Here is a 115343-nt window from a genome sequence, read left to right on the forward strand (position 1 = left end):
AACGGATAAATCCTGGCACGCTCATGCAGGGTAAACAGGGATTGCAGTTGAAGAAACATGGGCTCAGCCAATACTCAAAATAACGGAACCTCCTGAACCACCGCACATGGTCAGGGGCTTGCTATTGTATCAACTTTATTTTCAATCAGCTGGCTGCGTTTGTTTTGCAAAAGATTCTCAAGCTCGACGCGTTTGAGTTGAAAGAACGGCTCATCACGCATGGCTTTCCGGTAAGCACTGGCATCTGCATACAGGCCGACCAAATCATTGCCGTAAGCATAAAGACGGCTGTTTTTCTCTTCACATGACAATCGCTGCTGATGTTCTGCACTCACATGGCTGACCAGTTTTTTGCGCTGCATATCATTGACGTCCAGATCAGCCCTGGCTACTTTCAATTGCTGCTCGGTGGCTTCCAGACGCTTTGTTTGTTCAGCCAGCTGTGATTGCAATTGTTGTAACTGGGTGGTCAATGCTGCCTTCTCACTGCCCAGCTTCTGCGCCTCTGCCTGCAATTGCTGCGCGCGTTTTGCCTGGCCTTGCAGTTTTGCAGAATGCGCACGCTCCGCAGTTTGTGCGTGGCTTAACGCGTCAGACATCGTTTTCTTTTCCTGTTCAAACTCCGTCTGCAGGGCGCTTTTTTCAGCTTCCATATCCTGCTTCATCTTCTGCATCAAAATCGCGGCGCGTTTAGCTGCCTTGTCCTGCTTTTCAGCCGCGAGCGCAGATGCATGCATGCCAGCCAGGAAAACACCCAAAATGATCGCTGTGATGAGTTTCATGCCGCGCTCCTAGAATCTGCCATTCAAGTCGACGAAGAACGTATCCACCGAGAACGGCAAGCCAGTGATTTCATCCGTGCTGATATAGCGTGAGGATAGCCAGGCATTTTTACCGATGCCATATTGCCCGCCAATAAAGAAACCTTTGGCATCTGTGCCGCCCAGGTGGAAGTTGGAATCAGTGAATCCATCCATGACAGCATCCGCTTCCAATCTGCGATAGCCGCCAAACACTTGCCAGTCATGCAGCTTTTTAATGGCTGGATGGCCCACCATCAGGGAAACTTCGTAGCCTTCGTTTTCTTCTTTATAAGTACCCAATGCCGTGCCGGTGCGGCGCGCAATTTCCTGTGCATCAAAACCAATGTTTTTCACATAAGCACCATGCAAAATGACATGCACCGGATCGAATGCTGCCAGGTCTACTTCACCGGTGAAATTAATCAGCTGGAACTGTGAAGCTAAACCACAAGGGCCGCCTGAGCCACATTGGTTCGCATTCAAACCATCGACACTAAAGGTGTTGTTACCTTTTTGGCGCCAGAGCGGCACGGTGCCCGCATACCTGGTCGGATCACCGACTGGATTGAGTTCACCCTCTACATTTTTAAAGTCATAGAAAGCTACGCCCAGTTTCACCTTGCTATCATTGCTTGAGGTCCACTCCACACCACCCTGTGCAGCATATAGCCATTTATCTTTCGCCTTATTGGTATTAGAGCTTTCAATTTCTTCAATCGGATACGCACCCACATTGGAAAATAGCTTCCAATTCTTGTTAATGACCGGGTTTGCACTCGCAACAAAACCATCAAATGCCAGATCCGGGTCCCAGATCAGATCCGTGCCAAAGGTACGGTTGCTGGTGAAAAACGGATTGGCGAAACGGCCACCCGTCAGCGTCAGCCAGTCATAGGGTTTCGCTTCAAGAAACGCCCTATCCAGGCCGAACACAAACTTGCCTTGTGAAAAGCCCTCGGTCTGGTTGGGCGTCACTGGCGTCTGTAGCAAACCGGTCTGGAAGCGGATGCCACCGGTCAACCAGTCATTGATATGCAGATTTGCGCCGAACAATGCACGTATACGCTGGCGTTCGCGGTCTTCGGTTGAGTTATTGACGACCACATTTCGCACTGATGATGACGACAGCACGCCAGGAATCACATTATTCTCGCTGAACATATCTTCCTGATAGCGCAGGCGCAACTCACCGGTCCACTCAATGCGGTCTATCCACTCAGGCACGCCCAGGCGCTCACCCGCCTTGTAATTGAGCTTTTTCATGACTTCCTGCTCGATTTCAGCACGCATTTCGTTTTTGACATGCTCGGGCACATATTGCACACGAATCGCTTTAGGCTGGCCTTCAGCCGTTTTCTCCGCGACAACGCCCTCTTGCGAAGCTGCGGCTTCCGCTTCTTCCTTCGCTTTTTGCTTAGCCAGCTGCGCCTGCTTTAGCAAGGCATCTGCTTTTTCTTTTGAAAGCACGCCCTCCTGCACCAGCAGCTCGATCAGGCTCATGGTCGTCGCACGCACTTCTTCCAGTGATTCACGCTCACTGGCACCTGCGATGTCGGTCTGCGAGCCGAATATGGCCGCCACCATCATGGGAATCACCCAGTTTCTTGCTTTCATTTTCATTATCTTTCCCTTGTTACCCTTATCTTTTGCAACTGCCTGAGCGCTTGAAAGCCATGCCTGCATTTGTTACGGCAGCTCACGATCAAGACATATTTTGTGAAGTCACCCGGATCACCACTTTTCTTGGCATATCTTCAGGTGCGGATTCCCCTATCGGACGCACACCAGCCAATGCCTTGCGGATCAGGGCATCGGTTTCCTTGTCACCGGTGGAATCAATCAGCTCTGCATGGTCTATATCGCCCTGTGCATTTAAAAACACCCTGACTTCTACCTGGTACTTGGTCTTATTCAGCCCACTCTCGGCGGCCAGTGTTTTTTTAATTTGTGCATCGACCTTGCCGGTGAACCAGGCAAAAGCGGCCATATTCTTTTTGCCACCGATTTTGGGGCCAGTGGTCACATCACCACCTTTGTATTCATTGTTGACCGCCCCTGACTGAAACGGACTAGGTCCATCGCCAGCCGCGCCTTCCATCTTCAAACTCTCGGCAGGCGGCGCTTCTACTGGCTTGGGCTCAGGCTCTTTAGGCGCTTCTTTTGGCTGCTCCTTGGGTGTTTCTTTCGGAGGCTCTTTAGGCGGCGGGGGTGGCGGAGGGGGCGGCGTATCTGGCAGCAGCTTCACGGTCGTGATCTGCTTTTTATGCGGCTGGCCGCCAGAAAACAGTTTTTTAATGCCATAACCAATCCCGGCCAGTACTGCCAGCACCAGCAACACAATCGCAATACGCGTGATCCAGACACGTGCCGCAGAGGGCGGCACAGCCTCGGATATATCCTCTAGTTCATGTATGGCCATGGCTTAGGTCCCGATCTTGCCCGTGACCAGGCCGACATTTTCAATTTGCAGCCGGTTGACGAGGTCGATCACAGAAATCACGCCCGCATACGGCGCTTGCGCCTGACCCTTGATCATAATATTCACCTTGGGGTCCATGGCCTTGGCCTGGTTGAGCTGGGTTTCCAGTTCAGCCATATTCACACCCACACCGTTGATCGTCAGCGTGCCACCCTGCTGTACCTGCACGATTTTGAGGTCGTGTTTTTCGGTACTCGGCTTGTTGGAAGGCTTGGGCAGATTCATGGTCAGGCCTTGCACACCCGCAGTGGTCATCAGGATAAAAATCACCAGCAACACATACGCCAGATCCAGCATGGGCGTGATGTTAATGGTGTCGTAAGGTTGTGCGTCGTTTTGAACTTGCATGTTTATTCCACAACCTTTTTGGTGACCAGGCCGACTTCAGTGATATCCAGCCGCTTACAGATTTCAAGCACCTCGGAGATTTTTTCGTAATGCGCGGCAGCATCGCCTTTGAGGACCACAGGCAGCTCAGGATTGCTGCCTTTGTATTGCGCCAGGCGTTGCTCCAGCTGCGCCATATCGACAGGGAAAGCATCCAGGTAGACACTGCCATCACTGGTGACGGTGATTGCGCGCATTTGCGGTTTGGCTAATGCGGCAGAATTCACGGTATGCGGCATTTCTACTTTGACGCCTTGTACTGAAGCGGTGGTCATGATGATAAAAATCACCAGCAACACATACGCCAGGTCCAGCATGGGCGTAATGTTGATCTCATCGTAAAGCTGGTTCTCTTCCTTGACGCCTTCTGACATCGCGCTGCCTTATTCCTTACCGTACAGTTCAGCGGTACGGGTAATGAACTCATCGACAAAAATCTGCATGGCGATGGTGATGTTTTTCACACGGCTGGCCAGGTAGTTGTAACCAAACAGGGCTGGAATCGCCACCGCCAGACCGGCCACAGTCGCCAGCAACGCAGCGGCAATACCCGGTGCAATCGCGTTCACGTTCACATCGCCCGCGGCGGCAATCGCGGCAAAGGTAATCATCACACCGACCACCGTCCCTAACAGACCCAGGAAAGGGCCGCCGGAAATCGCGATGGTCAGTAATACCATCAGGCTGTTCATGCGCTGCGTTTCGCGGACCTGGTCGGCATCTACGGCAGCCTTGATCGCATCGATGGATGCACCGCTCAATGACACTTTGCCATCATGCTCACGTTTCCTGATCTCACGCAGACCTGCCTTGTATAAACCAAACAGGGTGGAATTCGGATAATTGCCCGCGCCATCCAGCTTAAGCAAATCATCAGCAGAGGCTTTCTGGAAGCGTTGTAAAAACAGGGCATTGTCTTTGTCAGTACGTGTGACCAGCACCGCTTTGCTGAACATCACCCAGACACTGACCAAGAACATCACGGCCAGGATGCCGATCACTACTTTGGCATCGACCGTCAAACTGTCGATCAGAATGCCCATGTAGTTGGCTTCACCCTCTTCTTCAGCACCACCCTCACCTGCCGGGGTAACGACCACCAGGTTGGCATCTGCCCCTTGCGATTGCGCGACCAGGCCCAGCCAGGCAGCACTACGCGCAGTGGATGCCAGCTGCAATTCATCAATCTCGGCAGTCAATGTTTCACCAACCGTCAACGTAGTCGCCGCTTGTGCATCACTGGCAGCTACCTGGGCAACCGATTGACCATTGATATAAACAATAGCCTGGCCACCCTGGAACACCAGTGCCACATGCTGCCACTGACCTGGCTTCAATTCGCCGCCACGTGTATTGGCTGCACCGGCCTGCAAGGCCAGCGTGTTGCCGTCCAGTTTGAGGCTAATATTGCCAGTTTTAAATACTGTGGCAGTTTGCGGCAGGCTGGCCGTTTTTAACCAAACTGACCAGGTCGCACCATTTGCCAACGCTGGTGCGGCTGGCAAAGTAATCGTAAGTGGGCTGTTATTGAGGACAGCGCTTTCTGCGATCAGCCCGGCTTTTTGTTGGGTCGCGTTGCCAGTAGCAGTCAACTGGTTAGCGCCGCTATCTTTCAGCAAAGCGTTTTCCGAGAAGGCGAAGCGTGCCACCAGCGCCGGGTCATTCAGTGCCTGTGCATCACTGCCAGCCTTGGCTGATTCATTGCCGGTATACAAGCTGATCGCCAGGTCTTTATTGGCAGAGGACAATTGCGGCAATACCACCCAGGCAACACCAAGCTCGTTCACTGCATCATATTTTTCAAGTGAAAATTTGAGTTCAGTTTTGTCATCAGCTGCAATAAAGCGGATATCAGAACCATCGACATTGGCACCGGTGAAATCAAAATTCCCCGAATGCAAACGTATCAGCACAGGCGCCTGGTTCACGGCCTCCTTCACGTTGGCTGTGTCTATGGTGATTTTTTGTTGTGTGGCCCAGTCTGCATTCCAGGCGGCCTTCGCTGGTAAAGCAAGGGTCATCAAACAGAGGCTGGCTATTAAACCAAGGGTAGACTTCTTCATATCCATCGCAGTCGAGTTAATTCGAGGTGCAAGTCTATAGAGTGAATGTGGCAGAGAAATTAAGAACGGACTAGCCGGACTAGTTTTTTTATTTTCATAAAAAAAGCCCGGGATCAACCCGGGCTTAAAGCACATTTAGACCTGCTTACACAGGCTGGAGGAAAATGGCTATTTTGTCTGGCGACGGGTCACAATGTAACCGATCACACCCAGGCCCATGAATACCAGGCTGGATTGCGTAGGCTCAGGTACCGCGGACAATGCGTAATTTACGTTACCTGCACCTGACAAGCCCAGTGGTGTGTCGTAGGCAAAGAATGCCTCGGATGTATTTGACGAGCCTGCAATCAGGCTAAAACCGATGGCCGGGCTAGTCGCATCTACACCCCACTCGATACCGGTGAATATACCATCCTGGAATACTGCAATCGCATCTGTCACGGCAGGGCTACCCAGATTGAACAGGGTGCTGCCGAAGTTGAATTGCAGGCTATCCAGGTTTACCAGTTCAGTGCCAGAAGCCAGCAGGCCTGCGTCATCAAAACTGAATTGACCGTTGTAGGAAGTGCCGTTGAAGTGACCGGAATCAACCTGGCCAGATAGTTGCCATGACTGGATGGCCGCTTGTGCAGGTAATACGCTGCTCAACAGCGCGATCAATGCTGCTTTTTTAATCAAAGATTTCATCATATGTTCCTCTAAAAGAATTAATCGTAAAAATTAAAGAATAAAGTCTCTGGCAGGCGCCACTTGCTTCGCGGTCAGGCCTTTCAGGGTCACCAGTGTTTTAGCTGTGGCCGGACCTGCTATGCCATCGGTATCCACCAGCACCTGTACGCCACCGGTCACATCCAGCAGCGTGATGTAGCCTTCGGCTATCGCAACGTTGGCGGAGATACCCAGTGAAGCCAGCAATGCGCTTAACTGTAATTTGTCGGCATAAGGGGTAAAGTCGGTGATGGTGTCACCAGCATCACGTATGCTGTTGTAGACAAATACATCATTACCCGCGCCACCAGTCAGCGTATCCACGCCCAGGCCACCGGTGATGATGTCATCGCCAGCAGTGCCCACCAGTACATCACGGTTGGCAGTGCCAGTGCGTGTCACGCCGGGGGTAGTAGTCGCAATCGCCAGGTCAATCAGGCGGCCACCTTTGTCATACTGGTTTTCCAGGCCGTAATAGTTCACCGTGATCTCATCGCCATCGGCATTACTCAAACGACCCAGGCCACCTTCTGCTTTGGGTGACTGGATGTAGTTGGCCAATGCTTCCTGGTAAGTAATGGTGAAGGGGCTATCTTCAAATACCACGTTGTTAGCAGCGAAAGGGAAACCATCGCCACCTGCAGCCGTGAAATCAATCGTAGTGAAAGAGAAACTGCGGCTATTGTTGACGACTACGCCGTTATCAATCAGCACGGTGCCGTCATCCAGTACCACGCGTTGCACGCGGTTGCCGGTGCCTTTAGTGGTTCGGGCAACATTGTTACTGTTGTAAACCACTTGCATGCCGGAAATCTGCGGGTAACGGCCATTGGCACGACCAGTCGGGCTGGTATCGCCATAACCATGTTCCAGCAGATCTTTCAATTGCGTCGCATTCACGGCTGGTGCGCGTTTGACCAGGTTGGTAAATGGCAGGATATTGAAGGTATCGCCCACAGACACATTGCCAGCGGCAGCGATATTGGTACGGATACCACCACTGTTCTGGATGGCGACTTCGGTTTTACCAGCAAAGCGCATCGCATCGGCTACCAGGTCACCCAGGCCGGTTTCAGCGTTACGTACACCGGCAACAAACGTGCATGGCAAGGCTGCGCATGTGGTATGTGTCGGGCCGTTCAATTTCACTGCTGTAGTACCAATGATTTGTGCATTCAATACAGAAATGTAGTTCTGCACTGGTGTCACTACCTGGGCTTTGATCGTTGCATCACCGGCAACACGGTCTGCATCGGCAGCCGCACCGGTCACACGCATCATCTTGCTGGATTCGATCGCCACAAATTGACCGCTAGTGTCATCAATACTGAAATTCACCTGACCAACATAACGATTACCAAAGTGGCTGGTTAATACCGGCACTGTTTTACCATGCGCATCCACAGCATTCACTGGATGTGAAGTGAAAGTCGCAGCGACGCCACCGTTGATCAGCGCATCATCCGGATCCACCATCAACTCATGGCCGCCACCGGATAACACCAGGTCAACACCTGTCAGTGCTGGCACAACGATACTGATTTCGTTAGCCGCATTTTGCAGGTGGCTCATTAAAATCACGGTCGTCACACCCTCTTCGCTGCGCAGGCGGGTGACTTCGGCCTGGATCAGCGGGATCAGTGCTAGCAGGTTTTGTGCTTCGGTATTATTCGCGTCATAACCAATGACATTCACTGCACCTGGGGAGGAGATATTAGGCAGCAATGGCGTCGTCGCACCGACCAGGCCGATTTTATGGCCGGCTGTAGTTGTGATGACTTTAGAAGGCGCTACTTTACCACTGGCTTTCAAGGCACTGAATTCAGACGTCGCGTTAAAATTCAGGTTGCTGGAAAGATAAGTGCTGCCGGATACTTTGGCAAAACGGGCAGCCACTTGCGGGCCGAGATCAAACTCGTGGTTACCGAACACCATGGCGTCAAAACCAATCTGGCGCAGGGCGATGGCATCGTAAAAATCCTGGCCACCATCGGTAAAGCTGTTAGCCAGGTTATTCAGGCTGGCAGTAAAACGTGGGCCAGGTAAAAATGCATCACCGGCATTCAGTTTTAATACCGTGCGGTTTTGAGCCACTGCTGCTGTTTCGGCATTTTTAATCACAGCGGCCAGGCGGTCAACACCACCGTAAAATGAAATAGCCTGACCAGCGTCATCGCGCAAGTTACCTTGTGCAGACAACAACCAGCTTTCCTGGTCACCCACGTGCAATACAGTCACACCTTCTGCCCAGGCACCACCGGCAGTGAATGCCAGAGCCACGCATGCAGTCAATTGTTTCAGTTTAAACATATTCTTCTCCATGGAGTGCCGCGAACAATCACGGCACTCTTTTTCAGTATTAACGTGATTGGCGACGACGTACCAGGCCCAGCACACCCAGACCAGCCAGCAACATCGCTACGCTGTCTGCTTCTGGTACAGGCGTAACAGCACTTACGGTAAATGCGGTTGTATTAGGCGCAATACCAACTGAAACACTGTTGTTCACTGTGTCTACATTCCAGTTGTTCACGTTAGCCACCTGTGCTTTGTAATCCTCAAAGCTGCTCAAACCACTGCGCACACCGTTGTACTCGGCATAGTCTGGCTCGCTGGAAGCACCGGCTTTAGCAGTCAGTTCAATAGCGTTCACGCCTTTGCTCAGGCCAGTATTGGTAAAAGAACCATCTGTAGCGAACTTGCCATTAGTGATCGCGGACAAGAATGTCGTTGGTGCAGTCGCGCCAGTACCAAGATAGGCATACACGGTTTCATTTGAGTTTGAGAGACCCCAGTTGCTGTTGCCGCTCACGGTAGCGCGAGTCAATACGCCGGTAGAAGCTACCAGGGTGTTTTTGTCGTAGTCTGAAAAACGCACCACGGTACCAGCGGTCACTACGCTACTGGAAACCCACTGGTTGTAGCTTTCGCCACTATTGAATGCATTGCCGGTCCACTCGTTATCGCTGAAGTAGATACGGGTGTTGGCGGCGATATCAACAAACGTCACAAATGACAGGCCATCTTCATCGGCGTTGAAAGAAGTGAACATAATGTCACCGGCATTCAAGGCCGCGTTGGCCTGCGTAGACAGCAACAAGGCTGCGATCAAACTGAATTTTTTCATGATAAATCCTCTCTCGATATAAATTTGAATAACAACTTTTTTCATGGTTTTTTAATGGCCGGCGCGATGCTTTAGTCACGCCGGCTTATTACATTCAACCTACCTGCACCTGCCTACCAACGTACGTCGCGCTGGGCATTCAGGTTTGCCGGTGTCACCCCTCTCAGGGTCACCAGTGGCTTGGCTGAAATCTGCAGTTGTGTACCGCCACTTACGCTGACCCAGCGGGCTACGCCATCATCGAATGGCTGCGAACCCTGGTAGCCGATGCTTTGCAGCAGTTCACGGATATCCAGTTGATCTTCATTAGGCGTAAAGTCGGTGATGGTATCGATCGCGTCACGCATGCTCTGGTACACAAACAGGTCGCGGCCAGCACCACCGGTCAAGGTGTCAGCACCCAGGCCACCAGTCAGCACATCGTCACCTGGCGTGCCCACCAGGGTGTCGCGCTGGTTACCGCCTTGCACGGATTTCACCAGTTGCAGACCGACAATCACCGGATCATGGTCAGAAGAGCGGTATGGGGAATCTGTGTACAGGTCCTGCGGTTTGAACTCGGTGTTGTAATCGATGACGAACGGCTCATCGGCGTTGATATGCCAGTGCACGGTGCCAGTCACTTGCGCTGCCAGATCGGCGTTTGCCAGTGCATGGTCCAGGTAACCGGATTCACCATCAAACACGTAGGAGTAACCGGCCTGGTCATTGAAACGTGCGATCTGGTCTTGCAGACCGGCGTTTTCCAGCACCAGCACAGGGTCTTCCTTACCGTAGGCATTCAAGTCGCCGATCACCAGCACATCCGGGTCGTTGGCCTGGTTTTTAACGGTCTGGATGAATTGCACCAGTTGGTTGGCTTGTGCGAGTCGTTGCGTGTTATAGCAACCCTGGCCGTCACCCTGGTCAGCATCTGCACCACCTGAATCTGAGCAGCTCTTGGACTTGAGGTGGTTCACCAGCACAGAGAACTTTTCACCATTGGCAGCCTGGAAGGTTTGCGCCAGTGTCGGACGGTTATTGATGCTGTTGTTGTCAGACAAGGCACCTGCCGTTGGTGTCAAGCGGGCTGGCTTGTAAATCATCGCCACCTTGATCGCATCGGTACCGGTACCACTGGCCGGATCAGCGATCACCGCATAGGTATTGGCACCCAATACGGCATTCAGGCCATCGACCAGGTTTTGTGCCGCCACCGTGCCGTTATTCTGAATCTCCATCAAACCAACCGCATCGGCATTGATGGCTGTCAGTGCGCGTATGATCTTGTTACGCTGACGGTTGAATTCCACCAGGTTATTGGCACCACGGCAGTTTGAAGCAGTCACGCTGCTGCCCAGGCGACAACCCTGTCCGGTCTGGCCACTGGCAGTTGCACCATTGGTAAAGGTGGTGAAGTAATTCAGCACGTTGAAGCTGGCCACTTTGTAATTACCACCAACAGGCGCCGGTGTGGCTGTGCGTACATTGTCACGCGTGAAATTCACGGCCTGGGTTGGATGCAGTTTGTAATCACGTGGGCCAGGGTTAGACGCCGTGATCAACCCATGATCAATCACACCGACCAGGTTTTCAACGATATCGCCGGCGCGCAAGGTGTTGTCCTCACCGATAAATGGGATCGGGTTAGGGTTCTGCACGCTGCTGCCGTCATCCAGCACCAGGCGTCTGCGCGCATTGTCATCCGCCAGTTGTGCCGCAGCCGCTGAGTTGGCCGGGTGGATATTGGTCGGCTTGATCATACGGCCTTCAGCAGACAGGGTTACTTGTCCATAACGGCCCTGGAAGTAGTTCTGCGAAGCGGTCAGTGGTGAAGTGATACGTACCAGCATGCCTTCGTAAGCCTCCAGATCGCCTTCAGTGACTTCCGGCAGGCTGATATCGGTTGGCAGGATGACATTGTTGTTGCTCAACACTTGCAGGCCGCTGATATTGATCAGCTCGGTAATGGTGTTGAACTCGGTAATCGTGGCTGCCAAACGTACTTTTTGACCAGCCGTGACAGTCGGTGTTACGCCAGTCCCCAGGTAGACAAAAATGCCATCTGAAGTGAGCGGGTTACCATCGCCAGTAGCATCCTGGATATAAAAGCCGTTCAGGCCGGGGAACACAGCGGTAACCACTCCTTCAGTGGTGACGTTCTGACCATTCAGCGGGCTGACTGAAGCCACGCCCAATCCACTGCCCTGAATGTTGTAAATACGGGTGATGCTGCTGTTTTGCACTGTGACATTGACGCTGCAGGTCGCGGTTTGCGCTTCGTTATTGGCAAAGCGCACATCTACCGCGTAAACACCGGCTGGCAGGCTGCCATCCAGTTGCAGGCTGGCACTGGCTGACTGGCCGTCGCTACCCGCAGCAATAACGTTATTCAAACTGACACCTGCAGGGGCAGTGGCTAACAAGGTCGCCGCATTGACGATGCTGTCAGCATCCGTCGCTTGCAGTGATACCGAACCGGCCTCGCCTACTTGCAAGGTGACTGCCGGGCAAGAGGTCACAATCGGCTGGTTGCCCACCGGGCCGCTACCGCACACATTCACCGCACTGCTGGTGTTGCGTGGCGCAGGGGCACCAGTCACAAAATCACTGCCGTTCTGGTTGCTATCCTGACAGCCATTGTTTTTCCTCAACAATGCCGTACTACCAGTGATGGCAGGGGCCGCGGCACCTTCAAAGAAATTGGCGCTGCCGTAACCTACCAGGTCTACGATCTGTGCCAGCTGTGCAGGGCTGCAAACGGCTGAACCGCCATTACAGGCCAGCCCTGTGCTGCTATTCACCAGCACGACTTTGCCGTTAGTGCCACTCATGTCGGTAGCATTGTTGCTGACATCCGCCGTGAAAGTTAAACCATTGGCTGCACTTCTCAGGCCCACCAGGTAATATTGGCCCGGTTGTAACAGGCCGGACAAGCTCGTCACGCCGTTGGCAGAAAAGTTGCCGGTACCGGTGGCACTACTGTACTGCACAGACCAGCCACCGATATTCACTGCAGCGGTGCCGTTATTGAACAGCTCCACATAATCCTGGTTATAGACGTTGCCCTGACCGCCATAGATCTGGCTGATGACAACGCCCGCCTGTGCTGACAGGCTCATTTGTACCAAACCTGATAAGGCCAGCACCCACTGTAATTTTTTTAATTTCATTTCTCAGACTCCGCAAGTTTTTGACTTGAATAAAAGCCTGATTAATTTATCAATTTACAGTGGGTGATTTATTAAGTTTGCCGCCACAAAACTAGGTAGGTCGGACTAGGGAATGATCTAAAAACAGGTGCGATTGATACATTTTCGGGTCAACGACCAGACCTTAAGACTAGTCATCCGGCCAATCCTCATTGAAATGAGCAAAACCTTATTCTTGCCATGCAAGGTGCAAGCGGAAGACTTACGGATGGCCTGTCCTAAACAACCACTGTTTCAATAGGCGTATGAAATCGTTGTAAAGCTTGTCCTACAGCAAATTGGTGCGATGCCTGATAGGAACAGGAAAACGATGCAGCTAAGGTAGGGGTTCACACGATTACCCACCCGATTGAATAAGAAAGGCAAATCATGACAACTACTTCAAGAAGCGATCCGATACTCAATAAAGTAGCCGGGATTATTCCTGCCATTGAAGGCTCGGCCCCGGTTGAGGCGATTAAAAAAGCCATTGGTGGCGAACCACCAAAGGCAGATCCGGATATGCAGTTAGTGATAGACGCGCTGGTATCCCTGGGTGGCAAGCCGATTGAGACTTTGTCGCCTGAAGAGGCTCGCCAGCAACCTACGCCTACAGATGCAGTTAAGAAAATCCTGACCGAGAATGGTCATCCGCCACGGGCGCAATTATTCACTTCTACCACTATCAGCATCCCCGGTGGGCCGGTAGGAAGTATACCGGCTCAGGTCTACACGCCATTGGTGGGCGATGGGCCATTCCCTGTGATCCTGTATTTCCACGGCGGCGGCTTTGTGATTGCAGACACCAAAACTTATGAGGGTTCTATCATTGCCTTGACGCAAGGTGCGCAGGCCATCGTCGTATCGCTGGATTACCATCAGGCGCCGGAACACCAGTTCCCTACCCAACCGAATGAAGCGTTTGCAGCTTACCAATGGTTGCTGACGCATGCGGAAGAGCTCAATGGTGACCGCAAGCGTATTGCCGTGGCTGGTGAAAGTGCCGGTGGTAACCTGGCAGCGGTGGTGTCATTGATGGCTCGCGATAAAGATGTGACGCTGCCTGTACACCAACTGCTCATTTATCCACTGGTGAACAACAATGTGTTTAACTCATCCTACATTGATAATGCCAATGCTAAACCCTTGAACGCCGCCATGATGAACTGGTTCTTCAAGCATTACAGCGAACCACTCGATGCCTACAGCGCTTACGCGTTGCCGGATAAAGCCAGCTCACTGGCAAACTTGCCACCTGCCACCGTGATCACGGCCGAGATCGACCCGCTGTATGAAGAAGGCAAAGAGTTTGCCGAACGCCTGGAAAGTGACGGCGTACCCGTTGCTTATCGCCACTACACCGGTGTTGTGCATGAGTTTTTTGGCATGGCGGATGTGGTTGCCAAAGCCAGGGAAGCACAAGTATTTGCGATCGCTGAATTGCGCAAGGCATTTGCGAAGGCTTAATACGCTCAAGCTAGCTTTAACCACAAAAAAACGCCCACCATTGGTGGGCGTTTTTTCAATCCGGTTAGCGCATTAATCCTCTAAACGAATCGTCTTCACTGTCACGATAGGTGGCAACTCTTTAGGCGCCACATTCTGGTTACCCATCTGGTTTGCCAGATTCTCAGTCATGGCATTGCTGACACCCGCCGCCGTACTGGTGACACCCGCCAGTGAACCGGCCAGGCTACCAGTATCCGCGACCGGGACACCGGCAGAAGTACCTGCCGCGGTGATGTTGGTCGCATTATTAATCACTTGCGCGCCGACAAACAAATCACCTCCAGAAGAAACACCCGCCTCGCCTGCATCCAGTGCCCCTCGCGGTGCAGCCAGATAAACAGTGCCAGACTTAGGCGCCACCATGTTTCCGTTTGGTCCATCGGGATCATAGGTTTCTGTCGCCAAGCCGCTGCCTGAGGCGACCCCTTTTACTTCCACAGTGACATTGCCCTGGTTATCGATAATCGGGTTACGTTCAGGAATGGAAACCGCCGTCTTGGAGCCACGCCCGGCATCAATATCACCGTTATTCACCCAGGCGATCAAGTCACCACCAAACAGCGTTTTCACTTTGGACTGGTTCACCTCAAAGCCTTTTTCGGCATAGACATTAATGTAACCGCCACGCTCAGTGATAATCCCGATACCATGCGGCAAGTTAGCCGGGTCGGCTGCCACACCGGCATTCAGCAATCCGCCCGGCAGCAACAGATTAATATTGCCATCACGTGCAGTCACTATCTGGCTTTGATACATTGAAATATTGCCATTGTAGGTACGTTGTGAGGGGAATAAGCCACTGATCACTGCATCGCCTCTTTCAGTATTGGCGGTCTGAACATAATCCTTGATCGCAAATATCATTTCTTTGCTGAATACGTCATACACCAGCGGCGACTGCTTGTTCACGTCCAGTGCCAGGTAAAGCTGCATCGCCTGATCAACGGTAAGGGTTTTACCGGTCATTTTTTGCATATAGGCATGCACACTCGCATTGACCTTGGCGCGATACTCACCCAGCGCCGCTGAATCTCGCAGGCTCACCGGACCACGGCCTTGCGGGTCTATATACAAGCTGATAAACCCTGCAATATCAGCACCTAGCTCACCCACCCCAGCCAATACCGTAATGTTGGCCCCGTTGGTAGCCAAGTTAGGGTTGACGTTGTTGGCGCGGGACAAAATACCGGCAGAATTGCCCAGGTTAATATCCCTGCCTGCCTGCACGATCAGATCACCCGGACCATTGACCTCCATTTTGGCCAGTGGCTGATTGGCTTTCATCACAATGTCGTTACCCGCCTTGAGATAACTCAAATCATTTTGATTGTTATGCTGAATCGAGGCATTCAAGGTCAGGTTTTTACCCGCAGAAATATAGGCGGGCATTGAGGTCTTGAGGCCAAAAGAGCCAGCGCCCTCTGCTTGTGAGGCCAGGCTGGCAGGCGGATCACCAGGCAGGTCAATACTGCCTGTTTTCGAGACTATCACTGCGGTGTTCGTTGTGCCCGTATTCACTGAGCTAGGCTTATTGCCATACTTCAGGTCACCAAACAACACCAGGTTATCGGTAGGCCTGCCTGCAAACGGGTTCAGAATACTTAAGTTAGTAGCAGTATCAGCATTGGACATCAGTATCTGGGCCACAGGCTTATCACGCTCGGCGGACGACACTGCACCGACAATATCCGCGTTTGCCAGCAAATTTAAGCCGCCATTTTTTGAAGGTGCGACAATGATCTTATTCACTGTGATGCCCCCACCAAACGCCGTGGCTTCTACCAAGCCAGGATGGATAGCGGCCATATCATTTTTAATGACGGCTCCCAGGGAGTTGTTGTCATCATTAAATAAAGTGCCTTTATTTAAACTGCCTGGATCACTTTGACCTATGGTCAGGTTACCCAAAAGCGCTGACAGGCTAAAACTGCTGTTATCCGTGTAGGTATTAAAGAACGTCAGGTTGTCACTGTTGGTGACATTGGTATTCTGCATCCACAAGGTTGGGTTATAGACGGTTTCAATCACCGCTGCACCCGTGGCGCGCACATCTGCTTTAGCGTCTTGCAAAGCGATAGTGGTGCCTGTGGTGCCGGTTTTCTTGATATCGCCATCCACACGGATATTTAACTCGCCACGGCCACTGTAATAGATGCCGTTGGTTAAATCGCCACCCGAATGGATATTGATATCGCCGCCGCCATTGACCACAGAATTACCTGTTGAAGGCGTACCCGCATTATCAAACTGTGCATTAGTCGCTGAAGCGACCGAAAAGTCGGTGATATTGCCGCCCGCTTTCACCGTGACATCGCCGCCAGCCAATGCTGCCACACCCTGGTTAAACAGGTCAGCCCGGATCCACCAGCTGGTATCCCTGACCGCGCCTCTGGCCCCTACTTTGGTCAGGGTTCCCTGACGTGAAAGCCATTCGTTGACACTCTGCCCGGACAAGCTTCCGGTAATGTCTTTTCCAGCGCGTAACTCGATATCACCGCCGTTGTTGACGTAGCTGCCGTTCAAGTTATAGGAGTTTCCATCACTGGAGTTAGCCACCGCACGAGGTAATGTAAAACCATCCACATTGGCAACGGTTTTGCCTAGCGTGTAAATATTCGCATTCGGCGCAAGGTCAATATTACGCCCGGCAACTACCGTGATATCGCCTTCACCAGTACGGATCAGTTTGCCACTCGCAAGGCTAAAGTTACCCACCTCGCTCTTTGTCGCATACTGGTTAGCCGCAGTGTAATCTGCCCCGGCAATGAAGTTTAAATTAAAGGTTTTAGTGTTTGGCTGCAAAACGCCGTTGGTGGCTGCCGTGCTGAAGCCATCGCTGATAGAGCCATTGAGTGCGAGATCGCCACCTGAAATCAAAGTCAGGGTGCCGCCTTTACCCGGCAAAAGACCAAATGCCCGCAGGTTCTGATCAGCATCAGAAGTCATATTGCCCGTGCTTTTCACTTCGATGTGTGGCAATACTTGAGCCACCAACCCATCTTTCGTTTTGGCATAGCTGCCCGCGTCCGGGTTCGCGTTGTAGAAATTATTGGTGTCAGCCACCAAGCCAGCAATACTGCTATTGAAGCTGTCACTGGTGTAGGTTTTGACACCCTCTACCCGCACATCTGCTGCGCCTTTAATGGCCCCAGTCGTGTTAAAAGCCACGTTCACTGTATTGGTGTTGCCTGTGGTGCCGCGACGTCCACGCAACGTCACACTACCATCAGCACCATCGAGGCCGACATTATTGTTGGCCGCTTTATCGTAACCGCTCACGTCTATGGTGGCGCCAGCTTCGGCAGACACGGCATTGACGGTACTCAGGCTACTCGATGAAAGCAACACATCGCCGCCAGAGCCCGTTTGTACATCGCCCGCAGATTGATTGGCCTGCAAACCACGTGCGGTAATCACAGCAGTATTCGCCAGTTTGACCAGGCCATTCGCGTAAATCGCGACGTCACCACCTTTACTACTATCCGCGTTGATCTTGCCGGCGATATTGGCATCACCAGCATCCACACCCAAAATAAACTGTTTTGAAGTGACGGTATCCGTTGTCTGAATATTGACATTACCGGTTCTGACACGAATATCCCGTGACTGATTGAACTTGCCGGTTTCCAGCGCATTGTTGACCTGGCTGAAGTTGTTTAATGACTTCACATCTAATTTGAACTCACCTGACTGCTCACTGGCAGATGCACCGCCTTTGAGCGCGCCGTCAGCCACCACAAACTGGCCATTCTTTGCATTGACAGTTAAAGAACCGGCGTCACCTTGCTGGCTACCTCCAGACACGTCAATTAAGGCATTTTCTGCCACTTCAACGTTGCCTGTCGCAGAAGTCAGGGTTACGTCACCTGCATCTGTATTTTTGACATGTGCCTGGTCAAATTGTACGGTTGCCGAACGCGTGATGATCTTGCCGTTTGAATTCAGCTTCAAATCTGCATTTGTGGATGTCGCATTAAATTGGCCGGCTAATAACTCCACCGTACTGTTGATGACTGTTTCACTGGCGGTCATGGCGAGCTTGCCACCGAACCCTTTGGTTTCAGCTAACGCCTGGCCATTACTCACTGTTTCAAGTTTACCGGTGGCATTCAGGGCATAGTTAGCGCCGGTATCTGCCGTGATTTTTGCCGCACTCAATTGTGTGGAAGTGGCTTTAACATCCACCTGGCCTTTACCAGACACCGTAATGGCTTCTTGCGCATTCACATTGACATGGTCAAAGCCCTGAATATCAAAGCGTTGCTTGTTACCTTTGACTGATTGCGTCTCGCCCAGCACGGTATTCTTTGTATTCAAGACCAGTGTAGAGTTGTTTGAATCAGTAGGCGCATTGAATACACTGCCATCCTGTGTATTTTTCAAAGTCAGCGTATTGGCATTGATTTGAACATTGCCATCCCCATGATGGGCCAGGCCACTGGTATTCAGCGTTAAGTTCAGTTGATCACTGCCCAGGCTTACCTGGCCATAAATATCGATATTCTGATAGCTGTTAAGGCTCAACCGGCTTAAATCAGCAAACGAGAGTAAGGTTTGCTGGCTGAGTCTGGTGCCATCAATACCTGAAGCGGCGTCACCGAGCAGGAAGCGATTTGTCCCCAAAGTTAGAGAGCCGCCTTGCCCGACGGCAAGCGTACCTCCCAGCTGCAAGCTGCGGCTGGCATCGACCACGGCAGAGCGCGTTGCCCCCAGGTTGGCACCATTTTCAATCGCCATCACGCCAGTGAGGCTGGACGCATTGCTGCGATCAAACGATAAGGTATTGGACGCGGAAACTGCAAAAAATGCACCAGCACCTTCGGTCTGCAATTCACGTACACCTACACTGCCGTTTGAGGATGCATCGGCTTGAATGGAAGCGCCTTCACGTAAGCGAATCTCATCTTTTGCAGCCACCAGCAACTCTGAGGTGCTGACCGAGTTTGTCGCATCATTGGAGAAAACCACCTCAGACGCATTTGTGGTAATCGTTTGTTTATTGCCTTGTACCGTCCGGCTACCGCCCAACAAGATACTTTCAGCATCAATGTTGTTTAATTGATCGGCGGTTAAAGTCAGCACGCCTGTTTTTGGCGGACTCGCAGCAGAAACCACTTCGATCCGGTTTGAAGAAATATCGACAAGCGCACCTCTGCCTCCCGCCACCGCTTTACCCGTGATCTTACCGTTCAACTCTAGTTGATTCAGCGCCTGAATTGAAAGCTGGCCTGCATCTTTAGGCAAGTTCAACGTCGTGTTATTGGTAGAAGCCTGCTTGCTGTAAAAGTCGTTCAGGTAGGTCAGTAGATATTCTGCAGGGCCCTTATAGTCTTTGGTTGCTGCATTGACGGTGAACACATTGCCATTGTAAACACTGAAACTATTGAACTGGCCGCGGCTAGTGTCATCCAGACGAGTGAAGTAACCAGACATCAATGTACCGCCGTCCAGCTGTCCCAGCGCTGCATTGATAGGCACCTGGGCAGCGCTCGCCTTGACCAGGTAAGCACCTGGTAACAAAGCATAATGTGCTGGCAATAGCGTATATTTACCCGCTGCCAGGCCATTGCCGCCCGCCAGGTAGATAGCCTGGCCGAGCGCCACATCTGAATTGCTTTGCATATTGAAATCGTATGGGGCGTACTGATTGCCCAGGCCTGGCATGACGGCGTAGTAGCCACTTTGGTTCAGGACATCCACCGTACCGCCAATCCCCTGAATCCACTCATATGCCAGCATATCGCCGCCGCCGGAAATATCCACGGTCGACCCTTCTTGCATATCGACGTTTTTACTATTCAGCGAAATCTTCTTGCCGGCGTATGGGCTGGCGTCACTTTGCACACTATCTTTATCAGCCACTAATCGGCTGCCGCCTAAGGTTGTCACCAGGTAGGGGATCAAACTGTTCTCGGCAGACACGGATGTCAGGCTATGCTCACCCAGCACCAACGACTCTGCTGCATTCAGGCTGATCTGCCCCAACGGTGCACGTATGGTGCCGTCTTGAGAAATATGATCTGCCGTCAATGTCAGCTTGCCTTGTGCTGATAGTGGCACCTGGCTGGTGGCGTTGCTGCTATTCCTCACTTCAATCACTGTGTTGTTGCCAGTAGGCTTCACTTCAAAAGCATGCGCCGTGACAGGGTAAATTTGTGCCGCATCCATAACCACTTTGTGCGGGGTGACCAATGACCCGGTACTGCTAGACCGGCTCCTGATACCGCCTAGCCTGATATCGCCCCTGCTCTTGATCTGCAACTCATTGATGTTGGTGAAAGCGACATTGCCCATCACATCGACAAAATCAGCATTGAACTGCAACTGTCCCGTGCCCAGCGTTGGATTAGCCAATGCGGTCGCATTACTGTTAGTGAGCACCAATGCGGCACTATTCACCGTGGCAGCGCCAGAAATAGAGGAGGCATCTAATGTGAGCACTGAAGGGACATTCAGCGTCAGCCCATTCTCAAACACCAGGCCACTGGCGGAATTTTCCTGCACATAATCCACGCGCAATGCCACATTATCAAAACCACCTTTTGTGATTTGTTCGGCAGAGATCTGTCCTTTGCCCACTGCATTGGTCAGTGGTTTTTGCGGGCTTGAAGTGTCAATCAGGTTACTGGTGAGTGAACCGGCACTATTACTGCCTGACACCACCTGATGCTGTTGAGTGACAGTCAATATCCGCTTTCCGCCAGCGTAAAACAATGGGTCATTGCTATTGCCTTCTGTGCCGACGGCATCAATGCCCCCCAGCCTTAATTCAAGCGTACCGGCTGCACCCGCACCACTAGCCTGGCCTTGCAGATCACCATCTAGCGCCATGCCATCTCTACCAGCAAGTTTAATGCTGCCAGCATTACCGTCTACCTGCTGACGCGCATAACCGCCACTGACTGGCAAATCAACTGCCCCAGAAACGGCTGAAACATCCAGCTTGCTGCCCTCTTTTAAGATCAGCACACCATTTTCTGCAGAAAGAGAGATATTGCCGGCATTGGCGACCGCGTTATGGCGCAAGGTGCCATCGGCTGAAGGCGGCGCGATATAGGCACCGCGTGCATTGATAAACGCCTTCTCCCCGACAAATAAACTCAAAGTATTATCAAATTTGGAGTTAGGAATGGTTGCACTGCCCGGCAGTGCTTTGATCGCCAGTGTCACATTGGCAGAGGGTGCATCTATCCCGCCTAAAATCGACATCTGCCCTAAAGAAGTAATGCTGACATTGCCTTTGGGACCATTCACTGCAGTCGGCGCATCAGTACTCAATAATGCATTTTCATGCAGCGTGAACTGATTGCCTGCATTCAGGCTGATGGAGACAGGCTGCCTGGTATCCGCGGGTCTCATCACAGGGGTGGTGATGTTATCCGGCATCAACCCGCCAGCTATGCCACGCGAAGCGCTAGACAGGAAACGAGTCGCCTGTTCTGGGTGGATCACTGTCTGGCTGCCAGAGGCATCACCGACAGAAATAGAACCTAACACATTGTTTTGATTATCAATGGTGTACTGAGAGAACCCGCCTGACTTGAAAAACCCTTCTGATAAATACAGTGTATTAGCGGCTTGCGGCTTGATGCCACCAAGCTGGATATCCTTGACGCCACTCGTACCCGTGACGCCTTGCAAATGCACAGCCAGTTGCCCGCCACTGGTCTGGGTGCCATTAGTGACCAAGCCATAAGAAGTGATGGCGCCATCGGCAATCGAGTTTTGTGCCAGGGTGACGTCAACATTGCCGCCTTGTGCAGAGGCCACCTGGCCATTGCTTTTGATCCAGGCACCAGAGCTTGCATCAATGCTTGAGCCGTTTTTCATTACCAGCCCGTCTGTGACGGTGACGTTGCCGCCACGCGTGACAACCTGGCCTTGCATTGCGCCCCGAATCCCCGGCAAATCATTGGTGAATAAGCCTGCGGTGCTGATTTTGACATTCTCAGCGAGCACCACATCGGCAGTACTGCTCGCAGCCAGCTTCACATTGCCGCCTGCCACCGTGATGTTACTGGCCACATTCACTCCGGCACCGCCGTCTAGGCTGATACTGCCAGCTGGGCTGGCATTGATTGCACCATTGACATTGATCTTGGCAGAGTTTGCGTTCAATGTGAGATTATTAATCCCTTTAGAAAATACCCCGGTACTTAATTCGCTTTGCTGCTTTTGCTGGTCACTCAGGCTAGATTCGCTGGTGAATTCCGTTGGTAAAAGACTCACCTGGTCCGTGATATTAAAACTGCCTGCGCCAAGGTAGTTGATGTTCAGTGTACCGCCTAGTGGCGTGCTCACGTGCGCATAGTCACCACGCTGGAAAGTCCCTATGGTTTTGTGTGCGACTAGATCACCCTGCAAAGCCAGCGCAGTCGCATCTACAGTTAACTTGCCTGCATTTGCGCCTTCCACATAACCAGCCTGAAACTGTCCTGTTGCCGTTGAAGCCAAGGCCCAGGTTCTGGTCACACCAAAGCGTTCGTCGGTAATGCTATATTCATCATTGATGCCGCTGTAAGGCACGCCGGCAATGGCGTCTGAAGCATTGATCCATTTGCCGTTATAAAACAACCGGCTTTCCCTGATGTTGCCAGCCGCATAAGTGGTGGTGCCTGAGGAAAGATCAATCACTGAGCCCTGCTTGGTCACCACGCTATCCGCGACCAATGAAACTGAGCCGCCTGAGGTCATGCGCTCGGAAACCGTACGATCCTGGGACAACAATGCATCATCAATCACTGCCTGACTGATAATGCCGGTGCCTTTTCTCGCATCAAGGTATAACTTTTTACCAAACAGCGCGCCACCCCTCAATATAGGAGAGTCGTTTAATTGTTGAGAATAAAGATCAATCGCCAACTGATTACGCGACATCGGTGCGGTGGCATCCACGCCGGAGACATCGATCACCGCTTTATCACCTACATAAATTGAGGTAGTGCCGGAGTTGGTTTTGCCAGCGACATTCACAATGCCGCTATTGGCAACCACAGTGCCCTCAATGGCAATATTCTGGCCAGTGATTTCAATGTTGGATTTGGCAACAGTCTGCGCATTTTTGACGGTCTCATTGTCTCCTTCAGCAACCGTGACTTCTGTCAGGCTGCCCTCACCCAGTTTGACTTGACCATAAACATCAGTCAGCGGCGTATCAAACTGTGTGATCGCCTTGGCCTTAAGGAAAATCGACCCATTAGAGCGCACTGTCGTAGTCGCAGAAATACGGCCGCCCTGATTCACAGCCAAGCCAATCATGCTGGCATTGCCGTTTTTCACAAAAATCTCACCCAGGTTGGTGGCAGTACCGCCTGAATTCACTTCCACCAGGAGTCCGGCAAACTTATCCAGCGTACTCAGATAAATGGTTTTACCTGCCGCCAGGATCACCTGACCGTCGTTTGCCCTGATCACGCCGCTGTTTTTCACATCCGGCGCCAACAGCATCACCCTGCCGCCATCAGCAGCCTTGATACTAGCGGCCTCTTTGACGACTTCACCTTTTTCATTGAGTTCCTTACCTGCCACATCAATCACGCCTACGGCGTCGGCAAAAGAAAATACGGGGGCGGTTTTGTTCGATAAAATGCCCTGTGTATAAATATCTTCAATGGCTTTATCGCGAATGTTATCCAGCGTGGTTGCCGTTAACGAACCAACGTTGACCTGTGAACCAGCACCAAAGTAAATACCATTATGGTTCACAATATAAACATGGCCATTGGCATTGAGCATACCTTGAATCAACGAGGCAGAATCCCCCATCACGCGATTGAGCACACTGGCAGCAGTATTCGGCATGACGAAGTTAACCGTTGCATTGGCACCGATACTAAAACTTTCCCAGTGGATAATCGCCTGATTGGTGGTAGTGGTCACACCCAGAACATTGCCATTAGCGTTATATGCAACGCCACCGGAAATAGTTGTTGGATTAGTCGGCACGGTATTCACATCCAGCGCGAAGACAGGCGGCGCGATCAGCCCTAGACATCCGGCCAGCAGTAACACTGCACTGCCTGATGATATTTTCCAGAAATGTCTTTCTGACACAGAGTGCTCAACCACCGCTGATGAAACCGCAGCAGGAGTGACTGTTTTTTGATGGCTGCGTGAAATTTCGGCAATAGGCACCAACATGCCTAGTCGTTTGCTGAAAACGAGTTTAAAACGTAATTTATTCATTTCTTCACCTCAACAACCATCTCAATTTACTGAAAACAACTACCAGTCAAAACCTACTCTAAAGTGCAAACGGATATCACCATCATCCACCGTGCCAACCGTACGCAAGGCCTGGGCTAAATCCAGCCTGAGGAATGAGCCAAAACGCCCTTTCACATCCAGCCCCAAACCATACGATGACAGGATGTACTGCTCGATCTGGCGCGGCAATGGATCACGGATCTTGGCAAATCCATAATCATAAAAAGTCAGGAAACGCATGTCGGTGAACCAGTCACCCAGATATTTGTGTAACGACGGGGTTCTCAATTCAGCCGTGGCATTCACACCCTGATCACCCAGCGCGCTGGCTTCCAGATAGCCCCTGACTGTATCCAGGCCACCAAGGAAATATTGCTCGTTCGAGATCAGTGAATCGCCTGTCGTCTGGCCGCCGATAGAGCCGTAGACCTGCCACTGCGATGGCAAGGTTTCGGTATGTTCAAGCTGTCCACGCAGGTAGGAGAAATTAGGCCGGGCCAGGAATCGTTTATTTGCAAACTCTTTTTCATCGTTCACGAGACCACGTGTGCCGAAAATAAAATTCAAATCCAGCTTGGTGTTGCTGCTTTTGGTAACCAGATTGCCGGTATAACCAATCAGGAATGGCATGTAGGTGATGGGCGTATTAAAGCTATCGGCCCCGAGTAGCGTAGTTGTTTCTTTGAAGTCTTTATAATCAGCACCCAGTGTCAGATTGTGGTTATAAGCCTTAACCGGGCTGGGCATAGGGTGAATATAACGCATGCCATAAATGCTACCGTTACCCAATACACTGACATCCCCCACGGCACTGATATCACTGTCAGACACAACGCCATATAACGCCCAGTAATCTCCGGCATAAGGGATCACGTAAGTGGCAGAAAACACTTTAACTTCATTGGTGTCTTCCGGTGTGACCTGAAAGCCCAAACCAAGACTATGGTCGCTTTGCCAGAGATTGTCGTATCTCAGGTTGCCGGAAAGACGGGTTCTGCTCGTATTGGGTGTGTACCTGTCATTGAGTTCCATGCTGGCATGCAGGGGAAACTTGTCGTCTACCTTTAAATCAACTTCCACCATGCCTGGGGATTTGCCTGGTCGCAGCACGGGTGCCACAACACGGTCACCATTGATATTGACCGAGGCGATTTGTTTTTGCACGGTGGGGAAGTGAGGCACGTGGCCCTCTTCAAATTCGGTCACACTCTGCTTGATTTTACCTAGTGAGTAATACCTGGAGCCTTCAACCGTCAGCTTTTCAATCTTGCCTTCCAGTACATCCAGCTTGACCACACCTGCGTTGACTTCCTGTTCTGGGATATTCACGAATACAGTGAGGTAACCTTCGTCATGAAAGGCTTTTTCGAGTGCGCTGCGGGCTTTTTCCACATCATCAATCGAGCGGTTCTCACCCAAAAAGGGGTAGACGGCTTTTTCAATCTGGGTGACTGTCAACACACTGTTGCCATTCACCACGTATTCATAAATGTTGAAGGGTTCACCCTGGTCTTCTGCTGCCGGGGCCTGTTGCTCACTCGCAGCAGTCCCCCATGCATTACGCTTTTCTGGCGATGGCTGGGTTTGCTCTTCCGCGTGCAAGGCTAAAGACCACAAACAACTCAACATACACAGCACACGAAGAAACAATTGCATCACCTTTCAAGGATTAAGGTAGGGCTAAAAACACTCTACTAACGGCTTGCCATTTTGAAAGAGCCGCGTGTCACAAAGATGAAATGCGGACTAGTCCGTTGACCATTTACGCTAGCCAGAATGGGCTATTGCCAGCCAGTTTCAATACCAGCGCCCAGCGCATGGCTGTGAGTAAGGATATGTAGAAGCACAAATAAAAAAGCACACCCGGTAAGGTGTGCTTAGTAAAAGATTTATGTCGCTTTTGGCGATATTTAAATCATTAATTAGAATTTCCAAGTCAATGGACGGCAGTTGTTACCTTGGCGTGTTGCCTTGGTAATGTGTGTGCCGGAGTTAGCAGTTGGGCAAGCACTTGAAGCAGAGTTCAAAATCAGGCCACGTGGTACAGATGTACAAGATACTGTAGACAAACCGCTGATGATTTGATTGATTACTGTTTCACCAAAAGTACCTTTAGCACTGTTAGCCACAAACGCTTTCAATTCAATCTGGAAAGGATACTGACCTTGTGCTGAAGTGTAACGAGCAAAGCTGTCGACTGTGTTGTTCGGACCAGCTTCTGGGTGTACGCCTTCAATTTTCACATAACGTCTGCCTGCAGCAGGCGCGTTCTCCAGTGAAACCACACCGATGGCAAATTCATCAGCAGTAGAAGCATTGGAAATAGCGTTACGTACATCACCTGTTTCGCCACCTTCAATCACGTTCACAAAGCCTGGATCACTAACATCAGCGCCAATTGGAGACAATCTGCCCAGTGTTGCAGGATTACCTACGCAAGGGTTGCCTAAAAAGAACGCATTAGAGGAAGCCTGTGTACCTGATGTATTCACGCGACGTGCAATGATCACTTCTTTATTGACATCAACGCCCAGTGGCGCCCAGCTTACCAATGGGTCAGAAGTTAAAGACGCATATTGCTCTCTGCTGATGGAAGGCGCATTTTGTGGCAAGAAACCAGCGTCGCCTGCTTCAGCATTCGCTTTAGAAGTATAAATACGTTGTGCAACTTGCAAAGCGCGGTACAACGGCTCAGAAACCAACACACCAAATACCTGGGTTACACCTACATTTTTCTCTTCACCGTAGCTTGTGGCACTTACACCGAACAATGCAGCTTCAACATCAGAGAAACCACCGGCTGGTTTTTTAGGCGTGTTGTCAGTCACGGCAAAACCGTTAACTACGGCACTTGCACATCTGTAAACTGGTGTATTACCTTGGTTGCTCACAGTGATAGTGCCGACGCTTGAGCAATTGGAATTGGCAGATGCCACGTTGGCCAGGCGGTTCAAGTTTGTCAGCAAACCAAAACCAGTACCTGCAACGTCATTTGGCACGTGTGCAGAGTAAGCGTTCAATGAACCACCCTGATTGGTGTAATACAGTACAGAAACTACGCCGCTACGTTTACAAGCATATGCAAATGCATTACCCGTATTGCTAGCACCAGGAACAACAGCACCTGCAGTACCACCGTGAAAAACAGCCAGTGTATTTGCTTCACAACCAGCAGCGAAACCCAGCATGATGTTCTGTGTAGGCGCTGATGCACCTGAAAGCCAAGCTTGATTCAATGTTGTGGCATTCAGAATGTCTGTTGGTGTCACTGCGGCTGCAAAAGCGGTTGTTGCAGAAAAAGTAGCTGCCAAGATGATGGCAATTTTGTTGAGTTTTAACATGTTCGCTTCCTTAAGCTAAAAGTTTGATTGGCGACCAGCTTGTGGCTGGCCGTTATTCATGGCTTAACTATTATGATGATGAATGATTAAGCTTTACGACGGCGGGCAACCAGGCCGATCACACCCAAGCCTGCCAACAACATGGCATAGCTATCAGCTTCTGGCACTGGCGTAGTCACATTGCCGCCAACTGACAGCAAACCTGCTGAAGATAATGTGAATGTGTAATTTGCGCCTGTAGCGTTTGCCGCAAAGCTAGCTGTTGGAGGCAAGCTCTCAGTGCGTGTAGCGGCACCATTGAGCACGTGCACAATTTGCTGGCTGCTACCAAATGCAGCACCAGATGCTGGACCCGCGCCACCGGCTGCACCAGTACCGTAAACACTACCTGCACCCGCTGCTTCGTTTAATGAAGCGGTGCTTGCGCCATTTGCCACAGAATTGTGGTTACCAAGATTGTTATTGGCCCCGATGTAAGTATCCATATTTTTTATAACATTAAATACAGATTGCGTGGCAGGCAGCGTATCCAAATTCAAGCTGTTGGACGTGGTGTAAAAGCCATAAGCACCAGCTGTACGTGCCGTTTCACCGCCCAGCAAACCAACATCACCTGCGAAAATCGACCACAATGTAGTACCCGTTGTAGAAGCAGCGTTAAAAGTGTTCCATGCAGAAGCATAATTACCAGCAGCCAGATTGATTGAGCCACTTGTCAGATCGCTGAATGAACTATAGTTAACACCAAGATCAAATGTTGCAGAAGTGCCGCTAGCCTGGTTCCACAAAGAAAGAACAAAGCTACCATTACCAGTGCTGCCCAAATCGATCGCAGCTTGTGCTGACATAGATACAGCAGAGAATGCCAATGCCGCTACCATTGCTTTTAATTGAAATTTCATAAACTTCTCCTCAAATGTCTAACAAAAATAATAAAAAGAACAAACTACAAACTTGCTTTAAAAAACACTTAATCTCGTTCCAAAAAATTATGGGTGACTCACATGACAGCGTGACTTGAAACTCTAGTCCGCCAAGACTAGCCAATTCGGGCTAATCGTTTCGCATGTGGTACATGCATAAAAATCCCGTTTATTGTAGAAACCGAAGATGACAGTTTTGAATTTAAGACTAGTCCTAACGGACTAAAAGAAACGCGTGTCAGAATAAGTTTTGGTGACAACGCAGGGGAATAGCGAACGTTATTGCTTGCGGGTAATCAATCCCATCTTGAGCGCTTTACTGGCAGCCTGGCTGCGATTTTCTACATCCATTTTCCTGAGGATGTTTTGCACATGGTTCTTGATGGTGAGCGGACTGATTTCCATGATGCTGCCGATTTCCCAATTGGTTTTTCCGGCTTGCAACCATTCAAGCACTTCGAGTTCGCGCTTGCTCAGGGGTTTGACACGATTGTTGCGGGTAGTGGTAGAGAGTACGGAGGGGCATTTGTTAGCGGTGACTTTTTCGATCGCACAGTGCAGGTGAGGCATCAGCAACTCCAGCAGATGCGCGGTTTGCGCATTGATGGGGGAGCTTAATCGGCCAAACATGACCAAGGTGGCGATGCGGCTATGTTCGTTACCAAAACCATGCACGACAAAGCGTTTGAGTTCAGAGGCGCTCATCCTGTCGGCCTCTATTTGTTCAATCGCAAAGTGGCTGTTTTGCTGGCTTGGTATGTCGGTATGGTAAAACACCGGCATACTGAGCTTGCTCCACTGGTCAAACGCCTGGCTGACCAGACCATCCGCCTCATGCAATACCTGGTCAAACTGTGTATCGCCAAAATAGCGGCTGGAAGTCAAATACTCGTAATCATAGGTTGGGCGCTCAGTGCCACGCACGCCGACAATCACTACTTCATGTGCCATCAAACATTGAAACCCGCGCTGCAGCCAGTTAAAGAAGTGGGATCTATGCTGCAAACGCAATGATTCCTCAATCACCTCCATAAATAGCGAGCGCTGCTCCTCATTCAGCGCCAATCCCCACTGGTCATTGGCCTGATCCGTCCCTGTTATTGTGCTCATGTGTTATTCACATTGGTATAAATGCAGCATAGTTTGCGCAGAATTTGTGACAGAAAAATGATTGCGGTGTGTCAGTTGGTTGATGAATTCATGACAGCGGATTAATACAAAGAACCACTTTGCCTGGTGCATTGACTGTGAATGAAAGCAGGCGCTAGCTGGCCTGATGCGAACAGTAGATGCAAACAGTAAATTGAGGTGAAGTTGTGTTGGAGAGGCGGCCTTGTACAGGCTAGTGTCTTTGTCATGTCACAAAACTTTGGCATTATTTTCAACACCATGGCCCGCATGACCCCACTGCATTTTCGACATCTTCTGGCTCTCGTGCTGCTAGCGGGGGCAGCCCATGCCGAACCTGCCCTGGAAGTGCAACACCTGGCAAATCATATTTTGCTCGACGACACGAGTGAAACTGAACTGGTCATCAGTAATATCGACGAGGATGACAACCTGCCAGAAGTGAATATGGGGACTCGCCAGCCGCCATTCAAAAAACTGCGCTGGCAAAGCGGGAATATTCCCTACCAGGCAGAAGTGCAGGCGGTCGCCCAGTCTATGCAAGTAGACCCGGCATTGATACACGCGGTGATCGCAACCGAGTCTGGCTATAATCCACAGGCACAATCCAGAAAAGGGGCCTATGGCCTGATGCAGGTGTTGCCTGCGACGGCAAAATCCCTGTCTGCTATCCCGGTCAGGCAATGGTCTGTGCGCCAGCAGATTTTATGGGGTTCACGCTATCTTAAAAACATGCTGGAGCTGTTTGAGGGAGATGTGACACTGGCACTTGCCGCGTATAACGCCGGGCCGAATGCCGTCAAAATGCGGCAAAACACCATGCCGCCATTTGCCGAGACGCGCCAGTATGTGCCCAGGGTATTAAACTATTACCGTGCATTCAAAATGCGCTTGCCGCACGAAGCAGCCACGCCGGAATAAAGCCTCCCGCCATTAGCGTTTCAACCAGGCCTCTTCCAGGTCTGCCAGTGTATTAGGCTCATAGATAAACTGCCAGTCGCGATAGTACTTAGCCGCTTTAAAGCTGGATTGAAACTCCTGGTAACCCGCACTGCGTATAGGCACCTGTAAAGATTGACTATGCACGCCGATGATGCGTCCATCGCGCACTATCGTCACCATCCCCTGCCTGGCGGAAAACGGGTCAGCATATACTTTGCGCAGATGCCTTTTCAGCACCGGGAACCGCTTATCCTCTACCAGCTCGCTTAGCGTTGCCGGAAACTGCTTTACCGGCTGCGGGGTCGTTTCATAATAGCGCCCTATCGCCAGCCGATAGGCTTCGCCCACCTCCAGTAACAAGGCTTCATTGGCGCGCTGGGTCTGCTGTTGCCACATGACAGCCGCCCCCTGCATGCCTATGGCGGCAATCACCAGCGTCACCATCACGCCTATGTAGGAAAATCCGCGCGCTGCCCTGGGCAGCATTGCAGATTGTGCGCCTATCAGTTGCACAGGCTACCAGTCCGTATACAGCGTGCCATCTGCGGCCTGACCGGTGGCGCTGCTGTGCAAGGTATACACCCCACCGACCAGGGGCAATTCCGGCGGTGCGATCGTCCAGACATCATTACGCTCTGCAATCGCATCCCACGGCAGCTTGTCCAGGTAATGCTTGTCTACTAGCTCCTGTAAGGTCTCGGGATACTGTCCCTGGTCGGCGAAGAATTCATCCAGTGCCTTGCGGGTAGTGGCCAGTTGCTGTTTCAGTGCCTGCTCTTTGGCGCGCTGCACGCCGTAAAAATAGCGTGGCACCGCCAGCGATAACAACAAAGCCAATATCGACAATACCACCAGCAACTCCACCAAGGTGAAGCCTGCCCATCGTTTGAGCCGATCAGGCTTACCATTGCGCATACGGCACTCCGTTGATCCCGGTTTTCGCACTTAACGAATACACATCATAAACATCCTGGCCAGCACGCGGCGATTCCGGCGGGCTATCATAGCTGCGCAATCCCCAGCCGCTGACAGCACTTACCCCGGCAGTTTGCTGGATTTTGAGCATAGGGTCTTGCGGCACCCGGCGCAAGAAGCGCAATACCTTGCGTTTAGGGTCTTTAATATCCTGCACCCCCTCCGCCAGGATTTGCAAATTGGGCGGGTAACCGGTGGCATCTGCATTTTTCTTGATGCGCCCGTCATCTGCAGCTTTTTTGTAGCCATCAATGGCGCGACGAATCTCGCGCAGATCTTCACGCAGTTGCTGTTCTTTTTGCCGTTGCAAGGTAAGTTGCACCATAGGCGTGGCAACGCTGGCCATGATCGCAATGATCGATAACGAAACCATCAATTCAATCAGGGTAAATCCGCCACACCTGGTCGTGCGCTGCCTACGGCAATGCCTTGCTGCAGACAGAGACAACAACCGCATTACGGGATCACCTTGGGCGATGGCAAGGTGGTCGGTGATTGTTCCTGCACACCGCTGCCATTCACATTATTAGACATGCCCGGCACCGTCGGCGTGACGTTCGAAGACGGGAAGGTAGTGGCCGGCTCAGGCGGCGGCGGAAGCGCATCCGGCGACGGTATGCTGGCCTCAGGCGGCATAGGCGTTTCAGGAGACTGAACCACAGGCGGCTCTATCGGCTCGTTCAGTTCACGCTGACGCTGCAACTGCTGCTCATACTGCTGCTGTCCACGCGCCGAAGCCGGGGCCATCGGTGTGGTATTCAACAGTGGCTTATCAGAAATGACGGTATCGGTGCCACTCCAATATTCGGAGAAGGTCGCTTCCGGCAAGGTGACATTGCTGATCACTTTAGGCGTGATCGCCAGCACGATCTCGGTTTTTTGTTTTTCATCATTATGGCGGGAGAACAATCTACCCAGGATAGGGATTTCACCCAGCCCAGGGATTTTGTCTGCATTCTTGCGCTCGGAATCCTGGATCAGGCCGGCGAGGATTTGTGTCTCACCATGTTTAAGTCTCAGGATAGTGCTGGCATTCCGCGTGCCTATGTTATACACCTTGGAGTTATTACTCAGGGTAATCGCCTCACCTAATGAACTGACTTCCAGATTGACTTTGATACTGACGTAGTCATCCAGCATGATGCGCGGCTCCACTTCCAGCTTGAGCCCGACATCGACATACGACACACTCTCGGACGTGCCGACGTTAGCCGTGGTATTAGTGGTGATCACCGGCACTTTGTTACCGACCAGCACTTTGGCTTTTTCGTTGTTCTTGACGCGGATACGCGGGTTGGACAACAGGTTAAGATCCGTATCAGTAGTCCTGAACTGTATGCTGGGGTTAGGGCTGACGCCGATATCGGAAGATTTCAGGCTTTTGAGCGCTTCCAACGTTAAGGGGCTGTTAAGCACAGTCAGTGAGCTAGGGTAGACGATGCCCAGGTTTTGCAGTTTGCCGCGTGTGACTTCCATCACTTCGATTTCCAGCATCACTTCCGGGTCGGCAATGTCCTGCGCTTTGATCATTTTCTCAGCGAGGGCCAGCACTTCCGGTCTGTCCCTCAGTACCAGCATGTTCAGGCGTTCATCGACATAGACATCGCGGATCTTAAGGATGGTGCGCAACATGTCGGCGCATTGCTTGGCGCTGGTGTTGGCAAAGTAGAAGTTACGGATCAGCAGATCCTGGTAATCCTTGTTCTTTTGCTGGGTGGCTGGGTACACCAGCAGGCTGTTGGGCGACAGCACTTTTTTCTGCAAGCCGTTGCTGGTCAGCACCATGTCAATTGCATCTTCTATCGGCATTTTCTTAATAAACACTGAAGCTTTCATTTCCGGCTTGATGTCCTTATCCAGGATAAAGTTGACGCCAGTGGCGCGTGACAATGCTTCAAACACGACTTTGATATTGGCATCACGCAGTTCCAGCGTCACCGGTTTGCTTAAGCCGGTTTGCAACTGCGGCAACGCGGCACGTGCGCGGGTTTCCAGTGCGATCAACTGCCTTTCCAGCGCGAGTGCCTGCTCGTTGGTCGGCTGTTCCAGCAGGATATCGCGCACCAGTTTCAGTGCTTCTTTGGGCTGGTCCATCTGTTGTTTGGCCGCCTCCAGTTGTTTACGCAAAATGATTTCACGCTCGCCTGCCCGTTCATAATCCAGCGCTTTGAGATGATGTGCATCCAATGTCAGGATGCGCGCGTAGATCTGTTTGGCTTCAGCCACATTGCCTTTGGCATCAGCGGCTTCCGCTTCGAAAGAGAGGGCATTGATCGCCTGTTCCCGCTCGCGGTACCAGCGATTGCGTAATTCCACATCACCTGGTTTTTCAGCCACCAGTTTGGCTAATTCGTGTACTTTGCCCTCAGGCGTGGTGGCCGTGAGTTTAGGCTGTAACAAGCTGCAGGCAGCCAGCACAAACGCCGCACACACCAGCAATAAACTGGTGCGCAAACGCGTTGGCAGCAAGGTGTAACGGTGGGGTGTCATGTAAGAGTGACTCATGAATTATTGTTCTAAAGGAATATTGTCTTCAGTATCGGCCGCAGACTGACGTTGCCCTGCTGCTACGGTTTTGGCTTTGCTCAGCACTACCGCCTGATTGAGCGGCAGATAGGTAAAATACACAGATTGCTCATCTTCACGTTCCAGCCGCCATTGCGCGGTCACCTGGCTCTTCAATTTCGGCATCAGTACTTTTTTCTGCTGCATTAAAATCACCGTACTGCCATCCGGCACATCCTGCATGCTGCCGACGTAGGTGTAAGGTAACGGCGGTGCTTTAGGCGGCGGTGGCGGTTGTGGTTTGGGTGGCGGAGGCAACCACTCATGCGCGGCAAACAATGCATGACTGACCTTGGCAGGTAACTTTCGTGGCAGCACGACAGGGGTGGCTGTTTCTGCTACGACAACTTGCGTAGCCTGATCATGCGCGCTATTCACTTGTGGTTCAGTCACCGCGTTTGTTGCTGGCGTAGCCGCCAGCGTTACATTGTTTCTGGCAGGGACAGATTTAGCCAAAGTGCTGTCTGCCACGACGACCTCTTCTTCCATATCCTGCTCGGCTGACCACTGCCAATACACCAACGCAAACGTCAGCAACAGCGCAACCCACAACAGTGGCTGCCGGGATTTTTTTGCGTTAGCCGCTTCAGGTCGCATGCTCGCGCCCTCCGCGGATAAACATGGAGAATGTCAGCGTCGTATCAATCACCGGCTGCAAAGTCTCGTTCTTGCGCAGTTCCAGGCCGGTCAGGGCCATGGTCGGGTAACGACGCAACACTTCGCTGATAAAGCGGCGGCAAGTGACATAATCGGACTGGATAGTGAAACGCATATCAAACTGCTGTATCGGCTGCGGGCCAACAGCAGCCTGGTGCGCCTGCCACTGATAGTCGCCCACATTCAGCGGAATATGATGCTTCTGCGCCAGTGCCGCCACCTGCAGCATGCGTGGTGATAGCTCGCTACTGGCTGGCAATTGTTGCCACAATTCAGACAGGGTGACGGGTTCACTGGCCTGTTCAGGCGTTTTTGCTGTCGATACCGCTTTTGCAGTGAGCAGCCTGGTTTCAACAGGGCCGGCTGGCCGCAATTTCAGCTGTGCAATTTCTTGTTCCAGAGAAGCAAGCCGGGCAGTTTTTTCTGGTTGTTGCTGTAATAAATATAGCCAGACGATGATGAGCACGCTACTGGCTAACATAGGCACCCAGCCAAGATACCAGGCGCTGCGTCTGGCAAACCAGATCAGCCCGGTCATGGGAGGTAAGCGCAAACGACTCATGGCTGCCACCCGCCCTGGATTTCAAAGCTGACCGGGCGTTGTGGATGCGTTTCAATCACCTGGTGTTTTTGCAGGTGCACTTGCGTGAGCTCCGTTGCTTCCTGCAAATGCCCCACGTACTTGAGCAAGGTGGTGTAATCCTTGGCTTCACCGGATAAGGTGAATTGCCCGCGTGCGGCGTCAGGTAACAACTGCAACAACGCAATGTCTTTGATCTGCCTGGATTCCAGCGCCTGCAATAGATCAAACCAGTGGATATTCAACTGCTGCGTAATCGTTTCTGCTTCTTTTTCTTGCGCCTGGGTGAGGGCAACAGCCGCTTTCTTTTGTGCAGCCGCATGGGCATTCTGCTTTGCCTCTTCCGGACTTCTTGCAGGTGGGGCTTGGGCCACTATTGTTTTTTGTAACTGGCTAGCGGCGTCATTCGCTTGCACCAATTGTGCTTTGCGTTGCTCCATGGCCAGCAATTGCGCATTGGCATCGTCATCTGCATGCCAGGCAGTCAATACCAGTAGCGCGCACACTATCAACAGCAATAGCCCTGGCCAGCGCATCTTCTGCCAGGCGAACGGTGCCTGGGCAAACTCAAAATGGTAGTTTGGGTTAGGCCACATGTGCGACCTCTTGCCACAGCGAAGTGATCGCATCAGTGGAATACAGGTTTTTGCATGTCAAACGACCTGCCAGGTGTTGTGACAGCCTGCGCCCTACCGCTAGCACAGGCTCACATGCGGGCTCACTCAGCCAATAACAGCCAGAGGCCTGCACGCCCAGTAAAGTACGCTCACGCAACAACCACGCGGCCATGCTATCCACCTCGGCCAGGTCAGTGACCAGGCTGGCGACATGGGTGATTTTCCCTTGCTGCAACTGCAACAATCGCAGCATATGCGGCTCGGCAGTCACTACCGTGCCATCTGCTGGCAGGCGGGTTTGCGCCCAAAGCGCGCAAGCATAGGGCTGCACTGATAACTGCAGGGACTTACGTGGTGCAAGCAGGTTGCTGGCTGCCATACTTTGCAAGACGGGTGTGGTGGCGAGTAAACAAGCATGGCCTTGCAGCACATCCTGCATGCGGAACGGCCATTGCACAGCTGCCTCACCATAGGTGTTGAGTAGCATGGCGCGTGCATACGTTTGCAGCTCAGTGCCTGATAGTGCGTTCGCCTGGCCGGATTGCTGAATCGCAGGTAATAACATCAGGTGCACATGCTGGTCTGCCAGGTAGATTTCGATACGCTGCCAGTCCGTGGCGGGAAGTTGCGCCATCACGGCCGTCATGGCGGCCTGCAAAGCAACAGGCTGCGTGCTTTCCAGGCTGGCCTGGGCGACCACTTTGCGGTGCTGGACGCCAGCCGACCAATGCTCAGCCAGTACGCTGTCAGCTGTCACCAATACGCGCGTCAGGCCGCACCACCGTATCTGTCTGAGCATATCAGGCAATAAACGTGACACGGTTGATCTCCTGCAAGCTGGTCATGCCGGCGCCAGCAGCACTGACTGCCGCTTCACGTATGGTGCGCATGCCATTTTTGGCTGCGGCTTCTTTGAGCTGGCGGATAGGCTCACGCGCAATGATCATTTCGCGTAACTCGTCATTGAGCACCAAAACCTCTGCCACTGCTTTACGTCCTTTATAGCCGGTGCCGCGGCAATGCCCGCAGCCTTTGGCATGTTTAAACGTCATACCGACGGCCTGTTCCGGCGTCAGGCCTGAGGCTTGCAGTAGTTCTGCATCCGGCACAAATGGTTCGGCGCATTGGGTGCACAAGCTACGGACTAGTCGCTGCGCAATAATGCCATTGACGGCAGATACAAAGTGATAGGGATCGACACCCATATGCATAAAGCGGCCTATCACATCCAGTACGCTGTTGGCGTGCACGGTGGAGAACACCAGGTGGCCGGTGAGTGCCGCCTGTACCGCGATCTGTGCGGTTTCCGCATCACGGATTTCACCGACCATGATTTTGTCAGGATCGTGACGCAATATGGAACGCAACCCACGCGCAAACGTCAGGCCTTTCTTTTCATTCACCGGGATTTGCAGCACACCCGGCAATTGGTATTCCACCGGGTCTTCAATGGTGACGATTTTGTCAAAACCGGTATTCACTTCAGAGATTGCTGCATACAAAGAAGTGGTTTTACCGCTACCGGTGGGGCCAGTCACCAGCACCATTCCATAAGGCTCGCTGGCGAGTTTCCTGAACCTGGCGATCACATCGTCATCAAAACCCAGAGCTTTCAGGCTCAGGCCCTGCGCCTGCTCGGTCAGCGCTTTGCGGTCCAACACCCTCAATACGGCATCTTCGCCAAACGCACTCGGCATGATGGAAACCCGGAAGTCGATCAGACGGTTCATGGCGTGCACTTTAAAACGGCCATCCTGCGGGATCCGCCGCTCGGCAATATCCAGTTGCGCCATGACCTTGATACGCGAAATCGCCTGTTCTGCACTATCCAGCCCCGGGCTATTGGCAATACTCGCCATCACACCGTCAATACGATATTTCACGGCCAGGCCGCCGGGATGCGACTCCAGGTGGATATCGCTGGCGCCGGTTTTCAGCGCGTCATATAAAGTGGAGTTGATCAGTTTGATGATGGGGTTGGCATCTTCATGGATGGATTTAAGCGAAAGTTGCATCACAACTTCCTCTTCACCCTCTTGCGCCTGATCTTCATGCAAGCCCATGCCATCCATGGCGCGCATGGTCTCTTCTTCACCGGCCAGGTATGCACTGATATCCAGCCGGTGTGCCAACCGCCACGTGTACGACTGCGGTACCGCATGTTGCGCCCATAAAGGTAACTGGCGGTCAAACGGGTCAGCAAACACCAGTATCAATGCCTGGTTTTCATCATAAAAAGCCAGGCATTCTTTTTGTTGCGCCTGGTTGTAACTAATGACATCGAATGCGACCTGCCACTCGCGCATTTCACGCATGCTGGCTACCGGGTAATGCAGCAACTGCCCCAGTTGATTGACCAGCGCCTCGCTATCTAATGAAAGTAATTCTTCCAGCACTTCGATGACGCGGCGCTGCTGTTGCTGAGCGAGTACCTGCGCCTGCGCAAGCATCTCTGCCTCGAATGCGGATGGCGAATGGTTAAGTAAAACCTGATTCATTGGATCTGCCCTGCCAGTTCAAAGATAGGCATATACAACAGGAGCACGACGATACCAATCACCAGGCCGATAAACAGCATCAGCAAGGGCTCGAATAACTTGGTGAACCAGTCTATCCAGCGCGCCAGTTCTTCGTCATAAAAACCGGCGATGCTATCCATCATTTGTGCGACATTGCCGCCACGCTCGCCGACCAGCAGCATGCGCTCACCAATCGGGGTCGTCATCCCCGCAGTTTTGAATGCATGTGATAACGGTTGCCCCTGGCTGATCATGGTTTGTGCCTGTTGCAGGCTGAGCGCCATGCTGGTGTCCAGCAAGCCACCCAGCGAATCAATCGCAGTCATGATGGGCGTACCACCTGCCAGCAACATACCCAAGGTGCGGTAAAAACGTGCCAACTGGTAGAGTTGCAACTTTGCACCCACGGCCGGAATCCGCCAGATCGCCCTGACCATGGCCTGCCGCATGGCAGGTGTTTTGAAAAGCACTACCAGGCCGATGATCATGCCAGCGAGGATAGCCAGCATGGTTTCGCCATGTTGTGAAATCAGCGTGCCCCACTGCAACATCAGTTGCGACATCCACGGCAGATCTGCCCCGGTGCCTTCATACACGCTGCTAAACTTGGGAACCACGAAGCCCATCAGGAACGCGATCACCAGGCCACCTACGATAATCAGCAGCAAGGGGTAGATCGAAGCACTGATGATTTTTTTCTTTAACAGTGAGACCTGATTGTCATAAGCGATGTAGCGCGACAAGGCATTGCCAAGGTCCCCGGTACGCTCAGCCGCTTTGACGGTGGCAAAATACAGCGGGGGAAATACTTCAGGCTGGCGCTCTAGCGCGGCAGAGAATGACTTGCCTTGCTGCAGGGATTGCAGGATGCCTTGCAAGACGCTGCGGGTATGGTCTTGGCGTAATGAGAGTGCTTCAATGGCTTCAACCAGATTGAGGCCTGATTGTAATAAAGCCAATAACTCCTGGCTGAACAAGGCGAGCGGGAAGGCTTCTTTTTTTAAACGTGCCTTGCCGGACTTATCCACTTGCAACGACACCGGCAGCAAGCCTTTAGACTTTAGCTGCGCGTAGGCATCTTGCTCGTCGTCGGCCTGCAACTCGACCATCGTCAGCAGTGAGCCATTTAATACTTTTGCCTGGTAGCGCATGTCAATTACCAGCTGGTAATATCCTGTGACTCGTCCGTACCGCCTACCTGGCCATCTTTACCCAGGCTGAATAAATCATACTCGCCATGCTGGCCAGGGAAACGATACTGGTAAGGCTTGCCCCACGGATCATTCGGCACCCCCTTCTTCAGGTAAGGTCCGCTCCAGCGGGTGTCATTTTCGGTGTTAGCCATCAGCGCATTCAGGCCCTGCTCGGTGGCAGGGTAATGGCCGACATCAAGACGAAGCTGATCCAGTGACTGCTCAAGTGCGGCAATTTGTGCCTTGGCAGTCTTGACTTCAGACTTGCCAATCTGCTGGAAATACTTGGGACCGACATAGCCTGCCAGTAAGCCGATAATCACCATTACCACTAATAATTCCAGTAATGTAAAACCGGCACTGCTTCTGACCGAACGCTGCGTCATCCAATATTTCTCCATGAAAATTTGATGACAATACTAAGCAGTTCAGATTGCAGAAAAGTGGCAGCAATGTGACAGACCGTCAAAATTGTAAATCCGTATTAACAATTTTGACGGTCCAGGGTGTGGCGAGTGGATGATGTTGAGAGTGGGTTAACCAGCTTGCAGAAATAAAAGATCCGTTGGCCGGCTACTCACCAAGAAAACCGCCACTCTGGTGTGCCCATAGCTTGGCGTAAATACCGTTCTGCTGAAGTAGTTGATGATGGGTGCCGGTCTCAACGATACGGCCCTGGTCCAGCACCACCAGTTTGTCCATCGCCGCAATCGTGGAGAGCCTGTGCGCAATCGCAATCACGGTTTTGCCTTCCATCAGCTGTGAAAGATGATGCTGAATGGCCTGCTCGACTTCTGAATCGAGCGCACTGGTCGCTTCATCCAGAACGAGGATAGGTGCATTTTTGAGCATGACGCGCGCAATCGCTATCCGCTGGCGTTGACCACCGGAAAGTTTCACGCCACGCTCGCCGACATGGGCGTCGTAGCCGGTGCGGCCTTTGGCATCACGCAGCGTCTGGATAAAGTCGTGTGCTTCAGCCCGTCTGGCGGCGGCGATCATATCGTCTTCTGTCGCATCTGGGCGCCCATAAAGGATATTTTCGCGTACTGAGCGATGCAGCAACGAAGTGTCCTGTGTCACCATGCCAATCTGCTGCCGTAAAGAATTCTGTTTAACCGTATCAATCGACTGCCCATCTACTTTGATATGGCCAGACTCGATATCAAAAAAGCGCATCAATAAATTCACAATCGTGGATTTACCGGCGCCTGACCTGCCGACCAGGCCTACCCGCTCACCTGGCTGGATAGTCAGGTTAAAGTTTTCCAGCAAATGCGCCTGCTTTTCATAGGCAAAATAGACCTGCTCGAATTTCACTTCGCCGCGAGGTACCGTGAGTGCGGGCGCTTCTGGTGTATCGACCACACGGTTGGCTACCGATAAAGTGTTGATACCATCCTGGACGGTACCGATCTGTTCGTACAACGAAGTCAGTTCCCACATCACCCAATGCGAAATACCGTTAAGTCGCAAGCTCATGGCCATGACTGCGGCCACCGCGCCGGCAGCGACCAGGCTTTGTGACCAGAGCCATAACACCAAGCCACCGCTGGCGATGATCAGGCACATATTCAGGAAGTGGTTGATGGTCTCCACCCCGCTGACCATGCGCATTTGCCCATGCACGCTATCGAGGAACTCCTGCATGGCCGATTGGGCATAATCCGCCTCGCGGCCTGCATGTGAGAACAGCTTCACGGTGGAGATATTGGTATAAGCATCAGTGATGCGTCCGGTCATTAATGCGCGTGCATCAGCCTGTTGTTGCGATACCTTGGCTAACCTTGGAATAAAGTAGAGCAATGCACAGCCATATAAAAGCAACCAACCGAGAAACGGCAGCACCATCCACGGATGGAAACTGCCCACCACCGTGACGATAGTGGTGAAATAAAGCAGCACGTAGACCATGATATCGGCCAGGATAAACCACACTTCTCTGACGGCCAGTGCTGTTTGCATGACTTTGGCCGAAACACGGCCAGCAAATTCATCCTGGTAAAACACCATGCTTTGGTTGAGCATATGCTGATGAAACTGCCAGCGTAACCGCATAGGGAAATTACCAGCTAGGGTCTGGTGTTTCATCAGTGTTTGCAGGGTGATGATCAGGGTACTGCCGATGAGGATGGCAATCACCCAGGTTAAGGTGTCTTGATGAGTGGTCCACAGCTGTTGTGGAGCAATGGCTGTTAGTTTATCCACTACCTTACCCATCAGGGCAAATAGCAAGGCCTCAAAAGAACCGATACAGGCTGTCAGTATCGTCATGCATAAAATGTACTTACGCATGCCATACGAACAGGCCCACATAAATGGCCAAAAGCGCGTAGGCAGGTTTTGAATAATTTCGCGTGGAAATGGAGAGACTAATCCCTCAAACTTTGAAAACAATCGCATGGTTACAGGTGTGTATAAATAAGGACAACGGCTTCGGCGGCAATGCCTTCGCCACGGCCGGTAAAGCCCAGCTTTTCAGTGGTGGTGGCTTTAACGTTAATCAAATCAATGGCGACCTGGCAGTCGCTGGCAATGTTCTCGCGTATGCTCAGGATATGTGGCCCAAGTCGTGGCGCTTCACAGATCACGGTAGCATCCACATTGCCGATATTAAAGCCTTTATCACGCAGCAGCTCGACGACATGGCGTAATAACTCACGCGAATCTATGCCTTTGTAACGCATATCTGTAGGCGGAAAATGTTTGCCAATATCCCCTAGGGCAGCTGCGCCTAGCAGTGCATCACAAATGGCATGCAGCAATACATCTGCATCAGAATGTCCGTCCAGGCCAAGCGGATGGGGGATGTGTACACCACCGATGATGCAATCGCGGCCACTGACCAGCGCATGCACATCAAAGCCGTGCCCAATTCTAAAAGGCGTCATATATTTTTTGGTTTAGTTAATGTCTAAAAGGAATTCAGTCTTGTGCAGCCGACATGAGTGCGGCCACAACGGTTAAGTCATTCGGATAAGTTATTTTCATATTCTTCAAATCACCCAACACCAGTTTGGGCTTATGCCCCATCCACTCCATGGCTTGTGCTTCATCAGTCGGATGCCGCTGCACGTGAGTGCTTAATGCCTGCTGCAGTGCAGCGTGTCGAAACATCTGCGGCGTTTGCGCCTGCCATAACTGTTGCCGCGGAATAGTTTCGTCTATCAAACCATGTGGGTCGGCCCGTTTTAAGGTGTCAGCCAGTGGTAACGCAAGCAACCCGCCTATCTCATTATCAGAGATGGAATCAATTAAGCGCGCCATCATGGTGGCATCAATTCCGGGTCTTGCCGCATCGTGTACCAATATCCAGTCATCTGCAGCCACGACATCTGACAGCGCTTGCAAACCGTTTAACACACTGTCGGCTCGCGTTGCTCCACCGCAGTGAATAACCCGGGTCTTTTTGCAATACGACAACAGCGACGATTGCCAGAACGCATCGTTTTCGGCCACCACAATCGCGATGCTAGTGATTTGCTGCGTTGCCTCAAATATATCGATAGCATGCTTGAGGATTGGTTTCCCGTTCAGCATCAAATATTGCTTGGGAGTCTCTGACTGCATGCGTGCGCCATGCCCGGCACTAGGTATTAAGACATGATATCTAGCCATTTCAATATTCTAACATGTCACATCATGTCACTTCTCCCCTGATTAGCCCCAATGGGCCAATGACATATGTAGAGAGTTTTCATATGATGCTTGCAAACGAGGGAGAAGACTCAAACAACAGCCGTACAGCGCAGAATGATACTGACTCAGCGGCGTTAATAATCAGGTAGTAAGCAGTGTAGCAAGACAGATTTCATGGCAGTCTATTTAATGTTTTATCCTAATAGACTTTGATAACCCGGTGCGTGCACCGGGTTTTTTTACGCGTGTTTTGTGGTTTGTTGGCGTCAGCCAGGTCGCTGTTGTTCTATGCTGACACCGTAAAAACAAAAACCCCGCTATTGCTAGCGGGGTTTTCTTGTAAGGAGCTTGGGGATGACCTACTTTCGCATACGAAGAGTACACTATCATTGGCGCAAGTTCGTTTCACGGCCCTGTTCGAGATGGGAAGGGGTGGTTCCAAACCGCTATTGTCCCCAAACATAACTGGTAATGTTATGCATGGTGCTGAGTGGTAGCTCAGCCTGCTTTAACAAATTGGAAGAAGTAAAGGATTCAAGCGTTTACGCTTGTTTTCAATGGGATTTAGATGTTGAAACAACGTGTTGTTTCAGTATTTCTAGATGATTGCCAAATCATATTGCTTTGAACTACACCTTATAGATTTTCTCAATGGTTTCCCATTCAGGTCGTCTAAGTTTTAAGGTTATAGGATCAAGCCTCACGAGCAATTAGTATCAGTTAGCTTAATGCATTACTGCACTTCCACACCTGACCTATCAACGTCCTGGTCTTGAACGACTCTTTAGCTGGCTTAAAGCCAGAGGCAAGTCTCATCTCGAGGCGAGTTTCACGCTTAGATGCTTTCAGCGTTTATCTCTTCCGCACTTAGCTACCCAGCTATACCATTGGCATGATAACTGGTCCACCAGAGGTGCGTCCACTCCGGTCCTCTCGTACTAGGAGCAGGTCCCCTCAAACTTGCAGCGCCCACGGCAGATAGGGACCAAACTGTCTCACGACGTTTTAAACCCAGCTCACGTACCACTTTAAATGGCGAACAGCCATACCCTTGGGACCGGCTACAGCCCCAGGATGTGATGAGCCGACATCGAGGTGCCAAACTCCCCCGTCGATATGAACTCTTGGGAGGAATCAGCCTGTTATCCCCAGAGTACCTTTTATCCGTTGAGCGATGGCCCTTCCATACAGAACCACCGGATCACTATGACCTGCTTTCGCACCTGCTCGACCTGTCCGTCTCGCAGTCAAGCAACCTTTTGCCATTGCACTATCAGTACGATTTCCGACCGTACCTAGGTTACCTTCGCACTCCTCCGTTACTCTTTGGGAGGAGACCGCCCCAGTCAAACTGCCTACCATACACGGTCCCCAGTCCGGATTACGGACCTAGGTTAGAACCTCAACAACATCAGGGTGGTATTTCAAGGTTGACTCCACGATATCTAGCGACACCGCTTCATAGTCTCCCACCTATCCTACACAAATCTTGTCAAAGTCCAATGTAAAGCTGCAGTAAAGGTTCATGGGGTCTTTCCGTCTAGCCGCGGGGAGATTGCATCTTCACAAACATTTCAACTTCGCTGAGTCCCGAGAGGAGACAGTGTGGCCATCGTTACGCCATTCGTGCGGGTCGGAACTTACCCGACAAGGAATTTCGCTACCTTAGGACCGTTATAGTTACGGCCGCCGTTTACTGGGACTTCAATCAAGAGCTTGCACCCCATCATTTAATCTTCCAGCACCGGGCAGGCGTCACACCCTATACGTCCACTTTCGTGTTTGCAGAGTGCTGTGTTTTTATTAAACAGTCGCAGCCACCTTTTCACTGCAACCCCATCACGCTTCTAGAGCAAGTCTATACACGTTACCGGGGCGCACCTTCTCCCGAAGTTACGGTGCTAATTTGCCGAGTTCCTTCTCCCGGGTTCTCTCAAGCGCCTTAGAATTCTCATCCTGCCCACCTGTGTCGGTTTGCGGTACGGTCTTATACAACTGAAGCTTAGTGGCTTTTCTTGGAAGCATGGTATCAATCACTTCACGTACAAGTACGCTCGTTATCACGTCTCAGTCTTAGCTCTCCGGATTTGCCTAAAGAACCAACCTACACGCTTGAACCGGGACATCCAACACCCGGCTGACCTAACCTTCTCCGTCCCCACATCGCATTGTATAGAGGTACAGGAATATTAACCTGTTTCCCATCAGCTACGCATCTCTGCCTCACCTTAGGGGCCGACTCACCCTGCGCCGATGAACGTTGCGCAGGAAACCTTGGGCTTTCGGCGAGGGAGCTTTTCACTCCCTTTATCGCTACTCATGTCAGCATTCGCACTTCTGATACCTCCAGCGCCCCTCACAGGACACCTTCGCAGGCCTACAGAACGCTCTCCTACCATGCACATAATAAATTATGGCATCCGAAGCTTCGGTTACGTGCTTAGCCCCGTTACATCTTCCGCGCAGGACGACTCGACCAGTGAGCTATTACGCTTTCTTTAAATGATGGCTGCTTCTAAGCCAACATCCTGGCTGTCTATGCCTTCCCACTTCGTTTTCCACTTAGCACGTCATTTGGGACCTTAGCTGTCGGTCTGGGTTGTTTCCCTCTTGACCACGGACGTTAGCACCCATGGTCTGTCTCCCGTAATTGCATTTCTCAGTATTCGGAGTTTGCAATGGTTTGGTAAGTTCTTATGAACCCCCTAGCCATAACAGTGCTCTACCCCCGAGAATGATATACGAGGCACTACCTAAATAGTTTTCGGAGAGAACCAGCTATCTCCAAGTTTGTTTAGCCTTTCACCCCTATCCACAGCTCATCCCCAAATTTTTCAACATTTGTGGGTTCGGACCTCCAGTACCTGTTACGGCACCTTCATCCTGGCCATGGATAGATCACTTGGTTTCGGGTCTACACCCAGCGACTAAAACGCCCTATTCGGACTCGATTTCTCTACGCCTCCCCTATCGGTTAAGCTTGCCACTGAATGTAAGTCGCTGACCCATTATACAAAAGGTACGCAGTCACGGAACAAGTCCGCTCCCACTGTTTGTATGCATACGGTTTCAGGATCTATTTCACTCCCCTCCCGGGGTTCTTTTCGCCTTTCCCTCACGGTACTTGTTCACTATCGGTCGATTACGAGTATTTAGCCTTGGAGGATGGTCCCCCCATGTTCAGACAAGGTTTCTCGTGCCCCGCCCTACTTTTCGTTACCCTAGTTCCACAGACGGGATTTCGTATACGGGACTATCACCCACTACGGTCGGACTTTCCATTCCGTTCTACTATCGCATCTGCTAAAAATAACAGGCTATTCCATGTTCGCTCGCCACTACTTACGGAATCTCGGTTGATTTCTTTTCCTCGAGCTACTTAGATGTTTCAGTTCACTCGGTTCGCCACCATCTCCCTATATATTCAGGAGCGGTTACCCTTGCGGGTGGGTTTCCCCATTCGGACATCTCCGGATCAAAGCTTATTTGCCAGCTCCCCGAAGCTTTTCGCAGGCTATCACGTCCTTCATCGCCTGTAATCGCCAAGGCATCCACCATATGCACTTATTCACTTGACCCTATAACGTTAAAACCTAAACCCTTTTTAAATCTAGATTTCGTCGTGCATGAGACACGCGTTACAGGTAATTCTAAAGCACTATCAAACCTCGTTAGATTTGCTTAAGTTATTGATTACTCAACAACCCAAGCTTCTCAACTTGCGTTTAATATATTTATGATTTTGCAATCAATCGATATTATTTCCGGTTAAAAAATAATATCGCCCATTGAATATAAGTTGTCATCACACAACCTATATTCCTTTACTTCTTCCATTTTGTTAAAGAGCAGACTAGTTAAAAAACTAGAAGCAAGCACTACGCAAGTAACGCTTGCTTCTAATCTCTAAATCTACAACAAAGATCTATTCACTCAAACCATCAATGAAGTGGTGGAGGATAACGGGATCGAACCGTTGACCCCCTGCTTGCAAAGCAGGTGCTCTCCCAGCTGAGCTAATCCCCCGATATAGACTGGTGGGTCTGGTTGGGCTCGAACCAACGACCCCCGCGTTATCAACACGGTGCTCTAACCAGCTGAGCTACAGACCCTAAGGCGGTTCGCCTAAATCTTTGTTGCTGCTTAATTCCAGATGACTGATAAGAGTGAATGCTTGAAGCCGAGTGATCTTCTCTAGAAAGGAGGTGATCCAGCCGCACCTTCCGATACGGCTACCTTGTTACGACTTCACCCCAGTCATGAATACTACCGTGGTAAGCGTCCCCCTTGCGGTTAGACTACCTACTTCTGGTAAAACCCACTCCCATGGTGTGACGGGCGGTGTGTACAAGGCCCGGGAACGTATTCACCGCGACATGCTGATCCGCGATTACTAGCGATTCCGACTTCATGCTCTCGAGTTGCAGAGAACAATCCGGACTACGATCGGCTTTCTGAGATTAGCTCCCCCTCGCGGGTTGGCAACTCTCTGTACCGACCATTGTATTACGTGTGAAGCCCTGGCCATAAGGGCCATGAGGACTTGACGTCATCCCCACCTTCCTCCGGTTTGTCACCGGCAGTCCCATTAAAGTGCCCAACTAAATGATGGCAATTAATGGCAAGGGTTGCGCTCGTTGCGGGACTTAACCCAACATCTCACGACACGAGCTGACGACAGCCATGCAGCACCTGTGTCCACTTTCCCTTACGGGCACCTAATGCATCTCTGCTTCGTTAGTGGCATGTCAAGGCCAGGTAAGGTTTTTCGCGTTGCATCGAATTAATCCACATAATCCACCGCTTGTGCGGGCCCCCGTCAATTCCTTTGAGTTTTAATCTTGCGACCGTACTCCCCAGGCGGTCTACTTCACGCGTTAGCTGCGTTACTCATGGATTTTACTCCACCAACAACTAGTAGACATCGTTTAGGGCGTGGACTACCAGGGTATCTAATCCTGTTTGCTCCCCACGCTTTCGTGCATGAGCGTCAATATTATCCCAGGGGGCTGCCTTCGCCATTGGTATTCCTCCACATCTCTACGCATTTCACTGCTACACGTGGAATTCTACCCCCCTCTGACATATTCTAGTCTGGCAGTTTCAAACGCAGTTCCCAAGTTGAGCTCGGGGATTTCACATCTGACTTGCCAAACCGCCTGCGCACGCTTTACGCCCAGTAATTCCGATTAACGCTCGCACCCTACGTATTACCGCGGCTGCTGGCACGTAGTTAGCCGGTGCTTCTTATCAAGGTACCGTCAGCCTCACACTTTATTAGAATGTAAGTTTTCTTCCCTTGCGAAAGAGCTTTACAACCCGAAGGCCTTCTTCACTCACGCGGAATGGCTGGATCAGGCTTTCGCCCATTGTCCAAAATTCCCCACTGCTGCCTCCCGTAGGAGTCTGGACCGTGTCTCAGTTCCAGTGTGGCTGGTCGTCCTCTCAGACCAGCTACTGATCGAAGCCTTGGTAGGCTATTACCCCACCAACTAGCTAATCAGATATCGGCCGCTCTTATAACGTAAGGTCCGAAGATCCCCTACTTTCCCCCTCAGGGCGTATGCGGTATTAGCTAATCTTTCGACTAGTTATCCCCCATTACAAGGCACGTTCCGATATATTACTCACCCGTTCGCCACTAATCCCCCTAGCAAGCTAAGGTTCATCGTTCGACTTGCATGTGTAAAGCATTCCGCCAGCGTTCAATCTGAGCCAGGATCAAACTCTTCAGTTTATTCCTAACTATTACTTTATACCTCTTTCGAGGCGGTATTCGTTTCGCTTAATTTCTCAAATTCATTTCAAGGTATGTGTGTAAAAAACACTGTACATACTTGTCATAAATCTAAGTGTAAAGCATTTGTATTTTCTGAGTTTCTACGCATTGAATGCGCTTCACTCAACTACAAACACCCACACTTATCAGTCATCCTAATTTTTAAAGAACACAGCCACTAGGGCCTTCATCACTAACGCCTTGCGTCAACGAGGTGCGCATTATACAGCGCTTTTTACATCGGTCAAGCAGGAAATTTATTTCAATTAAAACGAATTTATTTGCTTGGTTGCGGGAACAGGATTTGAACCTGTGACCTTCGGGTTATGAGCCCGACGAGCTGCCAGACTGCTCCATCCCGCGTCCGAATCGACTAGTAAAACTTGTGTTGCGTCGAGAGGTGAGACTATAGCAAGGAAGCTAAAGGTGTGTCAACACCAATTCGAAAATACTTCCAGGCTTAAGCTGATCAATAACAGGGATAAACTAAATGGCGCCGCTTGCCAGCGACGACTTTTAGTTATCAGAACTTTGATATTGCCTTATGTTTACTGCGCGGCACCAAATACTTTTTTCAGCAAGTTGCTGGCCTGGCCCATAGGGTCTTGTCGAATGGCCGCTTCTTCTTTTGCCACCATCAGGTAAACGCCGTCCAATGCCTTTTGCGTGACATATTGATTGATATTGGCATTTTCCTTCTTTACTACACCAAACTTGCTGCCCATTTCCGCATACTGATTATAGGTATCGGCCAGTTTGACATTGGCAGTCGCTTTTTGCACGACCGGCAGGAACTTGGCGGCCATCTCGGTTGAGGTGGTTTTCTTGAAGTATTGTGTCGCCGCATCTTGCGGGCCAGTGAGTATGCCTTTGACATCGGCCAGACTCATTTGCTTGATGGAGTTGACCAGCAGGGTTTTGGCTTCAGGCACCGCTTGTTCTGCCGCACGATTCATTTTCAGGATGAGTTCATCAGCCTGATCGCCCATGCCGACCAGTCGCATGCCTTTTTCAACCTTCTTCAGGGAATCCGGCAAAGGGATTTTCACGTCTTTATTACCCAGAAAGCCATCCGTGGCACCCAGCACATCGACCGCTTTTGTCACCCCCTGATTGAGCGCAAGCTTCAGCCCGTCATTGGTTTCCTTGTCGGTCAGGCTGCTGACAGCGCCGCTATTATCAGCGGTAGCGTTACCGCTGACTTTATTGACGACATCCCCCAGGCTCTTTAGATCAAGTGCTTGTGCATCCGAAAACAACAAGCCTATCAGTATCACCCACGCAGTTTTTTTCATTATTTATCTCCATGCAAATCTGAGATCAGTGTACCGACAAATGACTGGCCAAGAAAGGACAAAAGCAAGCCTGGGAGGGCTTGCTTTATCATTTGTTGTATAACTGTTAAATTTTGCAATCAAACTTTAAATTGCTCCACCTTCCAAATGCGATTTGCATATTCACCTATGGTACGGTCACTGGAGAATTTCGCCATGCGCGCCACATTTAAGATAGCCACACGCGACCAGGCTTCTTCATCCTGGTACAAGGCAGCTACTTTGTCTTGCGCCTCGACATAGGCGGCATAGTCTGCGAGTAACAGGTAATGGTCGCCTTTGTGTAACAAGGTATCGACAATCGCCTGGTATCGATCAGGTTCGCCCACTGAAAAGAAACCATTGCCTATCATATCGATGACCTGCTTCAATTCAGCGTTACCGTTGTAATAATCCCAGGGGTTATACCCACTTGCCTTGATTTGCGCGACCTCGGGCGTAGTCAGGCCGAAGATAAAGATATTCTCATCACCGACTTCTTCCTTGATCTCCACATTGGCGCCATCCAGTGTGCCTATGGTCAGCGCCCCATTGAGCGCCATCTTCATATTACCCGTGCCACTGGCTTCAGTGCCAGCAGTAGAGATCTGCTCAGACAAATCAGCACCCGGGAACAGGATCTCGGCGGCGCTCACCTCATAGTTAGGATAAAACACGACTTTCAGCTGGTCACCGATAACCGGGTCATTGTTAATCAGCGTTGCGACATCATTAATCAAGCGGATGATCTGCTTGGCCAGCCAGTAACCTGGCGCGGCTTTACCAGCAAAGATCACCACGCGAGGCGTATGGTGTTTTGCCTGGCCACTACGAATGCGGTTATATAAGGTGATGACATGCAACACATTTAATAACTGACGTTTGTATTCGTGGATCCGTTTGATCTGCACATCAAATATCGCTTGCGGGTTAATGGCAACACCAGTTTTCTGCAGGATTTTATAGGCCAGGCGCTGTTTGTTGGCTGCCTTCACTTCGCGGAAAGCTTTCCTGAAAGCTGCATTCTCAGCCAACGGCTCGATATTCTTAATCAGGCCCAGGTCTTTCTGGAAACCAGTGCCTATATGTTTCGTTAATAGCTCGGTGAGCAGCGGGTTAGCCTGGTTGAGCCAGCGGCGCGGCGTAATACCATTGGTCACATTGGTAAATTTGCCGGGATAAATTTTGTTGAAGTCGGCAAACAATGTCGTCCGCAACAATTCACTGTGTAAAGCCGCCACCCCATTCACGGTATGGCTACCGACCACCGCCAGGTGAGCCATGCGCACACGGCGGCCATGCGTTTCATCAATAATGGAGACGCGACTGAGCAAGGCGCTATCGCCGGGGAAATGCTGGTTCACCATCTGCAGGAACCTGTGGTTAATTTCGAAAATGATCTCCAGATGGCGTGGCAACAGCGATGAAAACAGATCTACCGACCAGGTTTCCAGTGCTTCCGGCATCAGCGTGTGGTTGGTGTAGGCGAATATCTGCGTGACCAGTTTCCATGCCCTGTCCCAAGCCAGGTGATAGTGATCGACCAACTGGAACATCATTTCAGCCACGGCAATCGCAGGATGAGTATCGTTTAACTGGATGGCGACCTTTTGCGGCAACGTATCCCAGTCCGGATTATTTGTGATAAACCGGTGCAGGATGTCTTGCGTAGAGGCGGATACAAAAAAGTATTGCTGTTTTAAACGCAACTCTTTGCCAGATTCAGAGGTGTCGTTTGGATATAGCACCTGGGAAATGGTCTCCGCCCCATGACGGCCTTCGACAGATTTATCGTAGTTACCCTGATTAAACGATGTCAGGTCGAACTCTTTAGCGGCTTTGGCAGACCACAAGCGCAGATTATTCACTGTTTGTGTGCCATAGCCGGGCACAGGTACATCGTACGGCATGGCCACTACACTCTCGGTGTCTATCCAGTGGCGTTCTGTGCCACGCTCGGTATGCACTTGCACGACACGGCCATAAAACTTCACTTCGCAGGTATGTTCCGGGCGCTGTACTTCCCAGATATTCTGGTAGCGCAACCAGTTATCAGGATTCTCAACCTGTTGGCCACCCTCAATACTTTGCCTGAACATGCCATAGTCATAGCGAATACCGTAACCGGTCGCTGGAATATCCATGGTCGCCATAGAATCCACGAAACACGCAGCTAACCTGCCTAAACCGCCATTGCCCAGCGCAGCGTCCGGCTCCATCTCGGCCACGCTTTCCAGTTGCTGGCCGATTTCTTGCAGGCCTTCGCTTAGTTCCGGTGCAACGCCCAAATTCAGTGCTGCATTTGACAGCATGCGGCCGATCAAGAATTCGAGTGATAAATAATAGACGCGCTTGGTATTTGCATCGCGATAAGCATCCCGGGTAATCACCCAACGACTCATTAAGTGGTCACGCACAGTAAAGGCAGCGGTTTGGTACCAGTCCCTGGTAGTGGCCCAGGAGTTGGATTTACCCAGAGAAAATGTCAGATGGTTGCGTAAAGCTTGCGGAATCGGCAACTGCGTCAGCAAAAAGTCTTCAGCGTTATGGATGGTTTCTATTTTGTTAGTCTTGGAACGTGTGGATTTGGCATTAGTGGCCATGCATCTTCCCCTGAAATAATCAATAACGGATGTGATCGTCTAACTTAAAAGCAAAAAACAAGCCCGTCGCGGCAATGAGCCTGTATGACAAAAAGCCACGGCGAAGGTGCCATGGCTTTTATTATAAACAGGATAAATGTAATGATGATGACTAAAATAGTGGCAGTGCATGCCAGCCGTGGGGCCATCAGTTGAATGCCAATAGTCTATATCGCCCAGCCGTAAGCAATGCCAAGGGAGTTCTGGTTCATGCGTACATCCGCCTCGCCGCCGCCAAAAGGCGCAGCTGGAATCGAGTTATTACCACGCACTTTGTTTTCAAAGGCATGTGCAAAAAAGAACGAAAGCTCAGACTTGTTCGGCAAAGTATAGGTTGCCCCTAAGGTAAGGTGATCCTGCACCACAGCAGGCGCCAGGATATTGAACAGGGTTTCGCTGCTGCGCACCGGTTGCGAACTATGATTGTAACCAGCACGCAAGGTCAGGCTATCGCTGTAGGCATACTGTGCACCGACCTTGAGCACTGTGACATCACGCCAGCCAAATCCCGGGCCGCTGGATGCGCCCAGCCTGGCAGGCAGGTTACTCAACGATAAATTGCCGATCGCATTCACATCAGAATACAAGATGCGTTGCGCATCGGCAGCCAGCGTCAATGCGGGCGTCGTTTTAATGGCGATACCAATACCGTAATTGGCAGGGATATCAATATCGCCATCCTCTGCAAACAAGCCTTTATATTTATCAAACTTGCTGGCGTAGGTTTTGGTCTGGTAAGTCGCGCCCAAGGTCACCGCATCACTCACCTGGCCGATCCAGCCGAAACGCAAGCCGGCGCCATACGAGTGGTCGTGCCCATTATTGGTCACATTTCCCGGCGAGGTTGTGAAGCCTGCGTTATCAAAGTTCTGCAAGCCTTTCGCCTCGAAACGTTGATATGCCAGATTGAGTGAGACACCTAATACATGCTGCTCAGTCACGCGCCAGGTCGCAGTTGGCGCTACCACCACTTGCAGATAATCAATCCCGACCCGGCTGCCGGTATTATTGAAATAAGGGATACCATCTTTATAATCTGTGTTCATGCCACCATTGCCGTAAACGCTGACACCCAGGGTGGTGCGGTCATTGATCACGCGGTTATAGCCAAACTCGGGGATAAAAAAGTGTTCGGTATCATTGCCATCATAGCGGCCATCCAGCGCCCCGCTGCCACCGGCAGTATTGCTGAGGCGGACATCGCGGTCCGGCTTGAACCAGGTGACGCCAAAATCGATCCGGTCGCCAACAATCCCCAGACCAGCCGGGTTGGTAGCAGCCGCCAATGCATCTTGCGGCAGCGCAATGCCCACGCCACCTAAACCCAAACCCTTAACCCCATAGCCATGGGCAAAATAACCATCGGTGGCAAAGGCTTGGCCTGCCAGCATTGATAACAGCCACGGCAACATTTTTACGGTAGTGCGCATATCCAGCCCCTTCACAATGATTGAGGGGTTTAATCTACCAAGCTTAATTAATAACAGAAAAGAATTTTGGATTATATTGATATAACCATACAAAATATAAAACCCGCTCGCGCGGGTTTTATATTTAAAGCAAACTTGCTGATTAATTGAATGAGTAATTAAAGAATCAAGCTATTGATACGCTTCACAAAGCTGGCCGGGTCTTCCAGCTGCCCGCCTTCTGCCAGCAAGGCCTGGTCAAACAGCACATGCGCATAATCGGTAAATTTCGCATCATCACTTTCAGCCTGGAGTTTTTCAACCAGTCGGTGCGCAGGATTCACTTCCAGAATCGGTTTGCTCTCTGGCGCCTGTTGACCCGCCGCTTTGAGAATACGCGCCAGATTACCGGAAAGATCATGCTCGCCTGCCACCAGGCAAGCGGGTGAATCAGTTAACCTATGCGTGACTTTGACTTCTTTCACTGCATCGCCCAGCGCCGATTTGATGCGTTCCACCAGGCCTTTGGCATTTTCTTCCACTTGCTTCTGCGCTTCTTTATCTGCTTCGTCTTCCAGCTTGCCCAGGTCTAAATCACCTTTGGCGATGGATTGCAGTTTTTTGCCTTCAAACTCGGTCAGGCTACCCAGCAACCATTCATCGACTTTGTCCGACAACAGCAATACTTCAATGCCTTTTTTGCGGAAAATTTCCAGGTGAGGTGAGTTTTTCGCAGCCGCAAACGTATCTGCCGTGATGTAGTAAATCACTTCCTGCTCCGCTTTAAAGCGGCCGATGTAATCTTTCAGCGACACATCTTGCGTATCGTTATCGGCATGGGTAGAAGCAAAGCGAAGCAAACCAGCGATCTTGTCTTTGTTGGCGAAGTCTTCGCCAGGGCCTTCTTTCAGTACGCGGCCGAACTCGCCCCAGAACTTGTTATATTCTTCCGGTTTGTTGTCTGCGATATCTTCCAGCAAGCTCAGCACTTTTTTCACGGAGCCATTTTTAATCGCCTCCACATCACGGCTGTCTTGCAGGATTTCGCGCGACACGTTTAACGGCAAATCAGCAGAATCAATCACCCCGCGCACAAAACGCAGGTATTGCGGCATCAGCTTTTCGGCCTCTTCCATGATAAATACGCGTTTTACATACAGTTTGATACCCTGGCGGCGCTCCCTGTCATACAAATCAAACGGCGCCTTGCTTGGCACATAGAGCAGGGAAATATATTCCTGTTTGCCCTCTACACGGCTATGCGTATACGCCAATGGGTTTTCATAATCATGCGACACATGCTTGTAAAACTCGTTGTACTCTTCTTCAGTGATATCGCTCTTGCTGCGCGCCCACAAGGCAGAAGCAGTATTGATGGTTTCATCTTCATCCGTAGCCACCATCTGGCCACCTTCGCCGTTTTCGCCATCTTTCCATTCGGACTTTTTCATCACGATAGGCAAAGTGATATGGTCAGAATATTTTCTGACGATGGTTTTCAGCTTCCAGTCATTCAGGAACTCCTCTTCGCCTTCGCGCAGATGCAGGATCACCTCGGTACCGCGACCAGCCTTCTCTGTGGCCTCAATCGTGAAATCGCCTTCACCACCTGACTCCCACTTGATCGCTTCAGCCTCACCCGCACGGCGCGTGATCAGCGTGACTTTGTCCGCGATGATAAAGCTGGAATAGAAACCCACACCAAACTGGCCGATCAGGTTGGCATCTTTGGCCTGGTCACCTGTCAGGTTCTGGAAGAATTCCTTGGTGCCGGATTTGGCAATGGTACCGATGTTATTGATGACTTCTTCACGACGCATGCCTATGCCATTGTCAGAAATGGTCACCGTGCGCGCGTCTTTATCAAACGCGATTTTAATACTGAGTTCACTGTCATTTTCATACAGGCTGCCATTTGAGATAGCCTCAAAGCGCAACTTATCCGCCGCATCAGAGGCGTTGGAAATCAATTCACGCAATACGATCTCTTTATTGCTATACAGCGAATGAATCATCAACTGTAGTAATTGTTTGACCTCGGCCTGAAAGCCCATGGTTTGTTTAGATGGCGATTCTGCTGTCGCTGTCGTCATAACGGTTCTCCAAATAACGGGTTTTAAACACAAAAATTTTTGTTTAGATGGGGAAAACAAAACCGTTTTTCAAGAGGGGAAATAGCTATTGCAGGAAAACATGCAGCCAACCCATGATTAAAACATCAGTCCACACATACCATTTACCCATCGAATAACTTGTTCATCTCGCTGCTTGCTGATTTAAAAACCCGCTTCCAGCACGCTTCTTGCTAGCTATTTATTGAAGAGGCTTTGTTAAGTAATAAGGAGTGGATGATGAATATTTTTCACACTTTGATTGAGCAAATGCAGGTCATGCAACTGCCATTAACCGCAGTGACTTTAACTGCGGTACCTCGAGCGGATACGCCCTTGCTGTTGATGTTGCACTGGCATGGATTCCGCAAGCAGCCTATGGTGGCCTTACCCATGCTAAAACCGCTACTGAAACCGGTGCCAGGCTCAGCCTTGCAGATCAATGACCGCTGGCGTCAACCGGAAATGGTTGAAGAAGCCGTGCTGGATGCCGCATGGCAATTAGGCGCATGGGATGTACAACGCGAAGAGCATAGGGCCTGCACTTATGTCGGTGCGACAGATCAGGAAGCGCTGGCGTGCAAACAGGCGTTCGGCAAATATGATGAAGCGCTGGAACACGAACTGCTAGTGAGTGAAGCCCCAGATCGCGATGAGATGTTGCAGTTGGGTGCCAAAGTTGGTTACATCCGCTGGCAGTTCAGGCCGGTGAATGGCGGGGTTTGGCAATCGACGGCGGAGGATGATACGTTGATGGAAGATGGGCGGCGGATTCCGCCATGCCCGATCAGGCCTTTGGCGTTGAAGGGTGGGAAGATGAGTACCACGGCGTTTAGGCTGGGGCAGATTAATAGGATTATTCTGTTGAAATAGCTTTACAGCCCGGGATGGATGATGAGCAGGTTTGATATCTTGAACCATTCTTTTTCGCCTGTAGGCGAGTTACTTTTCTTTGCTTGCACAAAGAAAACGTAACCAAAAGAAATGCACCCTAGCTTCCGCTTGTTTCCTGCGTTGCTCATCAACGTGGGCGTCCAACGGAACTCGCCCTGACAAGCCACACACAACGTGGCTTGTTGCGGAACTCAAACAGGCGCTGGCCGAAGACTCCCACGCCGACTGCGCTACTCGGCGCGTCAGATAGGGGCCCGTGAAAAACACTACGCAGTTAGTTAAGTGAGGGTTCTCACATCGCGTCCCGTACAACCATTGAATAAAACAAACAAGAGAACCTCACAAAACAATTGAATTGGTTTGTGGGGTTTAGCTTTGGAAGTTAAAGAAGTCCCTTAGCGCCCTGAATGCCATACGTTTAACCAACATTTCATCGTGGTGGTTTTAACCGGGCCCCTATCTGACGCGCCGAGTAGCGCAGGCAAAATAAGGAGGAAGGGAGCGACTGTCTGAGCTCCGCGGTGGCCTGCGTTATGTGCAGGCCGCTAGGGCGAGTTTCGCGACCGCTTATTTTGACGAGCAACGCAGGAAACAAGCGGAAGCTAGGTGCCCTTTCTTTTGGTGACTTATTCTTTGGGCAAGCAAAGAAAAGTCACTCGCCTAGGGGCGAAAGGGAATCGCGAAATAGAGTGCCAAACCACCCAAAGAAATACCGATTACAACTTACAGCAAGTGCAATACTTGTTCTTTATTGTAACCAAGCTAAGAAGTAACCTGCCTGGATTCTGGCCTACGCCAGAATGACGACCAGTTGTAGACAGTTATCTGCTTCTGACTTAAGCCAGCGGCATCACAAACAGAAAGCATGCGCTGCGAAACCTCCTGCTACACCTTCCATCAGAATGAATGTTTGTTACGGCATTCACATATTGCACAAAAACCAGCCCCTACGGTGTCCATCTCAACCCAATAGACAACCACTGACTCCCACTATCCCCATTCACCTGCTGACCTATCGTGCCATCCACCTGAAACACCTCCGGCACTAATGAATACCGCACACCCAGCTGATAAAACGGATTTTGCGTATTATCCCCAAACACTTCCGCGATGCCTTTAAACGGTCCACCAAGTTTAAATTCAGCGCCCAACCCCATGCTGGCTTTAAGTTCTGAGGCCTGTTTGTCACGCAACATGCCCATATTCAGATGCACAACGACATCATCATCGCGGAATGAAAAAGACACTGGCACATAAAAGTAGGTATTACCCAACTGGTTGGGGCCGGGCTGAATATCGGTGTGCTTGACATGCCCGGCGGCTAATCCCCAGCCCCAACCATTGGTTTCCAGTGGTTTGAACAGGGTTTTGAATTGCACTATCCAGTCTTCGGTACGGTAGTGTTCATCCTGGTTGCGGTAAACACCGCCGCCCAAGGTGACCTCAAAGTTTTCACCCAGGTTGCAGGCAGGTAATGCCCACATTTCGCGACCGCCTTCATAGGCGCGCACCCAGCTCTCGAGCTGGCAGCTATGGGCATTGGTCAGGCGGGCGTCGTCCGTGACTAATGGACGTGCGGCATGCGCGTTGCAAGACAGGCACAGCGCTAATAGCAGGCTAAAGTAGGTGAGTATCAGTTTAGTCATTTTTATTTTTTATTTTAATTTCAAGCGATGACAGTTTAATGAAATTTGCAGCCGATCAGCGCGACATTTTTATATTCGTTTCCGTCACATTAGTTTCACTGGCCTCTGCCAACATAACGATTTATACTGTTTGCAGGGGTTGCCTATAGGGGCAAACAAGGCGGAGGTGATCGTGGCGACTATTGAGGTGACTGAAACCAGTCCTAATTCTTTTTCTGTCACCGTGCATGGGTCGCAGGTCACCACGCATCAGGTCAGTGTAAAACCGGAGTATGCGAGGCAGTTATTGACTACGCCGCATACGACCACTGAACTGGTGGCGGCTTCTTTCAGTTTCCTGCTTGATCGCGAGTCCAACTCCAGTATTTTGAGAAGTTTTGATTTGAGTGTGATTGAACGCTACTTTCCTGAATACCCCAAGGCTATTTCACGTTATCTAAAGTAATTTCTTCAGTGGTATCGCATGCTAACTATTACCCATGACACCCAACTCGCTGCTGTAGACCTGGGTTCCAACAGCTTTCGACTTGAAATCGGCCGTGTGGTCGATGGGCAGATCCTGCGCGTCGATTACCTGAAAGAGGCTGTTCGCCAGGGCGGCGACCTTGATGAGGATCGCAACCTGAAACCAGAGGCCTTTGAACGCGGGCTGAAATGCCTGGCACGATTTGGCGAGCGACTGAAAGGCTTCCCGGCCGAGCATGTACGTGCTGTGGCCACGCAAACATTGAGGGAGGCAACCAATAGCGCCGACTTTATCAAGCAGGCGCAGAAAGTGCTGGGTTACCCGATTGAGATTATTTCAGGCGTGGAAGAAGCGCGCCTGATTTACCAGGGCGTCAGCCGCATGCTGCCGCAGTCGGATGAGAAACGCCTGGTGATCGATATTGGCGGACGTTCGACCGAGTTTATCCTCGGCCAGCATTTCAAAGCCAACGTCACTGAGTCTCTGCGTTTAGGTTCCGTCGGCTGGTCGCAAAAATATTTTGCCGACGGCCAGTTAAGCGAACGCAACTTTGAAAGGGCCGAAATCGCCGCCGAATCGATTATCGACATGATTGCCAGCCGTTATAGCGGAAACTGGCAGGTGGCCTATGGTGCCTCTGGCACGGTCGGTGCCGTGGCCGATGTTCTGGCTGGTTCAGGATTTTCAGCAAATAAAATCGAGCGCAGCCAGCTCGAATGGCTCAAGCAAACCTTGATCAAAGCCAAAACACCTGACCGCCTGAATATGGAAGGCCTGAAAGATGACAGACGCGCAGTCATTGGCGGTGGCCTGGCTATTTTGACCGCGGTATTTGATACGCTGAATATTGACACCATGTTGGTGGCCAACGGCGCACTACGCCATGGCGTGCTTTACGACATTCTAAGCCCTGCTGATGCGACTGAAGACTTGCGCTCTGCCTCTATCGCCAGGCTGTGCAAACAGTTTGGGGTCGAGCTGGAACATGCGCAGAATGTCAGCAAAGTGGCGCTACATTTTTACGATGTGATGCAAGCCTGTGATACGCAAAAACCTTTATTGCAGTGGGCGGCGCTGTGCCATGAAATTGGCTGGGCCATTTCGCATACCGACTGTAACAAACACGGCGCTTATATTCTCGATAACACTGAGCTGATGGGTTTTGCCCAAAGCGAGTTACACACCATCAGCCTGCTGGTATTGGGGCATCAAGGCAAGTTGCGGAAATTGCCTGCCGACTTTGATAACCAGGACCTGGTTTGCCAGTTAATGGCATTACGCCTGGCGGTGATTTTCTGCCATTCACGCCGATTACCGGTGTTGAAGCATTTACATCTAGCGCACGAAAAGCAGCAATTTACGCTAACTTTGCCAACACAATGGGTCAACCAGCATCCGCAAACACATTACCTGCTGGAAGAAGAATGCCAGCTGTGGCAAAAACTGGGCTGGCAGCTTGAAGCGCATTATGACTAAACGCGTGAATTAAAAGCACGAATAGACACTGAAATAAATAAAACGGGCCGATCAAGGCCCGTTTTATTGAGTGCGGCAAACGCGCCGCACTTATGTACCGTTAAGCAAACTAATCTTTTTTCTTTTTAGTTTGCTTTTCGTCTTCTTCACGCAACTTGGCTACTTTTTCGCGCCACTCGCTCAACTGCTCATCTTCAATTTCAAGCTGTAAAGCGAGTGCCTCTTCCTGCGACAGCTTTTCCTTGATAAAGCGTTTAGGCAGCTTGCCACCCATGCGTGATAACACACGCTCAGCTTCGGCTGGGCTGAGTTGTTGCACTTTTTCCAGATACACTGGATTCGACTTGTCTTTCATATTACTCCTTTGATTTACTGCTAAATGCCTGCCTTGCCAGGCATCCTTGATTCTCAACCTGTTGTCCAGGGTTGTTTAATTTTTTGCCTGCTTGCCAGGCCTTTACTCACTGTTTTGTAAAATCCAGTCGGTGACCGGATTCCACTGTGCAATATCGATCTCTTTGAGAGAGCCCGACAACTCAAAAATACTCAAGCCTTCTTCAGCCGCAGTGACGTATATCTGGGAAGACCGCAACATGGATAACACGGCAAAGCCGGATTCATCCATAAAGGCGAGTAATCGCTCGGCAGATTTGGTGCGTGGCATCACGCGCATGCCTACCAGCCCGACAAAAGTCTTGTGCTTGCGCACTGCTTTTTCCTCAGACAGCAAGCTTAGGAAATCCTGGGTAGCACCAATATCAAAGGCAGAAGGAGCGATAGGCACCAGGATTAAATCTGTCTCGGTCACCGCATCAGAGATTTTCTTGTCGCGCAAACCACCGGGAGAGTCGGTGATGACCCAATCGGCTTTTTGTAATGCGGATTTACCCAGGTCTTCGGCATTGAATACGGCAGCCACATGCTGCGGGCGGCGTGCCAGCCAGGAAGCAGTCGATTGCTGGCGATCAATATCTTCCAGTACAACCTTATGCCCCAACTGCGCCAGATATCCAGCAAGATTGGTAGCGAGGGTCGTTTTACCGCTACCGCCTTTGGTGTTTGCCACCAATATCCTGCGCATCCCATGCTCCCTGTTTGAAGGTGTTGAATTTTGTCATGAAAAACAGCCTCTATGACACCACAGCAATATGAAATTTTTATGACAATTGACGCAAAATAAAAACGGTATAAACTGTTTTCACGTAAAACTAAGGAGAGCGACATGGCCACTAAACCGGCAGCAAAACCTACGGCAAAGAACAAGCCAGCAACAACGACTACTACAACAGCATCCAAAGCAGTAAATCCGGCGGCGGCAAAACCTGCGACGCCAGCCGCTAAACCAGCGGCAACCAAGCCAGCGGTCACCAAAACTGCAGCGAAACCGGCTGCCAAGGTAGCCGCCAAACCAGCAGCAGCGGCGGCTAAAAAAGCAACGCCTGCGCCAGCAACGAAAACAGCAACTAAGCCAGTTGTCGCTCATGACAAACCTAAAGCGCCCAAAATCAAAATGGAACGCGATAGCTTTACCATGCCAAAAGACGAATACGCCCAAATTGCAGCCTTGAAGAAACGCCTTGAAGGCCTGGGCAAACCAGTCAAGAAAAGTGAATTGCTGCGTGCTGGTTTAAAACTGCTGTCAGCGCTGAACGATACTGCCTTGAAAGCTGCACTAGCTACAGTACCTACCATCAAAACAGGCAGGCCAAAGAAGTAATCTCTCGCGGTAACGGCGCTTAATCAAGACAACAATCCAAGATTAATTGCCGTATTGCCAAGCGCAATACACTGGTGACTGTTTGATCATGCCACTGAAATCATGCTTGGTGAATATGCCCGCGTTATTCCACCAGATCTGGCGCCTGCACACTATATAGTTTGTAAGGCAGCCCGGATTTTGGTAATCGCAGCCACCAGATCGCGCCTTTCTTGATGCTAAGCTGCGTATCTTCCATACCCAGGCATTGTGCAGCCACTTCGCCTATCCAAGGCTGATGCCCGACTAGCATGATGTGCTCAAAGGGGCTTTGCGCCAGCAATTGCAAAATCGGCTCTAAAGGACGTTCGGGCGCCAGACGGCTCTCTTCCTGCCAGCCCTCGCCCCAGTAAGCGACGGTTTCTTGCGTACGCCGCGCCGGGCTCACCATGGCGTAGGTTTGTTTTGGCAGGTATTTCTTGAGCCATGCCGCCATCTGTTTCGCCTGCTTGTGGCCTTTTTTAGTCAGCGCTCTTTCCAGGTCTGAGTACCCGTGCTGCAGGTCTTCTGCTTCAGCGTGCCGCCATAAAATCAGGTTACGTACTAACATCAAAAGACCTTATAACGAATGATATTGTTTTAACAATATCTGCTGGCAAGATTGCAATGGCGCCTCACCTGCCGACTCACGCACTGCACGATAAACACCCTGCTCAGTCAGCTGCCAGGCATCCAGGTTATCATCCAGGTACATTTGCAAGCCTTCCTGCATAATGCGCAGCTGCATTTTCGGGTCAGTGATCGGCCATGCCAGTTCAACGCGCCTGACCATATTGCGGCTCATCCAGTCTGCACTCGACAGCCACATCTGCACTTGCCCGTCTAAATTAAAGTAGAACACGCGCGAATGCTCCAGCAAGCGGCCAACAACCGACCTGACGCGGATACGGCCTTTGATTGCCGGCAAATCGACTGGCAGGATGCAGGCGCCGCGGATAATCAGGTCGATTTCTACCCCGGCGGCCGCAGCCTTGATCAGGGCTTCGGTCAATGGGATATCGGTCAGCGCATTCATTTTCGCAATGACGCGTGCCGGCTTACCTTGCCTGGCTAACCGCTGGGCTTTGCCCAGTTGCTTGATCATGCCCGAATGCAGCGTGAACGGTGCCACCAGCAAGTGCCGCATGCGTGGCAAAGGCAACTCACTGGTCAGGTGCCGGAACACGGCTTCCATTTCCTTGGTCAGGTCAGGATTGGCGGTAAGCATGCTCCAATCGGTGTATAAGCGGGTGGTTTTCGGGTTGTAGTTACCCGTTGATAAATGTCCGTAGCGATGGATGGCCTTTCCTTCGCGGCGCATGATCAATAACATTTTGGCATGGGTTTTCAGGCCGACAACGCCATACACCACTTGCGCACCCACAGATTCTAGCGCCTCTGCCCAGTTGATATTAGCTTCTTCATCAAAACGGGCTTTCAGTTCAACGACCACCAGCACTTCTTTGCCGCGGCGGACGGCTTCCTGCAGCAATGCCAGCATGCGCGGGTCAGCGCCTGTGCGGTAAATCGTCATGCGGATGGCCAATACATGCTCATCTTTGACGGCTTCTTCCAGCAACTGGATCACCACATCAAAATTTTCATAAGGCTGATGTATCAGCAAATCACGCTCGCGCATTTGCGCCAATAGCAGGATGTTTTTATGAATATGTTGTGGCCATTGCGGCTGGAAAGGTGTGAATTTGAGATGGTCGCCTTTTGCCATATCCGGCAACTGGATCAGGCGGCCCAGATTGACCGGCCCATTGACGCGATATAGCGCAAGCGCAGGCAGATTAAATTGTTTGAGCAGGAAATCAGCCAGCGCATCATCGCACTCATGGGTCACTTCCAGGCGCACCGCTTTACCATACTGGCGGTGTGCAAGTTCTTCACGCAATGCCATGCGTAAGTTGCTGACGTCATCTTCGTCCACTTCCAGGTCACTGTTACGTGTGACGCGGAACTGCGAGAAATGCAGAATCTTCGCCCCTTCAAACAACACATGCAGATTAGCACGGATAATACTGGTCAGCGACACAAAGCATTGCTGGCCTTTGCTGATGGCATGCGGCAATTGCAATAGGCGCGGCACCACTCGCGGCACGCGCACAATGGCAATTTTCTCTTCTTTGCCAATTGCAATGCGGACAATAAAATTCAACGATTTGTTGGCTACTTGCGGGAAAGGATGCGACGGATCCAGCGACACCGGCATTAAGAACGGCAGCACTTCACGCTTGAAGTAATTACTCACCCAGGTGGTTTGTTCCGGTGTACGCACCGTGCCTGATACCAGGTGTATGGCTTGCTCGGCCAGGGCTGGCATCAGCGCATCATTAAACAGCTCATACTGTTTTGCCACCAGTGCATGTGCCATGCTGGCAATCTGTTCGCAGCCACTGGCAGTCACCGGGCCATGTGTGACGCCCTGTTGGTGCGCCTCCATCTGCAAAGGCATGCGCACTTCAAAAAACTCATCGAGATTATTGGAAACGATACACAAAAAGCGCAAGCGTTCGAGCAGGGGGTAATCTTCGCGTTGCGCCAGGGAAAGTACACGCGCATTGAAACTGAGGATGCTTAGGTCACGGTCTAGCAGCACAGAGGGGTTATTTTTCATGCCGACTATTGTAGCGCTTGGCGTCCAGCCATTTATGACAGTTTTGTGAAATTGCGTGCCGGCACCAGAATAAGCCCGGCTAGACTACTACTGCCGGTGAGTGCGCTTGCGCTTTTAATTTCACCTGTTGCTGCCAGCAATGCGAGGCAATCCGGCAGGTGTCAATGAAGTCTTCAGCCACTAGTGCCGCGCGCCCCAGCAGGCCGCCATCAATATCCGGCATGATCAGCAGGCTCTCCGCGTTTTTAGGCGCCATACTGCCACCATATAAAATACGTATCTGCTCGGAAAACTCCCTGTCTCGCTCGGCGATCATCATGCGGATAAAAGCGTGCATGCGCTGTGCTTGCTCAGGCGTGGCGTGCTCGCCAGTGCCAATCGCCCACACCGGCTCATAGGCAATCACCATATTGAGTTTTTTTGCCAAGGCAAACGCTTCATCATCGAGGCCATACACCACATTCAGCATCTGGTTTCTAACGATCAGTTCGGCCATGCCGCCATCGCGTTCATCCAGTGTTTCACCGACACAAAAAATAGGCGTAAGGCCAGCGTGCAGGGCATTGAGCAGGCGTTTGGTGGCGACCTGATTGCTTTCCAGTTTGAGTGCGCGCCGCTCAGAATGGCCGACAATAGTATAGGTGCAGCCAAATTCGGCCACCATTTTTGCTGAGATGCAGGAGGTGTAAGCGCCTTCAGTAAACTGGCTGACGTTTTGTGCACCCCAGGCAATGGCTGAGCCTTGCAGCGCAGCTTGCGCCTGGTATAAATAAACATAAGGCAGGCAGACAGCTGCATCCACGCCATCCAGATGATGTAGTTCTTGTTTGAGCCGATTGAGCAGGCCCTGATTTTCCAGCAAGCTGCCATGCAGCTTCCAGTTACCGATGACTAATTTTTTGCGCATGATGTAAAACCTTTCTATCATGCCCCCTCGATGAGATTATATTTTTGCTTTAAGCATGAGCGGGTAAAGTGGCTGAGTTGCTTTGCGGGCCTATAGTCTGGCCACGTTATCTTCTATGGCAGCTTTACCTGGTAACCGTTCAATCATTTTTAATAAATGGCGGCCATTTTTTCCAGGGAAACCACTTTTATCTTACCTGCCTGGCCAGCACTGCCAAATGCTTCAAAACGTTCTTTGCATAGCTGTTGCGCCGCGTTGCTTGCCTCTTTGAAGTAACCGCGCGGATCAAACTCTTCCGGATGTTCGACAAAGTATTCACGAATGGCAGCAGTCATGGCGAGGCGGATATCGGTATCAATATTCACTTTGCGCACGCCGCTCTTGATGCCTTCCACAATCTGGGAAACCGGCACGCCATAGGTTTCCTTTATATTACCGCCATAATGCCGGATCCGCTCCAGAAATTCTTGTGGCACGCTGGAAGAACCATGCATGACCAGATGAGTATTGGGGATTTTGGCGTGGATTTCACGGATACGTTGTATGGATAAGGTGTCAGCTGACGGCGGGCGTGTGAATTTATAAGCACCATGGCTGGTGCCGATCGCGATCGCCAGCGCATCGACTTTGGTCGCTTCCACAAACGCTGCCGCTTCATCGGGGTCGGTCAGCAATTGCGATTCATCCAGTTTACCTTCTGCGCCTACCCCATCCTCTTCGCCCGCCAAGCCGGTTTCTAGTGAACCCAATACGCCTAACTCGCCTTCTACCGAGACACCCACGGCATGGGCAAACTCGACCACGCGCCGTGTGACATCTACGTTGTACTCATAACTGGCCGGCGTTTTGTGATCCTCTTTTAAAGAACCATCCATCATGACACTGGAAAAACCGCTGCGGATAGCCATCTGGCAGATTTTGGGCGAAGTTCCGTGATCCTGATGCATGCACACGGGGATATGCGGGAACTGCTCGATGGCAGCTTCGACCATCTTGCGCAAAAACGACTCACCGGCATAGCCGCGCGCACCGGCCGATGCCTGCAGGATCACCGCACTATCGACTTCGTCAGCGGCTTTCATAATGGAGATGATCTGCTCCATATTGTTGATATTGAACGCCGGATAGCCATAACTATGCTCGGCTGCGTGATCGAGTAACTGCCTGAGGGAAATCAATGCCATGCAAAACTCCTTTATTCTGTGGCTTGCTGGTGGTATTCACGCAAGCGCTGGATTTCTTGTCTGGACCCCAGCAATACCGGGACGCGCTGGTGGCAGGACGTAGGTTGTAATGCCAGAACATCTTCTAAACCATCTATGCTTTCACCGCCCGCCTGCGTGACAAGCAAGCTCATGGGGTTGGCCTCGTACAACAACCTCAATCGTCCGGCCTTGACTGGCTGTTTGTGATCTCGCGGATAGAGGAACACACCGCCGCGGGTCAAAATGCGATGTACATCCATGACCATGCTGGCGCACCAACGCATATTAAAATCACGCCCGCGCGCACCCTCCGCGCCCTGTTGACATTCACCTATATAGCGCTGCATGGCAGGTTGCCAGTAACGCTGGTTACTGGCATTAATCGCATATTCAGATGTCTCTGCCGGGATTTCTACCGTTTGCTGGGTGAGTTCAAAGTTGCCACTTTCCTGATCGAAGGTGAACACATGTGTGCCTTGTCCTATGGTCAGCACTAATAATGTTGCTGGCCCATACATGACATAGAGTGCCGCACGTTGCGCCTGACCCGCCTGCAAAAACGCCTGATCGCCCTGGGTAGCCACACCCGTATTCGGGAGCACGGAAAAAATACTGCCGACCACACCATTAATGGCTAAATTGGAAGAGCCATCCAGTGGGTCCATACTGACCAGAAATGGTGCATCGACGGTTTCAAACACGATAGGCGCATCCGCCTCTTCAGACAAGACGGCGGCGACAACGGTAGAAGCACGTAATTGCTCTAGCGCGACTTCATGGCTGCGGATATCGAGCTGCATCTGCGTCTCGCCCTGCACATTGGTGGTGGTGGTTTTTTCGGTCACGCCTTGCAAGGCACCCTGCTTCACCAGCGCGGCAATCTCAATGCCAGCCTGGGCTGCGTGCCATATCAATATGTTCAATGCATGATTCAGCGAAGCCTGTTTCAGAAATACATCCAAGTGCATGGCAGATACCTTTTTTATGGTTTTAGCGATACTTGCAGCGAAACTGTAACCGACAACACAGCGGCCCAAAGTCACGATGACAGGCTGGAAACACCTGCATTTAGCCTCTATCAGAAATTCAACTATGTTTGGCTATGCAATGTCTATGCCTGTTTTTCTATTAAAGTAGACGTCACATATGTGAGATTGTTCAACAATCTTATAACAGCAACATGACAATAGACGCCAAACAGGCGAACCACAAGGAAGGGATTAATCAGCAAACACTAATTGTTGCAGCGCATGTTGTGCCGCCACAAAGCCAAAGCTGGCAGTGACACAAATACTGGAACCGTAGCCCGCACAATGCAATCCGGTCAGCCCGGTTTCTGCTTCACATGCCTCGACAGGTTTTTCTACCGGCTCGTCAGAATAGACAGCCGTGATACCAAATTTGGCAGATTTTTTATGATCGCTGGCCTTCGCAAAACCATGGTCGCGCCGCAACTGGTTGCGGACTTTCGCCAGCATGCGGTCACCTTGCACATGTGCCAGGTCGGCCAGGCGTATGCGCGTCGCATCCAGCTTGCCGCCCGCGCTACCCACGATCACCAATGGTAATTGCTGCTGCTTGCAATACGCCGCCAGCGCAATTTTTGCTTTGGTATCATCCATGCAGTCGACGACGACATCAGGGCGGGCTTCTAATACAGCGGCCATATTTTCCGTAGATATAAAATCTTCCACTTCTACCACTTCACACAGCGGATTAATCTGTGCGATGCGCTCACGCATGGCAGTCACTTTGGCTTTGCCTATGTTTGCATCCAGCGCGTGAATCTGCCGGTTGATATTAGACTCCGCAATATTATCCAGATCCACCAGGGTTAATCTAGCCACCGCATTACGCGCCAACGCTTCTACCGTCCACGAGCCGACACCACCAATACCAATTACCAGTACATGCGCAGTTTGCAGTCGCTGCAAGCCTTGCTCTCCATAGAGACGGCGTACGCCGGAAAAACGACGTTCGATATCCAGTTCAACAGGCGTGGGCAAGTTCACTTGGTGCTCACTGTTTCCAGCACCACATAGGCCAATGCCAGGTTCTTCTCATCGCTGATGCTGATGTGCGATTGATGGATATGATGCTGCTTGAGGAAGGCCTGCAAGGTCGGCGCCAGTTGCAACAACGGTCTCCCCAGGGCATCGTGGGTGACTGCAATATTGTGGAAACTGACGTCGCCGCGTATGCCTGTGCCTATGGCTTTGGCAAAGGCTTCTTTGGCGGCAAACCGTTTGGCGAGAAAGCGCGCTTTCAACTGGCTGGCCTGATAATCTTCCCACTCAGAATCAGCCAGAATCCGCTTGGCAAAAGGTTCACCAAACTGATCCAGCGATGCTTGTATGCGCTCGACTTCAACGATATCTGTCCCAATTCCGAAAATCATATGGCCACCTCGCAAACTCATCCCTTGCATTTATCTGCGGCGTTGAAGGTACTAGTCAAACGCCGGATCCACTTCTATCACTGCTGCTTTAAGCTTTCAGGGTAATGCATTGCATATGTAGCATCGCTGCATATACCCAGCCTACCTGGTTGAGAATTCTTTCATCAGGGCTTTCATTTCCCGCACGGCATGATCCCAGCCGACAAACAGCGCATGCGCGACGATGGCATGGCCGATGTTCAATTCTTCAAAGCCGGGCAAGCGCGCGATGTGATGCACGTTGTGGTAATGCAGGCCGTGCCCGGCATTGACGACCAGGCCGCCAGCTTTCGCATGGTATAGCGCCGTCTCTACTCGGCGTAACTCTTCAGTTTGCGTTTTATCGGTTTCCGCATCGGCGAAGGTGCCGGTATGGATTTCGATCACTGGCGCGCCTATCTTGATGGCAGCGTCAATCTGCGCTAAATCCGGCGCAATAAACAGGGAAACACGTATGCCCTGCTCAGACAGTTTTTTAACGGCATGCTCCACTTTTGCATAATGCGTAAGCACATCCAGGCCGCCTTCGGTAGTGCGTTCTTCGCGGCGCTCGGGCACCAGGCAAACATCCTGTGGTTTGACCTGTATCGCAATATCCAGCATTTCATCAGTGACTGCACATTCCAGGTTCATCTTGGTTTGCAGCAAAGGGCGCAGCGCAAAAATATCGGCATCCTGCATATGACGGCGGTCTTCACGCAAATGCAGGGTAATGCTATCCGCGCCAGATTGTTCGGCACGCAGTGCGGCCTGAACCACACTTGGATATTTGGTACCACGCGCCTGACGAATAGTGGCAACGTGGTCGATATTCACACCTAGTTTTAACATAGTGACTTTCGTTTGAAAATAGTTACTTTTGATGACTTTGGCTAGCAGACTGAATTGACTGCAATTATAAACGTAGCCATCCTGCGGCCTCAACATTCTGATGCAGCGAATACCAATCGAGAGAAATCAGAATCCTTGCAGATCGACTAACAGTTGCCGCGTATGCAACGGTTTTTCGCCCAGGTAATGCTGTAACAGATAACGCATCAACTGCTTGCTTTGTGTTTGTGTGGTGGCGTTGCTATAACTGCCGCGTGCCATATCAAGCAAGGTCACGCCCTGGATCAACACGCCATTTTTAGTCACCGCTGGTGCGCAGGCGCCATAATCTGCTTCAAACCGGTAGGTTTCATCAGCATGGATAATTTCGCCGTTTTCATCATGTGTCAGCGGCACGGCATAGCCTAGTTCCTGCAACATCTTCAATTCAAACCTGCGCATGATCTCAGCCAGTTGGCCGCTGCCGGTTTCGTGTGCGAGTGAAGAAAGTAATTGTACGGTTTGCGCATAATACTCAAATAGTTGCGCATGTGCGTCATCGCGCGGCAGCAGGCGCAACAGCAATTCATTCATGTAAAACCCGCACATCAGGGCGTCGCCCCTCAGCAGGGTCAGGCCGGTCAGCCATTCGAGGCCGTGCAGGGTTTTCAACTCATTTTTGCCCGACCAGGTACCCGCCAGTTGCTGGAAAGATTGCAGCATGCCGCGCATGGCGGATAGTGGCCTGCGTGCGCCTTTGGCAACCCCGGCGATCCGGCCAAAATCACGGCTGAACATTTCAACCACCAGGCTGGTTTCTTTAAACGGATAGGTATGCAGGATAAAGACCGGCTGTAGCGACTGCTTGAGTGCGGCAGTGTTGGGGGTGCTCACAGCCATGGTGCTGCCTGCCGGTCCTGACGACTAAAAACCCAGGCTTTTGAGTGCCCGTTCGTCATCCGCCCAGCCACCTTTAACCTTGACCCAGGTTTCCAGGTAGACTTTAGAACCGAACAACTTTTCCATGTCCTGGCGCGCTTCGGTGGAGATTTGCTTGAGCTTCTCGCCACCCTTGCCAATAATCATCGGTTTCTGGCTATCTTTATCGACAATAATCACGGCAAAGATACGGCGTAGTTTTTTAATGGTTTCAAACTTCTCGATTTCTACTGTCATCGAGTAAGGCAGCTCATCGCCAACCAATCTGAAGATTTTTTCGCGGATAAGCTCGGCGGCTAAAAAGCGCTCATTCTTATCGGTTAATTCATCTTCACCATATATGGCGGGTTGCTCTGGCAAATGCTCGCGTACAGCAGCCAGCAACTCATCCAGATTCTGGTTCTTTTTAGCGCTGACCGGAATAATCCCTGCGAAATCAAACAGCTGATCAAAGTCTTGAATCAGTGGCAGTAAATTACCTTTGTCGCCCATCAAGTCTGCCTTATTCACTACCAGCAATACCGGCTTGTTCGTAGGTAACATTTTCAGGACCAATTCATCGGCCTCGCCCAGTTTCATCGGCTCAATCACAAACAACACGACATCGACTTCAGACAATACCTGCGTCACTGTTTTGTTCAGTGTCTTGTTCAGGGCATTGATATGTTTTTGCTGAAAGCCAGGCGTATCCACAAACAGGAACTGCGTATCTTCAGTGGTGTGTATGCCCAGCAGACGGTGGCGGGTGGTCTGTGCCTTGCGGGAAGTAATGGCTAACTTCAGGCCTAAAATATGGTTCAGCAATGTCGATTTACCGACATTGGGGCGACCGACGATGGCGACCGTGCCGCAACGAAAGTCTTCAGTTAGCTGTATGTGTTCTGTCATGATTGAATTTTTTCCATGGCGAGCTTGGCCGCCTGCTGTTCCGCCACGCGGCGGCTAGTGCCCGCACCGGTGGTGGTGAGTTTAAGTTTTTTGATAAAACATTGCACGGTAAAGGTCTGCGCGTGCGCCTCGCCCTCGATCGTCACCACCTGGTATTCAGGCAGATCCATTTTTTTACTTTGCAGGTATTCCTGCAACTGCGATTTGGCGTCTTTATCAATCGCGTTGGGGTTGATGGTGGTCAGCGTTTCGCGATAGAGCAAAGCGACCACTTGTTCGGCAGCACTAAAACCACCATCCAGGTAGACTGCGCCCACAATCGCTTCCAGCGCATCTGCCAGAATAGAAGGCCTGCGCCAGCCGGCGCTCTTCAGTTCGCCTTCACCTAGTTTCAGTGCATCGCCAAGATTCAGCGTAATAGCGATTTCAGCCAGGCTGGACTCTTTGACCAGCTTGGCCCGTAACCGGCTAAGATCGCCCTCAGGTAGATCAGGGAATAAATTGAACAGCTGGTGCGCAATAATAAAGTTGAGTACGCTATCGCCCAAAAATTCCAGCCGCTCATTATTATTGGCCGAAAAGCTGCGATGCGTGAGTGCTTGCTGCAGCAAGACTGGCTGCGTGAAGCTGTAACCAATACGGGTTTGTAATACCGGGAGCGCGCTCATCTCACCTACTGCGATGCCTTGCTGGTCGCATCAAAATCAATCAGCAAACTGATGGTATCTGTGAGCGGGATCGTTTTTTGATAACGCACGGTCACCACGCCACCGACCACATTCAGGTCGCTGCCTTGTACCGTTTTGATCATGTCGACGTGCATCTGACGGTCAAATGCCGTACGGATATCGGCGTCAGTTTGCAACATGGGGTCATGTGCAATACGGTTGACTGTCGATTGAATGGAGAAATACTCCATATAGGAAGGCAGTGTTTTTAAAGCGACCATACCAAAGATACCCACCGCGGTTAACACCAGCAGGAAACCAAGCAAGCCAAGCCCATGTTGTGCGCGTGCTGAAATACTAGAACATTTCATCTGCTTTCTCCTCACAAATTGCAGCTGCCAACATGTTAGCCAGCGCGCTTAACCTATACTTTGCCCGATACGGCGCCACTGGTCAAAGTTAAACCAGATAAAGAACGCCCGGCCTACCAGGTGCTTCTCAGAAACAAAGCCCCAGACACGACTATCCGAACTGTTATCGCGGTTATCACCCATGGCATAGTACTCACCTTCAGGCACGGTGACCACTTCGCCTTGCATCAGGCGATCACCCAGGCTGCCGGGGCTGTATTGATTCATGATGTCATGAATCAATACATCATGTTTGACGTTGCCCAGCTGCTCACTCAGGCGCGATGCCGTCACATCTACCGCACGTGAACTGCCGCTTTCGTCATTCACATTCAAGGCATATTTGTATGGCTCAATGAAATCCAGGTTGATGACTTTGTCGTTAATCGTCAGTTGCTTGTCTCGGTATTGAATCTTGTCGCCAGGCAAACCGATGACGCGTTTGATGTAATCAATCGATGGGTCAGGCGGAAAATGAAACACAAACACATCGCCACGTTTTGGCTTGTCGACCGGGTAAAACACGTTGTTCAGGATAGGCACACGCAGGCCATAAGTGAATTTATTGACCAGGATATAATCACCAGCCAGCAGCGTCGGCATCATGGAACCGGAAGGGATCTTGAACGGTTCTACAATAAACGAACGCACGGTAAACACCAGCAGGATGACAGGGAAAAAGCTTTTGCTGTATTCCACATACCACGGGTCCGGCACCTCGCCCAAAGCACTATTCTGGCGTTGCTTGCGCAAAATCAGAATATCCAGCAACCAGATGGCACCGGATACCAGCAAAATCACTAACATAAAAATTGCAAAATACATGCTCGTTCCCTGTAGAAAGCGGGTTTTCCCGTTTTATTTATCTTCAACGCGCAGAATCGCCAGGAAGGCTTCTTGTGGGATTTCCACATTACCGACCTGCTTCATGCGCTTTTTACCTTCTTTTTGTTTATCCAGCAACTTGCGTTTACGTGAGACATCACCACCATAACATTTGGCAATCACGTTTTTACGCATGGCTTTCACTGTTTCACGCGCAATGATATTGGCGCCAATGGCGGCCTGAATGGCAATATCAAACATCTGGCGCGGAATCAACTCGCGCATTTTAGAGACCAGCTCACGCCCGCGATAAATGCTATTCGCACGGTGCACAATCAGGCTTAACGCATCGACGCGCTCGCCATTGACCATGATATCCAGCTTCACCAGTTCAGCGGCACGGAACTCGAGGAATTCATAATCCATGGAAGCATAACCACGGGACACGGATTTTAGTTTATCAAAGAAATCGAGCACCACCTCATTGAGTGGCATTTCGTAGTTGAGCATCACTTGGCGACCCATATATTGCATATTGCGCTGGATGCCGCGCTTGTTATTACATAAGGTCATCACCGGGCCGACATAATCTTGTGGCATCAACAGATTGACCACAATCATAGGCTCGCGGATCTCTTCCACGCGGGAAGGTTCAGGCAGGCGCGACGGGTTTTCAATCTGTACCACTTCACCAGTTTTCAGCAACAACTCGTAAATCACAGTCGGCGCGGTAGTGATCAGGTCCATATCGTACTCGCGCTCTAAACGCTCTTGTACGATTTCCATATGCAGCAAGCCCAAAAAGCCGCAGCGGAAACCAAAGCCCAGGGCAGTGGAGTTTTCCGGCTCGAATTGCAGGCTGGAATCATTCAGCCTGAGTTTTTCCAGCGCGGTACGCAAGGCTTCAAACTGGTTGGATTCCACCGGATACAAGCCCGCAAACACTTGCGGTTTGACTTCTTTAAAACCAGGCAATGGTGCAGCGGCCTGCCTGCCAGCTAAGGTTACCGTATCACCGACTTTAGCCGCTGCCAGCTCTTTAATACCGGCGATAATAAAACCTACTTCACCTGCGCTCAACTGCGGACGTGGCAGGGATTTAGGCGTAAACACACCTACCTGCTCACATAAATATTCAGCACCGGTCGCCATCAGGCGGATTTTTTCTTTAGCACGCAAAACGCCATCGACCACGCGCACCAGCATCACTACGCCTACATAGTTATCAAACCAGGCATCGATCACTAATGCTTTTAATGGTCCATCGACATCACCTACTGGTGGTGGCACTTTGGCGACGACTTCTTCCAGCACATCGCGCACACCTTCGCCGGTTTTGGCTGAGCAGCGCACAGCATCGGTGGCATCCACGCCAATCACATCTTCAATCTCTTGCGAGACGCGTGCAGGGTCGGCAGAAGGCAGGTCAATTTTATTGAGCACGGGCGTGACTTCGACGCCCAGTTCAATGGCGGTATAGCAGTTAGCTACGCTTTGTGCTTCCACCCCTTGCGAGGCATCGACCACCAGCAGTGCGCCTTCACAGGCTGATAATGAGCGGCTGACCTCATAACTGAAATCCACGTGCCCTGGCGTATCAATCAGGTTGAGATAATAGGTTTCACCGTTGTTGGCTTTGTATTGCAAGGCCGCTGTTTGCGCTTTGATCGTAATGCCACGCTCACGCTCGATATCCATGCTATCCAGCACCTGCGCTTCCATTTCGCGCGCCTCCAGGCCACCGCACACCTGAATGATGCGATCAGCCAGTGTCGATTTGCCATGGTCAATGTGGGCAATAATCGAGAAATTACGAATATTCTTCATGTTCAGCTATAGGTTGATTACAAGCAAGAAAGGCGCTTAACGCGCCTTTCCGAATTTGCTGGCATTTTACAGCAAACGCCTATTTACCAGGGATTTATTTTAGATCGCCCAAGCTGCAGCGCGCTTTAAAACCGCCCTTTACTTGCTGACCTTGATCGGGACATACAAGGTATTTTCACCTCTGAGCACCAGCACCGCGACTGTTTTTCCGGCAGCAACCGCGTTGATTTGTTTATTGAACAGGTCTACGCTTTGGCTTTCACTATTGTTCAGTCCCAGAATCACATCCCCGCGGCGGATACCTGCCTGGGCAGCTGCGCCCACGCTTTCTGCCACCAGCAGGCCATTTTTGCCGTTCAGTTTTTTCTTTTGCTGCGGCGTCAGTTCGCGCAAGGTCAAACCGATTTTATTGGCTTCCGGCTTGGAAGGCTCTTTGCTCGAAGCTGGCGCATCCGCTTGCTCATTCGGCATTTCACCCACGCCTAGCTGCAAGGTTTTGCTGGCGCCTTTACGTACAATTTCTACCGGCACCACTTTACCTGGCTTGATAGAAGCGACCACACGCGGCAAGTCTGCAGAAGTCACAATCGGCTTGTTATCAAACTTGAGGATGATATCGCCGACTTCTAGGCCACCTTTGTCAGCCGGGCTGTTTTTCTCAACACCGGCGATCAATGCGCCACTGGTTTGTTTCAGGCCAAATGAATCCGCCAGGTCTTTAGTCACTTCCTGGATACCAATACCTAGCCAGCCACGGGAAATACGGCCGCTTGACTTCAACTGGTTAGAGATATCAATGGCAACATCAATCGGGATACTGAATGACAAGCCCATGGAGCCACCGCTTTTACTGTATATCTGCGAATTGACACCAACTACTTCACCACGCAGGTTGAACAGCGGGCCACCGGAGTTACCAGGGTTGATAGCAACATCGGTCTGGATAAACGGCACATAATTTTCTTGAGGCAGCGCACGGCCTTTGGCACTGACAATCCCGGCTGTCATGGTATTTTCCAGGCCAAATGGGGAGCCAATCGCGGCCACCCACTCACCAACTTTCAGCGCGCTTGGGTCACCTACTACGACCTTAGGCAAACCTGTTGCCTCAATTTTAATCAGCGCTACGTCAGTACGTTTGTCGGCACCAATGATTTTCGCCTTGAATTCGCGCTTGTCAGACAGTTTGACCAGCACTTCATCCGCCTCACTCACCACGTGCGCATTGGTCAAAATATAACCATCACTACTGATAATAAACCCTGAGCCCAATGACTGGGTTTTATAATCCTGCCCACCTTCTTGCCCAGGCATGCCGGGCATCCCCGGAATGCCGAAACGGCGCAGCAATTCTTGCAGGTTTTCATCATTAGGCATACCCGGGAAGCCCATCCCGCCACCACCGTGAACCACTGAAGTAATGCTGATGTTGACCACGGTTGGCCCTTGTTTTTCCGCCAGTTCAGTGAAGTCAGGCAAATCCTTGGCCTGCACTGGCATGACAAACATATTTAATGACATGGTGCATGCCAGCAGCACGCCAGAAATCAATTGCTTCATCATGATTTTTCCTATTATTTAATCAATTCAAAACTTCAATATTTTCAAGATATATTCAAAATGCCGGGGCACTCTACTGCCTTCACACTTTGAACGTTGTTAAAACACTTTCCTCACATGGCGCCCTGTCAACGTAAAAACAAGGGGCTGAACTTCATTGCCACACATCACACTATCCCAGACGCAACTAGCGTACTCAACATTCATGACAGAAAGTCGTCCTAGATTAAAAAAGGCAAGGATTCTAGTGGTTGGTGGAAATGCATGATGCATGCAGTGTGGGGAAAAGTGATTGATTTAATTATTTTTTAAAAGTGACCTGCTGCGCGATCTGCTCAACGGTTAGTGCAGGCACTTCGCCAACGACCACGAGTTGATAGCCATTTAACACATGCGCATAGACATTAGTGGAACCCATGGTTTTTTTACCGATGCGCGGCTGCATGCCTTTAATCACTGGCTCGACAAACAGGGACACCGAAGCCAGGCCATCAGAAAAAATCAATTGCTGCACCGGCACTGCCCTGCCTGGGACACGCAGGCGAATCTGGTCTACTTTCTTATACCCGGCAGGCAGATTAGCGATCACCAGGTTATTTTCCACATGGGTCAAATCGGTGGTGTCGTCCATCACATAAGGCTTGGAGGCGTCAATCTTGGGCTGGAACCAGTCCAGATCCTTGGTTTGCAGCATGGAAACCTGGTTAAAGCCAATTTGTTCCAAGGTATGGCCTTGCGTATCCAGCATACTCATTTTAAGCAGCAAGCCATATTCACTATCAGACCACACGCGGTACTGGTAGCGCAGATTGTCATTCGGGATCATATCGATCACTTGCGCCAACCTTCCGGCGATGCGCTCCTGGCCGATAAATTTCAACTTGTAGTTTTGCTTGAGGGGTTGCAACTGGGTCGGCAACATGGCCGGGAAAAGATTCTGGCCACGCCGTTTTTCAATCACGACTTTGTCATTTTTAGCGTTAAAAATGACAATATCATCGCCTTCGCTAAACACTTCACGCGGGCGGCCATCTAATACGACATTACGGGTGAATTCACGTCCAGCTTCATTGATGTGCGTAATTTGAACGGAGCGAATAATCGCCCCGTTGTGGTAGATAAATAACCCTTGGTAGTTAAGCTCTCTGGCCGCGGATGCGGTTTTTTGCATAGTGGGCCATAAGTCTTCTTCCGCCCATGCCTGCTGGCAGAGCATACACGCGAACAACACACGAATTACAGACTGCACAGACATACCAATCACAGTTAAATTTATTCGCCAGCGTTGTAAGTTACATTGTGGATGTAGTAAGTCGCACTATTAGGGGAATAGTTGTGATGCGCCATGACATACTGGTCAGTTTCGCTATCAGCAATCTGCACCGTTTCAACCGCTGTTGGCTGGTTGAGTACAAACATGCCTACAAAAAAAGCGGCTGCTACAGATGCCGCGATTGACCAGATGTATTTACTCGGTCGCGGGCGTATTTCTGTCACTGTCTGTTGAGCAGTGGTTTTCGGTGCCAGCACGACAGGCTCATCGTTCAACGCTGCCATGATGCGGCTGGTCATATCCGGCTGCACCCAATATTCTTCACGGATGACATCACGGATGACGTGATAATCCTGCCAGGCCTGCGCTACTTCTCCGGTAGATTTTGCCGCGAGAAAGATATGTTCACAGCGCTCAAGATCGGCTTCGCCGTCAATTAAAGCGGACAATTGCTGCTTCATAATAACCCCAAATCAATCAATGTTTTTATGTTAGCACTTAACAAATTATTTGTCATAACACCTAATATTTAAAAAAATAATTGCATCAAAATGGACTGGATTACCAACGCTTATGCTGTGGTGTGTCCAGCAATGGTCTCAGTTTTGCAGCAATGGTTTCACGTGCACGGAAAATACGTGAGCGCACGGTACCAATCGGACATTGCATGACCGTGGCAATGTCTTCATAACTCAAACCTTCCAGTTCGCGCAGGGTGATCGCCGTACGCAATTCTTCTGGCAAGGCGCCAATCGCATCGTTCACTGTTTGAGCGATTTCTTTTGTCATCAGTGAGGTTTCAGGCGTTTCCATCGTACGCATGTCCTGACCCTCATCAAAATTCTCGACGTCTTCGATTTCAACGTCTTGCATCACTTGTGGCTTACGCCCCATAGAGACCAGGTAATTTTTAGCGGTGTTGATGCCTATCCGATACAACCAGGTATAGAAGGCACTATCACCCCTAAAGCTGTGCAAGGCACGATAGGCTTTAATGAAGGATTCCTGAACCACATCCTCGACTTCAGCCTGGTCGCGAATCATACGCGACAATAGACGCCCAAGCTTGCGGTTGTACTTCTCGACCAGCAATCCGAATGCGCGTTTATCGCCCTGCTGGGCACGTTCAACCAGCAACTGGTCGAACTCTCTATTCTCTATCTGTTTGGCGTTTGCCGCCTGAACAGTCATATCGCGATGACTCCCTTGGGTAATTTTCTGATTGGGAGTAGTATACGCTTTTGTATTGTTTTCGACGAACCCGGTGCGTGTTAACGCCTCTAATTTTGTTGTGTTTAACATCGTCTCATCCCTTATTTTTGCCTGCCAATGCAACATGCAATACAGACATTCGTACGACACCGCCTTATCCGCAAAGTTCCCCCGACTTAACAACATATGAATAAAGTCTTTGATGTCTTGATCATTGGCAGTGGGCTGGCAGGGCAATCTCTCGCTTTGCGGCTGGCTGACAATTACCGCATCTGCATCCTCAGTAAACGCGAGTTATCCATGAGTGCCAGCAACTGGGCTCAGGGCGGTATCGCAGCAGTACATAACAGTGATGATTCCATAGAAGCCCATATCCAGGATACTTTAGATGCGGGCGCCGGATTATGTGATAGCGAAGTCACGCGCATGGTGGTCAACAATGGCCGTGCCAGTATCGAATGGCTGCTGCTGCAAGGCGTTAACTTCACGCGCGAAGCAGAGGATGACCGCCTGCACCTGACGCGTGAGGGCGGTCATAGCCATAGGCGTGTCGTACATGTGGCAGATGCCACCGGCCAGGCGGTGCAGACCACGTTGACTGACCGTGTGCGCGAGCATCCGAACATCACCATTCTTGAACACCATATTGCAGTTGACCTGATCACCACGCACAAGCTCTTCCAGCAGACTGCCAACGACGGCCCTAACCGCTGCCTGGGGGCTTATGTATTGAATAGCCAGACCGGCCATGTGACGACACTTTCGGCGCAATATACCGTGATGGCCACTGGCGGTGCTGGCAAGGTTTACCTTTACACCACCAACCCTGATATCAGCACCGGTGACGGCATAGCCATGGCCTGGCGGGCCGGTTGCCGGGTCGCCAATATGGAATTTGTGCAGTTTCACCCGACCTGCTTGTACCACCCGCATGCCAAATCATTCCTGATTTCAGAAGTCTTGCGTGGCGAAGGTGGTTTGCTGACGCTGCCGGACGGCACCCGCTTTATGCACCTGCATGATGAGCGGGCAGAGCTGGCACCACGCGATGTGGTGGCAAGGGCGATCGACTTTGAAATGAAAAAACGCGGCCTGGATTGTGTCTACCTGGATATCAGCCATAAGCCGCTGGAATTTATCCAGTCGCACTTCCCCAATATTTACAAACGCTGTTTGCAATTGGGCATTGATATCAGCAAACAGCCGATTCCTGTCGTGCCTGCCGCGCATTACACCTGCGGCGGCGTGATGACAGACATGCATGGCCGCACCGATATCGATTGCCTGTATGCGATTGGCGAGACTGCCTGCACCGGCTTGCACGGTGCAAACCGCCTGGCCAGCAACTCCCTGCTGGAATGCCTGGCATTTAGCCAGAGCTGTGCGGAGGATATCCAGGCCTCTGGCCAGCAACCGACCATTTCGCTGCCGGACTGGGATGAGAGCCGCGTCACCGATGCCGATGAAGAAGTGCTGATTACCCACACCTGGGATGAGTTACGGCGGTTTATGTGGAACTACGTCGGCATTGTGCGCACCAATAAACGGTTGAGCCGTGCATTACACCGTACCCATATGCTGCGTAATGAAGTGCACGAGTTCTACAGTAACTTCAAGGTCAGCCATGACCTGATTGAGCTGCGTAACTTATTACAAGTCGCCGAGTTGATCGTACGCTGCGCGATTGAACGCGAGGAAAGCCGCGGGCTGCACTACAGCAAAGATTATCCTGAGCTATTGCCAGAGGCGATTCCCACCGTATTAACACCAGAAAACTACACCAGCCTGCTCGATTAGCATGTCCGCACGTTTACTGCTTTGCCTGTTATGCGCCATTAGCACAGGCACTCATGCCGAGCCGATACTGCAAAAAGTCATTGATGGCGACACCGTGATAATCAGTGACCAGGGCACCACTTATCGTCTGCGCCTGCTGGATATTGATGCACCGGAAACCCAGCAAACGTATGGCAAGCAGGCGAAACGCAGCCTGATGGCTCTTTGCACGGGCAAGATTGCTGTGCAGCCAACCGGGACAGACCTTTACGGACGCACCCTCGGCCACCTGGCTTGCGACAACATCGATGCCAGCCAATACCAGGTCGCCCAGGGCATGGCCTGGTTTAACAGCCATTACTCCACCCGCGCAGAATTAGCATCATTGCAACTCCAAGCACAACAACAGTCATTAGGCCTCTGGCAGCAGCCTCACCCTACGCCGCCCTGGGTTTGGCGCAAGCGTTTTGGTCAACATTATCGACAGCGAGAATGACAATATCCCGCCAATATCCTTTAGAATAATGCTTTATTACCGAACAACTTAGGACATTTCACATGCAAGTAGCAATGAACACTGTAGTCAGCATGACTTACAAACTACAAAATACCGAGGGCGAAACACTGGAGGAAAGCCAGCAACCCGTTGCTTACCTGCATGGCGGTTACGACAATATTTTCCCTAAAGTTGAAGAAGCCATGCATGGCAAAAATGTCGGTGATGTGATTGAAGTCAGCCTGGATCCGGAAGATGGCTTTGGTGAATACGATGATGGCCTGGTGCAAATCGAACAAGCCAGCGCTTTCCCGGCTGAAGAATTAAAAGTCGGCATGCAGTTTGAAGGTGAAGACGAAACTGGCGATGTGATTTTGTACACAATTACTGATATCGCTGATGGCAAGGTAGTAGTAGATGGCAACCATCCATGGGCAGGTCAACGCCTGTTGTTCACTGCAACGATCAAAGATGTGCGTTCAGCCAACAAAGAAGAAATCGAGCACCAGCATGTACATGGTGCCGGTGGTCATCATCACTAAGCATTAAACAGGCTTTAAACCGGCTGGCGCAATTGCCCTTGCGCCAGTTGTAATACCTCATCGGCGATTTCCGCCACCTCTTCCCGCACATGGCTGACATATAAAGTTGGCAAACCAAATGTGGTGATCACTTTCCTGATATAAGGCAGTACTTGCTGCTTGAGCGCTTCATCCAGCCCACTCAATGGTTCATCCATCAATAATACGGTGGGCTGGCTCAGCAAGGCACGGCCAATGGCAACCCTTTGCTTTTCACCGCCGGATAACTGGCTGGGCTTGCGCTGCAGTAAAGCACCGATATCCAGCACACCGACCACTTCTTGCAGCGAGATAGAAAGCTCCCCTTCAGGCATGCCATAGCGCAGATTCTGTTGCACATTCATATGCGGGAATAACCGCCCATCCTGAAAAACGATGCCCACCTGCCGCTGCCATGGTGGCAACTGAATGCCTTGCTTTGAATCAAACCATCTCTGCTGATGACTTTGAATCAAGCCACCGGCAGGCATTAACAGCCCGGCCAGGCTATGCAGCAAAGTCGTCTTGCCGGAGCCTGAGGCGCCCATGATACCCAGGCAATTGCCAGGTTTTAAATCAAACTTAGCATCTAACACAAACGCTGGTTCTGTTGCCGCGACCGCATAAGGCTGCCTGATCTGGATATCGACTTGTAGCATCAGCGTTGGCTCCTGATCAGCCGTCTTTCCAGCCATTGGCTGGCAAGCAAAGCAAACACAGACACCAGCACACTGAGGATCACCAGCCTGAGCGCCGCGGCGTCGCCTTCTGGCGTTTGCGTCAGACTGTAGATGGCCAGCGGCAAGGTGCGCGTTTCGCCTTCGAGATTGCCAGCAAAAGTAATGGTGGCGCCAAACTCGCCCAGGCTACGGCTAAATGCCAGAATCGCGCCCGTGAGCAAGCCATGGTAGGACAAGGGCAATGTGATGGTAAAAAATACTTTTACAGGCGAAGCACCCAGCGTTTGTGCGGCTTGTTCCAATAAGGGATTGACCTGATACAAGGCCTGGCGGATGGCGCGCACCATCAAGGGAAACGCCATCACTGCCGAGGCAATCACGGCACCCCACCAGTGGAAAGTGAACTGGATATGGAACTGCTCATACAACCAGGCGCCGACCCACCCCCTGCGTCCAAGCAGCACCAGCAACATATACCCCAGCACCACCGGCGGCAAGACCATAGGCAAATGCACCAGCGCATCTAACAGCGATTGCCCCCAGAAACGCTTTTTGACTAACAACCAAGCCATCAGCATGGCAGGGATGAGCAAAATAACCACGCACCAAACGGCCACTTTCAGAGAAAGCAGTACGATAGCGAGTTCGGCTGGGGATAACGTCCACATAAATATTACGACCGCAACAGCTTAATCCAGTGGTTTGAACCCATATGTGCCGAGTAATTTCTTGGCTTCAGGTGTTTGCAGATATTGATAAAAAGCAGTGGTCGCCGAAGAAGCCTGTGGCAACAATGCCATAGGATAAACAATAGGTACATGACTGTTTTCCGGGAACTCGCCAGCCAGCTTCACCTTGCTGGAAGATTGCGCGTCACTGGCGTAAACGATACCGACATCACACTCATCACGTTCAACCAGATTCAAGGTGGCCCGGACATCCTGTGTGCTGACCAGACGACCTTTGAGTTTTTCCCACCAGCCCAGGCTGGTCAACGACTGTTTGGCATAGATACCGACTGGCACTGACAGTGTATCCCCAGTGCACCAGTAACCAGGCGCCTGCTGATTCACATCTGCGGCTGCTTCAGTCTTGATATTTAATGGTTTGGCCAATGGCGTGATCAGCACCAGGCGATTACTCAGCCATGGCTTGATGGTCGCGGTTTGCACCAACTGCTTGTCTTTCAGGTATTGCATCCATTTTTCATCGGCAGAAATGAATAAGTCTCCTGGTGCGCCTTGTTCCAGCTGTTTGGCCAACGTGCCAGAGCCACCATATACCGGCACGATTTGCACCCCTGCTTGCTGGCTATATTGCTTGGCCAACACGTTCATCACGTCAGTCAGGCTTGCGGCGGCAAATACCTTGACCTTGCCTTCTTCTGCTTGCACCAATCCACCGACCATGCACAGGCTGACCAACAACAACTTACTTGCGCCCGCTAGGTAAAGCCCACCCCATTTTTTCATGTTTCCATTCCAGTCAATTGATTAAGAACCGAGGTCTGACAACAAATCGTCATAAAAGAATGATGCTATCATCGTTATATCCATACGCGCATTACGAAAACCAAAAAAATTACATTTTTTTCAAATGTCTGGTGATCAGGTCCAACTCATCCATTGCCGCCTGTGCCGATTTCTGCAGAATCTGCTGGTAAGCTTGTATGAGTGATTTGCCAAATGCCGTCACCTGCGCGCCACCGCCATGGGTGCCGCCTGTGGTACTCAGCACCACCGCCTGATCAAAACAGCGATTCATCACATCCACCAGCTCCCAGGCACGGCGGTATGACATCTGCATCTGCTTGGCTGCGGCTGAAATCGACCCATGCTGTTCTATCATCTGCAACAGTTCGATTTTTCCCGGCCCCAGCGCAGTATTACCTTCATGGTTGATTCGGATTTTGAGTAAAGTTGGCGACATCAATCTATTATTCCAGCGGGATTTCGGCTTGTGCAAATGCTTCAAATGGCGGCAGTTCTGCCAATGAGCGCAGATTCAAGTCATCCAGAAAATGTTTGGTCGTTGCGTATAACGATGGCCGGCCAGGCACCTCGCGTTGCCCAACCACATCTATCCAGTCACGCTCCTGCAACTGGCGGATCACATTCGGATTCACGGCCACGCCGCGAATCTGCTCAATATCACCTCTGGTGACTGGCTGCCGATAGGCAATGATCGCCAGCGTTTCCATCACTGCGCGTGAGTATTTCGGCTGCCGTTCAGGATTAAGGCGAGAAAGGTATTCGCTGTACTCCGCCTTGGCCTGAAAGCGGTAGCCACTGGCCACCTGTACCAGGTCCAGCGTTCTACCCAACCAGTCTGTTTTCAGCTCATCCAGCAGCATGCGCAAGGTTGCCCGCTCCATGCGGCCAGCAAACAGTTTCAGCAAATCATCCAGCGCCAGTGCCTGCGGCGAAGTGAGCAGGGCTGCCTCTAAAATCTGCTTCATTTCCTGGATATTCTCCGGGTCACGCATTATGAGGCCTCCTCACTATAAGCGTGCGCCTGCACATAAATCGTCCCGAACGCTTCCTGTTGCGTAATGCGGATCAGGCCTTCTTTTGCCAGTTCCAGCATCGCCAGGAAACTCACGACTAATTTGGGAATGCCATCGCTCTCAAGATCAAACAGCTCATCAAAGCGGAGCACGGTTGCTGTGCTTAACCTACGCAATAACAGGCTCATATGTTCACGCACCGAAAGTTCGGCCCGGCCCAGCTTGTGATGCTGGTTTAATTTAGCGCGTTTGAGCACATTGCGCCAGGCCTCCACCAGGTCATCTAGGCTGACTTCCGGTGGCTTGACCTGGCTGATATGCTGGTAATAAGCGGCAGCGACATCAATCTCTTCGCCCACTTTAGGCAAGGCATCCAGGCGTTGCGCGGCCAGCTTGATGGCTTCATATTCCATCAGGCGCCTGACCAGCTCTGCGCGCGGGTCGTCTTCCTCTTCGACTTCGGTGGGTTTCGGCAGCAGCATGCGTGATTTGATTTCAATCAGCATGGCTGCCATCAACAGGTAGTCAGCCGCCAGCTCGAGCTTGATGGCTTTCATCTTTTCGACGTAAGCCATGTATTGCGCCGTCAGCCGCGCCATCTGGATATCAAGGATATCCAGGTTATGCTTGCGGATCAGGTAGAGCAATAAATCCAGCGGGCCTTCAAAGGTATCTAGGTAAACTTCCAGCGCATCCGGCGGAATATACAAGTCTTGCGGCAGCTCGGAGAGCGCTTCACCATTGATTTTGACCTGGCTTTGTTCCGGGATATCCATACTGGGGATTGTAACGATTTGCGCGTGCAGATTAAAGGCTATTCGGCATAAGGGTTGTCAAAGCCCAGTTTTTGCATGACTGCCATCTCCATGGCTTCCATCAAATCGGCTTGCGCATCTACTTCATGGTCATAGCCATGCAGGTGCAACACGCCATGCACTGTCATATGCGCATAATGCGCCAGCAAGGGTTTGCCCTGTTCACTTGCCTCTTTCGCCACCACCGGGGCACAGATCACAATATCGCCCATCAATTGCGGCTCTTCGGTTAATGGAAACGTCAGCACATTGGTCGCGTAATCCCTGCCACGATAATTCGCATTCAGCAAACGCCCCTCCTCAGCATCCACAATACGGATGGTGACACTGGTATCCACCCGCAATGCGGCACGCACCCAGCGCCTGAAAGCTGCCTCGGTTGGCAGGTTGTTTTCTTCTGAGGCGAGTTGCAGGGAAAAATCTAATTGCGGCATACGGTCAAGTTTTCTGAAAAATATCCGTCATTATAAGAAGAAAACCCTTAAAGGAAACCGTGGGATGTCGAATCGGCCGAAACTGGTGGTTGCCAATCGCAAAATGCATGGCAACGTACCGGATAATCATCAATTCATGCAAAGCCTGTTGCAGCAAACGCAGCATCACCAGGCGCGCTACGCCGTGTGCCCGCCACATCCATACCTTTACCAGGCGCAACATATCCTGCAAAACAGCCATATCGCCTGGGGCGGGCAAAACATGAGCCGCTTTGAGAAAGGCGCTTATACCGGCTCGGTTTCTCCCGTCATGCTGAAAGAGTTTGGTTGCACCTACGTAATCATTGGCCATTCAGAACGCAGGCAGCGCGGCCATGATAGCGATGAAAGCTGCGGTGAACGGTTTGAAGCAGCAATCAAAGCCGGGCTTACGCCCATCTTGTGTATAGGTGAAACGCTGGAGGAATATGAACAGGGCGAAACCGATCTGGTGGTCGTACGCCAGTTAAATCCGGTGATCGCACATGTCGGTATCCAGGCACTCTCGCAGGGCGTGATTGCCTATGAACCGGTATGGGCGATTGGATCTGGCAAAGCGGCTACACCGCAACATGTGCAGGCTATCTTGTCATTTATCCGTGGCCATATTGGCTTGCTGGATGAGCAGGTCGCAGAAAAGATTGATTTGCTTTATGGTGGCAGTGTGAACCCGGGCAATGCAGCGCAATTACTGAGTATGCCCGATGTGGATGGTGGCCTGATCGGTGGCGCATCATTGATCGCTGAAGACTTCATCCGCATCTGCCAGATAGCCAATGAACTCACTGAACTGAAAACCGCAGCTTAATGGTGAGTACGAACAGGCAATAAAAAAAGCCGACTTGCGTCGGCTTTTTTTTATAACCAGGTAATCCAGATTACTGTCTGAATTACTTAGCTTCTTCAGCAGGAGCAGCTTCAGCTGGTGCAGCTTCAGCAGGAGCAGCTTCAGCAGGAGCAGCTTCAACTGGTGTTTCAGCAGCTGGTGTTTCAGCAGCTGGAGCTTCAGCAGCAGGAGCTTCAACAGCAGGAGCCTCTTCAGCTGGTTTTTCACCACAAGCGGTCAAAGCCAAAGCCAACAATGCAGCCAACAATGCAGAACGTGTCATCTTTATTTCCTTAGTATGTATGAGCAAAATTTTGTGTACGGCACAATTCTATATCCAAGAACCCGCCGAGTGGAAAAATTGTATCAGTAATTTATTAAAAAAAGAATGTAAGTGCAATTAAAAACACAGGATTTTTTTGTATAAGAACAACAACTCTGCATTTTTTGACAAAAATCGGCTATAAATGGTTCAAATCAGCGCTGCCAAGCTCACATTTCATCCAAATGCAGATACCCAAGCAGATACATCTCAAGTAACCAGGGCAGTAAATGAATACTACTTTCAGCCTGGAAAAATGATGCGTCCAGTTGTCGCTGGTTAGCCAATGTATTGAGTAAATGCTTTGCTTCCGGCGCTACATGTACCACTTCCCCATTGATAAAATACTGCCCCTGCCAGTGCAGCATTTGCGTTTGCAGGTCTAGTGCAATGCCCTGAGCACGCGCGGCATCGGTAAATTTTGCCTGGTTGAGCTTACGGTTTGGTGTAAAAACCACATAAGCTTTGGGCTCAGTAAAATAGCGCGCCAGGAAAGGCCCCAGCGCATCAGGCTGCCAGGTCAACCGTTGCAGCATGCGGCTGACCCGCTCCACCATCGCCTGGTCGATCGCCGCAGCATCGCTGACAGGCTGCAATTCAGGGTCCTGGTATAGCTCATCTGGCAAGCTTTCTTGCCTGCACGCATCGAGAAACTCCACCGCCAACTCCCTGGCCGCTGGTGCGCGAAAGCCGATAGAATAAGTCATGCAGTCATCATCTTCTGCCACCCCCCAATGCGCCACATTCGGCGGCAGGTATAGCATATCACCGGGTTCCAGCACCCATTCCTGCTCACTGACAAAATGGGAAAGGATGCGTAAAGGTGCATCCGCAATCAGGCGCGTATCTTGTTGCTGGCTGATAGACCAGCGGCGCTTGCCCGCCCCTTGCAAAAGAAACACATCATAACTGTCTAGGTGCGGCCCAACGCCGCCGCCGGTCGGTGCGTAACTGACCATGACATCATCCAGCCTGGCCGTTGGAATAAAGTCAAAGTTGGTTAACAAAGCCTGCGCTTCTGGCAACAGGTGATTCAGGCCTTGCACCAATAGCGTCCAGTGCTGCGCCGGCAAGCCGGCAAAGTCTTCTTCATCAAACGGGCCCTGCGTGACTTGCCAGCCTGCACCCTCTTGCGCATGGGCGGGATCATACTGGATCAGGCGCGAGGGCACTTCTGTTTCACACGCCAACCCTGCCAGCTCATCCGGCGTCAGCAATCCTTTAAAATCAGGGATGGCACCACGGATCAATAATGGTTTTTTTTGCCAGTATTCCGCCATAAATTGAGCTGGCGTCAGGCCATTAAGTAAAGTCAGTGCTTGTTGCATGAATAGTTTTTATCTAAAAGGGAGGAAAGGCGTAGTCGTAATGCTTTGCGTCAAGCGGGAAATAAAGCGTTGCGACTTCTCCGCCAGCATCAAAGCCAGTAAATCAGTGCGCGCAATCAGTTTGGTGAACTCACGTTCAAAACTCAGGTTCTGGCCATCCGCCTGTATGCTGTTGGTGAGCAATAATAGCTCACCGCGTGCATTTTTGGCGGTGCCCAGCTTCCAGACGGCGATTTCCACATTACGCGCCGCATTGTACAAGTTTTGTGGCTCTATGCTATCAATGAGGAAAAATGCGGATTTATTGCCGTGCGCGCGGTATAACATTGATTGCAATCCGACAATCAGTGCCAGCACGCGGTCACCACTAAATTGCGGGTTCAACGCCAGTTTAATCGCTGCTGTATCTTGGGCGCCGCCCAACGCTTCAAATTTCCACTGATGCGTACTGACTTGCTCAAACACCTGGGTAGCGATTTGGTCCGCTGTTCCCAGACCAGACTTTTGCGCTTCGGCAGGATTTCGTTTGTATAACTTGAGCATTAACAGGCGCAAGCTGGCGACATTTTCGGCGTATTCAATATCCGCCAAGCGGTCGGTATCGGTTTTAACTAACTGATGCAAGGTGTTGCGGTCTTGCCGCATCGGCACTGGTGTGCCATTTGGTGAATCCACATAGCCGCCACTGGGATTAGTACTACAGGCGGCAAGCAACAACATGCTCATCCAGCTGCAGCCGCGCCATCTCATGCCACAAGCACCCTTTGCGCTGGGAATACAATACTGAAACGGCTGCCCGCCCCTGGTTCACTTTCAACTTTCAGGATCGCCTGGTGATGATGCAGGATATGCTTCACAATCGACAGGCCAAGGCCAGTGCCACCGGTGTCCCTGCTGCGCCCGCTATCCACGCGGTAAAAACGCTCAGTCAGCCTGGGCAAGTGCTGAGACTCAATACCGATGCCGGTATCCTGCACACTGAATATCACTTGGTCCTCCTGCATCTGCCAGAAGATATCTATCTTGCCATTTTCCGGCGTATAACGCACAGCGTTACTGGTCAGGTTGCTCATGGCGCTCAGCAATTCATTATAGCTGCCGCGAATATTCACTTTGGCATCCATGTGCAATGTCACGGTGTGCTCGCCTTGACTCAACGCCCTGGCATCTTTAAGTAACTGGTTTAGCAGTGGTTCCATGGCAATATCTGTTTCATCCTTGAGCAGGACATTATTTTCCAGACTGGATAGTGTCAGCAAATCCTCAATAATGCGTCGCATACGGGTGGTTTGCGATTGCATCATGTCAAAGTAAGGTTGAATGTCAGGCGAGACTTCGCCTTGCATATCGCTGATGGTTTCCAGAAAGCCCCCAACCACTGTCAACGGCGTGCGTAACTCATGCGACACATTGGCAATAAAATCCCTGCGCATGATTTCTGTTTTTTCTATGGCAGAGATATCGCGGCAAATCAGCAAGCGCTGCTTACTGGCAAAGGGAATAATCTGTAATTCGAGTGACACATCCGGGCTGCGCCAGGATTTAAGTTTAAGCGGTTCACTGTAATCTTCGCGCTGCAGGTACTGCACGAACTCGGCCTGTCGCAATAAATAATAGATAGGCTGATTTTCATCATGCTGGCGCTTGAGGCCCAAGCGTTGCACTGCCGGTTCATTAAACCATTCGATCTCGTTGCGGTGATTGAGCACCACCACGCCATCCGGCAATGCGCTGGTCGCGTGACGTAACCTTTCCAAGGTGCTGCTTAGCTGGCTCTGGCTACGCGAATGTCGGCGCATTTCCTGGTAGAGGTTTGCAAAGATATCTTCCCAGATCCCTTTGCCATTGGGCATGAAATTAAGGCCGGGTTTGAGTGACCATTGATAGAGTCTATGCATCCAGTAAAGATGCCCGCCCAGGTAGGCAATAATACCCACGGTGTAAACCAGCCAGGCGGTCTCGGCAGTAGTTGCCCAACCCAGGATCAAGCAGCAGAATGCCCAGAAAACCAGTAGCCAGAACGCTTTCCAACGAATATCTTGCACAGGCAACACCCAAAATACAGATGGCTGGGATTATACGACACATCCGGGGCGGGATTGTGACGCGACTGCGAAGCTGCGGATTACTCCGTAGTCATAGGCGCACTTTTAGCATACGGCTTGGCCAGCGGCTCGCCTACGAACAAGCCTTGCATCGGCCATTTCACACTTTTCCAGTAAGACTCTACCAGCGTTTCGCCGGCCAGGTAATGCGCCATCACCACTTGCGGATTAGGGAATTTTTGCCAGTAATTACACGGCTCTGACACCGTGCCATAGCTGCCAGTGACACCCGCATCCAGCCAGCGGGTGGCCGGCATTTGAAAGCTGCTGGTCAGCAGGCCACCAAAAGAGGTCAGGTGATCGGCAATGGCGCCAGGCAGGTAATTATTGGTCAGCATGTAGTCAACCTGCGCTTGCCCGGTGAAGTAGAACATGACCGCCTGGCCTTTCTCAAGCGTTTCCTGGTTCAGCGTATGCAAGGTTAACCGTTTGGATTTGACTGTTATACCATCCGGCGGGAAAAATGGTTCGCGCGGCTTGGTGCGCGCAGCATCTTTGGTTTTCAGAAAGTAGCCATTGCCTTCATTCAGGCTGAACTCGCTCAATGTGCCGCGATCGATCAATGCTTTTGCCGCATCGACACTGGTAATCGGCAGCAACATGGACAGGCGTATATGATGATCTGCCCACGGACGCAGTGACGCACTATTAAAATAAGGGCTATCGCGGCCTGGATCACAGGTTTTTTTGCACTGCTCGAGATCCAGCCCCAGCGTAAGTGCGCCGGTCAGACTGTTGCACTGCACGGCAAATGGGGTTTTCCATACCAGTAGCAATACCTGCTGTTCGCCGAGCTTGGCTTCGATCTGGCTTTTCAGTGACTCAAATTCCGCCACGGAAAGGACATCTTTGCTTTGTCGTGGTAACTCGACACCAATCAGGTTTTCGGCCGGCACCTGGCGCGCCTGCATATAGTAACGGGCGACTTCTTCACTGAGTGCATCATTGACATTGTAAATAACCGCGACATCTTCGGGCTTGAGCAATGAGGGCCTGGTGCGTAATTGCCGGCTGATATCCGCTGCGCCAGCCAGCACTTCACTGATCATCAATACGCAAAACAGACACAGCCCAAGACTGAACAAACCCAATTTTCGATTAAAACACATCAATACTTGCCACTCCATTCAGGGTTATAAATATACAGTTCAGGCAGAACAAACCGCGTAAAATTCAATCATATCCCAGATTACTTTATATACCAGAGACATTGATTCAAGGAGCTGCATGCAATGACCACCTCTAAAACGATTTTGATTACTGGCGCTAACCGTGGTATCGGGCTGGAATACGTCAGGCAATATGCGCAGGCAGGTGATACGGTGTATGCGACCGTGCGCGATGTAGCCAGCGCTGCTGATCTGCAAGCGCTGGCAGCAAGGCATGCAGACGTGCATGTGCTGTCACTGGATGTCGCGGATATTGCCGCTATCCGCGCCCTGTCAACACAACTATCCGAGGTGACCATTGATATCCTGATCAGCAATGCGGGCATTTATCCACCCAGCCGCTTAGGCACGACGGACCCGCAAGCATGGCTGCATGCCTTTCAGGTCAATACCCTTACCACCTATTACCTGGCAGAAGCATTTTTGACGCATTTACAACGTGCCTCGCAAGGCAAGGTGATTGCGATGACCAGCAAAATGGGCAGCATCGCGGATAATGGCAGTGGCGGTGAATACATTTACCGCAGCACTAAGACAGCGCTCAATATGGTGGTGAAAAGTCTTGCGCTGGATCTGCAACCATTCAATATTGCCGTTGCTTTATTACACCCTGGCTGGGTGCGTACCGACATGGGAGGCCCGAACGGATTGATCAATACCGAAACCAGCGTGGCCGGGCTGCGTAAAGTCATTGCGACCTTGGCCTGGCACAATCCGGTGAATTTATTGCTTACGACGGTAAAGCTGTGCCTTGGTAATCATGCAGAGTCATCATTGACGAGGTCATCACTGGCAGACTCGGCCACCAGCTTGTAAGGACTGCGCTCTTCCAGTTCATTCACATAATGCTGCATGGTGGTTTCTTCCCTGGATAAAAATCGCGCTACACTCTGATGAAAGTCCTGGTGCGCTAACCAGTGGTAGGAACAAGTGGTATATGGCAAGAATCCACGCGCCAACTTATGCACGCCTTGCGCGCCACCTTCAAAATAACGGATACCATGGCTGATACAAAAAGCCTGTGGCTGGTAATAACACAGTTCAAAATGCAGGCAGGAAATATCACGCAAACTGCCCCAGTAGCGGCCATACAGCGACTCCGGCCCCAATATACACAAGCTTGCGGCAATATCTTCACCTGCATGCGTGGCGATGAACAGCAAAATATTGTCCGGCATATCACGGACAATGTGTTCAAAAAACGCCATCGATAAATATGGCTGGCTGCCGTGCCGGTGATAGGTATTGCTATAGCACTGATAAAACAGTGCCAACTCATCCGCAGTCAGTTGTTGCCCGTTAAGCACGCGGCAAGTCACCCCCTGCTGCGTGACTTTGTTTCTTTCCTGACGGATTTTTTTACGCTTGTCGCGACTGAGCACCGCCATAAAGGCTTCCCAATCCGTATAGCCCTGGTTTTCCCAGCGAAACTGCACCCCTTCACGGCGTAACAAGCCTTGCTCTGCGCAATGCGTAGCAGATAACGCATCCGGAAACAGCACGTGTGTGCCTGACAAGCCATGTTGTTCACACAAGGCACGCATTTGCTGCAACATGGCGGCGGCGAGCTGTTCCGGCTCAGCGTAGTTAGGGCGCACCAGTAAACGCGGGCCGGTGACGGGCGAAAAAGGAATCGCAGAAATCAGCTTGGGATAATAGGTGCCTCCCGCCTGTTCATACGCATCCGCCCAGGACCAGTCAAATACATATTCCCCATATGAATGCGTTTTAATGTAACAAGGAGCGGCAGCGACCAGTTGCTCGCCATCGAATACGGTCAGGTAATAGGGGATCCATCCGGTCTGGTGGTCCACGGAAGCCGAGGATTCAAACGCATGCAAAAACCTGTAGTCCAGCATCGGGTGAGGCCCAGCGAGGGATTGCCAGGCGACGGGTGAAATATCCTGCAGCCCACGGGACCAGGTAAATGATAAATGACTGAGAGGCATGATCAATTTATACCATGCTATAAGGAAATCCGGTGAGTCTATCCAAGGTCAATGCAGGATTGCCAGTAGAAGTGTAATCTACAGGCACTGGCACACCTTGCAAAAGTTAACTGGGGCGCTTGCGAAGACCAGAATTGTCCTTACCGGAAGAGTTCACTGAACTGCTGGCGGGAATGACAGAAGGGTTGGATTTTGACTTGTTTTTGAGTTTGGCGTCGATATCGGCATCAGTCGCCGCTGCTTGCTGCGCTTCTGTTTTAGACTCTGCCTCACGTTGGCGCTCTGTCATCTTGGCATAGGCGTTTTCAAGCTCTTCCAGGGTGATGACGCCATCGCCGTCCAGATCCACATAAGAGAAATGTCGTGCCACCTGCGGCAGGCATAGCGTGGCTTCTTCCCGGTCCAGCGTTTCATCATTATCGCGGTTACATTCATTAAAGCGTTGCGAAATGCTGTCATGCATGGCTTTACGCTTTTGTAACATCAATTGATGGTCGGGATCGGTATTGCGGGCATACTCGGTAAGGGCCTTGCGCAAGCGCGCACGGTCTTCAGGGCTGAAGTTGTGTTCCAACGTTTTGGCAAGTCCGGCGTCATCGTTGTCAATCACGCGGTTATCACTTAACCGGATAGGCAACTTAAGATCGGCACAGGCAGGCAATGCTAGCAACATGGTCGTTGTTAGCAAAAAAACCTCATTTAAATGTTTTATCGCTCTAAACATCCACACCTATACATAACATCGTGTCTTTAATCTATCACCAACACTTGGCTTTGTTTGATAAAGATCACTTGGAAAAATGCCAGCTGACCACAAAAAAGTCAGGCTGCATACCATAACGCAACTGTAGCAAGCACATCAACAGTTTTAACACAAAATAGCGTTTTTCAAGCCGCCGTTTTGTGCAAACGGGCACTCATGATGCCTAAGGATTGTAAATGTAATATTTCATCGTAAACGCTATTTGTAACCAATTTGTAACAGACCCATTTCATGCTCTGTGCTGCTTGGAGTATAATGCCAGCTAATAAGTTTAGTCCCCCCAGCCGTTTTATCACTAGGTCTCATGACCGTGTTATTTCGGCTTAACGCGTTAACCAAGACGCCAGTTTTAGTGTGAAGGTTCGTATGGCAGAACAGTTTAAAAAAATCTTGATGGTCGATGACGACTTGCGTATGCGCGAACTTTTACAGCGTTACCTGACAGAACAAGGGTTTAATATCAAATCTGTGTCTGATGGCAAGGAACTCGACAAAGCCATGGCCGCCGAGAGTTTTGATTTGCTGATTCTCGACCTGATGCTGCCCGGTGAAGATGGCCTTGCAATCTGCCGCCGCTTGCGTGGCTCCAATCATGTGACACCCATTATCATGCTGACCGCCCGTGGTGACGAGGTCGACCGTATTGTCGGCCTGGAAATGGGTGCGGATGACTATTTGCCCAAGCCGTTTAATCCACGCGAGCTACTGGCACGTATCAACGCCGTACTGCGCCGCCATGAAATCATGCCAAAACTGGCGACTGAAGATAAAAATTCCGCCTTCCAGTTTGGTGAGTTCGTATTTGATATCAACACCCGCAGCCTGAGTAAAAATGGCACCCAGATCACCATCACCAGTGGTGAATTCACTTTACTGAAAGTATTCACCGAGCATCCGCGCCAGCCACTTTCACGTGACCGGCTGATGCAACTGGCACGTGGTCGTGAGCTGGATGTATTTGACCGTAGTATTGATGTACAAGTCTCGCGCCTGCGCCGGATTATTGAACCGGATCCAGCGCATCCACGCTATTTGCAAACCATGTGGGGCTTTGGCTATGTGTTTATTCCTGATGGCGAATCCCCGCAGTAACGCTGTGCATCGCAAGCCTTAGCTCTCGTGCGCCTACTGCCCCGCAGACTACTCTCCCGCATCATGTTACTGATTGCCATTCTATTGGCAGTCAGTATCTATGCTTCGCTCAAAATATTTGATTATTTTGATCGCGAACCGCGCGCCACAGCGGCGGCCTTACAAGCCGTCACCATCGTCAATTACACGCGTGCCTCCCTGATCGCTTCTCACGAGAACCGCCGCCTGGCCCTGCTTTCCGAACTGTCCGGGCGTGAAGGCGTACGTGTATATGCGGCAGACTTCCTGGAAGACATTGAGCCGCTACCGCTTGATCCCTTTATCGGCCTGATGGCGCAAAAAATCCGCGAAAAACTGGGCGAAGAAACCATTATTACCGTCAACCACTATGATATCCCGGGCTTATGGATCAGTTTTAATGTCGGCCAGGATGACTTTTGGGTGGTCATCCCAAAAATCCAGGTCGATCGTCCTTTCCCCTGGCACTGGCTGGGTTGGGCCGCCGTGGTTGGCTTGTTGTCACTGATCGGCGGTTACCTGCTGACTGCCCGCATCAACCGCCCTTTAACCATGCTGGTGCATGCGGCAGAACGTTTGCGTAATGGCGAACCGGCACCAAAGCTGCCTGAAGACAGTGTAGAAGAACTGCGCGAAGTGACGCATACGTTTAACCAGATGGCCGAGTCACTGGCGAGGCTGGATGCAGAGCGCACTTTATTGCTGGCCGGTGTATCGCATGACATTCGCACTCCGTTAGCCAGGCTGCGGCTGGCGGTGGAAATGCTGCCGCAAGAAGCCGACTATATGAAGCACGGCATGATTGAAGATATCTCCGACATGGACAATATCATCCACCAGTTCCTGGATTTTGTACGCGGCGTGGAAGGCGAACCTACGCGCATGATGGATATCAACGACCTGTTACGCGCCTTGTCTGAAAGGCAGTTACGCGCAGGTCGTGAACTGAAAATATCGCTGGGTCCCAAATACTTCATCCCTATCCGACCTTTGGCCATGCAGCGCCTGCTGGATAACCTGGTAGGCAATGCCTATAACTACGGCAAAGGTAAAGTAGAAGTACGTAGCCAGGTAATGGCAGATAAGATCGTGGTCAGCGTACTTGATAATGGCCCCGGCATTCCGCCAGAGCATGCCGAGCGCTTGTTACGCCCTTTTGAACGCATGGATAGTGCGCGCAATAAATATGAAGGGGGCAGTGGTTTAGGGCTTGCCATTTGCAACCGAATTTCCAAACTGCATGGCGGCCAGCTTTATCTGCTCAACCGCCCTGAAGGTGGGCTGGAAGCCAGGCTATCACTGCCTATCTTGCCGAATACTTAAGTCAGGTATTTGCGCTTTCCTAAGCATTAACCAGTTCATAAACTTCAATCTATAAGCAGTTTAACCTACGCTTAGCCTAAGCTCGGACAGTTTACTGCTCGGCTGGTGTAAACCAGTTCAGACGCGACCGCAACCGCACGACTTCGCCAATGATCGTCAGGCTAGGCGGCTTCAACCCGGCGGCTGCCACATCGTTTGCCAATGTTGCCAGGGTGGATTCCACCACGCGCTGCTTTTGGGTAGTACCTTGCTGTATCACGGCGGCAGGCATGTCTTGCGACACGCCATGTGCGACCAGCTGCTCACAAATCTGCTCCAGCCCGACCAGCCCCATATAAATCACCACTGTTTGTCGTGGGCGTGCCATCGCCTGCCAGTCCAGGTCTACCGTACCATCTTTCAGGTGGCCGGTAATAAACAGGCAAGCCTGCGCATAATCCCTATGGGTTAAGGGAATACCAGCATAACTCGATACACCATTAGCCGCGGTAATGCCAGGCACTACCTGGAACGGCACGCCATGCTGCATCAATGTTTCGATTTCTTCGCCGCCACGACCAAAAATAAACGGGTCGCCGCCTTTTAAACGTAATACGCGCTTGCCTTCCAGCGCAAGCCTAGCAAGCAAAGCATTGATCTCCTCTTGCGGCAGCGTATGCTGGTCGCGTGATTTTCCGACATAAATCAGCTCGGCATCGCGACGCACCAGCTCCATCACTTCTTTACTGACCAGCTTGTCATAGACGCAGACATCGCATTGCTGCATTAATCGCAACGCACGGAAAGTCAGCAGATCAGGATCGCCCGGCCCGCCACCCACCAGATAGACCTCCCCGCGCGCTGGCGCATCGTCACTTTGCGTTAATAACTCACCAAGCAATTCCCGCGCTGCCTGCTCCTGACCTGACAATACGCGTTCGACCAGCGGGCCATTCAATACGTCCTCCCAAAACCGTCGCCGTGCCTGCGTGGTCGAGAATTTAGCTTTCACCTGATCGCGAAACTCTCCGGCGATGGTCGCGATTTGCCCATAAGCCGCGGGCAGCATCGTTTCGATTTTGCTGCGGATATGCCGTGCCAGCACGGGCGCATTCCCCTCACTGGAAACGGCGATCACCACCGGGCTGCGGTCAATAATCGACCCCATAGTGAAAGTGCACAGTGCGGGCGCATCCACAACATTGACGGGAATATTCAAGCGCCTGGCCGCCACCGATACAGCTTCATTCACCGCCTCATCATTGGTGGCAGCGATCACCAGGCAAGCGCCGGTCAGCTGTTCAGGCGCAAAGCAGGTTTTCACATATTCAATCTCGTTTTGAGCCAGCAGCGCATGCAACTCGTTGCTTAACTCAGGCGCAATCACGACGACATTGCCCTGCGCCTTGCGCAGCATGATGACTTTGCGCGTCGCCACGTCACCACCACCTATGACCAGGCAACGCCGCTGTGCAATATTAAAAAAGATCGGTAAGGCTTGCATGCAATAAAGCTTTTTAAAAGATAAGCCATTTTACCGCAGTCATGAATTGCGTTGCCGATTATCATGCCAGCCACAGTCAAATACGCTAAAATACTGTTTTGATTTGAAAAAATGCTAGATGAAGCAGGACAGCGGTAAAAAGATATTCATTAAATCGTTTGGTTGCCAGATGAACGAGTACGATGCTTCACGCATGGTCGATTTGATGCGTGAACATGACGGCATGACCCAAACCGACAATATGGAAGAAGCCGATGTCATCCTGCTCAACACTTGCTCGGTGCGCGAAAAAGCCGAAGAAAAGGTGTTCAGCCACCTGGGCCGCATGATTCCGCTCAAGGAGAAAAATCCCAACCTGGTCATCGGCGTCGGCGGTTGCGTCGCCAGCCAGGAGGGGGACGCGATCATCAAGCGCGCGCCTTATGTCGATGTGGTATTTGGCCCGCAAACCTTGCACCGCTTGCCCGAGCTGATCAAAGCCAAACGCGCAGAGAACAAACCACAGGTAGATATCACCTTCCCCGAGATCGAAAAGTTCGACCACCTGCCGCCACCACGCATCGAAGGCGCCACTGCTTTCTTAAGCATTATGGAAGGCTGTAGCAAATACTGTACTTTTTGCGTGGTGCCCTACACCCGCGGCGAAGAATTTTCGCGCCCGTTTGAAGATGTGCTGACTGAAGCCATTCAACTGGCCGAACAAGGCGTGAAAGAAATCACCCTGCTTGGGCAAAACGTCAATGCCTACCGTGCGCAGTATGAAGGCATAGAAGCGGATTTAGCCATGCTGATCGAAACCGTGGCCGAAATTCCGCAAATCGAACGTATCCGCTATACCACCAGCCACCCGAACGAAATGAATGAACGCCTGATTGCCTGCCATGCCAACGTGCCTAAACTGGCCAACCAGTTGCACTTGCCGGTGCAGGCCGGCAGTGACCGCATCCTCATGGCGATGAAGCGCAATTACACTACGCTGCAATATAAAGGCCTGATCCGCAAACTGAAAGCAGCCAATCCGGCACTGACCATTACCAGCGACATTATCGTCGGCTTCCCCGGCGAAACCGAAAAAGAATTCCAGGCCACGCTCAAGCTGATGCGTGATGTAGGATTTGATTACAGCTTCAGCTTTTTGTATAGCCCGCGCCCCGGCACCCCAGCCAGTTATTTGCCGGATGAAACACCACTAGAAAGCAAAGCCGCCTGGTTGAAACAACTGCAAACCGAAAACGAAACCAACGGTGACGCCATTAGCCGCGCCATGTTAGGCACTGTGCAACGAGTGCTGATCGACGGCCCGTCATGGAAAGACCCCAACCTGCTGGCCGGAAAAACCGACAATGGCCGTGTGGTAGATATTGCCGCCGACGCAAGTTTTATCCACCAGATGGTGCAAGTAAAGATCACCGATGTCTACAACCCGCATCGCCTGGTAGGCGAAATAGTGAACTAAGCATGGAAATCACCCTAAAACCTGAAGACAACCTGATGCTGGCCAACTTATGCGGCCCGCTGGATGAGAATATCCGCCAGCTGGCGAACGGCCTGGATATCGATATTAATCGCCGCGGCAGTACCTTTCACCTGACCGGCACTGAAACCAATATGCGGCTAGGTGCGCAGATGCTAGAGAATTTTTATGCCCGCGCGAAAAAACCGATCGAACTGGAAGATATTCAGCTCGGCCTGGTTGAGATCGACAAACTGAAACCTGAAGAAGTCAGCACCAGTGCCATGCCTACACTGATGACACGCCGGGGCGACCTGCATGGCCGCACGCCGCGCCAGGTAAGCTATCTGCAACAGATCCAGGATTACGACATCACCTTTGGCATCGGCCCAGCCGGCACCGGTAAAACTTACCTGGCAGTCGCCAGTGCCGTTGATGCCATGACGCGTGACCGCGTCAAACGCATTGTGCTGGTCCGCCCTGCGGTGGAAGCTGGAGAGCGCCTGGGCTTTCTGCCGGGCGATTTAAATCAAAAAGTAGACCCGTATTTGCGCCCGCTGTATGACGCGCTGTATGACCTGGCCGGCTATGACACGGTGAACAAAATGTTTGAACGCGGCGCGATTGAAGTAGCGCCACTGGCTTACATGCGTGGCCGCACATTGAACCAGAGCTTTATTATTCTGGATGAAGCGCAGAATACAACGCCTGAACAGATGAAGATGTTTTTGACCAGGATCGGCTTTGGGACGAAAGCAGTGATTACAGGCGATGTGACGCAGATAGACTTGCAGCGTCACCAGAAAAGCGGTTTGGTAGAAGCGCAGAAAATTCTCAAGGATGTAAAAGGCATTGCCTTTACCCAGTTTATGTCACAGGACGTTGTGCGGCATCCATTGGTGCAGAAGATTATTAATGCTTATGAGAGATATGAGCAGGCTAACGAGAAAACTTAATTCTTACTTGAGTTAATGCTTAATTGAATTGATACGCTGTTTTTCGCCCCTGGGCGAGTTACTTTTCTTTGCTTGCACAAAGAAAACGTAACCAAAAGAAATGCACCCTAGCTTCCGCTTATTTCCTCCGTTGCTCATCAACGTGGGCGTCCAGCGAAACTCGCCCTAGCGGCTTGCAAACTACGCAAGCCACCGCGGAACTCGAACAGGCGCTGGCCGACACCTCCCACGCTGACTGCGCTACTCGGCGCGTCAGATAGGGGCCCGTGAAAAGCACTACGCGGTTGCTTAAGTGAGACTCCTCACATCGCTTCCCGCACAACCATTGAAATAGAACAAACAAGAGCACCCAACAAAACAATGGAGTTGGTTTGTGGGGTGCTCTTGTTTTAGAAATTAAAGAAGTCCCTTAGCGCCCTGAATGCATACTTTTAACAAGCGTTTCATCGTGGTGGTTTTAACCGGGCCCCTATCTGACGCGCCGAGTAGCGCAGGCAAAATAGGAGGAAGGGAGCGACTGTCCGAATCCCGCGGTGGCCTGCGTAGTGTGCAGGCCGCTAGGTTGAGTTTCGTGACCGCTTATTTTGGCGAGCAACGCAGGGAACAAGCGGAAGCTAGGGTGCCCTTTCTTTTGGTGACTTATTCTTTGGGCAAGCAAAGAAAAGTCACTCGCCTAGGGGCGAAAAGGAATGCTGCAATGAAGCAGCAATATCGAACGCTGGCCCATCCAAAGAAATACCGATTCTTACTATTAATCAGGGTGACACTTGCTCTCTATTGCAGCCAATCTAAGCATGAACCCGGCCTGGATTCTGGCTTTCGCCAGAATGACGACTAATGTGTAACCCAACTAGTACGCATGCTCTGCGGAACTGCTACTACCCCTCAGCGATAATGAAGGACTCTCTCAACACTTAACCTTCAATATAAGTCGGAAACTTCTGCATCACCTCAGCAAACAACGCACTCTCTAACCACCCCTGTAACCACACCCTCAAATTGACATAAGCACTCTGCGCAAACCACTCACTATCCACCGCCGCAAATTGCCTTAGAAACGGAAAAATAGCCACATCCGCAATACTCGCCGAATCACTCACCAAATAGCGCTGCCCTGCCAGTGCAGTTTCCAGCCTTTGTAAAAACTGTTCCCCCTGCTCGCGATAAAACAATTGCGATTGCTCAGGATAGCGATCAGGATATTTATAGCGATTCAACGCTTGCTTGAATTCACCGTCATTCAGGCTAATCAGCGCATTGGCAGCTTCCACATCACCCTTCAACCAACCCTGCGCATCATGCTGCCGCAATGCCCAATACATGATATCCAGGCTTTGCTCCAACACGTCTCCATCCAGCAATTGCAATACCGGCACTGTGCCTTTGGGGGATATCTGTAACAAATGTTGCGGCTTTTCGCGTAAGGAAACCTCACGCAGTTCGACTTGAATCTGTGCCGCCCATAGCGCCATACGGGCACGCATGGCATACGGGCATCGGCGATAGGAATAAAGGATAGGCAGCGCCATTACAAGATGGGAGATTTTGAATGAGTGATTGAGCGGGATGCAGTGCAAGGCACCCGGCACATAGAAACCGGAATGACCATTAAGTACATGAGGATTTCAGGTACAGGGTAACGCAGCAATTTGTCCGCACAAGCACTTAGTTAAGGCTTCCCAAAGCTTTGCGGCAATCCTTGATCAACTGCGGCCCTTTATAAATCAAGCCACTGTATAACTGGATCAGGCTAGCGCCAGCTGCTATTTTCTCTTTCGCATCATCACCATTCAAAATACCGCCCACGCCAATAATCGGCAGGCTATTTTGCAAGGATGTTGCCAGTGTCTGAATCACTCGGGTAGCGCTATCTTTAACTGGCGCACCCGATAAACCGCCCGCTTCCTCGGCATGTGGTAGACCAGCGACCGCATCACGCGCCAAGGTGGTATTGGTTGCGATGACGCCATCCATACGATGCTGCATCAGCAATTCTGCGATTTCAACGACCTGCTCGGTCGTCAGGTCAGGTGCAATTTTCAAGGCAATAGGCACATATTTGCCATGCACTTGTGAAAGGATATTTTGTTCGGATTTTAATGTTGCCAGCAATGCGCCAAGCGCGTCTTTTTCCTGCAAGGCACGCAAGTTCTTGGTATTGGGTGACGAGATATTCACCGTGATATAACTGGCATGTGCATACACTTTGCGCATGCAGGTCAGGTAATCCTCACCCGCACGTTCGTTTGGTGTATCAAAGTTCTTGCCGATATTGATCCCCAGCACGCCTTTAAATTTCGCTGCCTTCACATTCTGGATTAGCTGGTCAACCCCCAGGTTGTTAAAGCCAAAGCGGTTAATAATGGCCTCGGCTTCTGGCAAGCGAAACAGGCGTGGTTGAGGATTGCCCGGTTGCGGGCGCGGCGTTACCGTGCCAACTTCGAGAAAGCCGAACCCCAGTGCAGCCATGCCGTCTATGACCATGGCATTCTTATCCAGGCCAGCGGCCAGCCCTACCGGGTTAGGAAAATGCAGCCCCATCACTTGCCTGGGCTGATCAGGCAAGCGCCCAGCCGCTAATGCCAGCAAACCCAGCTGTTCTGCGCGTTTAAGCGATTTCAGCGTCAGGTCATGCGCTTGTTCGGCATCCAGCTTGAACAATAGCGGTTTTAATAAAGGGTACAGATTCATCAACTATTTCCTGTTAGTGGCGCGTGAAAATGTGATTTCACAGGATGCAGCATGCATCAGGTTTGCGTTATATCAAAAACCATGTCGGCCTAAGCGTTCAAAATCATCATCAGATACATTGTTTGCAAGTATTGATACTCACAGGAGGACATACGATGAAAATTCTGATTGATTTATTCTCTACCGATTATGGTTTGATGAGCTTGATCGTGATTGCCGCCATGACAATTGTCATGATATGGGCAGGCATATATGTTTACGTCAAATCGCGAAAATAACATGCCTTTTTAAGACACAAAAACAATCAAGTTCTGGTTGATCACGCTTTAAAGCCCTGCACATGCAGGGCTTTTATTCAATTATAGCAGCCCCGGTTGGATACGGGCACTCTCAAACAATGATATCGCTGCACGGCGCGCCCAGAAACAATCTACCCACCCCGCCGGTTTGAATCTGGCCATCAATAATCAGCCAGCTTAACCACCTTTTACGCAATAACAGCTTTTCATTTATGCTATACTCACGAGCTTATTTTTCCTCCACTGATTCACTTCTTTAGGTAGCGTATGGAATCAAATATTAAAGAATCTGCCCGGTTTTTATTGTTAGAAGGTGTGCATCAAAACGCCATCGATACACTTAACAATGCAGGCTATACCAACATTGATTATGTCAAAACGGCTTTGGACGAAGATGCCTTGATCGAAAGAATCAAAGGCGCACGTTTTGTTGGCCTTCGCTCACGCACGCAAATCACCAAGCGTGTCCTGGAAGCGGCCGACAGGCTGGCAGCGATCGGCTGCTTCTGCATAGGCACCAACCAGGTTGACCTGGATGCTGCACGCGACAAAGGCATTCCAGTGTTCAATGCCCCTTATTCCAATACACGTTCCGTTGCCGAGTTGATCATTGGTCAAATCATTTTATTGCTGCGTGACATCCCAAGAAAAAGTGTTGCGGTGCATCAGGGCTCCTGGCCAAAAACAGCGGCGAACTCGAATGAGGCACGCGGTAAAACACTGGGTATTGTCGGTTACGGCAGTATCGGTTCGCAATTATCCGTGTTAGCGGAAAGCCTGGGCATGAAGGTCATCTACTTTGATGTGATCACCAAACTGCCATTGGGTAACGCCCGCCAGGTGGCAACCATGAAAGAACTGTTGAATCAGTCTGATGTGGTGTCATTGCACGTCCCTGAGTTGGAAACAACCAAAAACATGATGTCGACCGCCGAGTTCGAAGAAATGAAGCCCGGCTCTATCTTTATGAATGCCGCACGCGGTACTTGTGTGGATATTGAAGCCTTGGCCGTTGTCCTGAAAAACGGCAAACTGCGTGGCGCAGCGATCGATGTATTCCCGACTGAGCCAAAATCCAATGACGAGCCGCTGGAATCGCCATTGCGTGGTCTGGACAACGTGATTTTAACGCCGCACGTCGGTGGTTCAACTGAAGAAGCGCAAGCCAACATCGGTATTGAAGTGGCAGAAAAATTTGTGCAGTTTGCTGGCGCCGGCACTACCGTCTCCGCCGTGAACTTCCCGCAAATCGCCATGCAACAACAGCCGAATACGCACCGCTTGCTGCATATCCACCACAACCAGCCGGGCGTGTTATCCAATATCAACCACTTGTTTGCCGAGCAAAACATCAACATCGTGGCCCAAAGCCTGATGACAAGTAATGATATTGGCTATCTGGTGATGGATGTTGCCGATATCGACTCCAAACTGGCGTTTGAGCAATTGGATAAAGTGGCTGGCACGATTAGATTAAGATTGCTTTACTAATCAATTCGTTAGCTACAAAAAAAGCCTTGCAGTGATGCAAGGCTTTTTTACTTCTAGTACCACATCAGCGCATTAGCGCTCTGCCCAGCCTTTCAACTTGCTGGTTTTACCAATGCCGGGGTTAAAACTATTGGTCGGGTCCAGCACACGGTAAAACTTCCGCAGCGGTTCCTTGGCGATATATTCATGCCCGACATTGTGCTCGGCCGGATATTCGGCGCCACGCGCATCGAACGAGGTTAATATCTTCTGCTTTAACGCTTTGGCATCTACGCCTTTTTTCAGCACGTAGTTCTGATGCATGACATGGCAGAATAAATGCCCGTAATAAAACTTGTCGGCAATCAGGTCATCAATCTCTTTCGGCAACTCTTCAAACCATTTGGCTTCGTTTCTGCGCAAAGCCACGTCCACAGTCATCATCGCACCCAGTGATTCTTTATGTAATGCGTGATAGCGGCCAATCGCACCACCGGCAACAAAGCGATGCAAAATCGCTTTGTCGCCTTCTTCTTGCGTACACTCGAAGTAATCACCCTGGTGAGTCTCGAAAAATTGCTGTAGATACGCACGTGCTTCTGCGATGCCTTCGCCGCTCATTTCGATGATCCAGTGGTGCTGATATAACTGGTGATACGCTTCCATGCGAGCAGGTAAATGGCTGGGCAACAAGTAGCTGAACCACTGCATGAGCAATTCAGACAGCTTGGCAGGTAAAAACCTGAAGTTGCTGGCAATACGGTCTACCGTGCGCTTCATGCTGAACAGGTTGGGGATGACTTTAGACCCTAAAGTGTTGATCACCCAGAAAGTGTCTTTGCCATATTTTTTGGTCACGGCATAACAATCGCGGTGCAAATACTCACCTGAGACTGGCAGCGATTTAAATTGCGTCAGGATCTCGCGGCGCATGGTCGCCAGCACTTGCGCATCGTTGGTGCCCACATAGAACACTTGCTGCTTTTGAATCGGGTACGTGTCCAGGCGCACGGCAAACACTGCCAGTTTGCCTGCGCAGCCAGATGACTCATGCAGGCGGCGGCCGTCATTATTGAAACGCGCCGGCGTATCCGCATCGACTTCGCGTACGCGTTCGTGATACACATTGTCTGAAGCCAGTTTGTCAGGATGCTCAATATCTGACTGGCGATAATGCTTGTGTTGCAGGTTAGTGAGTATTTCTTCTGGCGTATCACCTAATTGAATACCTAAATGGTTCACCAGTTGCAAGGCGCCATCTGCGGTAATTTGCGCATACAGCGAGAGCTCGGTATAGGCCGGCCCACGCTGCACCAGCGCACCGCCGGAGTTATTACACACGCCGCCAATAATCGATGCCCCTATGCAGGAAGAACCAATCACCGAATGCGGCTCACGTCCGTATGGCTTCAAGGTTTCTTCCAGGCCAAACAAGGTACTGCCTGGCAAACCGATGATCTGTTTGGCGTCGTTAATCAGATGGATCTCATTCACACGCATGGTGTTAATAATCACTATCGGCCTGTCGTAGTCATTGCCATCAGGCGTAGAACCACCTGTTAAACCCGTATTGGCCGCCTGCATAATCACGGCCACGTCAGCTTGCACACAGGCTTGTAACAACTGCCAGATTTCTAACAACGTTGCCGGCCTTGCCACCGCCATCGCTTCACCTGAACCAAAGCGGAAACCTTTGCTATATGGTGCAATTTTGGTTTGAGTGGTCAACACAAATGACTTGCCGACGATGGCTTGCATGTTGCGGATTAACGTTGCGCTGGCTGGATGTGTCATAAGAAACCGAGGAGAATAACCGTTAAATTAGGCAGCAAGATTATAGCATGTTCATTTTTATGTCATGGTAGCGCCTGTACGACGCACATCATCTTAGTACAGCTTTAGTGCAGGCATTTTCAAAGGCTCACTGCGAAACCGAATCGTGATTTCATGGTCTGAGAAGTAGAGAACGTGAGATGGAATTTCGCGCAACAACAAGGATAACAAGAGTAGAATCTGGCCTGAGTCGTTCTGCTCAGTGACTGAGATAATGACTGACGCTTGATTTCAAGCTCTCTTGAATGGCAACATGCCGCCATCAGGCCAAATACATAGCCGCTTTAGGATTTTTTATTCTAGATTTAAACATCATGTCTAAATACGCTTTTTCATACAAAAAATGGATCATGCCATTGGTTGCCTTTGCTTTGTTTATCGGCCTGGCGATGGCAGTCATGCAAAAACCGCAAGCACCGGAAGTGACCTTCACCACGCTGGATGGCAAGAAAATCAGCATGGCTTCTCTGCGTGGCAAAACAGTGCTGGTCAATTTCTGGGCTACCGATTGCCCGGGCTGTATCAAGGAAATGCCCACTCTGATCGAAACCTACAAACGCTATAAAAACAGTAATTTTGAAGTGATCGCAGTGGCCATGCCTTATGACCCGCCAGCGCAGGTACTCAATTACAGCCAGGAGAAAGCGCTGCCGTTTGCAGTGATGCACGATGGCTTTGGCGAAATGGTCAAGGCTTTCGGCAATGTCAACCTCACGCCGACTGCCTTTGTGTATGACCCGCAAGGCCGTCGCCTGCAAAAAGTGATAGGTGAGCTGGATTTCCCCAAATTGCACGCATTGATAGAAGAACAGGCCCACTAAACCATGTTATGGATTAAAGCGTTTCACATCCTGTTTGTCACAAGCTGGTTTGCCGGGCTGTTTTACCTGCCGCGCATTTACGTCAACCTGGCCATGGAACCCGATGCGCAAGCCTATGCGCGGCTGGTGTTGATGGCGCAAAAGCTGTATCGCTTCATGCAGCCGCTCTCGATACTGGCGCTGGGCTTTGGCATCTGGTTATGGCTAGGTTACGGTTTCAGCGGCGGCTGGCTGCATGCCAAACTGACGTTAGTGTTTCTATTGCTGGGCTATCACCATTATTGTGGAAAATTGCTGAAACAGTTTGCCACTAAGACCAGCCAGCGCTCGCATACCTGGTTTCGCTGGTTTAATGAAATCCCAGTGTTCCTGTTGCTGGCGATTGTGATCCTCGTGGTGGTCAAACCTTTTTAAGCCATGCTCGAAAGCCTGCTGCAATCTGAATGGTTAATGCGCATGCTGGATAAATCCGGCAAGCAACCCGTGCAAAAATTGCTGGGCTTATTTTCCATTCTGGATGATCTGCTTTCCAGCCCTTTTGCCAGCCAGCAGCACGCACACAATCCCACTGCGCAGGCCGGGCGCTTGCAAAGCTATCTCACAATACAATCGCAAAAAGCGGGCGCACGCCTGCCTGAGATGCTGGCTAACCAGCTCTACTTTATGGCCATCAGCGCCTGTCAGGAAAAACTGAGCCATCCTGACTCCACCGCCCTGCACCATGCCAGACGTGCAGCGCAAGCCTTGATCAAGGAACAGACCAGCCGTGAAATCAATTGGCTGGCGGTGCGTAACTACAGCATTGTGGCGATGGCATTATTCAGCGGCATGCTGGCAGGGCATTTCTGGCCAGTTTCACCGCCGATTGAAATCAGCACGGCAAGCGCGGCTGAACCTCTTGAACGCCCGGAGCCATCTGAACCAACGCCCAACCCGTTCTCTTTTGAAGCCAGCCCGTCTGAAACCGCAGCGATCTACGGCCGGCTGGAAACCATGAAACATGGTGATTGCCGGCTGATTGAAGCGCTACATTTGCCGGAAAGACTCAAAAGCGTGTATATCGAAAATGTGATCAATGGTCATGTCACCACCAACAGGGACGAACAGGTGCTGGTGAATCAGCTATTGGATCAGGTGCAATGTAATTACACGCCAAAGCTAATGGCGAACTCCAGGTAATCTACAGCGCCAGAAAATTCACCCTGGCCGCCGCTTGCATTGAATGCAATATGCATTGCTATACCGTTTAGTATAGGGTGCTATAATCCAACACATGAGTGTGCTCAAGCAAAAAATCCTGCAGGTATCGACGGACTTGTTCCAGACGCGTGGTATCAACTCCACCGGCGTAGACACCATTGTGGCCGTCGCTGGCACCACCAAAATGACCCTGTACAAGTACTTTGAAACCAAAGAAGAACTGATACTGGCAGTCTTGCAGCAAAGCCATCACGATTTTCAAAGCTGGATGAATGAAAAGCTGGCTGGATTAAGCGACAAGCCTGATGCAAAAATCCAGCAATTATTTGATTTCATTGAAGAATGGGTCACATCACCTTCGTTTGTCGGCGTGGCGTTTATCAAAGCTTCCGCTGAGTTCCCCAACGAAGAAAACCGCATTCACCAGCTGTCATCACAGCAATCGCGTGAATTCCGCCAATTTATCCATCAGCTGGCGCAAGAAGCGCAGATCAAAGATGCAGAAGGCCTGGCCCTGCAACTTTCCATCCTGTTTGAAGGCGCAGTCCAGGCCGAACAAATCAAGCGTGGCTCAGGTGCCATCAAATCGGCAAAAAAAGCAGCTAAAACCCTGATTGACATTGCCATCAGGCAATCCTGAAGCCATCTCACACCTGTTCCGGCCAAGTAAGGCTTGCCAGCGGATAAGCTGGCGGCAATAATAGCCGCTCATTCTCAACGCTACATTTAACCTAACCTCAAACGACACATGAATATTCTAATTTGCGGCTCCTTGGCCTATGACACCATTATGGTGTTCCCCGACCAGTTTAAAAACCATATCCTGGCGGACAAAATCCATAAACTCAGCGTGGCATTCCTGGTACCGGAAATGCGTCGCGAATTTGGCGGTACTGCCGGCAACATCGCCTACAACCTGCAATTGCTGGAAGGCCAGCCGCAGATCATGGCGACTGTGGGCGATGACTTTGCGCCTTACCAAAGCTGGCTGGAACAGCACAAGATTGATCCCCAGCACATTAAAACCATCAATGGCGCATTTACCGCGCAAGCGTTTATCACGACCGATATTGATGATAACCAGATTACGGCTTTTCACCCTGGCGCCATGCAACAAGCGCATGCCAATAGCGTGAATGATGCCAAAGACGCGGTCCTGGCAATTATCGCCCCGGATGGGCGCGATGCCATGTTCCAGCATGCTAAAGAGTGTCATGAAGCAGGCATTCCGTTTATGTTTGACCCGGGCCAAGGCCTGCCGATGTTCAATGGCGAAGAATTACTTTATTTTATTGAGCTGGCAGATTACCTGGCAGTGAACGATTATGAGTCTCAGGTCATCCAAGATAAGACAGGGCTGACACTTGAACAACTTGCCGCCAAAGTGAAAGCTTTGATTGTGACTTTGGGCGGTGAAGGGTCACATATTTATGCGGATGGTCAACGCCATGATATACCGTGCGTTAAAGCAGAAGCAGTAGTAGACCCGACTGGTTGTGGCGATGCTTACCGTGCGGGCTTGTTATATGGCATTGCACGCGGTTGGGACTGGAGAACTTGTGGTCGCTTGGCAGCCACGCTGGGCGCGATTAAAATTGCACATCGGGGTGGCCAGAACCACACAGCCAGTCGAGAACAGATTGAAAGTATTTACAGCCATGCGCTGGTACAGGATGCGATCAAGGAAGACCCTTCATTAAGTCGCCCGGCATCGAGTTAAACAATATTGAGCTAAACCAGTATTGATTAAACCAAGAGAAAATAAGACAGGAGAAAACACATGAAAGTGCATGCATTAAAGTGGGTTGCTTTGGTAGTCATGGTAGGCTTTTTAGGCGCTTGTGCCAGCTCTAACTCCGGCAGTGTCTATTCGCGCGACGAAGCGCGTAAAACACAGACGGTGAAAACCGGCGTGGTCGAGAGCGTACGTAGCGTCAAACTGGAAGGCACCAAGTCTCCGGTCGGTACCGTTGCTGGTGGCGCCGTTGGTGGTATTGCCGGTAGCAGCATAGGCGGCGGTAAAGGCAGCATCATTGCCGCGGTGATTGGTGCGGTTGCCGGTGGTCTGGCAGGTTCAGCCATTGAAGAAGGCGTGACACGTAAAAACGCCTATGAAATCACCGTCAAACTGGATGGTGGTAACCTGGTGTCTATCGTGCAGGAAGCAGATGAACAATTTGCACCCGGCGACCGTGTTCGTATCGTAGAGAATGGCTCCACTTCACGCGTCAGCCATTAAGACAAGTAGCATCGAGTAGTTAAAAGAGCGACCTGGTCGCTCTTTTTTATTGCCTGCGTGTGGCCATTTTCGTCACAGAATTGTCACGACATCGTCACCAATCATTCACATCGCAATCCTATCATCTCGCTAAATCACTAAGGAGAAGCGTGATGTTTGAGCAAGATTTGCAACAACCTGGCATTGGTCATTCTGGCATTCCTCAGTCTGACATTCAAACCAACATCCATCCCTCGCGTAAGCAGGCTGCGTCACTCAGCGTGGCACTGGCAACCAGCGCAGAAGAGATCACCGAAGCGCAACGCCTGCGTTTCCAGGTGTTTTCTGAAGAAATGGGTGCGCACATTAAAAGCACTAATGGGTTAGATGTTGATGGTTTTGATGCCTTTTGTGACCACTTGCTGGTGCGCGACGATGCGACACAACAGGTGGTAGGCACCTACCGCATTCTCAACCCTATGCAGGCCATGCTGGCAGGTGGTTATTATTCCGCCGGTGAGTTTGATTTAAGCAGGTTGTCGCCATTGAGTGATCGCACCGTTGAAGTCGGCCGCGCATGCGTACATGCAGACTACCGCACCGGTGGCACCATCACCATGTTGTGGGCTGGCCTGGCCAAATACATGATGGCCCGCCAGTATGAGTACATGATAGGTTGCGCCAGCATCTCCATGCATGATGGTGGCCATATGGCGGCTTCTTTGTTCAGCAGTTTGCGCGAAGAATACCTCTCCCCGGCTGAATATCGCGTGTTCCCGCATAACCCGTTGCCGATTGAAGCGTTGGACCAATCCCTGCAAGTCACCTGCCCGCCATTAATCAGGGGCTATCTACGACTGGGCGCTTACATTTGTGGCGAACCAGCCTGGGACCCTGCTTTTAATACTGCGGATATGCTGGTATTGTTACCTCTCTCCCGTATCAACCCCAGGTATGCAGCGCATTTCCTGAAATAATTTGTCCAATACCTCTTTCACTAAAACACCATTTTTAATCCGCGGCTGGCGCATCACCCGCATCAGCCTGCATGTATTGATAGGGTTAATACTGGCAACCGTTGTGTTGCCAGTGTCCCACCGCAATATACGCATGTCTATTATTCAATGGTGGTGCCGCCGTTTATTACGCTGCTTCAATATCACCCTGACGACCAGTGGCACATTGCCAGTCAAAGACACGCATGGCGTGTTATTTGTCGCCAACCATATCTCCTGGGTAGATATACATTCCATCAACAGCCTGCTGCCAGTGCGCTTTGTCGCCAAGCTGGAAGTCAGGAACTGGCCGGTGTTTGGTTACCTGGTCAGGAAATCCGGCACCATTTTTATCAACCGCACCCGTCAGCGCGATGCCGCCCGCGTAGTGCAGATTGCCAGCAATGCCCTGAAGCTGAGGGATAACTTATGCGTGTTCCCGGAAGGGACGACGACCGAAGGCGTACAGGTATTACCTTTTAAAAGCAGCCTGATCCAGGCCGCCATTGATGCCAATACCATTGTGATCCCGGTCGCCATACGCTATGCGCACCCTGATGGCAGCCTTAACCTGGGCGCAGCCTATGCCGGTGAAACCACCATGGTTGAGTCGATGCTGGCGTTTATTCACATGCGTTCACCGACAGTACATTTACATTTTTGCCAGCCGATTGTGGCCAGGGAGATGAGTCGCCAGGCACTGGCTGAAGTGGCGCACACTGAAATCACGCAGGTGCTCTACCCTGCGTCAGCGCAACATCAGCAAGCAGTCGCCTGATCACGGCCCATAAGCCTGCCAGCCAGCGTTCATAATCAACAGTATCACCATCACTATAAATACCCGCCGCACTAGCACTGCGCCATGTTTGAGTGCCAGTGCCGTGCCCAACAAGCTGCCGGCCACATTGGCGGCTGCCATCGCCAAGCCCACCTGCCACCAGACATGCCCGGTCGCCGCCAGTAATAATACGGCAGCCAGGTTAGAGGCAGCATTTAACACTTTGGAAGAAGCAGAGGCATGCAGGAAATCTACACCGAGCAAGCGTATCAACAGGAAAATAAAGAAACTACCGGTGCCCGGGCCAAAGAATCCGTCATACCAGCCGATCAGGCCGCCGATAGCCATGGCCAGTAACA

At 51.1% G+C, this 115343-nt stretch carries 100 protein-coding genes, 3 tRNA genes and 3 rRNA genes (2 of these 106 cut by a window edge); 26 read left to right on the forward strand and 80 right to left on the reverse strand.

What is annotated here, in order from left to right; all coding sequences use genetic code 11:
* The 11 genes from ACSSVF_RS00295 to ACSSVF_RS00345 all read right to left on the reverse strand — a co-directional run.
* On the reverse strand, nucleotides 1-59 hold the start of the coding sequence (locus ACSSVF_RS00295; protein ID WP_492404574.1) for a CAAX prenyl protease-related protein. Its footprint begins 628 nt before the window's first position; the window shows 59 of its 687 coding nt (coding positions 1-59); it begins with the start codon at nucleotides 57-59; the stop codon falls past the left edge of the window.
* A 51-nt stretch (nucleotides 60-110) separates the two neighbouring features.
* Nucleotides 111-782: a hypothetical protein gene (locus ACSSVF_RS00300; RefSeq protein WP_492404576.1), complete on the reverse strand. Its 672-nt coding sequence runs from the start codon at nucleotides 780-782 to the stop codon at nucleotides 111-113.
* 9 nt (nucleotides 783-791) lie between these two features.
* On the reverse strand, nucleotides 792-2423 hold the full coding sequence (locus ACSSVF_RS00305) for a putative porin (protein ID WP_492404578.1): 1632 nt from the start codon (nucleotides 2421-2423) through the stop codon (nucleotides 792-794).
* A gap of 82 nt (nucleotides 2424-2505) precedes the next feature.
* Entirely contained in the window at nucleotides 2506-3222 is a 717-nt protein-coding gene (locus ACSSVF_RS00310) for a TonB C-terminal domain-containing protein (protein WP_492404580.1), read from the reverse strand.
* 3 nt (nucleotides 3223-3225) lie between these two features.
* A complete protein-coding gene (locus tag ACSSVF_RS00315) occupies nucleotides 3226-3630 on the reverse strand; it encodes an ExbD/TolR family protein (RefSeq protein WP_379054434.1) in 405 nt (134 codons plus the stop codon).
* Nucleotides 3631-3632: 2 nt separating this feature from the next.
* Nucleotides 3633-4043: an ExbD/TolR family protein gene (locus ACSSVF_RS00320; RefSeq protein ID WP_492404582.1), complete on the reverse strand. Its 411-nt coding sequence runs from the start codon at nucleotides 4041-4043 to the stop codon at nucleotides 3633-3635.
* A 9-nt stretch (nucleotides 4044-4052) separates the two neighbouring features.
* Nucleotides 4053-5690: a DUF2341 domain-containing protein gene (locus tag ACSSVF_RS00325; protein WP_492404584.1), complete on the reverse strand. Its 1638-nt coding sequence runs from the start codon at nucleotides 5688-5690 to the stop codon at nucleotides 4053-4055.
* A gap of 210 nt (nucleotides 5691-5900) precedes the next feature.
* Complete coding sequence (locus ACSSVF_RS00330) at nucleotides 5901-6422, reverse strand: PEP-CTERM sorting domain-containing protein (protein ID WP_492404586.1); 522 nt, start codon at nucleotides 6420-6422, stop codon at nucleotides 5901-5903.
* A gap of 30 nt (nucleotides 6423-6452) precedes the next feature.
* Nucleotides 6453-8750, reverse strand: coding sequence for a bifunctional metallophosphatase/5'-nucleotidase (locus tag ACSSVF_RS00335; RefSeq protein ID WP_492404587.1), 2298 nt, complete (start codon nucleotides 8748-8750; stop codon nucleotides 6453-6455).
* Between the two features lie 49 nt (nucleotides 8751-8799).
* Entirely contained in the window at nucleotides 8800-9567 is a 768-nt protein-coding gene (locus ACSSVF_RS00340) for a PEP-CTERM sorting domain-containing protein (protein WP_492404588.1), read from the reverse strand.
* Between the two features lie 113 nt (nucleotides 9568-9680).
* Complete coding sequence (locus ACSSVF_RS00345; RefSeq protein ID WP_492404590.1) at nucleotides 9681-12719, reverse strand: ExeM/NucH family extracellular endonuclease; 3039 nt, start codon at nucleotides 12717-12719, stop codon at nucleotides 9681-9683.
* Nucleotides 12720-13127: 408 nt separating this feature from the next.
* Between ACSSVF_RS00345 and ACSSVF_RS00350 the strand changes: the two genes are divergently transcribed.
* Nucleotides 13128-14204: an alpha/beta hydrolase gene (locus ACSSVF_RS00350; RefSeq protein ID WP_492404591.1), complete on the forward strand. Its 1077-nt coding sequence runs from the start codon at nucleotides 13128-13130 to the stop codon at nucleotides 14202-14204.
* Nucleotides 14205-14276: 72 nt separating this feature from the next.
* Here ACSSVF_RS00350 and ACSSVF_RS00355 read toward each other — a convergent pair whose 3' ends face one another.
* From ACSSVF_RS00355 to epsA, 5 genes are all read right to left on the reverse strand, one after another.
* Complete coding sequence (locus ACSSVF_RS00355) at nucleotides 14277-24431, reverse strand: filamentous hemagglutinin family protein (protein ID WP_492404593.1); 10155 nt, start codon at nucleotides 24429-24431, stop codon at nucleotides 14277-14279.
* Nucleotides 24432-24470: 39 nt separating this feature from the next.
* Nucleotides 24471-26108, reverse strand: a complete 1638-nt coding sequence (locus ACSSVF_RS00360) for a ShlB/FhaC/HecB family hemolysin secretion/activation protein (RefSeq protein WP_492404595.1) — start codon at nucleotides 26106-26108, stop codon at nucleotides 24471-24473.
* Nucleotides 26109-26374: 266 nt separating this feature from the next.
* Entirely contained in the window at nucleotides 26375-27793 is a 1419-nt protein-coding gene (locus ACSSVF_RS00365) for a hypothetical protein (protein ID WP_492404597.1), read from the reverse strand.
* Nucleotides 27794-27879: 86 nt separating this feature from the next.
* Nucleotides 27880-28695 carry a PEP-CTERM sorting domain-containing protein gene (locus ACSSVF_RS00370; protein WP_492404599.1) on the reverse strand — a complete coding sequence of 272 codons (816 nt, stop codon included), beginning with the start codon at nucleotides 28693-28695 and terminating at the stop codon, nucleotides 27880-27882.
* 300 nt (nucleotides 28696-28995) lie between these two features.
* Nucleotides 28996-29826 carry an XrtB/PEP-CTERM-associated transcriptional regulator EpsA gene (epsA, locus tag ACSSVF_RS00375; protein ID WP_492404601.1) on the reverse strand — a complete coding sequence of 277 codons (831 nt, stop codon included), beginning with the start codon at nucleotides 29824-29826 and terminating at the stop codon, nucleotides 28996-28998.
* A 246-nt stretch (nucleotides 29827-30072) separates the two neighbouring features.
* On the opposite strand from epsA, the gene ACSSVF_RS00380 reads away from it, so the two are divergent.
* Nucleotides 30073-30765 (forward strand): lytic transglycosylase domain-containing protein, encoded by a 693-nt coding sequence (locus ACSSVF_RS00380; RefSeq protein WP_492404603.1) that lies wholly within the window; start codon nucleotides 30073-30075, stop codon nucleotides 30763-30765.
* Nucleotides 30766-30777: 12 nt separating this feature from the next.
* On the opposite strand, the gene ACSSVF_RS00385 is transcribed toward ACSSVF_RS00380, so the two are convergent.
* The 24 genes from ACSSVF_RS00385 to htpG form a co-directional block, all read right to left on the reverse strand.
* Complete coding sequence (locus ACSSVF_RS00385) at nucleotides 30778-31299, reverse strand: type II secretion system protein (RefSeq protein ID WP_492404605.1); 522 nt, start codon at nucleotides 31297-31299, stop codon at nucleotides 30778-30780.
* A gap of 3 nt (nucleotides 31300-31302) precedes the next feature.
* Nucleotides 31303-31701 carry a type II secretion system protein gene (locus tag ACSSVF_RS00390; protein ID WP_492404606.1) on the reverse strand — a complete coding sequence of 133 codons (399 nt, stop codon included), beginning with the start codon at nucleotides 31699-31701 and terminating at the stop codon, nucleotides 31303-31305.
* Nucleotides 31688-32218: a type II secretion system protein gene (locus ACSSVF_RS00395; RefSeq protein ID WP_492404607.1), complete on the reverse strand. Its 531-nt coding sequence runs from the start codon at nucleotides 32216-32218 to the stop codon at nucleotides 31688-31690. The genes ACSSVF_RS00390 and ACSSVF_RS00395 overlap by 14 nt, the downstream gene beginning before the upstream one ends.
* Nucleotides 32218-34251, reverse strand: a complete 2034-nt coding sequence (locus ACSSVF_RS00400) for a secretin GspD/PilQ domain-containing protein (RefSeq protein ID WP_492404609.1) — start codon at nucleotides 34249-34251, stop codon at nucleotides 32218-32220. The genes ACSSVF_RS00395 and ACSSVF_RS00400 overlap by 1 nt, the downstream gene beginning before the upstream one ends.
* An 18-nt stretch (nucleotides 34252-34269) precedes the next feature.
* Nucleotides 34270-34923, reverse strand: a complete 654-nt coding sequence (locus tag ACSSVF_RS00405; RefSeq protein WP_492404610.1) for a hypothetical protein — start codon at nucleotides 34921-34923, stop codon at nucleotides 34270-34272.
* Nucleotides 34913-35545 (reverse strand): hypothetical protein, encoded by a 633-nt coding sequence (locus tag ACSSVF_RS00410; protein WP_492404612.1) that lies wholly within the window; start codon nucleotides 35543-35545, stop codon nucleotides 34913-34915. The genes ACSSVF_RS00405 and ACSSVF_RS00410 overlap by 11 nt, the downstream gene beginning before the upstream one ends.
* Nucleotides 35542-36159, reverse strand: a complete 618-nt coding sequence (locus ACSSVF_RS00415; RefSeq protein WP_492404613.1) for a PilN domain-containing protein — start codon at nucleotides 36157-36159, stop codon at nucleotides 35542-35544. Before ACSSVF_RS00415 ends, ACSSVF_RS00410 begins: the two co-directional genes overlap by 4 nt.
* Complete coding sequence (locus ACSSVF_RS00420; protein ID WP_492404615.1) at nucleotides 36149-37000, reverse strand: VOC family protein; 852 nt, start codon at nucleotides 36998-37000, stop codon at nucleotides 36149-36151. Before ACSSVF_RS00420 ends, ACSSVF_RS00415 begins: the two co-directional genes overlap by 11 nt.
* Complete coding sequence (locus ACSSVF_RS00425) at nucleotides 36981-38678, reverse strand: GspE/PulE family protein (RefSeq protein WP_492404617.1); 1698 nt, start codon at nucleotides 38676-38678, stop codon at nucleotides 36981-36983. Before ACSSVF_RS00425 ends, ACSSVF_RS00420 begins: the two co-directional genes overlap by 20 nt.
* Nucleotides 38675-39850 carry a type II secretion system F family protein gene (locus tag ACSSVF_RS00430; protein WP_492404619.1) on the reverse strand — a complete coding sequence of 392 codons (1176 nt, stop codon included), beginning with the start codon at nucleotides 39848-39850 and terminating at the stop codon, nucleotides 38675-38677. The genes ACSSVF_RS00425 and ACSSVF_RS00430 overlap by 4 nt, the downstream gene beginning before the upstream one ends.
* Before the next feature lie 5 nt (nucleotides 39851-39855).
* Nucleotides 39856-40278 carry a type II secretion system major pseudopilin GspG gene (gene gspG / locus ACSSVF_RS00435; RefSeq protein ID WP_492404620.1) on the reverse strand — a complete coding sequence of 141 codons (423 nt, stop codon included), beginning with the start codon at nucleotides 40276-40278 and terminating at the stop codon, nucleotides 39856-39858.
* A gap of 187 nt (nucleotides 40279-40465) precedes the next feature.
* Entirely contained in the window at nucleotides 40466-42295 is a 1830-nt protein-coding gene (locus tag ACSSVF_RS00440; protein ID WP_492404622.1) for an ABC transporter ATP-binding protein, read from the reverse strand.
* A gap of 2 nt (nucleotides 42296-42297) precedes the next feature.
* Nucleotides 42298-42783: a 2-C-methyl-D-erythritol 2,4-cyclodiphosphate synthase gene (ispF, locus tag ACSSVF_RS00445; RefSeq protein ID WP_492404624.1), complete on the reverse strand. Its 486-nt coding sequence runs from the start codon at nucleotides 42781-42783 to the stop codon at nucleotides 42298-42300.
* A gap of 34 nt (nucleotides 42784-42817) precedes the next feature.
* A complete protein-coding gene (gene ispD / locus ACSSVF_RS00450; protein WP_492404626.1) occupies nucleotides 42818-43510 on the reverse strand; it encodes a 2-C-methyl-D-erythritol 4-phosphate cytidylyltransferase in 693 nt (230 codons plus the stop codon).
* A gap of 367 nt (nucleotides 43511-43877) precedes the next feature.
* Nucleotides 43878-43991: ribosomal RNA gene (gene rrf / locus ACSSVF_RS00455) — 5S ribosomal RNA — on the reverse strand.
* A gap of 229 nt (nucleotides 43992-44220) precedes the next feature.
* Nucleotides 44221-47109 (reverse strand): 23S ribosomal RNA (locus ACSSVF_RS00460).
* Nucleotides 47110-47481: 372 nt separating this feature from the next.
* Nucleotides 47482-47557 (reverse strand) — tRNA-Ala (locus ACSSVF_RS00465).
* Nucleotides 47558-47566: 9 nt separating this feature from the next.
* Nucleotides 47567-47643 (reverse strand) — tRNA-Ile (locus tag ACSSVF_RS00470).
* 86 nt (nucleotides 47644-47729) lie between these two features.
* Nucleotides 47730-49268, reverse strand: a 16S ribosomal RNA gene (locus ACSSVF_RS00475).
* The 16S, 23S and 5S rRNA genes sit together here with 3 tRNA genes alongside, the layout of an rRNA operon.
* Nucleotides 49269-49596: 328 nt before the next feature.
* Nucleotides 49597-49673, reverse strand: a tRNA-Met gene (locus tag ACSSVF_RS00480).
* A gap of 185 nt (nucleotides 49674-49858) precedes the next feature.
* The gene (locus tag ACSSVF_RS00485; protein ID WP_492404628.1) at nucleotides 49859-50605 is read right to left on the reverse strand and encodes a DUF4197 domain-containing protein; all 747 of its coding nucleotides are present in this window, start codon (nucleotides 50603-50605) and stop codon (nucleotides 49859-49861) included.
* Between the two features lie 119 nt (nucleotides 50606-50724).
* A complete protein-coding gene (locus tag ACSSVF_RS00490; RefSeq protein WP_492404629.1) occupies nucleotides 50725-53226 on the reverse strand; it encodes a glycogen/starch/alpha-glucan phosphorylase in 2502 nt (833 codons plus the stop codon).
* A gap of 206 nt (nucleotides 53227-53432) precedes the next feature.
* Complete coding sequence (locus ACSSVF_RS00495; RefSeq protein WP_492404631.1) at nucleotides 53433-54695, reverse strand: OmpP1/FadL family transporter; 1263 nt, start codon at nucleotides 54693-54695, stop codon at nucleotides 53433-53435.
* A 158-nt stretch (nucleotides 54696-54853) separates the two neighbouring features.
* Nucleotides 54854-56767, reverse strand: a complete 1914-nt coding sequence (gene htpG / locus ACSSVF_RS00500) for a molecular chaperone HtpG (protein WP_492404633.1) — start codon at nucleotides 56765-56767, stop codon at nucleotides 54854-54856.
* Between the two features lie 255 nt (nucleotides 56768-57022).
* On the opposite strand from htpG, the gene ACSSVF_RS00505 reads away from it, so the two are divergent.
* The gene (locus tag ACSSVF_RS00505; protein ID WP_492404635.1) at nucleotides 57023-57658 is read left to right on the forward strand and encodes a diguanylate cyclase; all 636 of its coding nucleotides are present in this window, start codon (nucleotides 57023-57025) and stop codon (nucleotides 57656-57658) included.
* Nucleotides 57659-58626: 968 nt separating this feature from the next.
* Here the strand turns inward: ACSSVF_RS00505 and ACSSVF_RS00510 are convergent.
* Complete coding sequence (locus tag ACSSVF_RS00510) at nucleotides 58627-59325, reverse strand: PA4824 family protein (protein WP_492404637.1); 699 nt, start codon at nucleotides 59323-59325, stop codon at nucleotides 58627-58629.
* A 172-nt stretch (nucleotides 59326-59497) separates the two neighbouring features.
* Between ACSSVF_RS00510 and ACSSVF_RS00515 the strand changes: the two genes are divergently transcribed.
* Nucleotides 59498-59770: a hypothetical protein gene (locus ACSSVF_RS00515; RefSeq protein WP_492404639.1), complete on the forward strand. Its 273-nt coding sequence runs from the start codon at nucleotides 59498-59500 to the stop codon at nucleotides 59768-59770.
* An 18-nt stretch (nucleotides 59771-59788) separates the two neighbouring features.
* Nucleotides 59789-61267: an exopolyphosphatase gene (ppx, locus tag ACSSVF_RS00520; protein ID WP_492404640.1), complete on the forward strand. Its 1479-nt coding sequence runs from the start codon at nucleotides 59789-59791 to the stop codon at nucleotides 61265-61267.
* 109 nt (nucleotides 61268-61376) lie between these two features.
* On the opposite strand, the gene ACSSVF_RS00525 is transcribed toward ppx, so the two are convergent.
* Together ACSSVF_RS00525 and ACSSVF_RS00530 are read right to left on the reverse strand one after the other, a co-directional pair.
* On the reverse strand, nucleotides 61377-61622 hold the full coding sequence (locus ACSSVF_RS00525) for a hypothetical protein (protein ID WP_492404642.1): 246 nt from the start codon (nucleotides 61620-61622) through the stop codon (nucleotides 61377-61379).
* A 102-nt stretch (nucleotides 61623-61724) separates the two neighbouring features.
* Nucleotides 61725-62348 (reverse strand): nucleotide-binding protein, encoded by a 624-nt coding sequence (locus ACSSVF_RS00530; protein WP_492404644.1) that lies wholly within the window; start codon nucleotides 62346-62348, stop codon nucleotides 61725-61727.
* A 141-nt stretch (nucleotides 62349-62489) separates the two neighbouring features.
* Between ACSSVF_RS00530 and ACSSVF_RS00535 the strand changes: the two genes are divergently transcribed.
* Nucleotides 62490-62984: a hypothetical protein gene (locus tag ACSSVF_RS00535; RefSeq protein WP_492404646.1), complete on the forward strand. Its 495-nt coding sequence runs from the start codon at nucleotides 62490-62492 to the stop codon at nucleotides 62982-62984.
* Nucleotides 62985-63108: 124 nt separating this feature from the next.
* Here ACSSVF_RS00535 and ACSSVF_RS00540 read toward each other — a convergent pair whose 3' ends face one another.
* The 18 genes from ACSSVF_RS00540 to rpoE form a co-directional block, all read right to left on the reverse strand.
* Complete coding sequence (locus tag ACSSVF_RS00540; protein ID WP_492404648.1) at nucleotides 63109-63573, reverse strand: SixA phosphatase family protein; 465 nt, start codon at nucleotides 63571-63573, stop codon at nucleotides 63109-63111.
* 9 nt (nucleotides 63574-63582) lie between these two features.
* Nucleotides 63583-65625, reverse strand: coding sequence for a polyphosphate kinase 1 (gene ppk1 / locus ACSSVF_RS00545; RefSeq protein ID WP_492404649.1), 2043 nt, complete (start codon nucleotides 65623-65625; stop codon nucleotides 63583-63585).
* A gap of 79 nt (nucleotides 65626-65704) precedes the next feature.
* Nucleotides 65705-66532, reverse strand: coding sequence for a triose-phosphate isomerase (tpiA, locus tag ACSSVF_RS00550; RefSeq protein ID WP_492404650.1), 828 nt, complete (start codon nucleotides 66530-66532; stop codon nucleotides 65705-65707).
* A gap of 149 nt (nucleotides 66533-66681) precedes the next feature.
* On the reverse strand, nucleotides 66682-67716 hold the full coding sequence (gene fba / locus ACSSVF_RS00555; RefSeq protein WP_492404651.1) for a class II fructose-bisphosphate aldolase: 1035 nt from the start codon (nucleotides 67714-67716) through the stop codon (nucleotides 66682-66684).
* An 11-nt stretch (nucleotides 67717-67727) separates the two neighbouring features.
* The gene (locus ACSSVF_RS00560; protein ID WP_492404652.1) at nucleotides 67728-68705 is read right to left on the reverse strand and encodes a class 1 fructose-bisphosphatase; all 978 of its coding nucleotides are present in this window, start codon (nucleotides 68703-68705) and stop codon (nucleotides 67728-67730) included.
* Nucleotides 68706-68957: 252 nt separating this feature from the next.
* Nucleotides 68958-69743 (reverse strand): tRNA threonylcarbamoyladenosine dehydratase, encoded by a 786-nt coding sequence (locus tag ACSSVF_RS00565; RefSeq protein ID WP_492406281.1) that lies wholly within the window; start codon nucleotides 69741-69743, stop codon nucleotides 68958-68960.
* Nucleotides 69744-69745: 2 nt separating this feature from the next.
* The gene (gene acpS, locus ACSSVF_RS00570; RefSeq protein WP_442585726.1) at nucleotides 69746-70135 is read right to left on the reverse strand and encodes a holo-ACP synthase; all 390 of its coding nucleotides are present in this window, start codon (nucleotides 70133-70135) and stop codon (nucleotides 69746-69748) included.
* 141 nt (nucleotides 70136-70276) lie between these two features.
* Complete coding sequence (gene pdxJ / locus ACSSVF_RS00575) at nucleotides 70277-71005, reverse strand: pyridoxine 5'-phosphate synthase (RefSeq protein WP_492404653.1); 729 nt, start codon at nucleotides 71003-71005, stop codon at nucleotides 70277-70279.
* A 126-nt stretch (nucleotides 71006-71131) separates the two neighbouring features.
* Nucleotides 71132-71884, reverse strand: a complete 753-nt coding sequence (recO, locus tag ACSSVF_RS00580; RefSeq protein WP_492404655.1) for a DNA repair protein RecO — start codon at nucleotides 71882-71884, stop codon at nucleotides 71132-71134.
* A 24-nt stretch (nucleotides 71885-71908) separates the two neighbouring features.
* Complete coding sequence (era, locus tag ACSSVF_RS00585) at nucleotides 71909-72811, reverse strand: GTPase Era (protein WP_492404657.1); 903 nt, start codon at nucleotides 72809-72811, stop codon at nucleotides 71909-71911.
* Complete coding sequence (gene rnc / locus ACSSVF_RS00590; protein ID WP_492404658.1) at nucleotides 72808-73479, reverse strand: ribonuclease III; 672 nt, start codon at nucleotides 73477-73479, stop codon at nucleotides 72808-72810. The genes era and rnc overlap by 4 nt, the downstream gene beginning before the upstream one ends.
* 5 nt (nucleotides 73480-73484) lie before the next feature.
* Nucleotides 73485-73850, reverse strand: a complete 366-nt coding sequence (locus ACSSVF_RS00595) for a DUF4845 domain-containing protein (protein ID WP_492404660.1) — start codon at nucleotides 73848-73850, stop codon at nucleotides 73485-73487.
* Between the two features lie 48 nt (nucleotides 73851-73898).
* Complete coding sequence (gene lepB, locus ACSSVF_RS00600; protein WP_492404662.1) at nucleotides 73899-74714, reverse strand: signal peptidase I; 816 nt, start codon at nucleotides 74712-74714, stop codon at nucleotides 73899-73901.
* A 33-nt stretch (nucleotides 74715-74747) separates the two neighbouring features.
* Nucleotides 74748-76541: a translation elongation factor 4 gene (gene lepA / locus ACSSVF_RS00605; protein ID WP_492404664.1), complete on the reverse strand. Its 1794-nt coding sequence runs from the start codon at nucleotides 76539-76541 to the stop codon at nucleotides 74748-74750.
* A 138-nt stretch (nucleotides 76542-76679) separates the two neighbouring features.
* Nucleotides 76680-78104, reverse strand: a complete 1425-nt coding sequence (locus ACSSVF_RS00610; protein ID WP_492404665.1) for a DegQ family serine endoprotease — start codon at nucleotides 78102-78104, stop codon at nucleotides 76680-76682.
* Between the two features lie 298 nt (nucleotides 78105-78402).
* Entirely contained in the window at nucleotides 78403-79272 is an 870-nt protein-coding gene (locus tag ACSSVF_RS00615; RefSeq protein WP_492404667.1) for a MucB/RseB C-terminal domain-containing protein, read from the reverse strand.
* A gap of 101 nt (nucleotides 79273-79373) precedes the next feature.
* Nucleotides 79374-79835, reverse strand: coding sequence for a sigma-E factor negative regulatory protein (locus tag ACSSVF_RS00620; RefSeq protein ID WP_492404669.1), 462 nt, complete (start codon nucleotides 79833-79835; stop codon nucleotides 79374-79376).
* Between the two features lie 100 nt (nucleotides 79836-79935).
* Nucleotides 79936-80565, reverse strand: a complete 630-nt coding sequence (gene rpoE / locus ACSSVF_RS00625; RefSeq protein WP_379057947.1) for an RNA polymerase sigma factor RpoE — start codon at nucleotides 80563-80565, stop codon at nucleotides 79936-79938.
* 207 nt (nucleotides 80566-80772) lie between these two features.
* Between rpoE and nadB the strand changes: the two genes are divergently transcribed.
* From nadB to ACSSVF_RS00640, 3 genes are all read left to right on the forward strand, one after another.
* Nucleotides 80773-82383 carry an L-aspartate oxidase gene (gene nadB, locus ACSSVF_RS00630; protein WP_492404671.1) on the forward strand — a complete coding sequence of 537 codons (1611 nt, stop codon included), beginning with the start codon at nucleotides 80773-80775 and terminating at the stop codon, nucleotides 82381-82383.
* A 1-nt stretch (nucleotide 82384) separates the two neighbouring features.
* Entirely contained in the window at nucleotides 82385-82858 is a 474-nt protein-coding gene (locus ACSSVF_RS00635) for a thermonuclease family protein (RefSeq protein WP_492404672.1), read from the forward strand.
* Nucleotides 82859-82920: 62 nt separating this feature from the next.
* A complete protein-coding gene (locus tag ACSSVF_RS00640; RefSeq protein ID WP_379057942.1) occupies nucleotides 82921-83400 on the forward strand; it encodes an FKBP-type peptidyl-prolyl cis-trans isomerase in 480 nt (159 codons plus the stop codon).
* A gap of 14 nt (nucleotides 83401-83414) precedes the next feature.
* Here the strand turns inward: ACSSVF_RS00640 and ACSSVF_RS00645 are convergent, their stop codons facing one another.
* From ACSSVF_RS00645 to ybeY, 7 genes are all read right to left on the reverse strand, one after another.
* Entirely contained in the window at nucleotides 83415-84077 is a 663-nt protein-coding gene (locus ACSSVF_RS00645) for an ATP-binding cassette domain-containing protein (protein WP_492404674.1), read from the reverse strand.
* Nucleotides 84077-84766: a molybdate ABC transporter permease subunit gene (gene modB, locus ACSSVF_RS00650; RefSeq protein WP_492404676.1), complete on the reverse strand. Its 690-nt coding sequence runs from the start codon at nucleotides 84764-84766 to the stop codon at nucleotides 84077-84079. The genes ACSSVF_RS00645 and modB overlap by 1 nt, the downstream gene beginning before the upstream one ends.
* A 21-nt stretch (nucleotides 84767-84787) precedes the next feature.
* A complete protein-coding gene (gene modA, locus ACSSVF_RS00655; protein ID WP_492404678.1) occupies nucleotides 84788-85570 on the reverse strand; it encodes a molybdate ABC transporter substrate-binding protein in 783 nt (260 codons plus the stop codon).
* A gap of 109 nt (nucleotides 85571-85679) precedes the next feature.
* The gene (locus ACSSVF_RS00660) at nucleotides 85680-86027 is read right to left on the reverse strand and encodes a winged helix-turn-helix domain-containing protein (RefSeq protein ID WP_492404680.1); all 348 of its coding nucleotides are present in this window, start codon (nucleotides 86025-86027) and stop codon (nucleotides 85680-85682) included.
* A gap of 7 nt (nucleotides 86028-86034) precedes the next feature.
* The gene (gene scpB / locus ACSSVF_RS00665) at nucleotides 86035-86583 is read right to left on the reverse strand and encodes an SMC-Scp complex subunit ScpB (protein WP_492404681.1); all 549 of its coding nucleotides are present in this window, start codon (nucleotides 86581-86583) and stop codon (nucleotides 86035-86037) included.
* On the reverse strand, nucleotides 86583-87380 hold the full coding sequence (locus ACSSVF_RS00670; RefSeq protein WP_492404682.1) for a segregation and condensation protein A: 798 nt from the start codon (nucleotides 87378-87380) through the stop codon (nucleotides 86583-86585). The genes scpB and ACSSVF_RS00670 overlap by 1 nt, the downstream gene beginning before the upstream one ends.
* Before the next feature lie 38 nt (nucleotides 87381-87418).
* Nucleotides 87419-87853 (reverse strand): rRNA maturation RNase YbeY, encoded by a 435-nt coding sequence (gene ybeY, locus ACSSVF_RS00675; protein WP_492404683.1) that lies wholly within the window; start codon nucleotides 87851-87853, stop codon nucleotides 87419-87421.
* Between the two features lie 64 nt (nucleotides 87854-87917).
* On the opposite strand from ybeY, the gene tpiA (ACSSVF_RS00680) reads away from it, so the two are divergent.
* Nucleotides 87918-88700, forward strand: coding sequence for a triose-phosphate isomerase (gene tpiA, locus ACSSVF_RS00680; RefSeq protein ID WP_492404685.1), 783 nt, complete (start codon nucleotides 87918-87920; stop codon nucleotides 88698-88700).
* Nucleotides 88701-88782: 82 nt separating this feature from the next.
* Here the strand turns inward: tpiA (ACSSVF_RS00680) and ACSSVF_RS00685 are convergent, their stop codons facing one another.
* The 5 genes from ACSSVF_RS00685 to ACSSVF_RS00705 form a co-directional block, all read right to left on the reverse strand.
* On the reverse strand, nucleotides 88783-89001 hold the full coding sequence (locus ACSSVF_RS00685; RefSeq protein WP_055827555.1) for a hypothetical protein: 219 nt from the start codon (nucleotides 88999-89001) through the stop codon (nucleotides 88783-88785).
* 209 nt (nucleotides 89002-89210) lie between these two features.
* A complete protein-coding gene (locus tag ACSSVF_RS00690; protein ID WP_492404686.1) occupies nucleotides 89211-90368 on the reverse strand; it encodes a JmjC domain-containing protein in 1158 nt (385 codons plus the stop codon).
* Between the two features lie 9 nt (nucleotides 90369-90377).
* A complete protein-coding gene (locus ACSSVF_RS00695) occupies nucleotides 90378-91118 on the reverse strand; it encodes a hypothetical protein (protein ID WP_492404687.1) in 741 nt (246 codons plus the stop codon).
* Nucleotides 91115-92353 (reverse strand): phosphate regulon sensor histidine kinase PhoR, encoded by a 1239-nt coding sequence (phoR, locus tag ACSSVF_RS00700; RefSeq protein ID WP_492406282.1) that lies wholly within the window; start codon nucleotides 92351-92353, stop codon nucleotides 91115-91117. The genes ACSSVF_RS00695 and phoR overlap by 4 nt, the downstream gene beginning before the upstream one ends.
* Before the next feature lie 140 nt (nucleotides 92354-92493).
* Nucleotides 92494-93582, reverse strand: a complete 1089-nt coding sequence (locus ACSSVF_RS00705; RefSeq protein ID WP_492404688.1) for a TIGR03790 family protein — start codon at nucleotides 93580-93582, stop codon at nucleotides 92494-92496.
* A 123-nt stretch (nucleotides 93583-93705) separates the two neighbouring features.
* Here ACSSVF_RS00705 and ACSSVF_RS00710 point away from each other — a divergent pair, with 123 nt between their 5' ends.
* Nucleotides 93706-94458 carry an SDR family oxidoreductase gene (locus ACSSVF_RS00710; protein WP_492404690.1) on the forward strand — a complete coding sequence of 251 codons (753 nt, stop codon included), beginning with the start codon at nucleotides 93706-93708 and terminating at the stop codon, nucleotides 94456-94458.
* On the opposite strand, the gene ACSSVF_RS00715 is transcribed toward ACSSVF_RS00710, so the two are convergent.
* Complete coding sequence (locus tag ACSSVF_RS00715; RefSeq protein WP_492404692.1) at nucleotides 94401-95591, reverse strand: GNAT family N-acetyltransferase; 1191 nt, start codon at nucleotides 95589-95591, stop codon at nucleotides 94401-94403. The genes ACSSVF_RS00710 and ACSSVF_RS00715 overlap by 58 nt on opposite strands.
* A 106-nt stretch (nucleotides 95592-95697) precedes the next feature.
* Nucleotides 95698-96264 (reverse strand): EF-hand domain-containing protein, encoded by a 567-nt coding sequence (locus ACSSVF_RS00720; RefSeq protein ID WP_492404694.1) that lies wholly within the window; start codon nucleotides 96262-96264, stop codon nucleotides 95698-95700.
* Nucleotides 96265-96720: 456 nt separating this feature from the next.
* On the opposite strand from ACSSVF_RS00720, the gene ompR reads away from it, so the two are divergent.
* Both ompR and ACSSVF_RS00730 read left to right on the forward strand, forming a co-directional pair.
* On the forward strand, nucleotides 96721-97446 hold the full coding sequence (gene ompR, locus ACSSVF_RS00725) for an osmolarity response regulator transcription factor OmpR (RefSeq protein ID WP_492404696.1): 726 nt from the start codon (nucleotides 96721-96723) through the stop codon (nucleotides 97444-97446).
* Between the two features lie 27 nt (nucleotides 97447-97473).
* Nucleotides 97474-98787 (forward strand): sensor histidine kinase, encoded by a 1314-nt coding sequence (locus ACSSVF_RS00730; protein WP_492404698.1) that lies wholly within the window; start codon nucleotides 97474-97476, stop codon nucleotides 98785-98787.
* A gap of 91 nt (nucleotides 98788-98878) precedes the next feature.
* Here the strand turns inward: ACSSVF_RS00730 and cysG are convergent, their stop codons facing one another.
* Nucleotides 98879-100270: a siroheme synthase CysG gene (gene cysG / locus ACSSVF_RS00735; RefSeq protein ID WP_492404699.1), complete on the reverse strand. Its 1392-nt coding sequence runs from the start codon at nucleotides 100268-100270 to the stop codon at nucleotides 98879-98881.
* Between the two features lie 118 nt (nucleotides 100271-100388).
* Here cysG and miaB point away from each other — a divergent pair, with 118 nt between their 5' ends.
* The 3 genes from miaB to ACSSVF_RS00750 all read left to right on the forward strand — a co-directional run bounded on the left by miaB (nucleotide 100389) and on the right by ACSSVF_RS00750 (nucleotide 103517).
* Nucleotides 100389-101726 (forward strand): tRNA (N6-isopentenyl adenosine(37)-C2)-methylthiotransferase MiaB, encoded by a 1338-nt coding sequence (gene miaB, locus ACSSVF_RS00740; RefSeq protein ID WP_492404701.1) that lies wholly within the window; start codon nucleotides 100389-100391, stop codon nucleotides 101724-101726.
* A 2-nt stretch (nucleotides 101727-101728) separates the two neighbouring features.
* Entirely contained in the window at nucleotides 101729-102679 is a 951-nt protein-coding gene (locus ACSSVF_RS00745) for a PhoH family protein (protein ID WP_492404702.1), read from the forward strand.
* 421 nt (nucleotides 102680-103100) lie between these two features.
* Entirely contained in the window at nucleotides 103101-103517 is a 417-nt protein-coding gene (locus ACSSVF_RS00750; RefSeq protein ID WP_492404703.1) for a hypothetical protein, read from the forward strand.
* Between the two features lie 76 nt (nucleotides 103518-103593).
* On the opposite strand, the gene ACSSVF_RS00755 is transcribed toward ACSSVF_RS00750, so the two are convergent.
* Both ACSSVF_RS00755 and ACSSVF_RS00760 read right to left on the reverse strand, forming a co-directional pair.
* Nucleotides 103594-104208, reverse strand: coding sequence for a glutathione S-transferase (locus ACSSVF_RS00755; protein WP_492404705.1), 615 nt, complete (start codon nucleotides 104206-104208; stop codon nucleotides 103594-103596).
* 136 nt (nucleotides 104209-104344) lie between these two features.
* Entirely contained in the window at nucleotides 104345-105370 is a 1026-nt protein-coding gene (locus ACSSVF_RS00760; protein WP_492404707.1) for a quinone-dependent dihydroorotate dehydrogenase, read from the reverse strand.
* Nucleotides 105371-105525: 155 nt separating this feature from the next.
* Between ACSSVF_RS00760 and ACSSVF_RS00765 the strand changes: the two genes are divergently transcribed.
* Together ACSSVF_RS00765 and serA are read left to right on the forward strand one after the other, a co-directional pair.
* The gene (locus tag ACSSVF_RS00765) at nucleotides 105526-105648 is read left to right on the forward strand and encodes a DUF3149 domain-containing protein (protein ID WP_492404709.1); all 123 of its coding nucleotides are present in this window, start codon (nucleotides 105526-105528) and stop codon (nucleotides 105646-105648) included.
* Nucleotides 105649-105936: 288 nt separating this feature from the next.
* A complete protein-coding gene (serA, locus tag ACSSVF_RS00770; protein WP_492404710.1) occupies nucleotides 105937-107160 on the forward strand; it encodes a phosphoglycerate dehydrogenase in 1224 nt (407 codons plus the stop codon).
* A gap of 72 nt (nucleotides 107161-107232) precedes the next feature.
* On the opposite strand, the gene dld is transcribed toward serA, so the two are convergent.
* The gene (dld, locus tag ACSSVF_RS00775) at nucleotides 107233-108933 is read right to left on the reverse strand and encodes a D-lactate dehydrogenase (protein WP_492404712.1); all 1701 of its coding nucleotides are present in this window, start codon (nucleotides 108931-108933) and stop codon (nucleotides 107233-107235) included.
* A gap of 353 nt (nucleotides 108934-109286) precedes the next feature.
* Here dld and ACSSVF_RS00780 point away from each other — a divergent pair, with 353 nt between their 5' ends.
* The 8 genes from ACSSVF_RS00780 to ACSSVF_RS00815 all read left to right on the forward strand — a co-directional run bounded on the left by ACSSVF_RS00780 (nucleotide 109287) and on the right by ACSSVF_RS00815 (nucleotide 114984).
* Nucleotides 109287-109793, forward strand: coding sequence for a TlpA disulfide reductase family protein (locus ACSSVF_RS00780; protein ID WP_492404714.1), 507 nt, complete (start codon nucleotides 109287-109289; stop codon nucleotides 109791-109793).
* A gap of 3 nt (nucleotides 109794-109796) precedes the next feature.
* Entirely contained in the window at nucleotides 109797-110207 is a 411-nt protein-coding gene (locus ACSSVF_RS00785) for a CopD family protein (RefSeq protein ID WP_492404716.1), read from the forward strand.
* Nucleotides 110208-110210: 3 nt separating this feature from the next.
* Nucleotides 110211-110972: a hypothetical protein gene (locus ACSSVF_RS00790; RefSeq protein WP_492404718.1), complete on the forward strand. Its 762-nt coding sequence runs from the start codon at nucleotides 110211-110213 to the stop codon at nucleotides 110970-110972.
* A gap of 94 nt (nucleotides 110973-111066) precedes the next feature.
* Nucleotides 111067-111633, forward strand: coding sequence for a TetR/AcrR family transcriptional regulator (locus ACSSVF_RS00795; protein ID WP_492404720.1), 567 nt, complete (start codon nucleotides 111067-111069; stop codon nucleotides 111631-111633).
* A 108-nt stretch (nucleotides 111634-111741) separates the two neighbouring features.
* Nucleotides 111742-112713: a carbohydrate kinase family protein gene (locus tag ACSSVF_RS00800; RefSeq protein WP_492404722.1), complete on the forward strand. Its 972-nt coding sequence runs from the start codon at nucleotides 111742-111744 to the stop codon at nucleotides 112711-112713.
* Between the two features lie 60 nt (nucleotides 112714-112773).
* Entirely contained in the window at nucleotides 112774-113232 is a 459-nt protein-coding gene (locus tag ACSSVF_RS00805; RefSeq protein WP_379035026.1) for an outer membrane lipoprotein, read from the forward strand.
* A 152-nt stretch (nucleotides 113233-113384) separates the two neighbouring features.
* Nucleotides 113385-114188, forward strand: coding sequence for a GNAT family N-acetyltransferase (locus tag ACSSVF_RS00810; protein ID WP_492404725.1), 804 nt, complete (start codon nucleotides 113385-113387; stop codon nucleotides 114186-114188).
* A 1-nt stretch (nucleotide 114189) separates the two neighbouring features.
* Nucleotides 114190-114984 carry a lysophospholipid acyltransferase family protein gene (locus ACSSVF_RS00815; RefSeq protein ID WP_492404727.1) on the forward strand — a complete coding sequence of 265 codons (795 nt, stop codon included), beginning with the start codon at nucleotides 114190-114192 and terminating at the stop codon, nucleotides 114982-114984.
* Here ACSSVF_RS00815 and ACSSVF_RS00820 read toward each other — a convergent pair whose 3' ends face one another.
* Nucleotides 114985-115343, reverse strand: the final stretch of a protein-coding gene (locus ACSSVF_RS00820) for a sulfite exporter TauE/SafE family protein (RefSeq protein ID WP_492404728.1). 403 nt of this gene lie beyond the right edge of the window; 359 of the gene's 762 nt are visible here — the last part of the coding sequence; the start codon falls outside the window, past its right edge; the stop codon is at nucleotides 114985-114987. It lies immediately after the preceding gene.

It is taken from the genome of Methylophilus sp. E2MeOHC9, assembly GCF_058744375.1.

Bases quoted from the DNA above. Each gene is read 5' to 3' on its own strand.
- ACSSVF_RS00300 (WP_492404576.1), bottom strand. From the start codon at position 782: ATGAAACTCATCACAGCGATCATTTTGGGTGTTTTCCTGGCTGGCATG.
- ACSSVF_RS00305 (WP_492404578.1), bottom strand. From the start codon at position 2,423: ATGAAAATGAAAGCAAGAAACTGGGTGATTCCCATGATGGTGGCGGCC.
- ACSSVF_RS00310 (WP_492404580.1), bottom strand. From the start codon at position 3,222: ATGGCCATACATGAACTAGAGGATATATCCGAGGCTGTGCCGCCCTCT.
- ACSSVF_RS00315 (WP_379054434.1), bottom strand. From the start codon at position 3,630: ATGCAAGTTCAAAACGACGCACAACCTTACGACACCATTAACATCACG.
- ACSSVF_RS00320 (WP_492404582.1), bottom strand. From the start codon at position 4,043: ATGTCAGAAGGCGTCAAGGAAGAGAACCAGCTTTACGATGAGATCAAC.
- ACSSVF_RS00325 (WP_492404584.1), bottom strand. From the start codon at position 5,690: ATGACCCTTGCTTTACCAGCGAAGGCCGCCTGGAATGCAGACTGGGCC.
- ACSSVF_RS00330 (WP_492404586.1), bottom strand. From the start codon at position 6,422: ATGATGAAATCTTTGATTAAAAAAGCAGCATTGATCGCGCTGTTGAGC.
- ACSSVF_RS00335 (WP_492404587.1), bottom strand. From the start codon at position 8,750: ATGTTTAAACTGAAACAATTGACTGCATGCGTGGCTCTGGCATTCACT.
- ACSSVF_RS00340 (WP_492404588.1), bottom strand. From the start codon at position 9,567: ATGAAAAAATTCAGTTTGATCGCAGCCTTGTTGCTGTCTACGCAGGCC.
- ACSSVF_RS00345 (WP_492404590.1), bottom strand. From the start codon at position 12,719: ATGAAATTAAAAAAATTACAGTGGGTGCTGGCCTTATCAGGTTTGGTA.
- ACSSVF_RS00350 (WP_492404591.1), top strand. From the start codon at position 13,128: ATGACAACTACTTCAAGAAGCGATCCGATACTCAATAAAGTAGCCGGG.
- ACSSVF_RS00355 (WP_492404593.1), bottom strand. From the start codon at position 24,431: ATGAATAAATTACGTTTTAAACTCGTTTTCAGCAAACGACTAGGCATG.
- ACSSVF_RS00360 (WP_492404595.1), bottom strand. From the start codon at position 26,108: ATGCAATTGTTTCTTCGTGTGCTGTGTATGTTGAGTTGTTTGTGGTCT.
- ACSSVF_RS00365 (WP_492404597.1), bottom strand. From the start codon at position 27,793: ATGTTAAAACTCAACAAAATTGCCATCATCTTGGCAGCTACTTTTTCT.
- ACSSVF_RS00370 (WP_492404599.1), bottom strand. From the start codon at position 28,695: ATGAAATTTCAATTAAAAGCAATGGTAGCGGCATTGGCATTCTCTGCT.
- epsA (WP_492404601.1), bottom strand. From the start codon at position 29,826: ATGAGCACAATAACAGGGACGGATCAGGCCAATGACCAGTGGGGATTG.
- ACSSVF_RS00380 (WP_492404603.1), top strand. From the start codon at position 30,073: ATGTCACAAAACTTTGGCATTATTTTCAACACCATGGCCCGCATGACC.
- ACSSVF_RS00390 (WP_492404606.1), bottom strand. From the start codon at position 31,701: ATGCGCAATGGTAAGCCTGATCGGCTCAAACGATGGGCAGGCTTCACC.
- ACSSVF_RS00395 (WP_492404607.1), bottom strand. From the start codon at position 32,218: ATGCGGTTGTTGTCTCTGTCTGCAGCAAGGCATTGCCGTAGGCAGCGC.
- ACSSVF_RS00400 (WP_492404609.1), bottom strand. From the start codon at position 34,251: ATGACACCCCACCGTTACACCTTGCTGCCAACGCGTTTGCGCACCAGT.
- ACSSVF_RS00405 (WP_492404610.1), bottom strand. From the start codon at position 34,923: ATGCGACCTGAAGCGGCTAACGCAAAAAAATCCCGGCAGCCACTGTTG.
- ACSSVF_RS00410 (WP_492404612.1), bottom strand. From the start codon at position 35,545: ATGAGTCGTTTGCGCTTACCTCCCATGACCGGGCTGATCTGGTTTGCC.
- ACSSVF_RS00415 (WP_492404613.1), bottom strand. From the start codon at position 36,159: ATGTGGCCTAACCCAAACTACCATTTTGAGTTTGCCCAGGCACCGTTC.
- ACSSVF_RS00425 (WP_492404617.1), bottom strand. From the start codon at position 38,678: ATGAATCAGGTTTTACTTAACCATTCGCCATCCGCATTCGAGGCAGAG.
- ACSSVF_RS00430 (WP_492404619.1), bottom strand. From the start codon at position 39,850: ATGCGCTACCAGGCAAAAGTATTAAATGGCTCACTGCTGACGATGGTC.
- gspG (WP_492404620.1), bottom strand. From the start codon at position 40,278: ATGACGCAGCGTTCGGTCAGAAGCAGTGCCGGTTTTACATTACTGGAA.
- ACSSVF_RS00440 (WP_492404622.1), bottom strand. From the start codon at position 42,295: ATGCGATTGTTTTCAAAGTTTGAGGGATTAGTCTCTCCATTTCCACGC.
- ispF (WP_492404624.1), bottom strand. From the start codon at position 42,783: ATGACGCCTTTTAGAATTGGGCACGGCTTTGATGTGCATGCGCTGGTC.
- ispD (WP_492404626.1), bottom strand. From the start codon at position 43,510: ATGGCTAGATATCATGTCTTAATACCTAGTGCCGGGCATGGCGCACGC.
- ACSSVF_RS00485 (WP_492404628.1), bottom strand. From the start codon at position 50,605: ATGAAAAAAACTGCGTGGGTGATACTGATAGGCTTGTTGTTTTCGGAT.
- ACSSVF_RS00490 (WP_492404629.1), bottom strand. From the start codon at position 53,226: ATGGCCACTAATGCCAAATCCACACGTTCCAAGACTAACAAAATAGAA.
- ACSSVF_RS00495 (WP_492404631.1), bottom strand. From the start codon at position 54,695: ATGCGCACTACCGTAAAAATGTTGCCGTGGCTGTTATCAATGCTGGCA.
- htpG (WP_492404633.1), bottom strand. From the start codon at position 56,767: ATGACGACAGCGACAGCAGAATCGCCATCTAAACAAACCATGGGCTTT.
- ACSSVF_RS00505 (WP_492404635.1), top strand. From the start codon at position 57,023: ATGATGAATATTTTTCACACTTTGATTGAGCAAATGCAGGTCATGCAA.
- ACSSVF_RS00510 (WP_492404637.1), bottom strand. From the start codon at position 59,325: ATGACTAAACTGATACTCACCTACTTTAGCCTGCTATTAGCGCTGTGC.
- ppx (WP_492404640.1), top strand. From the start codon at position 59,789: ATGCTAACTATTACCCATGACACCCAACTCGCTGCTGTAGACCTGGGT.
- ACSSVF_RS00525 (WP_492404642.1), bottom strand. From the start codon at position 61,622: ATGAAAGACAAGTCGAATCCAGTGTATCTGGAAAAAGTGCAACAACTC.
- ACSSVF_RS00530 (WP_492404644.1), bottom strand. From the start codon at position 62,348: ATGCGCAGGATATTGGTGGCAAACACCAAAGGCGGTAGCGGTAAAACG.
- ACSSVF_RS00535 (WP_492404646.1), top strand. From the start codon at position 62,490: ATGGCCACTAAACCGGCAGCAAAACCTACGGCAAAGAACAAGCCAGCA.
- ACSSVF_RS00540 (WP_492404648.1), bottom strand. From the start codon at position 63,573: ATGTTAGTACGTAACCTGATTTTATGGCGGCACGCTGAAGCAGAAGAC.
- ppk1 (WP_492404649.1), bottom strand. From the start codon at position 65,625: ATGAAAAATAACCCCTCTGTGCTGCTAGACCGTGACCTAAGCATCCTC.
- tpiA (WP_492404650.1), bottom strand. From the start codon at position 66,532: ATGCGCAAAAAATTAGTCATCGGTAACTGGAAGCTGCATGGCAGCTTG.
- fba (WP_492404651.1), bottom strand. From the start codon at position 67,716: ATGGCATTGATTTCCCTCAGGCAGTTACTCGATCACGCAGCCGAGCAT.
- ACSSVF_RS00560 (WP_492404652.1), bottom strand. From the start codon at position 68,705: ATGCACTTGGATGTATTTCTGAAACAGGCTTCGCTGAATCATGCATTG.
- acpS (WP_442585726.1), bottom strand. From the start codon at position 70,135: ATGATTTTCGGAATTGGGACAGATATCGTTGAAGTCGAGCGCATACAA.
- pdxJ (WP_492404653.1), bottom strand. From the start codon at position 71,005: ATGTTAAAACTAGGTGTGAATATCGACCACGTTGCCACTATTCGTCAG.
- recO (WP_492404655.1), bottom strand. From the start codon at position 71,884: ATGGCTGTGAGCACCCCCAACACTGCCGCACTCAAGCAGTCGCTACAG.
- era (WP_492404657.1), bottom strand. From the start codon at position 72,811: ATGACAGAACACATACAGCTAACTGAAGACTTTCGTTGCGGCACGGTC.
- rnc (WP_492404658.1), bottom strand. From the start codon at position 73,479: ATGAGCGCGCTCCCGGTATTACAAACCCGTATTGGTTACAGCTTCACG.
- ACSSVF_RS00595 (WP_492404660.1), bottom strand. From the start codon at position 73,850: ATGAAATGTTCTAGTATTTCAGCACGCGCACAACATGGGCTTGGCTTG.
- lepB (WP_492404662.1), bottom strand. From the start codon at position 74,714: ATGTATTTTGCAATTTTTATGTTAGTGATTTTGCTGGTATCCGGTGCC.
- lepA (WP_492404664.1), bottom strand. From the start codon at position 76,541: ATGAAGAATATTCGTAATTTCTCGATTATTGCCCACATTGACCATGGC.
- ACSSVF_RS00610 (WP_492404665.1), bottom strand. From the start codon at position 78,104: ATGATGAAGCAATTGATTTCTGGCGTGCTGCTGGCATGCACCATGTCA.
- ACSSVF_RS00615 (WP_492404667.1), bottom strand. From the start codon at position 79,272: ATGCAAAAAACCGCATCCGCGGCCAGAGAGCTTAACTACCAAGGGTTA.
- ACSSVF_RS00620 (WP_492404669.1), bottom strand. From the start codon at position 79,835: ATGAAGCAGCAATTGTCCGCTTTAATTGACGGCGAAGCCGATCTTGAG.
- rpoE (WP_379057947.1), bottom strand. From the start codon at position 80,565: ATGACTGTTCAGGCGGCAAACGCCAAACAGATAGAGAATAGAGAGTTC.
- nadB (WP_492404671.1), top strand. From the start codon at position 80,773: ATGAATAAAGTCTTTGATGTCTTGATCATTGGCAGTGGGCTGGCAGGG.
- ACSSVF_RS00635 (WP_492404672.1), top strand. From the start codon at position 82,385: ATGTCCGCACGTTTACTGCTTTGCCTGTTATGCGCCATTAGCACAGGC.
- ACSSVF_RS00640 (WP_379057942.1), top strand. From the start codon at position 82,921: ATGCAAGTAGCAATGAACACTGTAGTCAGCATGACTTACAAACTACAA.
- ACSSVF_RS00645 (WP_492404674.1), bottom strand. From the start codon at position 84,077: ATGCTACAAGTCGATATCCAGATCAGGCAGCCTTATGCGGTCGCGGCA.
- modB (WP_492404676.1), bottom strand. From the start codon at position 84,766: ATGTGGACGTTATCCCCAGCCGAACTCGCTATCGTACTGCTTTCTCTG.
- modA (WP_492404678.1), bottom strand. From the start codon at position 85,570: ATGAAAAAATGGGGTGGGCTTTACCTAGCGGGCGCAAGTAAGTTGTTG.
- ACSSVF_RS00660 (WP_492404680.1), bottom strand. From the start codon at position 86,027: ATGTCGCCAACTTTACTCAAAATCCGAATCAACCATGAAGGTAATACT.
- scpB (WP_492404681.1), bottom strand. From the start codon at position 86,583: ATGCGTGACCCGGAGAATATCCAGGAAATGAAGCAGATTTTAGAGGCA.
- ACSSVF_RS00670 (WP_492404682.1), bottom strand. From the start codon at position 87,380: ATGGATATCCCGGAACAAAGCCAGGTCAAAATCAATGGTGAAGCGCTC.
- ybeY (WP_492404683.1), bottom strand. From the start codon at position 87,853: ATGCCGCAATTAGATTTTTCCCTGCAACTCGCCTCAGAAGAAAACAAC.
- tpiA (WP_492404685.1), top strand. From the start codon at position 87,918: ATGTCGAATCGGCCGAAACTGGTGGTTGCCAATCGCAAAATGCATGGC.
- ACSSVF_RS00685 (WP_055827555.1), bottom strand. From the start codon at position 89,001: ATGACACGTTCTGCATTGTTGGCTGCATTGTTGGCTTTGGCTTTGACC.
- ACSSVF_RS00690 (WP_492404686.1), bottom strand. From the start codon at position 90,368: ATGCAACAAGCACTGACTTTACTTAATGGCCTGACGCCAGCTCAATTT.
- ACSSVF_RS00695 (WP_492404687.1), bottom strand. From the start codon at position 91,118: ATGAGATGGCGCGGCTGCAGCTGGATGAGCATGTTGTTGCTTGCCGCC.
- ACSSVF_RS00705 (WP_492404688.1), bottom strand. From the start codon at position 93,582: ATGTGTTTTAATCGAAAATTGGGTTTGTTCAGTCTTGGGCTGTGTCTG.
- ACSSVF_RS00710 (WP_492404690.1), top strand. From the start codon at position 93,706: ATGACCACCTCTAAAACGATTTTGATTACTGGCGCTAACCGTGGTATC.
- ACSSVF_RS00715 (WP_492404692.1), bottom strand. From the start codon at position 95,591: ATGCCTCTCAGTCATTTATCATTTACCTGGTCCCGTGGGCTGCAGGAT.
- ACSSVF_RS00720 (WP_492404694.1), bottom strand. From the start codon at position 96,264: ATGTTGCTAGCATTGCCTGCCTGTGCCGATCTTAAGTTGCCTATCCGG.
- ompR (WP_492404696.1), top strand. From the start codon at position 96,721: ATGGCAGAACAGTTTAAAAAAATCTTGATGGTCGATGACGACTTGCGT.
- cysG (WP_492404699.1), bottom strand. From the start codon at position 100,270: ATGCAAGCCTTACCGATCTTTTTTAATATTGCACAGCGGCGTTGCCTG.
- miaB (WP_492404701.1), top strand. From the start codon at position 100,389: ATGAAGCAGGACAGCGGTAAAAAGATATTCATTAAATCGTTTGGTTGC.
- ACSSVF_RS00745 (WP_492404702.1), top strand. From the start codon at position 101,729: ATGGAAATCACCCTAAAACCTGAAGACAACCTGATGCTGGCCAACTTA.
- ACSSVF_RS00750 (WP_492404703.1), top strand. From the start codon at position 103,101: ATGCATACTTTTAACAAGCGTTTCATCGTGGTGGTTTTAACCGGGCCC.
- ACSSVF_RS00755 (WP_492404705.1), bottom strand. From the start codon at position 104,208: ATGGCGCTGCCTATCCTTTATTCCTATCGCCGATGCCCGTATGCCATG.
- ACSSVF_RS00760 (WP_492404707.1), bottom strand. From the start codon at position 105,370: ATGAATCTGTACCCTTTATTAAAACCGCTATTGTTCAAGCTGGATGCC.
- ACSSVF_RS00765 (WP_492404709.1), top strand. From the start codon at position 105,526: ATGAAAATTCTGATTGATTTATTCTCTACCGATTATGGTTTGATGAGC.
- serA (WP_492404710.1), top strand. From the start codon at position 105,937: ATGGAATCAAATATTAAAGAATCTGCCCGGTTTTTATTGTTAGAAGGT.
- dld (WP_492404712.1), bottom strand. From the start codon at position 108,933: ATGACACATCCAGCCAGCGCAACGTTAATCCGCAACATGCAAGCCATC.
- ACSSVF_RS00780 (WP_492404714.1), top strand. From the start codon at position 109,287: ATGTCTAAATACGCTTTTTCATACAAAAAATGGATCATGCCATTGGTT.
- ACSSVF_RS00785 (WP_492404716.1), top strand. From the start codon at position 109,797: ATGTTATGGATTAAAGCGTTTCACATCCTGTTTGTCACAAGCTGGTTT.
- ACSSVF_RS00790 (WP_492404718.1), top strand. From the start codon at position 110,211: ATGCTCGAAAGCCTGCTGCAATCTGAATGGTTAATGCGCATGCTGGAT.
- ACSSVF_RS00795 (WP_492404720.1), top strand. From the start codon at position 111,067: ATGAGTGTGCTCAAGCAAAAAATCCTGCAGGTATCGACGGACTTGTTC.
- ACSSVF_RS00800 (WP_492404722.1), top strand. From the start codon at position 111,742: ATGAATATTCTAATTTGCGGCTCCTTGGCCTATGACACCATTATGGTG.
- ACSSVF_RS00805 (WP_379035026.1), top strand. From the start codon at position 112,774: ATGAAAGTGCATGCATTAAAGTGGGTTGCTTTGGTAGTCATGGTAGGC.
- ACSSVF_RS00810 (WP_492404725.1), top strand. From the start codon at position 113,385: ATGTTTGAGCAAGATTTGCAACAACCTGGCATTGGTCATTCTGGCATT.